The following is a 114,641-nucleotide window of genomic DNA, read 5'->3' on the forward strand; positions in this document are numbered from 1 at the left end:
GCCGCCGCGACGTTGCACGGTGGCACCCAACACTGGGTAGCGGGTGTTTTTCGAGCAGTCCAGGTAAGGAATCTCGTCAGCCACTTGCTGGGCATTCAGCAGTTCGCCGTCCACACCGTTGAGGCGGTTGGCGCTCACGCGGCGTTCGGAGTCACGGATGTCTTGCAGGGTGTGGCACAAGTTGTACACGCCACGCTGGGAGAACATCACGTTGTAGTTCAGGTCCTGGGACAAACCTTCCCAGAGTTTCATGGCGTGTTCGTACAGGTGCGCCGACTCGTCCCACAGGTAGTTGGAACGCACGATGGTGGTGTTGCGCGCGGTGTTACCGCCGCCCAGCCAGCCTTTCTCGACCACCGCCACGTTGGTGATGCCGTGTTCCTTGGCCAGGTAGTAAGCGGTCGCAAGACCATGCCCGCCGCCGCCGACGATGACCACGTCGTAGACCTTTTTAGGGGTCGGCGTGCGCCACATCTTCTGCCAGTTTTCGTGATGGCTGAGGGAGTGCTTGAAGAGGCCGAAGCCTGAGTAGCGTTGCATAGTCATTACTCCAAAACCGCGCTCAGCGATAAACCGGGAAATCAGCGCACAGGGCAGACACGTGCTTGGCCACGTTGGCCTCGACGTCGGCGTCGCCGAGGTTGTCGAGGATGTCGCAGATCCAGCCGGCCAGCTCGACGCACTGCGGCACTTTGAAGCCACGGGTGGTCACCGCCGGGGTGCCGATGCGCAGGCCCGAGGTCACGAACGGCGACTGCGGGTCATTCGGCACCGCGTTCTTGTTGACGGTGATGTGGGCGCGACCGAGGGCGGCATCCGCCTCTTTGCCGGTGAGCCCCTGGCGAATCAGGCTGACCAGGAACAGGTGGTTGTCGGTGCCGCCGGAGACCACATCGTAGCCACGTTTGATGAACACTTCGGCCATGGCCTGGGCGTTATCGATCACTTGCTGCTGGTAAGCCTTGAAGCCGGGCTCCAGCGCTTCCTTGAAGCACACGGCCTTGCCAGCGATCACGTGCATCAGCGGGCCGCCCTGGGCGCCGGGGAATACCGCAGCGTTGAGTTTCTTTTCGATTTCTTCGTTGGCCTTGGCCAGGATCAAACCGCCCCGTGGACCGCGCAGGGTCTTGTGAGTGGTGGTGGTGACCACGTCGGCGTAAGGCAGCGGGTTCGGGTACAGGCCAGCGGCGACCAGGCCGGCGACGTGGGCCATGTCGACGAACAGCAGCGCGCCGACCTTGTCGGCGATCTGACGAAAGCGTGGAAAATCTAGGGTCTTGGAGTAGGCCGAGAAACCTGCCACAACCATCTTCGGCTTGTGCTCGACCGCCAGGCGCTCGACTTCGTCGTAGTCGATCAGGCCGGTGTCGGTGTTGATGCCGTACTGCACCGCGTTATACAGCTTGCCCGAGGACGACACTTTGGCGCCGTGGGTCAGGTGACCGCCGTGGGCCAGGCTCATGCCCAGAATAGTGTCGCCGGCATTGATCAGCGCCAGGTACACGGCGCTGTTGGCGGAGGAACCGGAGTGCGGTTGCACGTTGGCGTAATCGGCACCGAACAGCTGCTTGGCGCGCTCGATGGCCAGGGCTTCGACCTTGTCCACATGCTCGCAGCCGCCGTAGTAGCGCTTGCCCGGGTAGCCTTCGGCGTATTTGTTGGTAAGGCCACTGCCTTGAGCTTCCATCACGCGCTTGCTGGTGTAGTTCTCCGACGCGATCAGCTCGATATGATCTTCCTGGCGCTGCTCCTCGGCATTCATCGCCGCCAGCAGTGCGTCGTCATATCCCTGGATCTGGTCTTGTTTGCTGAACATCGCGTCTCTCCCAGCCTTTCGTATTGTTGAGGCCCTCGCAGGGCCCTTTGATGCGATGGTAGGGCTGGCGCGTGCGGGCCAAATGCCTGCGCACGCCACGCAAAGGTGCGTTTACGACATGGCCTGAGCAAATGCTAACTGGGTGCCTACAAACTGTAGGAGCGAGCTTGCTCGCGAAAAACCTGAGGGCGCCGCGTTCAATCAGGCAGCCCGCGTTATTGTTGACGTTTTTCGCGAGTAAGCTCGCTCCTACAAGGGCTAGGCAATGAGCTTGCGAACGAGTAGCAACAGAAGAAAATGCATGGGATACAGGGCATAGGCCCAGCGTCGCATGGCGGGGGGGTTGGCGTTTTTGCCATGTCGCAATAAGACCAATCCTGCCAGCGGCGCAATCAGACATGCAGCCAACCCCGACAGCGCCACAAGCGTGCCGCTATTGAGCAGAATCTGCCACTGATTGGCGGCGACGCAGACTAAACCCGGCAGCACGCTGAAATACCAGGGCCGGCGAAACACCAGCAATATCGCCAGTGGCAGCAATACACCAAAGAAACCGAACATCAACTGGTGTGAAAACACGGCCGCCATTGTGACGGTGATCAGCGCCAATCCTCGATCAACCAACGCCTTTTGCTGCCAACCTCGGGCAACCAGCATGCCCAGCGCCAGGGTCGGCAACACGTTCAAGGTATCGGCATCTTCGATGAACATCCGATAAGGCACTTCGCTGATCACGCTGAACAGCAGCAACCAACCCAGGTAGCGCCAATGGCCCGTCACTGGGGCGTAACGGACACGGTGCAAATTAGCCGCAATCGCCAGGCAAAACCATGGAAACGCCAGGCGCCCCGGCACATATAGCCCATCCAGGCTCAGCCCCACATAGCGCAAATGATCGAGCACCATACTCAACAGCGCCAGCCACTTGAGCAGATCCAAAGCGCCATCTCGGACAGGTCCGACAGGCAAGGTTTCAGTACCGTGCATAATTCCCCAACGACTTTGCATTTACAGTGCGTGCGTGCCCCCGGCAATCTTGGGTAAAGTGCGCACCAACATCGACCACAGGAACGGGCCATGACCGACAAGAGCCAACAATTTGCCAGCGACAACTATTCCGGCATCTGCCCGGAAGCCTGGGCCGCCATGGAACAAGCCAACCAGGGCCATCAACGTGCCTACGGCGATGATGAATGGACCCACCGTGCCGCCGACGGTTTCCGCAATCTGTTCGAGACCGATTGCGAGGTGTTCTTCGCCTTCAACGGTACAGCTGCCAACTCCCTGGCGCTGTCCTCGTTGTGCCAGAGCTACCATAGCGTGATTTGCTCGGAAACCGCCCACGTCGAGACCGACGAATGCGGCGCGCCGGAGTTTTTCTCCAACGGCTCCAAATTGTTGGTTGCCCGCACCGAAAACGGCAAGCTGACCCCGGAGTCGATCCGTGAGATCGCCCTCAAGCGCCAGGACATCCACTACCCCAAACCCCGCGTCGTGACCCTGACCCAGGCCACCGAAGTCGGCAGCGTGTACACCCCGGAAGAAATCCGCGCCATCAGCGCCACCTGCAAGGAACTGGGACTGAACCTGCACATGGACGGTGCCCGCTTCGCCAATGCCTGTGCATTCCTGGGTTGCTCCCCGGCCGACCTGACCTGGAAAGCCGGCGTCGACGTGCTGTGCTTTGGTGGTACCAAAAACGGCATGGCGGTGGGTGAAGCCATCCTGTTCTTCAATCACAAACTGGCTGAAGACTTCGACTACCGCTGCAAACAGGCCGGTCAGTTGGCGTCGAAAATGCGCTTCCTTTCTGCGCCATGGGTGGGCCTGCTGGAAAATGACGCCTGGCTCAAGCATGCACGCCACGCCAACCATTGCGCACAATTGCTGAGCAGCCTGGTAGCGGATATTCCCGGCGTGGAATTGATGTTCCCGGTACAGGCCAACGGCGTGTTCCTGCAACTCTCCGAGCCCGCGATTGCAGCGCTGACTGCCAAGGGCTGGCGTTTCTACACCTTCATCGGCAAAGGCGGTGCGCGCTTCATGTGTGCGTGGGATACCGAGGAAGAGCGTGTAAGGGAATTGGCTGCCGATATTCGGGAAGTGATGAACGCTTAACGTACGAATTCGGCCAGTTGGTACTGGCCGATTGCTGAGACTGTTTTTTGATATTTCTGAGAGCCACGCAGCTCGTTTTCATTGTCTAGCCTCTCGTTACCCGCAAGGAAAACGCAGCGGTAACTGCCTCCTTACGGGTTTCACCGCCAGCCGAATAATCGGCGGCAAAGGCACATCAATGGAGAGCTTTATCATGGAATATCAAAGCAATGGCAACACACTGCAAAGCGGCGGCAGCACTAGCACCACGGTCATTGACTGGGATGAGTTCAGGAAACACGCCAAGGTCGGGGACACCATTCAGGAGTCATCCAGAACGCTGACCATCTACGACAAAGCCTACGAATTGACAAACTCAGGCCAGCACTTCGTTGTCCATATCTATGCCCAATAACTGTTAACACCTAAGGCTCGCGTCGCAGATTCCCGACCTGCGACGCGACGCTGAATCATGATCGTTCCCACGCCCCGCGTGGGAATGCCTCCTCGGACGCTCCGCGTCCACCCCAAATCAAGGATGAACACGTGGGCAGAAGCCGCTATGTCATCACCGAACCCGAAAAACCCCACTTCCTCACCTGCACTGTCATGGAATGGCTCCCCCTCTTCACCCGCAACTACCTGGTGGACCATCTTCTGGATTGCTGGCGATATCAACAAAGCAACCACGCTTTAAACTTGTTTGGTTACGTCATCCTGGAAAATCACCTGCACTTTATTGCTCAAGCGCCCGATCTGGGAAAGTGCGTCAGCCAATTCAAATCCTTCACCGCCCGCACCATCATTGACGACCTGCAAAGCAAAGGCGCGGAGCGGGTATTGCAGCGCCTGCGTTTCTGCAAGCGTGCACACAAGACAGATCGTGTTTATCAACTGTGGCAGGAAGGTTCACATGCGGAGTTGGTTTACAGCGAGGCTGTCATGCGCCAGAAGCTTGATTACATCCATCACAACCCCATAAAGCGGGGCTATGTGGACCTGGCTGAACACTGGCGTTACTCCAGCGCGCGCAACTATGCAGGTATGCCAGGCCTGATCGACATCCAACCTTGGCTCTGAAGATCCGCGTGCCCCTTCCCTTACGACGGGACGCGGAGCGTCCCAGGTGGCGTTACCACGCGGAGCGTGGGAACGAGCATGTGCCTGCTGCCGGAAAGATCGTTCCCGCGCTCCGCGTGGGAATGCAGCCCGTGACGCTCCGCGTCACCCCTCAACTGCGACGGGACGCGGAGCGTCCCAGGTGGCGTTACCACGCGGAGCGTGGGAACGAGCATGTGCCTGCTGCCGGAAAGATCGTTCCCGCGCTCCGCGTGGGAATGCAGCCCGTGACGCTCCGCGTCACCCCTCAACTGCGACGGGACGCGGAGCGTCCCAGGTGGCGTTACCACGCGGAGCGTGGGAACGAGCATGTGCCTGCTGCCGGAAAGATCGTTCCCGCGCTCCGCGTGGGAATGCAGCCCGTGACGCTCCGCGTCACCCCTCAACTGCGGCGGGACGCGGAGCGTCCTGGGAGGCGTTACCACGCAGAGCGTGGGAACGAGCAGATCAGAACTCGATGCGTACATCACCCTTCGGCACACTGCAGCACGACAGGATATAGCCTTCGGCTTCGTCCTCTTCGGTAATCCCGCCGTTGTGCTCCATCTCTACTTCGCCGCCCAGCTTCATGACCTTGCACGTACCGCAGATGCCCATGCCGCAGGCCTTGGGGATCAGCAGGCCGAGCTTGGCCGCCGCAGCATGCACCGTTTCCCCCGGCGCCACGCGAATGCTCTTGCCGGACGCGATAAATTCCACTTGATGCAGGTCTGCCAGGTCGATCTCCGGCGCATCCGCCGCTTGCTCGGCCTGCTCCACCGCATCGGCACGGGCTTCGGGCGGTGTCGCGCCAAAGGATTCTTCGTGATAACGCGTCATGTCGAAACCGGCAACTTCCAGCAAACGCTTCACCGCGTTCATGTACGGCGTAGGGCCGCAGCAGAACACTTCGCGCTCCAGGAAGTCCGGCACCATCAGCTCCAGCATCTTGTGGTTCAGATAGCCGCGATACCCGGCCCAAGGCTCGCCCAGGCCGTGTTTTTCGCAAATCAGGTGCAGGCTGAAGTTGTCGATCCGCGACGCCATGTGCTCCAGCTCGCGGTGATAGATGATGTCCTTGGGCGAGCGGGCGCTGTGGATAAAGGTCATGTCGACGTTCGCGTTGGTGTCGTAGAACCAGCGCGCCATGGACATCACCGGCGTAATTCCAACGCCGCCGCTGAGGTACAGCACTTTCGGGCTCGGGAAGTCGATGGCATTGAACAGCCCGACCGGCCCGTGCACCGCCAGCTCCTGGCCTTCGTGCAAAGTGTCGTGCAACCAATTGGAAACCCGGCCGCCCGGCACACGCTTGATGGTCACCGAAAAGCTGTAAGGCACCGACGGTGAGCTGGAAATCGTGTACGAACGCATGATCGGCTGGCCTTCGATTTCCAGCTCCAGGGTGACGAATTGCCCTGGCTTGAAAAAGAACAGGATCGGCTGATCGGCCATGAAGCAGAAGGTGCGCACATCCCAGGTTTCCTGGATGACTTTGACGCAGCGGACGATGTGCCGACCATTGGCCCAGGTCTGGGTGGTTACCGGATTCAGGAAATTATTGGACATGTTGTTCTCCACCGCCGACGTCGGCCTTATGGTGGCGATTCTGCGTAACGCGAGAACCACCCATTTACCTATCTGCGACATTCACATACTTACGGCGACCAGCCCCCAAAGACAGGGGCTTGCGCGTCGGGATCAGATTGGGCCATGTCGCCCATGGATAAGGTTCGACGTTACGCCGGGCCCACACTCGCTCCCAACAAAGACGCGTTCTTTACGCCTTGCACAGCACCAACCGTAGCCACTATTCGCCGGCCACACAGAATGGCCATGAGGACACACACGATGGACGTCACCGCAACCTTAAGCTTGGGCGATCCGCTGGAACCCGCACGCAAGGCCACTGCGCAAATGCTGCAAGAGCGCGAGCGCACTTTTTCGCTGCCGCAGCCGTTCTACTCTGATGAGCGGTTGTTTGATATCGACATGCAGGAGATCTTCCAGAAAGAGTGGTTGATCGCCGGCATGACGTGCGAAATCCCCACCAAGGGCAACTACCTGACCCTGCAAGTGGGCAAGAACCCAATCATCGTGATCCGGGGTGCCGACGGCGTGGTGCATGCGTTCCACAACGTCTGCCGCCACCGTGGTTCGCGCTTGTGCACCAGCGAGAAGGGCAAGGTCGCCAAATTGGTGTGCCACTACCACCAGTGGACCTACGAGCTGGACGGCCGCCTGCTGTTCGCCGGCACCGAGATGGGCGCCGATTTCGACATGAAGCAGTACGGCCTCAAGCCGGTGAACGTGAAGACTGCTGGCGGCTACATCTTTATCAGCCTGGCCGAAAATCCACCGGCCATTGATGACTTCCTGTCGACGCTCAGCCATTACATGGAGCCCTACGACATGGAGAACACCAAGGTGGCGATCCAGACCACCTTGTTCGAAAAAGCCAACTGGAAGCTGGTGCTGGAAAACAACCGCGAGTGCTACCACTGCAACGCCTCGCACCCGGAACTGCTGAAAACCCTGCTGGAGTGGGACGACGTTACCGACCCGCGCGCCGACCAGGCGTTCAAGGATCACGTAGCCGCGTCCGCCGCCGCTTGGGATGCCGAAAAAATCCCTTACGCCCACGCCAGCTTCGGCCTGCGTAACCGCATCGTGCGCATGCCACTGCTCAAGGGCACTGTGTCGATGACCCTGGACGGCAAGCAGGGCTGCGCCAAACTGATGGGCCGCATCAAGAACCCGGACCTGGGCTCGATGCGCATCCTGCACCTGCCGCACTCCTGGAACCACTGCATGGGCGACCACATCATTGTGTTCACCGTGTGGCCGATCAGCGCCCAGGAAACCATGGTCACCACCAAGTGGATCGTGCACAAGGACGCCGTGGAAGGCGTGGACTACGACGTGGAACGCATGCGCCAGGTGTGGGATGCCACCAACGACCAGGATCGCCGCCTGGCCGAAGAGAACCAGCGCGGCATCAACTCCACCGCCTACCAGCCAGGCCCTTACTCCAAGACCTATGAGTTTGGCGTGGTGAATTTTGTGGATTGGTACAGCGAGCGCATGTTGAGCAACCTGGGCGCTGCTCCGGCGCCGTACCTAAAAGGTGTGGCCGCACACGAATAACTGCCCCCCATAGATCACAATGTAGGAGCGAGCTTGCTCGCGAAAAACTCACAGGCACCGCGTTCATCCAGGGAACACGCGTTATCGTTGACGTTTTTCGCGAGCAAGCTCGCTCCTACATCAGTTCTCGCGCAAGCCCCTAGCGCCCTGCCCTCCAGCCTTTACCCAACAACTTATCCACAAAGCCACCCACAGCAATTGCGGGCAAGTGCGCCGTGCTCGCAAATTAAATCAATAAAATCCGTGACTTATTCAAACTTGCGGGTTTTATCTTGAGCAGCTCATTTATTGATCAATCCTCCAAGAGCCTTGTTTGGCGTGGCTTGCAGCGGTAAGCGAACACCTTATCCACAGATGCACCAACAGACTTTGGGGGCAACTTTGTTCGGGTTGTGGAAAAGCCCTTGAAACCCTCATGAATCGGGGATATCCAGCCGTTTAAACGGCGAATATGTGAGATTTGATCAATTATTGACCAACCCCTCGAAAGCCACGTTTTATAAGGCTTGTAGCGGATAGCGAACATCTTATCCACAAAAGCGCCAACAGACTTTGGGGGCAAGTCGAGGCCTAAACCCGGTGAAAACCCGAGCAAAAACCGCAAGTTAGGTTGGTTATTTTTCGTACAGAGGGCTGCAGAGCTTGATATGCCGGGCTTGTGGACACCCGCGAACAGGTTATCCACAGGCGGATCAACAGGCATTGTGGGTAAGCCCAAGATAAAGCAGGAAAATGTGGAAGCGGGCTTGCCCGCGATTGCAATACGTCAACGGATGCATGGGTTGCTGACCTACCGCTATCGCAGGCAAGCCAGCTCCCACAAGGTTTGGTGGTGGTCAGGGTTCAGCGTACGACGCCCTCGTCTACCAGAAGCTTGAGAATCGCTTGCGCGCCCTCTTCAGCGCTCACGCCCTTGAGCACCTGCCCACCGCCGCCACTGGCCTTGGCCGTTGCGGCCTTCATACGGTCGGCACCACTCTTGGCCTTGATCACCTTGAGGCGCTTTGGCCGTGGCTTGGCCGGTTGCAACAGTGCGCCTGTGAATAACTCGTCGTGTTCAATCTCAACGTCATGGGCGGCCAGTTCACCCCGTTGCGCCGGGCCGTAGGCGCTCTGGCGTGGCTTGGGCGCGGCGTTATCCACAGTGGCGAGAAACGGCAGGCGCACCTTCAAGCGCCGTCGCTGGCCGCGAGGCAGCGCCTGCAGCACCAGGGCTACGCCGGCGTCGATGGACTCCACCTGGGCCAGCCCCACAATCAGCGGCCAGCCCAGTTGCTCGGCCAAGAGGAACGGCAGCATTCCCGAACCTTCGCCGGTTTCTGCCTGGCTCCCGGTCAGTACCACTTGAGCACCGGCGTCGCGCAGATACTCACTGAGCACCGGCAAGGCGTCCGAGCCGGCCGGTTGTTCCAGTACCTGCAGTTGCGGCAGGCCCATGCCCAGGTAGCTGCGCAGGGTCGGCTCGCTGACATCACCAGCGTGCAGCACCTGCAACTTATCCCCAGCCAGTTGCAGCCCCAGCTCAACCGCGCGCGCATCCTGCTCGGCGCGGCGTGGACGCCCGGAGGTGGGGTGAGCACCGATGGACACCAGGCTGAATACAGTGTTCGTCATGGTCATATCCTCAGGCTGCATCGCGCTTGGCGCCGTTGCGGTAGGTCTCGACCGCCGCGATCAAGGCGTGCAGTATCGCGGCGCTTTCGCCGATCACCGACAGGTCGGCACGCTTGATCATGTCGCACCCTGGGTCGAGGTTGATCGCCACCACCTTGTCGCAGGCACCGATGCCTTGCAGGTGCTGGATCGCCCCGGAAATGCCCACCGCCACGTACACCCGCGCAGTCACCCAGGTGCCGCTGGCGCCGACCTGGCGATCACGCGCCATGAAGCCATCGTCCACTGCCACCCGCGAGGCGCCTTCAGTAGCGCCCAGGGCCGCGGCGGTCTGGTGGAACAGCGCCCAATCCTTCACGCCGTTGCCACCGGAGAAAATGAACTCTGCCTCGGCCATCGGAATCGCTGCCGGATCGACCGCCACCGCGCCGAGGTCTTCGATACGAGGCAAACTGCGCGCCAGGCTTGTGGATAACTCCACGGGCAAGACTTCGTGGCGGGTCTCGCTGACCGGGTCGGCACATTCGGCGGCAGCGAGGATCAGACGGGGCAACGGCCGCGCCAGGTCTTCCTGGCCGGCACCGGCACGGCCGATGCATTCCTCGCCCTTGATCTGCCACACCCGCGTTGCCGGGCGCTCCTTGAGGCTGGCGGCAAAGCGCCGCCCCAGCTCACCACCACCGCTGCGGCTGTCTGGCAGCAACCAGTGGCGCGGGCTGAATTGGTTATCCACAGCGCGCAGGCCCTGCACGCGTTGCTCCGGTGCATAACCCTCGAACTCATGCCCCTCCAGCACCAGCAGCCGGTCGACGCCGGCCGTGGCAAAGGCGCTTTCCTTGTGTTCACCGAACACCACCGCCAACACCGCGCCGTCATTGCCGGCCAGGTGGCGCGCCAAGCCAAGCAGGTCGCGGTCGTGGCTGCTCAGGCGGCCACCGACCATGTCCGGCACCACGTTGATGTAGAACGCCGGGGTCGGCACTTGATGCAGCGGCAATTGCACTTCCACTGCCGCGGTGCGCTTGGCCGCGCCGCCCTGCTGGGCACCGCTGCGGTCGATGCGCTTGATGCCGTTGGGCCCGATAAAACCGACACCATGCACGTTTTTGCGAATGATGCCGTTGGGCCCCATCCAGCTGTGTTGCACCGGCTGCATCGCCGCGTGCAACGGGTGCAGGCGGTTACGGGCGATCCATTCGGCCCGGGGGTCGCGGCGGATAATATCGCTCATTAGTGCACCTCCGCAGGTTCACGCTTGACGGGGGCTTTGGCCGGCGCGGCGTCTTCAAGCAACGCGTCGGCTACCAGTTCGGCGATGTCCTTGATCAACGGGCGCGGTTCGACCACGCCTTCAAGCATCGCCGTGCATTGCGGGCAACCCACGGCCACCAGTTCGGCACCGGTCTCGCGGATGTCGTCCATGCGCATATCGGGGATACGTTGCTTGCCGGGGATGTCAGTGATCGGCGCACCGCCACCGCCACCGCAGCAGCGTGAACGGAAGCCCGAGCGTTGCATTTCCTTGACCTCGATACCCAAAGCCCGCAGCACTTGGCGCGGCGCCTCGTATTCGCCGTTGTAGCGGCCCAGGTAGCACGGGTCGTGGTAGGTCACGCTGTTGCCTTTGTGCTGGCCCAGGTTCAGCGCGCCCTCGCCGATCAGCTCGGCCATGAAGGTGCTGTGGTGCTGCACGCGGTAGTTGCCGTTGAAGGCGCCGTATTCGTTTTTCAGCACATGGAAGCTGTGCGGATCGCAGGTAACGATGCGCTTGAAGCTGTACTTGGCCAGGGTCTGGATATTGCGCGTGGCCAGCAACTGGAATGTCGCTTCGTCACCGAGGCGCCGCGCCACATCGCCGCTGTCGCGTTCTTCCAGGCCGAGCACGGCGAAATCGACCTTGGCGGCCTTGAGCACTTTGACGAAAGCGCGCAGGGTACGCTGGTTACGCATGTCGAAGGCGCCATCGCCGACCCAGAACAGCACATCGCAACTGCCTTTGTCGCTGAGCAACGGCAGGTTCAGGTCTGCCGCCCAGTTCAGGCGCCCACCGGGGGCAAACCCGCCGGGGTTGTCGGTAGCGATCAGGTTTTCCAGGACTTCAGCGCCCTTGTTCGGCGTGGCGCCTTTTTCCAGGGTGAGGTGGCGACGCATGTCGACGATGGCGTCCACGTGCTCGATCATCATCGGGCACTCTTCCACGCAGGCGCGGCAGGTGGTGCACGACCACAGGGTCTCGGCGTCCACCAGGCCGTTGACGATCGGCTGGTGCGGGTTGCCGCCGTGTTCGCCCACCGGTTTGCCGGGGTACGGGCTGCCGGCGAACTTGGCATCGGTGCCACCGGCCAAACCGACCACCATGTCCTGGATGAGTTTTTTCGGGTTCAGTGGCTGGCCCGCGGCAAACGCCGGGCACGCCGCTTCGCACTTGCCGCACTGCACGCAGGCGTCGAAGCCGAGCAGTTGGTTCCAGGTGAAGTCCTTGGGTTTTTCCACGCCCAGCGGCGCGGTTTTATCGCTCAGGTCCAGGGGTTTCAAACCGGTGGAGCGGCCGCCGCCAAAGCGTTCGGCGCGACGGTGCCAGGCCAGGTGCAGGGCTCCGGCAAACGCGTGTTTCATCGGCCCACCCCAGGTCATGCCGAAGAACATTTCGGACACGCCCCACAACACGCCCACGCTCAGCAATGCCGCGAGCAGCCAGCTGCCGAAATCGGCGGGCAGAATCCCGGCCACCGGCAAGGTCACCAGGAAGAAGCTCACCGAGAAGGCCATCAGGCTTTTCGGCAGGCGCATCCACGGGCCTTTCGACAGGCGAGCAGGCGGATTGCGGCGGCGCAGGTACATGAAGATCGCGCCGACAAACATCAATGTCGACGCCAGCAGCAGGGCATAACCAAGAATGCGGCTCTGCAGGCCGAAACCGTGCACCACAATCGCCAGCAGCGCCGACAGCACAAAGCCCAGCGCCGTCGCTACGTGGGTGTTGGCGATGTATTTGTCACGGGCGACCACGTGGTGCAGGTCGACCATGTAGCGCTTGGGCATGGCCAAGAGGCCACCCAGCAGGTCGACTTTGGATGAGCGGCCACGGCGCCACATGTTCACCCGGCGCAAGGCGCCGAGGACGGCGAGGCCCAGGGCGGCAAAAAGCAGGATGGGAAGAAGGGTATTCAGCATGGTGAAGCTCCCACTAAGATCGTTCCCACGCTCTGCGTGGGCATGCATCCTGTGACGCTCTGCGTCACGACCTTAAAAGCAGACGCGGAGCGTCCAGGGCGGCATTCCCACGCAGAGCGTGGGAACGATCAGGTGCGTCAGAAATCCTTGCACAAGCGCAGGGCGTCATAGATGGCGGCGTGGGTATTGCGCTGGGCCACACAGTCACCAATGCGGAACAGCAAGTACCCCTCGCCCGCCTCGCTCAGGCATGGCTGCGGCTTGATCGCAAACAGCGCTTCAACGTCGATCTGGCCCTTGTTGCGCGAACCTTCCTTGAGCCCGTAGTAAATGGCCTCGTCCGGACGCACGCCGTTCTCCACCACGACCTGGTCGACCACCCGCTCCTCTTTGGCGCCGGTGTATTCGTTCTCCAGCACGGCCACCAGCTTGTCGCCCTCGCGGTAGACCTTTTCCAGCATCATGTCGCCGGTCATGATCACTTCCTTGGGGTACATGCTGCGGTAGTACGTGGGGAACGACGTACCGCCGATTGCCACGCCTGGCTTGATGTCGTCGGTGACGATCTCCACCTGGCTGCCTTTGTCGGCCAGGAAGTCGGCCACCGACATCCCGGTGAATTCACAGATGGTGTCGTACACCAGCACGTTCTTGCCCGGCGCAACCTTGCCGTCGAGCACGTCCCAACTGCTCACTACCAAGCCTTCGGCAGCGCCCCAGTGTTCGTTCTGCTCGATGAACGGGTGCCCGCCCACCGCCAGCACCACCACGTCCGGACGCACGTCCAGGATGGTCTCGGCATCGGCTGCAACACCCAGGCGCAGGTCGACTTTCAAACGCGCCAGCTCCAGTTGATACCAACGGGTGATACCGGCGATCTGGTCACGTTGCGGCGCTTTCGATGCCGTGGTGATTTGCCCGCCGATAAACTCCTTTTTCTCGAACAGCGTCACGTCGTGGCCACGCTCAGCCGCCACGCGCGCGGCTTCCATCCCGGCCGGGCCGGCCCCCACCACAACCACCTTGCGCTTGGGCCCGGTGGACTTCTCGATGATGTGCGGCACCCCCATGTATTCACGGGAGGTCGCAGCGTTCTGGATGCACAACACATCCAGGCCCTGGTACTGGCGGTCGATGCAGTAGTTGGCGCCCACGCACTGCTTGATCTGGTCGATCTGGCCCATCTTGATCTTGGCGATCAGGTGCGGGTCGGCGATATGCGCACGGGTCATGCCGACCATGTCCACATAGCCGCCTTCCAGAATGCGCGTGGCCTGGTTCGGGTCCTTGATGTTCTGCGCGTGCAGCACCGGAACCTTGACCACTTCCTTGATGCCGGCCGCCAGGTGCAGGAACGGCTCCGGCGGGTAGCTCATGTTCGGGATGACGTTGGCCAGGGTGTTGTGGGTGTCGCAACCCGAGCCCACCACGCCGATGAAATCGAGCATGCCGGTGTCATCGTAGTACTTGGCGATTTGCTTCATGTCCTCGTGGGACAAGCCGTCCGGGTGGAACTCGTCACCGCACAGGCGCATGCCCACACAGAAGTCATCCCCCACTTCGGCACGCACGGCCTTCAACACTTCCAGGCCGAACTTCATGCGGCCCTCGAAGCTGCCGCCCCACTCGTCGGTACGCTTGTTGACCCGCGGGCTCCAGAACTGGTCGATCATGTGCTGGTGCACGGCCGACAATTCCACCCCGTCCAGGCCACCGGCCTTGGCCCGACGCGCAGCCTGGGCGTAGTTGCCGATCACACGCCAGATTTCTTCTGGCTCGATGGTCTTGCAGGTGGCACGGTGCACCGGCTCACGCACGCCGGACGGCGACATCAGGGTCGGCCAGTTGAAGCCGTCCCAACGCGAGCGCCGGCCCATGTGGGTAATCTGGATCATGATCTTGGCGCCATGCTTGTGCATGGCATCGGCCAGATTCTGGAAGTGCGGGATGATGCGGTCGGTGGACAGGTTCACCGACGCCCACCATTCCTGCGGGCTGTCGATGGCCACCACGGAGGAGCCACCGCAGATCGCCAGGCCAATACCGCCCTTGGCTTTCTCTTCGTAGTACTTCACATAGCGGTCGGTGGTCATGCCGCCATCGGTGGCATACACCTCCGCATGCGCAGTGCTGAGCACCCGGTTGCGGATGGTCAGTTTGCCGATCTGGATCGGCTGGAACATTGCTTCGAAAGCCATGGCACGGTCCTCGGCTTACAACGGTTTGACGGTGAACAAACCATCATCGTGGCCCTCTTCGGAGCCTCCGTAGACTTGTTCGGCGACAGTGCGGATCTTGCTGCCACGCGCTTGAAGGATCTGGTCCATGGCGCCGGCAAACCAGCCGGTGAACATGTAGTCCACTTTGCGTCCGACCTTGCCGTAGACATACACAAAAGCTGAATGCTCAAGCTTGACGCTGGCGGTGCCTTTATCGAGGTCGATGTCCTGGATCTTGAACAGGCCCCAGCCGCGTTGCGACAGGCGCTTCATGTAGTGCTCGAACACCGCGACGCCTTCCAGGCCGTGGCATTCAGCTTCTTTTTCACACCAGTGCCAGGCGGATTTGTAGCCGGCCTTGTAGAGGATCTCGGCGTAGGCGTCGGCCCCCAGTACTTCTTCGATACCCATGTGGTTGTTGACGAAGAAATGACGCGGCACGTACAGCATCGGCAGGGCGTCGGAGGTCCAGACACCGGTTTCGCTGTCGACTTCAATTGGCAATTGCGGGGCGATCTTGGCCATGGAAACTCAACTCCAGAAAATTCGTTTTGATGCCCGCCGCGCGGATGGCGGCGGGTGAAGGATTAAGCGAGCAGTGGCTTATTCGCCCCAGACGTCCTTGAGCACGTTGACCCAGTTCTCGCCCATGATCTTGCGCACCACGCGCTCGCTGTGGCCGCGCTTGAGCAGGGTCTCGGTGAGGTTGGGGAACTCACCCACGGTGCGGATGCCCAGCGGGTTGATGATCTTGCCGAAGCTGGTCAGGCGGCGGGCGTAGCCCTTGTCATGGGTGAGCATTTCGAAGAAATCCTGGCCATGGCCCTGGGTGAAGTCGGTGCCGATGCCGATGGCGTCTTCGCCGACGATGTTCATGGTGTATTCGATGGCTTCGGCGTAGTCGTCGATGGTCGAGTCGATGCCCTTGGCCAGGAACGGCGCAAACATGGTCACGCCGACAAACCCACCGTGGTCGGCGATGAACTTCAGCTCCTCATCAGACTTGTTGCGCGGGTGCTCTTTAAGCCCGGACGGTAGGCAGTGGGAGTAGCACACCGGCTTTTTCGATTCGAGGATGACCTCTTCGCTGGTCTTGGAGCCCACGTGGGACAGGTCGCACATGATGCCGACGCGGTTCATCTCGGCGACGATCTCACGCCCGAAACCCGACAGGCCGCCATCACGCTCGTAGCAGCCGGTGCCCACCAGGTTCTGGGTGTTGTAGCACATCTGCACCACCCCCACGCCGAGCTGCTTGAAGATCTCGACATAGCCGAGCTGATCCTCAAAGGCATGGGCATTCTGGAAGCCGAAGATGATGCCGGTCTTGCCCTGCTCCTTGGCGCGGCGGATGTCGGCGGTGGTTTTCACCGGGATCACCAGGTCGCTGTTCTCACGAATCAGGGTCTGGCTGGCGACAATGTTATTGATCGTGGCCTGGAAGCCTTCCCACACCGACACCGTGCAGTTGGCGGCGGTGAGGCCACCTTTGCGCATGTCTTCGAACAGGTCGCGGTTCCACTTGGCAATAATCAGACCGTCGATAACGATGCTGTCGGCGTGCAACTCGGCTGGGCTCATCAGGCGTCCCCTTATTGGCTATTCATGCGCCGAATCGTCTGCCGGCGCTTTGGGGCCAGCATATGCCCAGGGACCGACGGAGCCGGGTGCAAAAACGACAGGGGAATTGCCGAAAGCGTCAATCCGCGACAAAGCCTGCGAAGACAGGCCCCACGGTCGGCTGTTCTTTGTCTTACGCTTGAGCCAGAATTGCGCATCACGTGATATGAGACGGCGCAATGAAATCGATTTTCCTGGCTTTGGCACTCATCGCAACCACCGCCCACGCGGCCGAAGACACCGACAGCACGCCGTGCGACGGTATCGAGAACGACCAGCAAACCTTGGAATGCGCCACCTACAACAAGACCACCGCCGAGCAATTGCTCAAAGATAACTATCAGGGGTTGCTGGAGCGCATGGGTTCGACCTACGGCAGCGACAAGACCAAACTGGCGGACATTACCGCCCGTCTGAAGGACGCGCAGCAGAAGTGGGAAAAACTGCGCGACGCCGATTGTGCAGTGGACACCTTCCCGGCAGTGACCGGCACCAAGGCCTATGCGATTGCGCACAACGACTGCCTGGCCCGGATGAGTGATGAGCGGTCGGAGTTTTTGGAGTCGATTGGCCAAGAACAGTAACTATATTCCTACAATAGAAGCGTCCCACTGTCGCTTTTCGCTACCTGACGCTGATTTAAGGAATTTTCGGCATGCAATGGCTTCCATCCCCACCCACCGACAATATTTATAAGTTGCTTGCTGTATTTGGTTTATGGCTAATTGCAGGTGCGCTGACACTGGTGTCTATTTTTTCTTATCTGGACTACAGATTCCAAAAAGAAACACGCGAGGAAAGCCACCATTCGCAAACGGAGCAAATGGTAAACGACTTCACCAAACGCATTGGAGCACTTGAGAAAGGCACACCGGAGCTGCATAAAATCGCAGATCTGCCGGATTCATTCAACAACGACGTCACCTTCCTGAAGAACAGCCTTGTTATACAAGAAAGAAAACTTTCTACATACAAAGAACGAGAGAAAGATAACCTCGACACGTTCATGGACTATCTGCTCGTCCACGAAAAAGAGTTTTATATTTTCATAGGTCTGTACGCGACGCTCACGTCACTGTGCACGGTGATAGGTTTTAGCCGCTGGTTTCAGAAAATACAAAAGCCCGGCGAAGTACTGAATGAGCTAGATATTAAAATCAAAGAAGCAAGCTTATTGAAACTTAAGATAGAGATTTCCCAACTTCAACCAATGAGCAAGACAATAGAGCAGCTCTTTGAATTGCATTTCAATAAGCCCTTTCCTGAAGCCTCTCCCTCGCAAAGGACCCGCTCATGACCATCTGCGGCATCGAAATCAAAGGCAGCGAAGCCATCATCGCCGTCGCCTCCCTTGACAACCAGGCGCTGACCCACGTCGCCCTGGCCACCAAGAAAATCGCCCTCGACGATGACGACGAAGCGGCCAACGTAAAAGCTTTCGCCGCCCAGGTGAAGGCGTTTGTTCAAGCCAACGGCATCACGCGCATTGCCATCAAGAAACGCAGTAAAAAAGGCGAGTTCGCCGGTGGCCCGACGACGTTCAAGATCGAAGGGGTGTTTCAGTTGCTGGATGGGGTGGAGGTGACGCTGCTGTCGCCGCAGACCATCAATGCGCAAAACAAGAAGCACAGCTTTGATCTGCCGACGACGTTGAACAAGTATCAGCATGAAGCTTATAAAACAGCCTGTTCAACCCTGATGAAAAAGTAACTACCCATCAGCTTTTGACGCAGTGTTCCAAGCCGTGACCACCGCCTTCGTATTCAGGCGTGTAGTAGTACTTAACGAAGGACACTTTGCCCTCCGGGGTTGACGTCATTTGTGCGACCCCCACGCCGAAGTCTTTCAAGACAGGGTCGGTGTGAGCAAAATAAACGCCCAGCGCATCCGAAGTCCCAGCGGCCATTCCGTCATAACGGGACTTGTCTTCCAAGGTCAATGTGAAGGTGTAGGCGGCGTACTTGCCAGTACTTTGCTTGGCGTCGAGCGCCATATCAACAACACCCTTATAGCTGCCTATATGTTTATCCTGGCCGGTACATTCATAGCGCCCGCTGTAGTCGGCTCCAGTGAAAGGTGCAGACGCCTGGACTGCCCACACCGGGGTGGTCGCGAACGCGATGACAGTAACTAGTTTTCTAAGCATGCCAACCTCTTCTGGTTAAGTAGTGGCTTCCTGGCCTGCGCGCTTCATTTCAAAAGCATTTGGTCAAGAGCCACTTCTAAGACCCATAGGACGTTAGCAGTCCTTGGCTATAAGTCTCCGTTAGCGATGAAAAAAAGAAACTTCCTACACCTTCCATGATTCCCTTATAAACTGCGCTACATCGGGTTTCACTCGTTAGTCGGTATGCGGGTTTTGTGCAGCAGCCAATCCCCGAACGACTTGTCTTCCAGGGCATACCCTCCCCGGCTCGACTTCCATACCAATTCCTTGTCGCGCAGGGCATCGATACAGGCCTGAATGGTCTGGGTCCCGGGCACCACATCGCTGCGCATAACCTCCAATGCCTTGCTGACTGCGGTAATCGTGCTGTCGGTAAACGGCGCAAATGGCTCATTGCTTTGCGAACGCACCACCATCACCTGCAACACCGCACGTTGCGGGATGGTCAGGGCGTTCCAGGCGCTTTCGAACTCGGTCCATACACCCGCGCGCAGCAGTTCTGCGCGACTGTGCAGCAGTTGGCCAAGATTGCTCGCCTCGCCCAGCTCCAATGCGACTTCACCGATGATCGTGCGCAACATCTCGGGACGCCGACCTACCAGCTCAAACGCCTCATCAATGTCAGCCGCGTTGAATTGGTTGTTCTTGGCCAGGTGCGCGTTGAGGTGCACGGTGTAGGCCTGGGTGAACGCTTTGCCCAGCAGCGGAAACGGCGTGATGCTGGAACCGAAGAATGGCTGGCTTTTACCCAATACCAAATGGGCGAGTTTGTCGCGATTGGAGCCGGTAAACACCAGGCGCAAACCGCTGCCCTCCTCGTCACGGCCTTGGTTGAGCTGATCCCGGGCAGCCTTCAACGCGAACATCGCATTGATACCTGACTCGGTGGTTAATGCGTGCTGTGCTTCGTCAATCACCAGTACAACGGGTTTTTCTGCAGCCCTATGGAGCAATTCCAACGCTTGGGTCAGCGTCGCACCGACCGGCAATTGTGGCTTGGTAAAGTCCCAGGAAAGCGTACGCAGAAAGCTTAGTTTCTCGATGCCAATGCTCTTTGCCAGTTTGCGAATGCCCTTTTCAAACGGCACCAACGCCCCCGCAATGGCACCTGCGATCAGCTCGGCAGGGTCTTTTTCCTTGTCGGCCCACAGGTCGACATACACCGCCAGCCAGCCCCGCAGCTGACATTCCGGAATCAGGTCTTCGCGCAAAAAAGTGCTTTTGCCCGTGCGTCGGGGCGCCGCGAGAAACAGGCCGGAGGTGAAATCCTGAATACCGGCCCCCACCAGGCCATCGGCAATACTGCTTGCCAGGGTGGGGCGGCGAAACACAAAGCCGCTGTGCTTGGACATGGTTTTATACTCAATTATGGAAAGGACTATAAATTATAGTAAAGAGTATAATTGACTATAATTGTCCGTCAAACCACCTCCCGCCGCCGATCCTCCCGCGGGCATTTGGCAAACCTTGCTCGATAGCTCCTGGTGAAATACGACGGTGACTCAAACCCGCACGCGATACTCACTTCCAGCACGCTCATGTCGCTCTGGCGCAGCAGTTTGCGGGCTTTTTCCAGGCGCAGGCCCAGGTAGAAATTGCTCGGCGTATCGTTCAGGTGCAGGCGAAACAGCCGCTCCAGTTGGCGCCGGGTGACCTTGATCGTTTCGGCCAGGGCCAAGGTGCTCAGGGGCGGTTCGGTGTGCTGTTCCATTTCGCCGATCACGTGCACCAGTTTCTTGTTATTGATGCCGTAGCGCGTGGCGATCTGCATGCGCTGGTGGTCCTTGCGCGGGCGGATGCGGCCGAGTACGAATTGCTCGGAAACCTGGATCGCCAGTGCCGGGCCGTGGGCCTGGGCGATGAGATCGAGCATCAAGTCGATGGACGCGGTGCCGCCGGCGCAGGTGATGCGGCGCCGGTCGATTTCGAACAGTTCCTGGGTCACGCTCAGGTGCGGATAGGCCTCCTTGAAGGCGTCTATGGCTTCCCAGTGCAAGGTCAGGCGGTGGCCGTCAAGCAGGCCCGCCTCGGCCAGCACGCAGGCGCCGGTGTCGATGGCACCGAGGGTCACACCCTCATGGTCGAGGCGGCGCAGCCAATGCTCCAGGGCGGGCGTGGCGAACTGCAGGGGTTCGAAGCCGGCTACCACCAGTAAGGTCGCGCCTTTTTTCAACGGTTCCAGCGCGGCATCGGCGTTGACCGACATGCCGTTGCTCGCCAGTACCGCGCCGCCATCGGCACTCAAGATGTGCCAGCGGTACAGCTCGCCGCGAAAGCGATTGGCCACGCGCAACGGTTCCAGCGCGGAGATAAAACCGAGGGCCGAGAACCCCGGCATCAGCAAGAAATAGACATCCTGGGACATGGTGGCGCTCTCGTCATACGGGCAGCGTGATCACTGTGATACGCCAGTTCAACCGGCCATTCAAGAGCCCAGGTCGCTGCAGTGCAAGAGTGGGTCGCCGCCGTGCGCTTTGCGGGGCGCCAAGCTGCGTAACGTGATCCCACGGCGCACAAAGACGCCGGCTCCCACAATAACGACTGCCGAGGGCTCCACCCATGAACCGACTGATCAGCCGCTGCGTACTTGCACTCAGCGCCAGCGCCATTTTGAGCACTAACGCCCTGGCAGCGGATGCCGCTTCATGCCAGAACGTACGCATGGGCGTGGTCAACTGGACCGACGTGATCGCCACCAGCGCCATGGCCCAGGTGCTGCTCGATGGCCTCGGCTACAAGACCAAACAAACCAGCGCCTCGCAGCAAATCATCTTTGCCGGCATACGCGACCAGCGCCTGGACCTGTTTCTGGGTTACTGGAACCCGCTGATGACCCAGACCATCACGCCGTTCGTCGACGCCAAGCAAGTCAAGGTCCTCGAAAAACCCAGCCTGGAAGACGCCCGCGCCACCCTGGCGGTGCCGACTTATCTGGCCGACAAGGGCCTGAAAACCTTTGCTGACATCGCCAGGTTCGAAAAAGAGCTGGGCGGCAAGATTTATGGCATCGAGCCGGGCTCGGGGGCCAATACGCAGATCAAGGCGATGATCGCCAAAAACCAGTTCGGCCTGGGCAAGTTCCAGTTGGTGGAGTCCAGCGAAGCCGGCATGTTGGCGGCCGTAGACCGTGCCGTGCGCCGCAAGGAAGCCGTGGTGTTCTTTGGTTGGGCACCGCACCCGATGAACGTCAATGTGGCGATGACTTACCTCACCGGCAGCGAAGACGCCCTGGGCCCGAACGAAGGCATGGCCACCGTGTGGACCGTGACCGCGCCGGCCTACGCCGAGCAGTGCCCCAACGTGCATAAGCTGCTGACCAACCTGACGTTCACCGCCGCCGACGAGAGCCGCATGATGCAACCGCTGCTGGACCACAAGGATGCCATCGAATCCGCCAAGCAGTGGCTCAAGGATCACCCGCAAGACCAGGCGCGCTGGCTGGAGGGTGTGACCACCTTCGACGGCAAACCGGCTGCCGCCAACCTGCAATTGACCACGAAATAACCCATCCAGATCACCGCTTCGCAACCCCTGAAGGTTGCGAACGGCGCCCTGCGCCTTGAAATCACCCGCCTGTAAGGAACCGCCCCATGAACCACGACGTCATCATCACCTGCGCACTCACCGGTGCTGGCGACACGACCGCCAGAAGCCCCCACGTGCCGGTCACTCCCAAGCAAATCGCCGCCGCTGCCGTGGAAGCCGCCAAGGCCGGCGCCACGGTCGTGCATTGCCACGTACGCGACCCCGAGACCGGCAAGTTCAGTCGCGACGTTGCGCTGTACCGCGAAGTGATGGAGCGCATCCGCGAGGCCGACATCGACATCATCGTCAACCTCACCGCCGGCATGGGTGGCGACCTGGAGATCGGTGGCGGCGAGAATCCCATGGAGTTCGGGCCCAATACCGACCTGGTGGGCCCGCTGACCCGCCTGGCCCACGTCGAAGAACTGCTGCCGGAAATCTGCACCCTGGACTGCGGCACGCTGAACTTCGGCGATGGCGACACCATTTACGTGTCCACCCCGGCGCAGCTGCGTGCCGGCGCCAAACGTATCCAGGAACTGGGCGTAAAGGCCGAGCTGGAAATTTTCGACACCGGCCACCTGTGGTTCGCCAAGCAGATGATCAAGGAAGGGCTGCTGGATAACCCGCTGTTCCAACTGTGCCTGGGCATTCCCTGGGGGGCACCGGCCGACACCACCACCATGAAAGCCATGGTCGATAACCTGCCCGCCGACGCGGTGTGGGCCGGCTTCGGCATTGGCCGCATGCAAATGCCAATGGCCGCGCAGGCGGTGCTGCTGGGCGGCAACGTACGGGTGGGCCTGGAGGACAACCTGTGGCTGGACAAGGGCGTGCTCGCCACCAATGGGCAGTTGGTGGAACGCGCCAGTGAAATTCTCAGCCGGTTAGGCGCAAGGGTCCTGACCCCAGCCGAAGGCCGCATCAAGATGGGCCTGACCCAACGCGGCTAACACAGACACCACCACTCGTGTGGGAGCCGGGCTTGCCCGCGATGAGGCCAGTAAATCTGCCACATCTTTGTAGCCTGCAATGCCGCCATCGCGGGCAAGCCCGGCTTCCCACAAAGGATCATCGAACACTTTAGGAATATGCCATGCGCTTTATCACCGAAATCAAAACATTCGCCGCGTTGGGCAGCGGTGTCATCGGCAGCGGCTGGGTGTCCCGTGCCCTTGCCCATGGTCTGGATGTGGTGGCCTGGGACCCCGCGCCCGGTGCCGAGGCGGCCTTGCGTAAACGCGTCGCCAACGCCTGGCCCGCCCTTGAACAACAGGGCCTGGCGGCAGGTGCCTCCCAGGACCGCCTGCGCTTTGTCACTACCATCGAAGACTGCGTAAAAGACGCCGACTTCATCCAGGAAAGCGCCCCGGAACGCCTGGAGCTGAAGCTGCAATTGCACAGCCAGATCAGCGCCGCGGCCAAGCCGAACGCATTGATCGGCTCCAGCACCTCAGGGCTATTGCCCAGCGAATTCTATGAAAGCTCTACCCACCCGGAACGCTGCGTGGTCGGCCACCCCTTCAACCCGGTCTACCTGTTGCCACTGGTAGAAGTGGTGGGCGGCAAAAACACCGCGCCAGAGGCAATCCAGGCGGCGATCTCGGTGTATGAATCCCTGGGCATGCGTCCTTTGCATGTGCGCAAGGAAGTGCCGGGGTTTATTGCCGACCGCCTACTGGAAGCGCTGTGGCGTGAGGCGCTGCACCTGGTCAATGACGGGGTGGCGACCACCGGCGAAATCGACGACGCCATTCGTTTTGGTGCCGGGTTGCGCTGGTCGTTCATGGGCACTTTCCTCACTTACACACTGGCGGGCGGCGACGCCGGCATGCGCCACTTCATGGCACAGTTCGGCCCGGCGTTGCAGCTGCCATGGACTTATCTACCGGCGCCTGAATTGACTGAAAAGCTGATTGATGATGTGGTCGATGGCACCGCTGAGCAGTTGGGTAACCACAGCATCTCGGCGCTGGAGCGCTATCGTGATGACTGCCTGCTGGCGGTGCTGGAAGCCGTAAAAACAACCAAGGCCAAGCACGGCATGAACTTCGCCGAATAACCCTGTGGGAGCTGGCTTGCCTGCGATGGCGGTGTTGGCCTCACCATTGCTATCGCAGGCCGGCCAGCACATTTGACCGCACACTGAATTGGATTCATGCCATGCCCGCACTGACCACCTACACCACGAAAATCCTGCCCGACTGGGTCGACTACAACGGCCATCTGCGTGACGCGTTCTATCTGCTGATCTTCAGCTACGCCACCGATGCGCTGATGGACGCGCTGGGGCTGGACAGCGAAAACCGCGAAGCCAGTGGCCACTCGCTGTTCACCCTGGAGCTGCACCTGAACTACCTGCATGAGGTCAAGCTCGGGGCCGAGGTTGAGGTGCATACCCAACTGATCGCCCATGACGCCAAGCGCCTGCACCTTTATCACAGCCTGCACCGGGTGGGAGACGACAAGGAACTGGCCGGCAATGAACAGATGCTGTTGCACGTCGACCTGGCCGGGCCGCAGCCCACGCTGTTCACCGAGGCCACGCTGCAACGGCTTGCGGCGATCAGCGCTGCCCAGGCCGAGCTGCCAAGGCCTGCCCTGCTTGGCCGTGTCATCGGTTTACCGGCAAAAAAAGCCCCGAGCCAGCCGTGACTGGATCGGGGCAGAGGGGCCTTGTGTGAGCTGTGCATCTGGAGGGTGACCAAACCGTCAAGCTGCGTGCCTGGGTTCAGTGTGCCTATTAACCGTATTGCCAAGTGACCCGAAAACGACCTGTTCATAGCCATCCAAGCCATCGCTCGATTCTGCTCTTGCCCACCCAGCAAGGGCCTACCAGAATCCAGGTCAATCCCTGTTCCCTACACCAGGATAAACGTCATGATGCACGCGGATTTGATTGATCAGGATGACCTGCTGAGCCAACTGCGCTCGCTGGGTTTTGAAGTGTCCAGCGGCGCCAGCGCCGAGCAGGCGTGTGAATGTGCAGTGCGCGGTTTGAGCGAAGCGCGGGCCAAGGCGCTCAAGGGAATGGTGGAGCAAATGTACACCGGCAAGGCGACCATTTTGCCGGCGGTGCGCCAGGCGATCGACAAGCAGTTGTTGCCGGCGCTGATGCAATTCAAACAGAACTCCGGCGCCTGAAAATACCGCTATCGCAGGCAAGCCAGCGCCCACAGGAGAACGCATTCCAAGGTGGGAGCTGGCTTGCCTGCGATGCAGACGACTCGGTTTAGAGCCTTACACTGGCAAACGTCGACTCGTTCCTGGCCTGGCTCAACGCCGACATCGGCCCCGACAACGGTGACAACACCAACGCCTGCGGAATCGGCATCATCGCCACTTGCTGGGTGGTGTTGGAGCCGACACGTTCATCCCGTGGCGGAATGCCGAAATATTCGCGGTAGCACTTGGAAAAGTGCGGCGTAGACACAAACCCGCACACCGAGGCGACTTCGATGATCGACATCGGCGTTTGCTTGAGCAACTGCCGCGCACGAATCAGGCGCAGCTTGAGGTAGTAGCGCGACGGCGAGCAGTGCAGGTATTTCTGGAACAGCCGCTCCAACTGCCGGCGCGACACGGCGACATACACCGCCAGTTCGTCCAAATCGATTGGCTCTTCGAGGTTGGCTTCCATCAGCGCGACGATTTCCTGCAGCTTCGGCTGGTTGGTGCCAAGCATGTGCTTGAGCGGCACACGCTGGTGATCCTGTTCGTTGCGGATGCGTTCGTACACGAACATCTCGGAGATGGCGGCCGACAATTCACGGCCGTGGTCGCGGCTGATCAGGTGCAACATCATGTCCAGGGGCGCGGTACCACCGGAGCTGGTGAAGCGGTTGCGGTCGAGGGTGAACAGGCGCGTGCTCATGGCCACCCGCGGGAAGGCTTCCTGCATCGACGCCAGGCATTCCCAGTGCACGCTGCAATCAAAGCCGTCGAGCAGGCCGGCGCAGGCCAGGGCCCAGCTGCCGGTGCACACTGCGCCAAGGCGACGAGACTGGCGTGCCTGGCTTTGCAGCCACGACACATGTTCACGGGTGACGGTGCGCTGGATACCCACGCCGCCGCACACGATGACCGTGTCCAGCACGGGTGCTTTGTGCATGGAGGCATCAGGTGTGATTTGCAGGCCATCGCTGGCCCACACCTGGTTGCCGTCGACACTCAGGGTTGTCCAGCGATACAGCTCGCGGCCGGACAGCTGGTTGGCCATGCGCAGTGGCTCCACGGCTGACGCCAGGGAAATCAGCGTGAAATTGTCCAGCAGCAAAAAGCCGATGGATTGAGGCGCACGGTTCTGGGGTTGGGCCCCGGAGTTGGTCGACGTCATCGCGGTATCTCCTCACATCACACAAAGCGGGTGGCGGCCTCAGGCGAGGCTCTTGTTATTGCGCTCGTCCTGAAAAGGAGAGGCTTTGTAATTGATAGAGCAAATGCCATGCCTAAAATTGAATGGCTATTCAAGAACTCCTGAAAACGACCTGTTTATGCGTCTATGTGAGCCCACGCGTGAAGTGCGGGATATGACGCATAACGGGCGGGGTTCAAGGGGGGTGAGCAGATCGGTAGCACTTGTGGGAAGGCGCTTTGCGGGCGTAGGAGGAGTCTGTCACCCAAAGCACATCAGGCGTGTGATCGTGTAGGAATTCGTTCGGAAGCTACTTATCTATTTGCGACGCGCTAAAAGGTGGCGATTTTGGCTGGGGTGTTCACTTTGTGAGCAATGATGCCCCTCTGTTCAGCTCGTTCCCACGCTCTGCGTGGGCATGCATCCTGTCACGCTCTGCGTCACCCATGGGCGGAGCGTCCGGGGCGGCATTCCCACGCGGAGCGCGGGAACGATCATGTCACTGACTCAACATTCAACCGCACTCACCGCCAACCCACCGCGTGATGTCTCTTTGTACTTGTCATGCATATCGGCCCCGGTATCACGCATGGTGCGGATCACCCGGTCCAACGAGATGAAGTGCTGGCCATCGCCCCGCAACGCCATTTGCGCCGCGTTGATCGCCTTCACCGCCGCAATTGCATTGCGCTCGATACACGGCACTTGCACCAGGCCGCCCACCGGGTCGCAGGTCAGGCCGAGGTTGTGTTCCAAGCCGATTTCGGCAGCGTTGCACAGTTGCTCCGGCGTGGCACCAAGGATCTCCGCCAGCCCGGCTGCGGCCATGGCACACGCGGAACCGACCTCGCCCTGGCAACCGACTTCGGCACCGGAGATCGAGGCGTTCTTTTTACACAGGATGCCCACCGCCGCAGCGCCCAACAGGTAGTCGACCACGTTGGCTTCGGTGACTTCTTCACTGAACTTCATGAAGTAGTGCAACACCGCCGGGATGATTCCCGCCGCGCCGTTGGTGGGCGCCGTGACCATGCGCCCACCGGCGGCGTTTTCTTCGTTGACCGCCAGGGCGAACAGGTTGACCCATTCCATGGCGCTCAAGGTCGAGCCGATCACATTGGGCTTGTTCAGCTCCTGCAAGCTGCGGTGCAACTTGGCAGCGCGACGGCGCACGTTCAAGCCGCCGGGCAGGATGCCTTCGTGCTTGAGGCCCTGCTCCACGCAATCTTGCATGGCGCGCCAGAGCTTCATCAGGCCGCTGCGGATTTCTTCTTCGCTGCGCCAGGTTTTTTCATTCGCCAGCATCAGTTCGGCAACGCGCAGGTTGTGGGTCTTGCACAACTGCAACAGCTCCACGGCACTGGAAAAGTCATAAGGCAGCTCGGTGCGGTCCATGTCCGCCACACCGCTTTGGGCCTGGGCTTCATCCACCACAAAACCGCCGCCCACCGAGTAATAGGTGTCGCGGTGCAACTCGCCGTTTTCGCCAAACACCACCAGGGTCATGGCATTGGGATGGAACGGCAGGTTCTCATCGAGCAGGCGCATATCCCGCGCCCATACAAAGGGCACCGGCAAACGCCCGTCCAGCAGCAGCGTGTCGGTTTCGCGCAGGGTGTGGATACGGGCGCCGATTTGCGTGGGGTCGATTGCGTCTGGCCACTCGCCCATCAGGCCCATGATGGTGGCGGTGTCGCTGCCGTGGCCGATGCCGGTGGCCGACAACGAGCCGTACAGTTGCACTTCGACACGCTGCACCTGTTCCAGCCACCCACGCTCACGCAACCCTTGAACGAACAACGCCGCGGCGCGCATGGGCCCCACGGTGTGGGAACTCGAAGGCCCGATGCCGATCTTGAACAGGTCGAAAACGCTGATAGCCATTAACGTGGAACTCCTCGATAAGCACGGGCCGGGCTTGAACGAGGTGCTACGCTCAGATCGCCCAGATGGCGGCATCATCAAGCTTTTATTCGTCATCACGGCGTCTCACACCGACGCACTCATGCTCACCAGCGGCGCTCGCGTGCGAACGCCAGTTTTGGCCGTTTTTTGCGGTGCAGAAGGGTAAAAACAGCAGTTTTACCTTCGGAAAAACCTGTAAGCGACGTCATCGGTACTGGATGCGACCCTCCCTGTACTGGATACGACGCCCCCTGTAGGCGTCAGATTTTCACTGGTACATGATCAGTCTCGACTCGTTTGCAAGGCACCGCGCCAGAGCTGTTGTCGCACGCTCCAACCGCAACACTTATAAAGCGCGGCGAATGCCGCCAGAAAAGACACAGGAGTCTACCCACATGAAAGGTTCACCCTCGTTGTTGTTGGCCGCCATGCTGAGTCTGCCAGTCGTGGCACACGCCGCAGAACCGGAACAGTGCAAGACCGTCAACTTCTCCGATGTCGGCTGGACCGACATCACCGTCACCACCGCGACCACCAGCGAGATCCTCAAGGGCCTGGGCTACAAGCCGCGCACCACGATGATTTCGGTACCTGTGACTTACAAGTCCCTGGCCGACGGCAAGAACATGGATATCTTCCTCGGCAACTGGATGCCGACCATGGAAAACGACATCAAGCAGTACCGTGATGCCGGCACCGTGGAAACCGTGCGCGCCAACCTGGAGAACGCCAAGTACACCCTGGCGGTCCCAGAGGCGCTGTATGAGAAGGGCCTGAAAGACTTCGCCGACATCGCCAAATTCAAGGATGAGCTGGGCGGCAAGATCTACGGCATCGAGCCGGGCAACGATGGCAACCGCACCATCCAGACGCTGATCGACAAAGATGCCTTCGGCCTGAAAACCGCCGGTTTCAAGGTGGTCGAATCCAGCGAAGCCGGCATGCTCTCCCAGGTCGAACGCGCCTCCAAGCGCAACCAGGCCATCGTGTTTCTCGGCTGGGAACCGCACCCGATGAACACTCGCTTCAAGATGAAGTACCTGACCGGCGGTGACGACTCGTTCGGCCCCAACTACGGCCAGGCCACCATCTACACCAACACCCGCAAAGGCTACACCCAGGAATGCAGCAACGTTGGTCAGTTGCTGAAAAACCTGGTGTTCACGCTCGACATGGAAAGCACCCTGATGGGTAACGTCCTGGACGACAAGATGAAGGCCGATGCTGCCGCCAAGGCCTGGCTGCAGAAGAACCCGCAAGTGCTCGACACCTGGCTCGCCGGTGTCACCACCGTTGATGGCAAACCAGGGCTCGATGCCGTTAAAGCTTACCTCGCCAAATAGCACCCGCTGACCCCAGGCCGGTGCGCTGGCCTGGGATGTTTTCCCCTTCGCATGTGGACATTCACTACCATGCTGACTGAACAGAAAATCCCACTAGGCCAGTACATCGCTGCCTTCGTCGACTGGTTGACCCAACACGGTGCCAACTACTTCGACGCAATCGCATCGACACTGGAAACGATGATCCACGGCGTGACGTTTGCGCTGACCTGGTTCAATCCACTGGCATTGATCGGTCTGATTGCGCTGCTGGCTCACTTTATTCAACGTAAATGGGGACTGACTGTTTTTGTCATCGCCTCCTTCCTGCTGATCCTCAACCTGGGGTACTGGCAGGAAACCATGGAAACCCTCGCGCAGGTGCTGTTCGCCACCCTGGTCTGCGTGGTCATCGGTGTGCCGCTGGGCATTGTTGCCGCGCATAAGCCGATGTTCTACACCATGATGCGGCCGGTACTCGATCTGATGCAGACCGTGCCGACCTTCGTCTACCTCATCCCTACCCTGACCCTCTTCGGGCTGGGTGTGGTGCCTGGGCTGATTTCCACGGTGGTGTTCGCGATTGCCGCGCCGATCCGCCTGACCTACCTGGGTATCCGCGATGTGCCGCAAGAGCTGATGGACGCCGGCAAGGCCTTTGGCTGCTCGCGCCGCCAGTTGCTCTCACGCATTGAACTGCCCCACGCCATGCCGAGCATCGCCGCCGGCATTACCCAATGCATCATGCTGTCGTTGTCGATGGTGGTGATCGCCGCCCTGGTAGGCGCCGACGGCCTCGGCAAGCCAGTGGTCAACGCACTCAACACTGCCGATATTGCGCTGGGCTTTGAAGCGGGCCTGGCCATTGTGTTGCTCGCCATCATGCTCGACCGTATCTGCAAACAACCCGACGCTAAAGTAGGGGGTGATGCATGAGCATTATCCGATTCGACAAAGTCGACGTGATCTTTTCCAAAGACCCACGCGAAGCGCTCAAGCTGCTGGACCAGGGCATGAGCCGTAACGAAATCCTGAAGAAGACCGGGCAGATCGTCGGCGTCGAGAACGCCAGCCTGGATATCGAGAAAGGCGAGATCTGTGTGCTGATGGGCCTCTCGGGCTCAGGCAAATCCAGCTTGCTGCGCTGCATCAACGGCCTCAATACCGTCAGCCGTGGCCAGCTGTTTGTGGAGCATGAAGGGCGTCAGATCGACATCGCCTCCTGCACCCCCGCAGAGCTGAAAATGATGCGCACCAAACGCATCGCCATGGTGTTCCAGAAGTTCGCCCTGATGCCTTGGCTGACGGTGCGCGAGAACATCAGCTTCGGCCTGGAGATGCAGGGCCGCCCAGAGAAAGAACGACGCACACTGGTGGACGAGAAACTCGAACTGGTGGGCCTGAGCCAATGGCGCAACAAGAAGCCCGACGAGTTGTCCGGCGGTATGCAGCAGCGCGTCGGCCTGGCTCGCGCCCTGGCGATGGACGCCGATATCCTGCTGATGGACGAACCCTTCTCTGCCCTCGACCCGCTGATCCGCCAAGGCTTGCAAGATGAGCTACTGGAACTGCAACGCAAATTGAGCAAGACCATCGTGTTCGTCAGCCACGACCTGGATGAAGCACTCAAGCTCGGCAGCCGTATCGCGATCATGAAAGACGGCAAGATCATCCAGTACAGCGTGCCGGAAGAGATCGTGCTGAACCCGGCGGACGACTATGTGCGCACCTTTGTCGCCCATACCAACCCGTTGAACGTGCTGTGCGGGCGCAGCCTGATGCGCACCCTGGATAACTGCACGCGTGTGAATGGTTCGGTGTGCCTTGATCCGGGTGGCGACTCCTGGCTGGACCTGGCTGAAGGCAACACCATCCAGGGCGCACGCCAGAATGGCGTGACGATGAACCTGCAGAACTGGGCGCCAGGGCAAGCCGTGGAAGGCTTGGGCCGCTTACCGACGCTGGTGGACTCGAACATCGGCATGCGCGATGCGTTGCAGATTCGCTACCAGACAGGCAACAAGCTGGTGCTGCACGACAACAACAAGGTGGTGGGGATACTGGGGGACAGTGAGCTCTACCATGCCCTGCTGGGCAAGAACCTGGGCTAGAACCCTGTGGATCGTTCCCACGCTCTGCGTGGGAATGCACCCTGTGACGCTCCGCGTCACGACTTCAAGAGCGGGACGCGGAGCGTCCATGGCGGTGTTCCCACGCAGAGCGTGGGAACGATCATGTCAGGGAAGACACCACCAGGCTTCAACTATCAGCTATAGACCCGGCCAAGGAGCTGCCGATGGCTTTCAAACTGATCGAGCACATCCCGGGTGATCTGCTCCTGGGTGAAGCCCATCAGGTCATACTCCTGCGGCCCGTTGTGCAGGTACACCTCGGCACGATAGTAACGGGTGCGCTCTTCTTCAGGCAGGTCAGCCGGTGCCGCCGAGTAGCCATCCAGGCTCACTTCGTAGACAAACGGGTTGCCCTCGTCCATCTCGATCCGCACGCCGATGCAGCGCTTGGATTTGCCCAGCAGGGTCTGCACTTCCAGGCCCTGATCACGCAACGCACTCGCGGCTTCTTCCAACGCCGGCGTTACGTGCTTGTCCATAAAGCGCTGCACGGTGGCCTGGCTCGGTTGCAGGTCCAACGCCGTCAAGCGCTCGCTGAAACCACGACGCCCGCGTTCGGCCAATTGCGCCTGCTCCTGTTCGGTGGCCACGTCCTGGCGCATGGCCTTGTGCAAACCGAACATAAAGAACACCAGCACCACAGAGAACGGCAGCCCCGCCAGCACCACCATGGTTTGCATGGCTTCGAAGTTGCCGGCAAACAGCAGGCCGATGGTCACCAGGGTGATCACCGCCGACCAGAAGATACGCAACCAGTGCGGCGCATCTTCATCCACATTGCCGCCTTTGCAGGAAAGGTTGGCCATCATCACCGCGCCGGAATCCGCAGGCGTCAGGAACAGCACGAAGCCCACGAAGATCGACACGCCGATCACCACTTTCGACGCCGGGTAATGCTCAAGCAGTTGGTAGATGGCCATGGACGGTTGCTCCAGCGCCGTCTTGCCCAACTCCACCGCCCCGTGGTTCAGCACCAGGTCCAGGGCCGAGTTGCCGAAGATCGACAGCCACGCCAGGGTAAAGCCCAGCGGGATCAGCAATACGCCAGCCACCAGTTCGCGCACGGTGCGACCACGGGAAATACGCGCGATGAACATGCCCACAAATGGCGCCCAGGAAATCCACCAAGCCCAGTAGAACAAGGTCCACAGGCCCATCCAGCGTTCGGTCTTGGCACCGTCGCCTTCGTACACATACAGGTCGAAGGTTTTCAGCACGATACCGTTGAGGTAATCACCGGTGTTCTGCACCAGGCCATTGAGCAGGTGCAAGGTAGGGCCGAACAACAGCACGAAGATCAGCAAACCGCTGAACAGCACGATGTTGAGGTTGGACAGACGACGAATACCGTTTTCCACACCCGACACGGCGGCAATGGTCGCCACGGTGCTCATCACGATGATCACGATCAGCAAATTGGTATTGCTGTGCTCCATGCCGAACAGGTTTTCCAGCCCCGACGACACTTGCATCGAGCCGATCCCCAGGTTGGTCACCAGGCCCAGCAGGGTCACGAACATGCCGAAACCGTCTACCGCATGGCCAGCCGCGCCCTTCACCCAACGCTCGCCCACCAGCGGGTACAGCGCCGAACGCAGGGCCAGCGGTTGGTTGTGGCGGTACGCAAAGTACGCCACGGCCAGGCCGACCAGCGCATAGATCGCCCAGCCGTGCAGGCCCCAGTGCAGGAAGGTCAGCTGCAGCGCCTGGCGTGCCGCGCCATTGCTGGCGGCAGCGCCTTCGGGCGGGTTGAAGTAATGGTCCAACGGCTCAGACGCACCAAAATACAACAGCGAGATGCCGATACCCGACGAGAACAACATGCCGGCCCAGGCGCCGTAGCTGAAGTCTGGGGTATCGTCCTTCGCACCCAGCTTAAGTTTCCCATAGGACGAAAACGCCAGGCCGACCACAAACACCAGGTAGGCAGCGATGACCACCATGTAGTACCAGCCAAAGCTTTTCGACAGCCAGGCCTGTGCGACACCGAGCATGCGCCCGGCCTCCTGCGGGGCGACGATCAGAATGGCGGTCAACAATAAAATCAGCGCGGTGGAGGTGTAGAACACCCAACCGTTGACCCGGACCTTTTCCGGTGGGGTCTTTATAAGAGAGGCAGAACTCATGGCGCAGATGCTCCAGGCAGTGCGAGAGAGAAACACAAGGCAACGGTTATCCCGGGACATCGATTTTTCGGCAGTCGACGGACGGGTGTTATAAAGACACCCCAAAATTCTTGAGCCCGCCTAAGCGGTGATCAGGCTCTGAAGTGGCCTGTTTCAAGGGTTTTTGCAGGTGTCGAAGGTTGCAGCTCGCAGGTAGGAAACATCTGTAGGCAGCGACCATTTGTCGCAGATCTTATTCTTTGTTGATTGAACGTTCAATCAAAACAAAATAGACTGGCCCTCAAGCCGACGGACGTGGATCGCCCATCGGCAGGCCTAAGGAGAGGTGCTACATGCCCAAGGTCGGTATGCAACCCATACGCCGCCAGCAGTTGATCGAAGCCACGTTGACGGCCATCGATCGGGTCGGGATGGGAGATGCCAGCATTGCGCTGATCGCCCGTCTGGCCGGCGTCTCGAACGGCATCATCAGCCACTACTTTCAGGACAAGAACGGCCTGATCGCAGCGACGATGCGCTACCTGATGAATGCGCTGATCGAGAACGTGCAAGAACGCAGGCGTGCCTTGAAGGATGACAGCCCACGGGCGCACCTTCAGGTGATCATCGAAGGCAACTTCGACGCCAGCCAGGTCAACGGCCCGGCAATGAAAACCTGGCTGGCCTTCTGGGCCACCAGCATGCACCACCCGTCATTGCACAGGTTGCAGCGGATCAACGATCAACGTCTGTATTCCAACCTGTGCTGCCAGTTCCGCCGAGTGCTGCCGCTGCCGCACGCACGCAAAGCAGCCCGAGGCCTGGCGGCCCTGATCGACGGTTTGTGGTTGCGCGGCGCCCTGTCGGGAGACGCTTTCGACACGGAGCAGGCGCAACGGATCGCTTACGAATACATGGATTTCCAATTGGCCAAGCAGGTGAGTTAGAGCACACATAACCGCTCAACCCCTGAACGTCCGCCGCTCAGTGTTGCCACCCCCCCATGGCCCACTGTTCGGCGGGTAACGCCAACCACTTATGCACTTGCGAGGACTTTATGGCCCGTTTCGACCTGCAAAAACTCTACATTGACGGCGGCTACAGCGACGCTGGCAGCGATGCCACCTTCGAAGCCATCAACCCGGCTAACGGTGAAGTTCTCGCCCAAGTGCAACGCGCCACCAAAGACGACGTTGAACGTGCCGTGGTCAGCGCTGAAAAAGGCCAGAAAATCTGGGCCGCCATGACCGCCATGGAGCGTTCGCGCATCCTGCGCCGTGCCGTGGACATCCTGCGCGAGCGCAACGATGAACTGGCCGCCCTGGAAACCCTGGACACCGGTAAAGCCTTCTCCGAAACCAAGTACGTCGACATCGTCACCGGCGCTGACGTGCTGGAATACTACGCCGGCCTGGTACCTGCCATCGAAGGCGAGCAGATCCCACTGCGCGACACCTCGTTTGTCTACACCCGCCGCGAGCCGCTGGGCGTGGTTGCCGGTATCGGCGCGTGGAACTACCCGATCCAGATCGCCCTGTGGAAATCCGCACCGGCCCTGGCTGCCGGTAACGCGATGATCTTCAAGCCAAGCGAAGTCACCTCGCTGACCACCCTGAAACTGGCCGAGATCTACACCGAGGCTGGCGTTCCAGCGGGCGTGTTCAACGTACTGACCGGCAGCGGCCGTGAAGTCGGCACCTGGCTGACCGAGCACCCGCGCATTGAGAAAGTCTCCTTCACCGGCGGCACCGACACCGGCAAGAAAGTCATGGCCAGCGCGTCGAGCTCCTCGCTCAAGGACGTGACCATGGAGCTGGGCGGCAAGTCCCCGCTGATCATTTTCGACGACGCCGACCTCGACCGCGCCGCCGACACCGCCATGATGGCCAACTTCTACAGCTCCGGTCAGGTCTGCACCAACGGCACCCGCGTGTTCGTGCCCAAGCACCTGCAAGCCGCGTTCGAAGCCAAGATCGTCGAGCGTGTGGCGCGTATTCGCATCGGCAACCCGGAAGACGAAAACACCAACTTCGGCCCGCTGGTCAGCTTTGCCCACATGGAAAGCGTGCTGGGCTACATCGCCAAAGGCAAAGAGCAAGGCGCCCGCCTGCTGTGCGGCGGCGACCGCCTGACCGAGGGTGACTTCGCCAAAGGCGCCTTCGTGGCCCCGACCGTGTTCACCGACTGCACCGATGACATGGTGATCGTGCGTGAAGAAATCTTCGGCCCGGTGATGAGCATCCTCACCTACGAGACCGAAGAAGAAGTGATCCGCCGCGCCAACGACACCGACTTCGGCCTGGCCGCTGGCCTGGTGACCAAGGACCTGAACCGCGCCCACCGCGTGATTCACCAATTGGAAGCCGGTATCTGCTGGATCAACGCCTGGGGCGAGTCCGACGCGAAGATGCCGGTTGGCGGCTACAAGCAGTCGGGTGTGGGCCGTGAGAACGGGATCAGCTCGCTGAACAACTTCACGCGCATCAAATCGGTACAGGTTGAGTTGGGCGATTACGCCTCGGTGTTCTAACACCTTATGGGCCTGGAATGCTCCTCTGTGGCGAGGGAGCTTGCTCCCGCTGGGCTGCGAAGCAGCCCCATTCCAGACCCAGTAGTTCTTTCAGACAGAACTCGAGCGCTGATTTTGCGACTGCTGCGCAGTCGAACGGGAGCAAGCTCCCTCGCCACAAAAGCAGCCTGAACCCATTTTACGAGGGTACATTCATGTCCCAAGAATACGATTACATCATTGTGGGGGCCGGCTCTGCCGGTAACACCCTGGCGACCCGTCTGACCGAAGACGAAGGCGTCACCGTTTTGCTGCTGGAAGCCGGTGGCCCGGACTACCGCCTCGACTTCCGCACCCAGATGCCAGCCGCCCTGGCTTTCCCGCTGCAAGGCCGCCGCTACAACTGGGCCTACGAAACCGATCCAGAGCCACACATGGACGGCCGCCGGATGGAATGCGGGCGCGGCAAGGGCCTGGGTGGTTCTTCCCTGATCAACGGCATGTGCTACATCCGCGGCAACGCCATGGACTACGACAACTGGTCGAAGCTGCCGGGCCTGGAAGACTGGACCTACCTGGACTGCCTGCCGTATTTCCGCAAAGCCGAAACCCGCGACATCGGCCCCAACGATTGGCACGGTGGTGACGGCCCGGTCAGCGTGACCACGCCGAAAGCGGGCAACAACCCGCTGTTCCACGCCATGGTTGAAGCCGGCGTACAGGCCGGTTACCCACGTACCGAAGACTTGAACGGCTACCAGCAAGAAGGCTTCGGCCCGATGGACCGTACCGTCACGCCGAACGGCCGTCGCGCCAGCACCGCACGCGGCTACCTGGACACGGCTAAAAAGCGCTCGACCCTGACCATCGTCCCCCATGCCCTCACCGACAAAGTGCTGTTCGAAGGCAAGCGTGCAGTGGGCGTGCGTTACCTGATCGGCGCCGCCGAAGAGCGCGTTGAAGCCCGTGCGCGCAAAGAAGTGCTGGTGTGCAGTGGCGCAATCGCTTCGCCGCAACTGCTGCAACGCTCCGGTGTCGGCCCGGCCAAACTGCTGGAAAGCCTCGACATCCCGGTGGTCCACGACCTGCCTGGCGTGGGTGAAAACCTGCAGGACCACCTTGAACTGTACCTGCAATACGCGTGCACCCAACCAGTGTCGCTGTACCCCTCGCTGCTCTGGTACAACCAGCCGGCGATTGGTGCCGAATGGCTGTTCAACGGCACCGGCATCGGCGCCAGCAACCAGTTCGAAGCGGGCGGTTTTATCCGTACCCGTGAAGAGTTCGAGTGGCCAAACATCCAGTACCACTTCCTGCCGGTGGCGATTAACTACAACGGCAGCAACGGTGTGAAAGAGCACGGTTTCCAGGCGCACATGGGCTCCATGCGTTCGCCAAGCCGTGGCCGTATCCAGCTGAAGTCGAAGAACCCACGGGACTACCCGAGCATCCTCTTCAACTACATGGCCACCGAGCAGGACTGGCAGGAGTTCCGCGATGGCATCCGCCTGACCCGTGAAATCATGCAGCAGCCGGCACTGGACCCGTACCGTGGCCGCGAAATCAGCCCCGGCATTGAAGTGCAAACCGATGAACAGTTGGACAAGTTCATCCGCGAGCACGCCGAGACCGCGTTCCACCCGTCCTGCTCGTGCAAGATGGGCACCGACGAGATGGCCGTAGTCGATGGCGAAGGCCGCGTGCATGGCATGCAGGGCTTGCGTGTGGTCGATGCCTCGATCATGCCGATCATCACCACCGGCAACCTGAACGCGCCAACGATCATGATCGCCGAGAAAATCGCCGACAAGATCCGTGGCCGCAAGCCACTGCCGCGCAGCACCGCTGACTACTACGTAGCAGGCGATGCGCCGGTGCGTGGCAAGCCTATGCGTGAAGTAGGGCCATTGGCGCAGTAACCGAAACACCCCAGTGATTGATCGTTCCCACGCTCCGCGTGGGAACGCATCCTGTGATGCTCTGCGTCACGCCCTTCAAGAGCGGACGCAGAGCGTCCAGGGTGGCATTCCCACGCAGAGCGTGGGAACGATCACACAACAAAACCTCCCTTGATCAGCTCCCCGCCCAGGCCTACTCTGTTCGCCTGCCCGCGCCGAGCCGCCCACAAGGAAGGCCCCATGTTCGAACACCACGCCACGCTCAAGAAACACTTCGGTGCCCTGCGCACCACCGCCGAATTTTTCTCCCTGCGCTACGTGCGCGAATCCGGTCAGTACCTGTCAGTACGCAAGAACGTCGCCGAGCCGCCTCACCTGGGCCACGACGAAGGCGCCATGCTTACCGTGCGTCTCAACGGCGTGGAAGCCTACGCCGCGACCAACGATATTTCCCTTGCCGGCCTGCAAGCCGCCCTTGAGCGCGCTGAACAGCAAGCCCGGTTGATCAAGCCCCACGCCCTGCTCGACCTGCACCAGCAGCCAATGTCCAGCGACGTCGCCGACTACCTGTCGCCCGACCTCGACCAGCCCTTCCCATCCCTGAGCGACTGCTACCAATTGCTCGGCGATGAGTCCGCCGCCGTGCCCAAGGATGGGCGCTTGGTGAGCTGGGAAGTCAGCCTGGGGACCACGCGGGTTGAACAGATCTATCTCAACAGCGCCGGCGCGCAACTGCGTCAGGCCCAGCGTTTTGTCTTTCCGGGCCTGAGTGTGACCGCCTTCGACGGCAACGACAGCCAGACCCGTACCCTGGGCGGTACCAACTTCGGCCAGCAAGGCAGTGCCGGGGTGATCCAGCGTTTTGGCCTGGTGGGCGCCGCCCGCAAGGTGGCCGACGAAGCCCTGCAATTGCTGCTCGCACCGAATACGCCCCACGGCCCGCGTGACCTGCTGCTGATGCCCGACCAAATGATCCTGCAGATCCACGAGTCGATCGGCCATCCGCTGGAGCTGGATCGCATCCTTGGTGACGAGCGCAATTACGCCGGCACCAGTTTTGTGAAAGCCAGCGACTTCGGCCACCTGCAATATGGCTCACCGCTGCTCAACGTCACCTTCGACCCGGACATCCCCGAACAGCTTGCCAGCTACGCTCATGACGACGACGGCACGCCTGCCAGCAAGCAATTTCTGATTCGCGAAGGCCTGCTGCTCAAGCCCTTGGGCGGGGCCTTATCGCAATTTCGCGCCAACCTGCCAGGCGTCGCCAACAGCCGCGCCTGCAGCTGGAACCGTGCGCCCATCGACCGCATGGCCAACCTGAATATCGAGCCTGGGGATAAAAGCCTCGCGCAATTGGTGGGCGGCATTGAGAGCGGCATCCTGATGTCGACCAACCGTTCGTGGTCCATCGACGATGCGCGCAACAAGTTCCAGTTCGGCTGCGAGTGGGGCCAGTTGATCGAAAACGGCGAACTCAAGGGCGTGGTGAAGAACCCCAACTACCGCGCGATTTCCGCGCAGTTCTGGCGCAAGCTCAGCGCGGTAGGCGACGCCAGCACCTTCAAGGTCTTGGGCACGCCGAACTGCGGCAAGGGCGAACCCAACCAGGTGATCCGTGTCGGCCATGCGTCGCCGGCCTGTGTATTCAGCAATGTCGATGTATTTGGGGGAGATGCCTGATGAACCACTTCAAGGCTCTGGTGGATTGGCTCAAGCAGGCGGTCACCGATCAAGAACACTTTCAACTCGGCTACGCGGATGAAGCGTCCGAGTTCGTGCGCTTCAACCACGCGCAGGTACGCCAGGCGGGCCAGGTACAGCAGGCCAGCCTGAACCTCAAGCTGATCAACGATGGGCGCCACGCCGACCTGGGTATCACCCTTTCCGGCGAGGCGCAGTTGGATCGCCAGCGCCTGGCGAATGGCCTGCAACAACTGCGCGAGACCTTGCCGCTGTTGCCGCCTGACCCGTACCTGCTGCTGAACCCCGACGCCTGGCACAGCCATAACGAACAGCTGCGCCCGCTGCCGGAACTGGCCCAAGTGCTGGACGACATCAGCCAGGCCGCCGATGGCGTGGACCTGGTTGGCTTCTACGCCGCCGGCCCGATCAGCCGTGGTTTCGCCAGCTCATCGGGGGCGTTCGGCTGGCACCGGGCTAACAGCTTCAATTTCGACTTCAGCCTGTTCCACGCCAATGGCGAAGCGGTAAAAGCCAGCTACGCCGGGCACACCTGGAACAGCGCCGAATTCGCCGCCCGTTTCCAACAGGCCCGTGAGCAACTGGCGTTTCTCGGTCGCCCGCTGCACAACCTGGCGCCAGGCCAGTACCGTGCCTACCTGGCGCCGGCAGCGCTGGAAGAAATCATCAGCATCATCACCTGGGGTGGTTTTTCGGCCCAGGCCATCGCGAGCAAAGGCAGTTCGTTGCAACGCCTGTACGCGGGTGATCAGTCATTGAGCCCGCTGGTGACGGTGGATGAGCAGATCAGCGGCTCCCTGAGCCAGGCGTTTTCCACTGAAGGCTACCCGCGTGAGGATGTCACCCTGATCAACGCAGGCAAAGCCGAGGGCCAGTTGGTCAACTCGCGCAGCGCCGCCGAATACGGCTTGAGCACCAACGGCGCCAGCAGCGACGAGTCGCCCAGCGCCCTGCAAATGGCGGCCGGCAGCCTGGCCCAGGCCGATATTCTCAAGCAGTTGGGCACCGGTCTGTATATCAGCAACCTCTGGTACCTGAACTACTCCGACCTGCCGGCAGCGCGCCTGACCGGCATGACGCGCTTTGCGACCTTCTGGGTGGAAAACGGCGAGATCAAGGCGCCGGTCAGCACCATGCGCTTTGATGACAGTGTCTATCAGTTGCTCGGTTCGCAATTGGAAGCGCTGACCGCTGATCGGGAGCTGCTGTTGTCGGCCAGTACCTATGACCGGCGCAACACCGCTTCCAACCTGTTGCCAGGCGCTTTGGTAAAACGCCTGACGCTGACCCTCTAAACATCCAAAACACCTGTGGGAAGGGCTGATTTCAGACGGCTCGGCTTCGGTCCTTCCTACCGTAAATTCTCTTCCACCCCGTTTGCACGGGCAACCTGTTGTCGCCCGCAAAAAACCTCGCTATAACAGCTGGTGGCATACCGCCACACACTGGAAGTACTGCGATGAACCATGGAAGTTTCGTCATTGAGAAGTTGTACAAGCACTACAACGTTCACGTAGAGCAACTGGGTAACGACCCGCATAGAAAAACCGTACTGATGGTCAATGGCGCGTTGTCCACCACACGCTCCTTTGCCCGCACCAGCAAATGCCTGGCCGAGCACTTCAATGTGCTGCTGTTCGACTTGCCATTCTCTGGCTTGTCACGCGAGCACAACACCGAACTCGACCTGGTCACCAAGGACGACGAGGTGCAAATCCTGCGTGCCTTGGTAGCGCGCTTTGCGGTCAACCATCTGGTTTCGGCCTCATGGGGCGGCATCTCCACGCTGTTGACCCTGGCGCACAACCCGCCCTCCATCGAAAGCTCGGTGGTGATGGCCCTGGCGCCCAACCTCAACCAGGCGATGCTGGAATATGTCGAGCGCGTGCGTGTGCTGATCGAGGCCGATGACAAGTCGGCGGTCGGCCATCTGCTCAACGAAACGGTTGGCAAATACCTGTCGCCGCGCCTCAAGCGCAATAACCATCGACACCTGTCGACCATGGCCACCACCGAATACCGCCAGGCGCGCTTTCATATCCATCAGGTGCTGGGCTTGGGCGATGGCAACTACTTGCCGGCACTGCGGCAGATTGAAACACCGGTGCACTTTCTCAACGGCGCGCTGGACGAATACACGCCGGCCGACGAAGCCCAGCTGTTCAAACACTACGTAGGCCGCAGCAGCTTTGCGGTGGCCGAACACACCGGCCATCTGCTGGACCTGGAGTCCCGCGAAGCCGCGCTGGCAGTGCATCGGGCGTTGCTGGATTTCCTGGTGGGCGAGCATGTGACATTGTCAGATATAGACGAACCGCCAGTGGGAAAAGCGGCGACGGATGGCGCATAATCGCCAACACATAGCCTGCTAATTAAAAGGGATCCCATGCCGAATCGTGCCCCTCTCGATGCCAAGACCGCCCGCTGGCTCCCCTGGGTGGTAGCGATTGCCTTCTTCATGCAGTCGCTGGACGGGACGATTCTCAACACCGCGCTACCGGCCATGGCGCAGGACCTCGCGGAAAACCCGCTGCGCATGCAAGGGGTGGTGATCGCCTACATGCTCACCGTTGCCTTGCTGATTCCGGCGTCGGGCTGGATCGCTGACCGCTTTGGCACCAAGAAGATTTTCTTTGGCGCGATCATGCTGTTCAGCATCGGGTCGCTGCTGTGTGCGCTGTCCAGTAGCTTGAGCATGCTGGTGGGCGCACGGGTGATCCAGGGCCTGGGCGGTGCGCTGATGCTGCCGGTCGGGCGACTGGTGGTACTGCGGGCTTATCCACGCTCCGAGCTGGTGCGGATCATGGGCTTCATCACCATTCCCGGCCTGCTCGGCCCCTTGCTTGGCCCGACAATGGGCGGCTGGATGGTGCAATACCTGACCTGGCACTGGATCTTCCTGATCAACCTGCCGGTGGGCATGATCGGTTGCTACGCCGTGTGGAAATTCATCCCCGACCTGCGCGGCAGCGAGCGCACGCGCTTCGACGGCCTGGGCTTTCTGCTGTTCGGTGCGGCGATGGTGCTGATCACCATCGCCATGGAAGGCCTGGGCGAACTGCACCTGCCGCATCTGCGCGTGATATTGCTGCTGTTCGGCGGGTTCGCCTGCCTGGCGGCGTACTGGCTGCGCGCCGGGCATATCGATAACCCGCTGTTCTCGCCGGTGCTGTTCAAGACGCGTACCTTTGCCGTGGGGATTCTGGGCAATCTGTTTGCGCGCCTGGGCAGCGGCGCATTGCCGTTCCTGGTACCGCTGCTGCTGCAGGTGGCGCTGGGCTATTCGCCGTCGGAAGCCGGTATGAGCATGTTGCCACTGGCGGCGGCGGCGATGTTCGCCAAGTCCATCGCACGCCCGCTTATCGAGCGCCTCGGCTACCGCATCGTCCTGACCGGCAACACCCTGGCCCTGGGCCTGATGCTGGCGAGCATGGGCCTGGTCAGCGAACAAACGCCCTACCCGCTGCTGTTGGCCATGCTGGCGGTACTGGGGGCCATCAACTCCCTGCAATTTACCGCCATGAACACTGTCACCCTGATCGACCTCGACGACGCCCAGGCCAGCAGTGGCAACAGCTTGCTGTCGGTAGTGGCGCAATTGTCCCTGAGCCTGGGCGTGGCCTGTGCCGGTGCATTGCTCGGCGGCTTTACCGCCGAAGCCGGCAATGACGGGGTCAATACCGTGCTGGGCGCCTTCCAACTGACCTTCCTCACCGTGGGCCTCATGGCGATGCTGGCGGCGGCGATCTTCCTGCAGCTGTCGCCCAAGGACGGCAAACGGGTGGTCAGCCGCGAGCACGATATCGAGCATTGAAGCAGCTGCAAGCTTCAAGTTGTAAGCCTCAAGCTTGCGGCTTGCAGCTGATAACTTGCCGCGCCCCCCTACTCCTCGTCGAGAACATACAAAGAAACCCAAGGGGGCCTGTTACACTGCGCGACATTTTGTTTTGCAGAGCCAGTCCCGTGACTACCATCGCCACCGCTTTTAATACTTTGCCCCTGTCCGCCGCCATGCTGGCTAACCTCGACTCGCTGGGTTACGTCGAGATGACGCAGATCCAGGCGCAAAGCTTGCCGGTGATCCTCAAAGGGCTGGACCTCATTGCCCAGGCCAAGACCGGCAGCGGCAAGACTGCCGCATTCGGCATCGGCCTGCTGAACCCGATCAACCCGCGCTACTTCGGGTGCCAGGCGCTGGTGATGTGCCCGACCCGCGAACTGGCCGACCAGGTCGCCAAGGAAATCCGTCGCCTGGCCCGTGCCGAAGACAACATCAAGGTGCTGACCCTGTGCGGCGGCGTATCCCTCGGCCCACAGATTGCCTCCCTGGAGCACGGCGCCCACGTCATCGTCGGCACCCCGGGCCGCATCCAGCAGCACCTGCGTAAAGGTTCACTGGTGCTGGACGGCTTGAACACCCTGATCCTCGACGAAGCCGACCGCATGCTCGACATGGGCTTCTACGACGCCATCGAAGACATCATCAGCAAGACCCCACCGCGCCGCCAGACCCTGCTGTTCTCGGCCACTTACCCGGTGAGCATCAAGCAACTGGCCTCCAAGTTCATGCGTGCGCCTCAGCAAGTGAAAGCCGAAGCGTTCCACTCCGACGACCAGATCGAACAACGCTTCTACGAGATCTCCCCGGAAGAGCGCATGGACGCCGTGACCAAGGTGCTGGCGCACTTCCGCCCGGCCTCCTGCGTGGCGTTCTGCTTTACCAAGCAGCAAGTGCAGGAAACCGTCGACCACCTGACCTCCAAAGGCATTTCCGCCGTTGGCCTGCATGGTGACCTGGAACAGCGCGACCGTGACCAGGTACTGGCGATGTTTGCCAACCGCAGCACCTCGGTGCTGGTGGCCACCGACGTAGCCGCCCGCGGCCTGGACATCGACGCACTGGACATGGTGATCAACGTCGAACTGGCCCGCGACTCGGAAATTCACATCCACCGTGTAGGCCGTACCGGCCGTGCCGGTGAGACCGGCATCGCCATCAGCCTGGTAGCGCCGTCCGAAGCCCACCGCGCCCAGGCCATCGAGCAACTGCAGAAGTCGCCGCTGAACTGGGACCAACTGGACAACCTCAAGCCGCAAAGCGGTGGCCCGTTGCTGCCGCAGATGAGCACCCTGTGCATCGCCGCCGGGCGTAAAGATAAGGTTCGCCCAGGCGACATCCTCGGTGCATTGACCGGTGAAGCCGGCATTCCAGGTGCCCAGGTCGGCAAGATCGCTATCTTTGACTTCCAGGCTTTCGTGGCCGTGGAACGCGGCATCGCCAAGCAGGCGTTGCAGCGTTTGAATGACGGCAAGATCAAAGGTCGTTCGCTGCGCGTGCGGATCCTGTAACAACATAGTGACTGCAAGGACCGAATCACTGTGGGAGCTGGCTTGCCTGCGATAGCGACGGTGAATCCACTACCGCCATCGCAGGCAAGCCAGCTCCCACAGTGTTGATTGCATTTCAAATCAATAGTTTTGTGAGGACATGGCTGTGCGCTCGACCGAAGTTGTGATCATTGGCGCCGGCGCCGCAGGCTTGATGTGCGCGCTGACCGCCGCCGGGCGTGGGCGCAAGGTGATGTTGATCGACCACGCCAACAAGGCCGGCAAGAAAATCCTGATGTCCGGTGGCGGCCGCTGCAACTTCACCAACATGTACACCGAGCCGGCCAACTTCCTCTCGCACAACGCGCACTTCTGCAAATCCGCCCTGGCCCGCTATACCCAGTGGGACTTCATCGGGTTGGTGGCCAAGCACGGCGTGCCATACCACGAGAAGAAACTCGGCCAGCTGTTCTGCGACAACAAGTCCAGCGACATCCTCGGCATGCTGCTCGACGAGTGCATCCAGACCGGCGTGAGCCTGCACCTGGACACCTCCATCGAGGCAATCGCCAAGCTCGAAAGCGGCTATCAACTGCAAACCACCCTGGGTGAGCTGCGCTGTGAATCCCTGGTGATCGCCACTGGCGGCTTGTCGATCCCGACGCTGGGCGCCACCGGTTTCGGCTACCAAGTGGCCAGGCAGTTCGGCCATGAACTGCTGCCGACCCGCGCCGGGCTGGTGCCGTTCACCATCACCGACCAGCTCAAGGAGTTGTGCGGCGAGTTGTCCGGCACCTCGGTCGACTGCCTGGTGAGCTGCAACGGCCAGAGCTTTCGCGAGAATATCCTGTTCACCCATCGCGGCCTGAGCGGGCCGGCGATTTTGCAGATTTCCTCGTATTGGCACTCCGGCGACACGGTAGAAATCAACCTGCTGCCCGACCACGACGCCCATGCCTGGCTGCAACAGCAACAGGCCGAACACCCCAACAGCGAATTGAAAACCCTGTTGGGTGAGATCTTCACCAAGAAGATGGCCAACCTGCTGGCCCAAAGCTGGTTCGAATCCAAGCCTATGAAGCAGTACACCCACGCTGAAATTGCCGATATCGCGCAAAAGCTGGGGAGCTGGCAACTGGTACCGGCCGGCACCGAGGGTTATCGCACCGCCGAGGTAACATTGGGCGGGGTGGATACGCGGGAAGTGTCGTCCAAGACCATGGAGTCACTGAAAAGCCCCGGCCTGTACTTTATCGGCGAAGTGCTGGACGTGACCGGCCACCTGGGCGGGTTCAATTTCCAGTGGGCCTGGGCCTCCGGCTACGCGGCCGCGCAATACGCCTGACGTGCACCTTGAGATGCAACCCCCTGTGGGAGCTGGCTTGCCTGCGATAGCGGCAGTGAATCCCACATCGTTATCGCAGGCAAGCCCGCTCCCACATTGGTTTTGCAGTGATACTGAAAATTTTGCTGTCCGATGTGATCGCTACGCTTGCCGTGGCGTCATTACTGGCTCAATTTAGCGACAACGTCCCGGAAGACTCCAGACTTCATGTCATCGACCTCGTTCAAGCAGTCCATGCGGCGCCTGTGGGCGCTGGATAAATTTAGCTACAGCGTACGGGTGTTCATCGCCCTCACCGGCAGCATGGCGTTGTGTTGGTACCAGGATGAAATGACGCTGCTGATCCCGCTCTTCCTGGGGATTATCGCCAGCGCCCTGGCCGAGACCGATGACAGCTGGCAAGGCCGCCTCAACGCGCTGGCGGTGACACTGGTGTGTTTCAGCATTGCCGCGCTGTCGGTGGAGCTGCTGTTCCCTTACCCCTGGATATTTGCCATCGCCCTGGCCCTGGCCAGTTTCGGCCTGACCATGCTCGGCGCACTGGGCGAACGCTATGGCGCGATTGCTTCGGCCACCTTGATTCTGTCGGTCTACACCATGATCGGCGTGGACCAGCGCGGTGGCGCCGTCACGGATTTCTGGCATGAGCCGCTGCTGCTGGTGGCCGGTGCAGCCTGGTACGGTGTGTTGTCCGTGCTGTGGCAGGCGCTGTTTTCCAACCAGCCGGTGCAGCAGAGCCTGGCGCGATTGTTCCGCGAGCTGGGGCGTTACCTCAAGCTCAAGTCATCGTTGTTCGAACCGATCCGGCAGCTGGACGTGGAAGCGCGGCGCCTGGAGTTGGCCCAGCAAAATGGCCGGGTAGTGGCTGCGCTGAATGCCGCGAAGGAAATCATCCTGCACCGCGTCGGCAATGGGCGACCGGGCTCGAAGGTCAGCCGCTACCTGAAACTTTACTTCCTGGCCCAGGACATCCACGAGCGCGCCAGTTCCTCCCACTACCCCTACAACGCCCTCACTGAAGCCTTCTTCCATAGCGATGTGCTGTTTCGCTGCCAGCGCTTGCTGCGCCAGCAAGGCAAGGCCTGCCAGACCCTGGCCGAGTCGATCCAACTGCGCCAACCGTTCATCTATGACGACAGTTTTGCCCAGGCCCTGGGCGACCTCAACGCGTCCCTGGAGCACCTGCGCATCCAGAGCAACCCGGCCTGGCGCGGCCTGCTGCGTTCATTGCGCGCCTTGGCGGCCAACCTGTCCACACTCGACCGCCTGCTGGGCGACGCCAGCAATCCCGATGCCCTGGCGGACGCCACCGACAGTAACCTGTTGGACCGCGCCCCGCGCAACCTCAAGGAAATGTGGACGCGCCTGCGCACCCAACTCACACCCACCTCGCTGCTGTTTCGCCATGCCCTGCGCCTGTCCCTGGCGTTGACCGTCGGCTACGCCACCCTGCACGCTATCCACGCGTCCCAGGGTTACTGGATCATCCTCACCACCCTGTTCGTCTGCCAACCGAGCTACGGCGCCACCCGGCGCAAGCTCGGCCAGCGGATTATCGGCACCGCCATCGGCCTCACCGTGGCCTGGGCGCTGTTCGATCTGTTCCCCAACCCGGTGGTGCAGTCGATGTTCGCTATCGCCGCGGGCCTGGTGTTCTTTATCAACCGCACCACCCGCTACACCCTGGCGACGGCGGCGATCACGCTGATGGTGCTGTTCTGCTTCAACCAGGTGGGTGATGGCTACGGGCTGTTCCTGCCACGCCTGTTCGATACCTTGCTCGGCAGCCTGATCGCTGGCCTGGCGGTATTCCTGTTCCTGCCGGACTGGCAAGGCCGGCGCTTGAACAAAGTGCTGGCCAACACCCTGACCTGCAACAGCATCTACCTGCGCCAGATCATGCAGCAATACGCCGCCGGCAAGAGCGACGACCTGGCTTACCGCCTGGCCCGCCGCAACGCGCACAACGCCGACGCCGCGTTGTCCACCACCCTGGCCAATATGCTGATGGAGCCGGGGCACTTTCGTAAGGAAGCCGACGTGGGTTTTCGGTTCCTGGTGCTGTCTCACACCTTGCTCAGCTATTTGTCGGGGTTGGGTGCGCACCGCGATACTCAGTTACCGGCCGACGTGCGCGAGCACTTGATCGAAGGCGCGGGCAACAGCCTGGCGGCGAGTATCGATGAGATTGCTACGGGCCTGGCCAACAAACAGTCGATTGCGATCCAGAGTGATGCCGAGGAGGGGTTGGCAGCCGAGCTGGAGCAAATGCCCGATGAGATCGATGAGGCGCAGCGGTTGGTGCAGACGCAGTTGGCGTTGATCTGCCGGCAGTTGGGGCCGTTGCGTACGTTGGCGGCGCATCTGATCAAGGATACCGGTGCGGCTTAGACCGCTATCGCAGGCAAGCCAGTTCCCACATTTGACCGAGTTCCAACATAAGAATGCGGGCAAAATGTGGGAGCCCGGCTTGCCCGCGATGAGGCCCGCAAGCACGCTACATCCCATGCGCCTTCATCAAGCGCGCATAACTGCCATCAGCCTTCATCCTGGCAATCTCCCGATCAAAGCTGGCGACAATCTGCGCGTGCTCGGGGTTCTTCAAACTGACCAGAATGTGCAGGCTGTTCTCGCTCAACGGCTTGCCCACAAACGCCACCGCATTGCGCACCCGCGGCGACTCCCGAGCCAGGTAATAACGCGCTACGTATTCGTCCTCCAGCGTCAACCGCACACGCCGCGCAGCGAGCATGCGCACCGCCATGGCGAAGTTGTGCACGGGTACTTTCTGTAGCTGGGAGTCTTGATCGAACGCCGCCGAGTAAGCGTAACCGCGTACCACGGCGATGGTCTCATCGTGCAGTCGGGCCAGGCTGTGATAAACAATGTCATCGTCGCTGCGCTTGAGAAAGCGCACACGATTAAGCAGGTACTCAGCAGAAAACTGGCCAAACTGCGTGCGGGCCTCGTCGTACCAGGCGTTGATCAGCACATCGTAGCGCCCATCGCCCACGCCCTTGAGCGCACGGGCCCAGGGCACCTGCTCAAAGTCACTGGCGTACCCCGCACGGGCCAGGGCCGTGCTGACGATATCCGTGGCCAAACCGCCATTGATCAAGGTGGCATCGGTGAAGGGCGGCCAGCCATCCGCCACCAGACGCAGACGTTGTGCCAGCACCGGCTGGGCCAGCAGCAGCACTGCGATCAAAGCAACGGCACGAGTCAATCTCGGCATGCTCAAAGTCCTTGGCGGGCAGGCGGTGGCCTGATAACAGTAGCTCATCAATGAGCCTGCATTGCAGATTACACAAAGCAACCAGCAGCGCACGCACTCAATGATGGCAAATTGACGCCATTCACACATTTGCCAATTTTAGACAGCAGCGCCCGCCGCGCTTACTATCCAGGCACGTCTTTACAAGAGCACACATCATGACGGTTGATTGGATTTGCAAACATCACGACGACTTGGGCAAGGACCAGCTGTATGCCGTCCTGCGCTTGCGCAGCGAGGTATTCGTCGTCGAGCAGAAATGCGCGTATCAGGACATCGACGGGCAGGACCTGGCGGGTGACACCCATCACCTGATGGCCTGGCAAGATAATGAGCTATTGGCTTACCTGCGCCTGCTGGACCCGGAGTCCCAGGGCGGCGATGTGGTGATTGGTCGCGTCATCGTTTCGCCAGCGGCACGGGGCACCGGGCTGGGGCATCACATGATGGAGGAGGCGCTTGAGCGCATTGAGGATATCTGGCCGCAAACGCCGATTTTTCTCTCGGCCCAGGCGCATTTGCAGGGGTATTACGGACGATATGGGTTTGTGGTGGCGGGTGAGGAATACCTGGAAGATGATATTCCACATATTGGTATGCGGCGCGTCTGAGGGCGCCATCGCAGGCAAGCCAGCTCCCACATTGGACTGTGGGAGCCGGGCTTGCCCGCGATAGCGTCAGTCCTGCCAAAGCCGACCTTCAGGGATAGCCCAACACCTGCTTGATCGACGCCAGATTAGCCTCGATCCACCCCCGATCAATCGCCCCCCAGTCCCGAATCCGATAGCGCCCGGCATGGTGACGCGCACCGTCCTCCTGCTCGAACTCACACACAATATCCAGGTCGGCCAACGCCGCAATGGTGTCCTGGGCGGTACGCCGAGGCATACCGGTGGCCTCGGTCAGCGCCGGGACGCTGCTGGCCAGTTGGCTGTCGATCAAGTACGCCACGTACAGGCGGCGGTAGAAGCTGCTTTTGGTCTTGCTCACATCCATGGTCAGTCGCCTTGGGGTTAGGGCTTGCCCTGCAAATCGCGCCAGGTGAGGTACACACGCAGGTCGAATTCCACCTGATGGTAGCCCGGCATCATGTATTGGCAGAGTTTATAGAACGCCTTGTTGTGGTCCGATTCCTTGAAGTGCGCCAGCTCGTGCACCACGATCATGCGCAGAAACTCCGGGGCCGCCTCCTTGAACAGCGAAGCGATGCGGATCTCTTTCTTGGACTTGAGATTACCGCCCTGCACCCGAGAAATCGTGGTGTGCAAACCCAAGGCACGATGGGTCAGGTCCAGGCGGTTGTCGAACAGCACTTTGTCGATAGACGGCGCGTTGCGCAGGTGCTCCTGCTTCAAGGCCAGGGCGTAGGCGTACAGGGCCTTGTCGCTCTGCACCGCATGGCGTTCGGGGTAACGCTGGTCCAGGTAAGCCCCTAACTGGTCCTTGGCGATCAGTTGGCGCACTTGCTCCTGGAGCGCGGCGGGGTATGCCTGGAGGTATTTCAACGCGGTCATGGGCTCTGCAACGCAATTGGGACGGGCGCCAGTGTAGCGAATTCAAAGCGCGCGAGGGTACGACCAGCCGGCAACGTCCTCGGCCATCAACGGTAGCGCCGCCCACGGCCCCTGGATATGGGCGCAGCCATTGGCCTTGAGCCACTGTGTTTGTTCAAGAGTCTCCACGCCTTCGGCGATCACCAGTACACCAAAATGCTCACACAGTTGGATGATGCTGCGCGCCATCGCCCCATCCCGCGCCGAGCCAGGCAGGCGCGCCACTAATTGAGGGTCAAGCTTGAGGGTATCGAATGCCAGGTCGCGCAAATGGGCCAGGGAGCACTGGCCGCAGCCAAAGTCGTCCAGGGCAATCCGCACCCCGATCCGGCGCAGTAACTGGAGTTGCTTGGTAGACTCGGCAAGATTACTCATCAAGCAGTCCTCGCCGATTTCCACCTCCAGTTGCCGCCCCTGTAATCCATGCCGCTCCAGCATCTGCTGCAGTTGGTTGGCCAGGTTGGGCATGTTGAACTGGCTGCTGCTCAGGCTCACGCTCAACACCAGTTCGGGGTCGAAGGTGGCTTGCCAGGCCTGGCGCTGGGCAGCGACTTGCTGGTAGATCCAGGCACTCAACTGGTTGATCAACCGCGCCTCTTCCAGCAGCGGCAAGAACAGGCCCGGCGGCACATCGCCGACGCTGGGATGCTGCCAGCGCAACAGCGCTTCGACGCCGCGCAAACGCCCGTCTTCCAGGCAAACCTGAGGCTGGTACACCAAGGTGAAGTCCTTGTTGGCAATGGCGGTACGCACACTGTCTTCCAGCATCAACCGCGAGCGGGCGCGGCCGTTCATTTCCTGGTCGTAGTAACGATACTGCTGACGGCCGGCGCGCTTGGCTTCGTACATGGCAATGTCCGCGGCCCGTAGCAGGCCGCTCAAGTCCGAGCCGCAATCCGGGAACGTCGCGATGCCAATACTGACCCCAAGCATCACCTCCAGACCATCGACCTGCTGGCACACCGATACCCGCTCGATGAGCTTTTCCGCGATCTTCGCGGCCTGCTCGGGAAACTCCAGCTCCAGCAACGCGGTGAATTCATCCCCGCCCATGCGCCCGAGAATGTCGTAGGAACGCAGGCATGCTTGCATCTGCTCCGAAACCCAACGCAGCACGCGATCCCCGGCGTCATGGCCCAGCGTATCGTTGACCCGCTTGAAACCATCCAGGTCCAGGTACAGCAATACCAGCGCCTGCTCGCTACGTTCGCTGCGCAGCAGCGTATTCTCCATCGCCTGATGGAAACCGCGCCGGTTCAGCAGCCCGGTCAGCGGGTCGGTCACGGCCTGGAATTCCAGTTGCTGATGCAGGTGACGTACTTCAGACATGTCCAGCACCGTCACCACCATTGCCTTCTGCTCCGCAGGCAAAGGCGCGCAGGACAACGCTACCGGCACCTGCTGGCCCCGACCGGTGCGCAAAATGGCATCGTGTTGGCGCCACGTCTCACCCCGGCGATACGCCTCGTACATGGGAAAGCCCAACCAGGCTGGCACATGGGGCTTTTGCAGGAAACTGAGGAAACTTTCGCCCTGCAACTCAGCCATCGTTGCATTCAACAGCCGGGAAATGGCCGGGTTGGCATACTCGATCACACTGTTTTCGCTCACCACCAGAATGCCCTCGGCGGCGTTATCCAGCACCGAGGCATTAAAAGCGCGGGCCAATTCCAGGTCATGGCTCAGGCGCTGCAAGGCACGGCGATTGCGCTGATGCTCGAGCAACGCCTGCACCTTGGGCTTGAGGATGTGCGGGTCAAAGGGCTTGAACAGGTAGTCGATCGCACCGCTGGCGTAGCCTTCCAGCACCGCGTCGGGCGAATGGGCGGTGGCCGTCAGAAAGATAATCGGCGTCATGCGTGTACGCTGGCTGCCACGCATCAGGCGCGCCACCTCGAAACCGTCCATGCCCGGCATGCGCACGTCCAGCAGCACCAGGTCGACCTCGTGGGCCAGCAGTAACTCCAAGGCTTCCAGGCCAGACGCGGCGGTTATCACCCGCCAGTCGTCACGCTGCAACAGCGCACGCATGCTGACGAGGTTTTCCGGGTAGTCATCGACCACCAACAGAACCGAAATTGCATCGTCGTGTTGTGGAGCGCCATCCATGCTACGTCTCTTCCTTAGGGAGCTGCACCGGTCACTTTTGCTACCAAGGCCGGATAAACACTGAGGGCTCACTCTAGCCGCGCGGCCAAAAAAGCAGAAGTGACGTGGGTGCCCTCATTGTGCCAAAGGCCAGGAAGCCGACTAACGGTAAGGCCCTGTAGCCCGCGGTTCACGGGCGACATGGCTTTTTGACATTTAGCTGACGCCAATAAATTGCCAGCAATTGTTTAACAATCTCACCAGCACGGCCTATAAAGAACCTGGAAGGCCCTTTGGGCCAATGCCTACACCCTCTGTAAAAAGGCCAACACCATGATCGACCTTTCCACCTGGAACCTGAGCATTCCGGTCGGCTCCCCACCCACGACCATTGAAACGCCGAGGCTGCTGAGCGGCTTCAACGATCAATACTTCCAGGCCGAAGGCAGCGACGTGCAGTTCTGGACACCTGTGACGGGCTCGCGCACCGAAAACGCCATCTACCCACGCAGCGAACTGCGCGAAACCTACGCCGACGGCCGCCTGCGTAACTGGACCTACCCCGAGGCCGACAACTTCCTGCGCGCCACCCTCACCGTCAACCAGGTGCCCTCCTCCGGCAAGATCGTGATCGGCCAGATCCATGCCTACGACAGCCAGAAACCGCTGATCAAGCTGGAGTACCAATTCAAGGAGAAAACCCAGACCGGCAACATCGTCGCCAAAGTGCGCATGCGCCCGGACGAGGCCGAAAGCCAGGTGATCATCGTCGCCTCCAATGTGCCACTGCAGAAGAGCTTCACCTACGTGATCAACCTCAACAAAGCCGGGCTGCTGAGCGTGTATGCCGCTGACAGTGAGTGGAATGAACGGATTGGCGCGGCATGGGGCGACAAGCCGTTGTACTTCAAGGCGGGGGTGTATGTGCAGGACAATACGGGCGACACCAATGAGGGTGCGCGGGTGACGTTTGCGAAATTGGATATTGATCACGAGTGAATCGTCCCGTGAGACACAGGATTTTTCCCCAGATAAACCCAAAGTCTTAAACACACCGTTGCACCCTGTGGGAGCCGGGCTTGCCCGCGATGGCGGCGTATCAGCCAATATCCTCGGCGCCTGACACACTGCCATCGCGGGCAAGCCCGGCTCCCACATTGACCGTGCGTCGGCTCAAGGTTCGGTGTGGGTGCTACAGTACCGTTGCGACAAGCCAAAGAACGCCGTGGTTTCGGCGCTTCATCTGCAAGTTGATTAAATGGTGTCCATAAAAAAGCCCGCATCGCTGCGGGCTTTTATTAACACTTGAGGCTTAGTTCACCTTAGCGTTCAACTCACCTTTCAAATACCGCTGGTACATCGCTTCCAACGAGATCGGCTTGATCTTCGAAGCATTACCCGCAGTACCAAAGGCTTCATAACGCGCAATACACACATCACGCATCGCCGTCACAGTGGCGCCGAAGAATTTACGTGGGTCGAACTCGCTCGGGTTGGTGGCCATCAGGCGACGCATCGCACCGGTGGATGCCAGGCGCAGGTCGGTGTCGATGTTGACCTTGCGCACGCCGTACTTGATGCCTTCGACGATTTCTTCAACCGGTACGCCGTAGGTTTCTTTGATGTCGCCGCCGTACTGGTTGATGATCGCCAGCCACTCTTGCGGTACCGAGGAAGAACCGTGCATCACCAGGTGGGTGTTGGGGATGCGCTTGTGGATTTCCTTGATGCGGTCGATGGCAAGCACGTCGCCGGTAGGTGGCTTGGTGAACTTGTAGGCGCCGTGGCTGGTGCCGATGGCGATGGCCAGGGCGTCGACCTGGGTCTTCTTGACGAAATCGGCGGCTTCTTCCGGGTCGGTCAGCATCTGGCTGTGATCCAGCACGCCTTCGGCGCCGATGCCGTCTTCTTCGCCGGCCATGCCGGTTTCAAGCGAACCCAGGCAGCCCAGCTCGCCTTCAACCGAAACGCCGCAGGCGTGCGCCATGGCCACGGTTTGTTGGGTCACGCGTACGTTGTACTCGTAGTCGGTTGGAGTCTTGCCGTCTTCGCCGAGGGAGCCGTCCATCATCACCGAGCTGAAGCCCAGCTGGATCGAGCGCTGGCACACGTCAGGGCTGGTGCCGTGGTCCTGGTGCATGCACACCGGGATGTGCGGGAATTCTTCGATGGCGGCGAGGATCAGGTGACGCAGGAACGGGGCGCCAGCGTATTTGCGCGCACCGGCCGAAGCCTGGACGATCACAGGGGAGTCGGTCTTGTCAGCGGCTTCCATGATGGCGCGCATCTGCTCAAGGTTGTTGACGTTAAAGGCTGGGACGCCGTAGCCGAACTCGGCTGCGTGGTCCAGCATTTGACGCATGCTGATAAGTGCCATTGTGTTGTCTCTCCCGGTCGAGGGTCGTTAATCGTGCAAGCCTGCCGTAGCGGCGGCTGCTATTCAAGTTATTGCAGATCAAGGGGTTGAGCCTTGTGCTGCTGAATCGTTATTGCTGTTGGGTTCAGTTGGCTTTGCAGCCGCGCCCAATCAAATCATCCGTCGCTACCCAGTAAACCAGGCCTTCCTCACCTTTGGTGTGAAACGCCAACTGGCCGTCGCTGTACAGCACGCCCGAAGCGGCTACCTCTTGCTTGAGCCGATAAACCTGGTCCGAACCGCCGAGGCGTACATCCACTTCGGAACGGGCCTGGTTGGCAAAGCGCCAGTTGACCTCGGCCTTGCTGTCGCAGGTCCAGGTGGTCCATTTGTCGGCTGGCTCTGCCTTGTTGAACAGGTTCATGCTGCTGCAGCCGGCCAACAGGGCCAGAGCTGCCAGGGCGAAAACGCCTTTCATTGCCAATCCTCGCAGGGCGACCTGGGGCCACCGTTGCTATCGGTTAGTGGATCAGACCCGTCATGGGCAACCCTGTTCCTGACCGTTGGGCGCGGAGTCGTATTTCTCCAGCCGTTCGTTGCCGATGCGCTTGTTGATCACCGGCATGGTCTCGGCTTGCCAGTCAGCCTGGTAACAGCTTTTTCTCAACGGTGCCTTGGCGTTATCCGCCTCCGGCGCCGCGCTGGGTGTGCTGCCGCAGCCGGCCAACAGGCCCGCTGCGATCACCAGTGCCAACGACTTGATCATGGGAACGCTCCTTTTCCTGATCACGCGAGCCTTAACCTTTGGCTCGGGTTTCCAGCACTTCCACAGCGGGCAACACCTTGCCCTCGACGAACTCGAGGAAAGCGCCGCCACCGGTAGAAATGTAGGAGATCTGATCAGCCACACCATATTTATCGATAGCCGCCAGGGTATCGCCACCGCCAGCGATGGAGAACGCCGAGCTTTCAGCGATCGCTTTAGCCAGTACTTTGGTGCCGTTGCCGAATTGGTCGAACTCGAACACGCCCACCGGGCCATTCCACAGGATAGTCTGGGATGCCTTGAGCAGCTCGGCGAAGTTGGCTGCCGTTTGCGGGCCGATGTCCAGGATCATGTCGTCGTCGGCCACGTCAGCGATAAGCTTGACGGTGGCGGCGGCGCTTTCAGCGAATTCCTTGGCAACCACCACGTCCACTGGCAACGGCACGCTGACCTTGGCGGCGATGGCGCGGGCGGTGTCGAGCAGGTCTGGCTCGTACAGGGACTTGCCCACCGGGTGGCCGGCAGCGGCCAGGAAGGTATTGGCAATGCCGCCGCCGACGATCAGTTGGTTGCAGATCTGGCTCAGGCTGTTGAGCACGTCCAGCTTGGTGGATACCTTGGAGCCGGCAACAATGGCCGCCATCGGTTGGGCCGGAGCGCCCAGGGCCTTGCCCAGCGCATCCAGCTCGGCAGCCAGCAACGGGCCCGCCGCGGCGACCTTGGCGAACTTGGCCACGCCGTGGGTCGAACCTTCGGCGCGGTGGGCGGTGCCGAACGCGTCCATCACAAACACGTCACACAGGGCGGCGTATTGCTGGGCCAGTTCGTCGCTGTTCTTTTTCTCGCCCTTGTTGAAGCGCACGTTTTCGAACAGCACGATATCGCCGGCTTTCACGTCCACGCCGCCCAGGTAGTCTGCGACCAATGGCACGTCACGGCCCAGGGCCTTGCTCAGGTACTCGGCGACCGGCTTGAGGCTGTTTTCGGCAGAGAACTCACCTTCGGTCGGGCGACCCAGGTGGGAGCAGACCATCACGGCCGCGCCTTTTTCCAGGGCCAGCTTGATGGTCGGCAGCGAGGCCAGGATTCGCGCATCGCTGGTGACAACACCGTCCTTGACGGGGACGTTGAGGTCTTCGCGGATCAGTACGCGCTTACCTTGCAGATCGAGGTCGGTCATCTTCAACACGGTCATGGGTCGCAGTTCCTGAATTACTGTTGAGGTTGTTTAGAAGCGATGTGCAGATAGTGTTCGGCAACATCCAGCATGCGGTTGGCAAAGCCCCATTCGTTGTCGAACCAGGCCAGGATGTTCACCAGCCTGGGGCCGGAAACGCGGGTCTGGCTGGCATCGACAATCGCCGAATGCGGGTCATGGTTGAAATCGCAACTGGCGTGGGGCAACTCGGTGTAGGCCAGCAGACCTTTGAGCGGGCCGCTGGTGGCGGCGTCGCGCAGGATTCGGTTGACCTCGGCGGCATCAGTGTCACTGACGGTTTGCATGGTGATATCCAGGCAAGACACATTCACCGTCGGCACCCGTACGGCTTTGGCCTGGATTCGCCCGGCAAGTTCCGGCAGCAGTCGCTCGATGCCACGCGCCAGGCCGGTGGACACCGGAATCACTGACTGGAACGCCGAACGCGTGCGCCGCAGGTCTTCGTGGTGATAGGCGTCGATGACCGGCTGGTCGTTCATCGCCGAGTGAATCGTGGTGATCGACACGTAATCCAGGCCGATCGCCTGGTCCAGCAGGCGCAGCAACGGCACGCTGCAGTTGGTGGTACACGACGCGTTGGACACCAGCAGCTCATCGCCGGTCAGGCAGTCCTGGTTGATGCCGTAGACGATGGTGGCGTCGACATCCGCCTCGCTGGCCATCGGCTGGGAAAACAGCACACGCGGGGCGCCGGCGTCGAGAAAACGCTGGCCATCGGCACGGGTGTGATAGACACCGGAGCATTCCAGCACCAGGTCGACGCCCAGTGCTTTCCAGTCGATGCCTTCGGGGGTGGCACTGCGCAACACTTGTACGCAGTTGCCATTGATATGCAGACAATCGCCTTCAACCCGCACTTCGCCAGGGAAGCGGCCGTGGGTGGAGTCAAAGCGTGTCAGGTATTCGATGCTGGCCATGTCGGCCAAATCATTGATCGCGACAATTTCAAACCCGGCCGCCGCCCCTCGCTCGAACAGAGCACGCAAGACGCAACGACCAATGCGGCCGTAGCCGTTGAGTGCAACTTTGTAGGGACGCGGTTGGGGCATGGGGTTCTCGCATTGTGGGCGACACAAACCACTGTAGGAGCGAGCTTGCTCGCGAAGAACCTGAGAGCGCCGCGTTAAACCAGAAACGCTGCGTTATCGTTAACGATCTTCGCGAGCAAGCTCGCTCCTACAGTAGAGGCGGTGACCAGTAGGCCACCGCGTTAGCGCTTTAGTCTTCCAGCAACTCTTCAGCCTGACCCAGGATGTTTTCCAGGGTGAAACCGAACTCTTCGAACAACGCTGGCGCCGGCGCCGACTCACCGTAGGTGGTCATGCCGATCACACGGCCTTCCAGGCCCACGTACTTGTACCAGTAGTCGGCGTGAGCCGCCTCGATGGCGATACGCGCACTGACCTGCAACGGCAACACCGATTGCTTGTAGCCGGCGTCCTGGGCTTCGAACACGCTGGTGCACGGCATGGACACAACGCGAACGTTGCGGCCTTGCTCGGTCAGCTTGTCGTACGCCTGAACGGTCAGGCCCACTTCGGAACCGGTGGAGATCAGGATCAGCTCCGGCTCGCCGATGCAGTCCTTGAGCACATAACCGCCACGGCTGATGTCGGCGATCTGCGCGTCGGTACGCACCTGGTGCTGCAGGTTCTGACGCGAGAAGATCAGCGCCGAAGGGCCATCCTTGCGCTCGATGGCGTGCTTCCAGGCCACGGCGGATTCCACCGCATCGGCTGGGCGCCAGCAATCCAGGTTCGGCGTGGTGCGCAGGCTGGTCAGTTGCTCGACCGGCTGGTGCGTCGGGCCGTCTTCGCCCAGGCCGATGGAGTCGTGGGTGTAGACGTGGATCACGCGCTTCTTCATCAGTGCCGCCATACGTACGGCGTTACGTGCGTATTCCATGAACATCAGGAAGGTCGCGCCGTATGGCACCAGGCCGCCGTGCAGGGACACGCCGTTCATGATGGCGCTCATGCCGAACTCGCGCACGCCGTAGTACATGTAGTTGCCGCTGGCGTCTTCGGCCGAGACCCCTTTGCACCCCTTCCACAGGGTCAGGTTGGAACCGGCCAGGTCAGCAGAACCGCCGAGGAACTCAGGCAGCAACGGGCCAAAAGCGTTCAGGGTGTTCTGGCTGGCTTTACGGCTGGCGATAGTCTCGCCCTTGGCCGCGACTTCAGCGATGTAGGCCGAGGCCTTTTCCGAGAAGTCGGCAGGCAGGTCACCGGCCAGGCGGCGTACCAGCTCGTTGGCCAATTCAGGGAATTCGGCGGAGTACGCAGCGAAACGCTGGTCCCACTCGGATTCAGCCGCCAGGCCTTTTTCCTTGGCATCCCATTCGGCGTAGATGTCGGCCGGGATTTCGAACGGGCCGTGGTTCCACTTCAGCGCTTCGCGGGTCAGGGCGATTTCCGCGTCACCCAGCGGGGCGCCGTGGCAATCTTCTTTACCTTGCTTGTTCGGCGAGCCGAAACCGATGGTGGTCTTGCAGCAGATCAGGGTTGGCTGCGCGCTCTTGCGAGCGGTGTCGATGGCGATCTTGATTTCTTCCGGATCGTGGCCGTCGACGTTGCGGATCACCTGCCAGTTGTAGGCTTCGAAACGCTTTGGCGTGTCGTCGGTGAACCAGCCTTCGACTTCACCGTCGATGGAGATGCCGTTGTCATCGTAGAAGGCAATCAGCTTGCCCAGGCCCAGGGTACCGGCCAGGGAAGCGACTTCGTGGGAGATGCCTTCCATCATGCAGCCATCACCCAGGAATACGTAGGTGTGGTGGTCAACGATGTCGTGGCCGGGGCGGTTGAACTGCGCGCCCAGGACTTTTTCCGCCAGGGCGAAACCAACCGCATTGGCCAAGCCTTGGCCCAGGGGACCGGTGGTGGTCTCGACGCCCGGGGTGTAGCCGAATTCCGGGTGGCCCGGGGTGCGGCTGTGCAGCTGACGGAAGCTCTTGAGGTCGTCGATGGTGACATCGTAGCCGGTCAGGTGCAGCAGCGAATAAATCAGCATCGAGCCGTGGCCGTTGGACAGCACGAAGCGGTCACGGTCGGCGAACGACGGGTTGCTCGGGTTGTGTTTCAGGTAGTCACGCCAAAGTACCTCGGCGATATCCGCCATGCCCATCGGGGCACCGGGATGGCCGCTGTTGGCTTTTTGCACGGCATCCATGCTGAGGGCACGAATGGCGTTGGCACGCTCACGACGGCTGGGCATCGCTGATCTCCTGGAGTTTGCTGAAAAGAAACGGAAAAAAGGACCGGCATTTTCCCTCAGCCACCGCCTGCGGGCAATGACAGATAGTCACTTGAGGGCGTTTTTCCTGTGCTTTGGGCATCAATCCCTTGCAGAAACCTTTAACCGGTTCGTCTAAAGGTTATAGCGACAGCTTATAACCGCCACTTATCGATCAATATCAAAACTTTTTGATATTGGCCTTGCGGGGATCTACACCCGTCACTAGACTGCTGGCCTTATGAACCTACCCGTGCCCTCCCTGCGTCCTGACGACGGCGATGAACTGGCTGCCTTGTGCAAGGCCGCTGGCGATCCGTTGCGCTTGAACGTACTGCGCGCACTGGCCAACGATTCTTTCGGGGTACTGGAGCTGGCGCAGATCTTCGCCATCGGCCAGTCCGGCATGAGCCACCATTTGAAGGTGCTGGCCCAGGCCGACCTGGTGGCTACCCGTCGCGAAGGCAATGCGATTTTCTACCGGCGTGCCCTGCCCCATACCGAACTGCTTGGCGGCAAATTGCACGCTGCCCTGCTCGACGAAGTGGATAACTTGTGCCTGCCCGGCGATGTGCAATCGCGCATCGGCCAGGTGCACGGACAACGCGCCGCCGCCAGCCAGGATTTTTTCTCACGGGTGGCCGACAAGTTTCGCGCCCAGCAGGATCTGATCGCCGGCTTGGCCCAGTACCGCGAAAGCGTACTGGCGCTGCTGGACAAGCTGAGCTTCAGTGAAGAGGCCACGGCCTTGGAAGTCGGCCCTGGCGACGGCGGGTTCCTGCCCGAACTGGCGCGTCGCTTCGAGCAGGTCACCGCGCTGGATAACAGCCCGGCGATGCTTGAACTGGCGCGCCAACTCTGTGAGCGCGAAGCCTTGGGCAATGTGCGCCTACAGTTGGCCGACGCCCTGAGTGACACCGGCCTGCGAGCCGATTGCGTGGTGCTGAACATGGTCTTGCACCATTTCGCCGCACCGGCAGAAGCTCTCAAGCAAATGGCCGGGTTGCTGCACCCCGGCGGTAGCCTGCTGGTTACGGATTTATGCAGCCACAACCAGAATTGGGCCAAGGAGGCCTGCGGTGATCTCTGGCTGGGTTTTGAACAGGACGATCTGGCCCGTTGGGCCACCGCTGCGGGACTCGTTCCCGGGGAAAGCCTCTATGTAGGTTTACGTAATGGTTTCCAGATTCAGGTCCGCCATTTTCAGCGACCGGCTGGCGACACTCACCATCGGTAAATATCAGGAAAACATCGAGATGAGCGAATACTCCCTTTTCACCTCCGAGTCCGTGTCTGAAGGGCATCCGGACAAAATCGCCGACCAGATTTCTGACGCGGTGCTGGACGCTATCATCGCTGAAGACAAGTTCGCCCGTGTGGCGTGCGAGACGCTGGTGAAAACGGGCGTGGCGATCATCGCCGGCGAAGTTACCACCACTGCCTGGGTCGACCTGGAGCAGATCGTGCGTGACGTGATCACCGACATTGGCTACAACAGCTCCGACGTCGGCTTTGACGGCGCAACCTGCGGTGTGATGAACATCATCGGCAAGCAGTCCCCGGACATCAACCAGGGCGTTGACCGGGCCAAGCCTGAAGACCAGGGCGCCGGCGACCAGGGCCTGATGTTCGGCTACGCCAGCAACGAAACCGACGTACTGATGCCCGCGCCGATCACCTTCTCGCACCAGCTGGTACAACGCCAGGCCGAGGCGCGTAAATCCGGCGTACTGCCATGGCTGCGCCCTGACGCCAAGTCCCAGGTGACCTGCCGCTACGAAGGCGGCAAAGTCGTGGGCATCGACGCCGTCGTACTGTCGACCCAGCACAACCCGGACGTGTCCTACGCCGACCTGCGTGAAGGCGTGATGGAACTGATCGTCAAGCATGTGTTGCCTGCCGAACTGCTGACCAAGGACACCCAGTTCCACATCAACCCGACCGGCCAGTTCATCATCGGTGGCCCCGTGGGCGACTGCGGCCTGACCGGCCGCAAGATCATCGTCGACAGCTACGGCGGCATGGCCCGTCACGGCGGTGGTGCATTCTCCGGCAAGGACCCTTCCAAGGTTGACCGCTCTGCGGCTTACGCCGGTCGTTATGTGGCCAAGAACATCGTGGCTGCCGGCCTGGCCGAGCGCTGCGAAATCCAGGTTTCCTACGCCATTGGCGTGGCCCAGCCTACGTCGATCTCGCTGAACACCTTCGGCACCGGCAAGATCAGCGATGACAAGATCGTCAAGCTGGTGCGTGAGATCTTCGACCTGCGCCCTTACGCAATCACCACCATGCTCGACCTGCTGCACCCGATGTACCAGGAAACCGCAGCCTACGGCCACTTCGGCCGCACCCCTGCGCAGAAGACTGTAGGTGATGACACCTTCAGCACCTTCACGTGGGAAAAAACCGACCGCGCCAACGACCTGCGTACCGCCGCCGGCCTGTAATCGTTCGCGGTAAATAGAGCCCCGCCAGGTCTGCCCGGCGGGGCTTTTTGTTGCCTGCTGGGCCACTTCGGGCTTTTTTGGATCCAAGGCTTGCAGGCCAAATGATGGCCCACTAGAATCCGCGCCCTCTCGGGCCCTTCACCTTATTTGGATATTGCACTGCGCCCGCCCGGGATGGATAAGCGCGCAGGCAATCGAACATTGAGGTTTTCATGCGCATTTCCACGCTCGCCCCTGCCGCCCTTCTGCTCAGCCTGTTCACCCTGTCGGCCCAGGCCGCTGACCTGAACGCTCTGAGCGGCGCCCTGAGTGCCCAGCTCGGTGGCGGTAATGCCGGCGACTGCCAGCAGCAACCCAAAGACCTGCAAGCCAAGATCGACGCGGCCAATGCCAAGAACGATCTGCTGAAAGTGCGGGTGTATGAGACTGCGTTGGAGCAGGTCAACAAAGCTTGCAACAAACTCGCCGACAGCCAGGCAAAAGTCGACACCAAGCAGCAGAAGCAGCAGGCCAAGGCTGAAAACAATGATGCTGTGAAGGCCTTGGGCGGCCTGTTCAAGTAAACAGAAACACCCGGTAAAAAGCCCCGCTCGGTCGGGGCTTTTTTGTGGGCGCGCGGATCACTTAGGCTGGCCCCCCTTTTCGAGCAAGGATGCTCATGATGCACGTATTACTGGCTGTTCTCATAAGCGCCGCACCAGCCTGGGCCTGGGCCGAAACCTGCCCCGATGACGTTCACTCACAGCTGGAAACCCTGTCCAGGCAAATCCAGCAGTGGGACGACAGCTACCATCGACAGGGCCAAGCCCTGATCAGCGATGAGCTCTACGACCAGGCCCGCAGACGCCTGGCGCATTGGCAAGAATGCACTCGCGAGCAGACACCCAAGCCTGATAACCCGCTGGCCAGTGCGCGCGGTACCTTACCTCACCCGGTCGCACACACTGGCCTACAAAAGCTGCCGAGCGAGCCGGCCGTCAGTGACTGGCTCAGCACTCGACAGGATGTCTGGGTCCAACCCAAGGTCGATGGCGTTGCGGTGACACTGGTGTATCGCCAGGGCCGCTTGCATCAGCTCATCAGTCGGGGCGACGGCCTGCTGGGCCACGATTGGTCAGCCTCCGCCGCCAAGATCCCCGGCATTGTCCAACAGTTGCCCGACGCCGTTGATGTGGTGCTGCAAGGCGAACTCTATTGGCGCCTCAACCACCATGTGCAATCGCTCAAGGGCGGGTTCAATGCGCGCAGCAAAGTGGCTGGCCTGATGAACCGTCGTCAGTTAAGCGATGCCGAGGCTGTCGGGATCGGCCTGTTCGTCTGGGCGTGGCCAGACGGCCCGACGGACTTCACCGAACACCTGACCACCTTGGCGCGCTGGGGCTTCACCGATAGCCAACAGTACAGCCAACCCGTCAGCACCATCAGCGAAGCTGCGCATTGGCGCACGCATTGGTACAACGCGCCATTACCCTTCGCCAGCGACGGCGTGGTGCTGCACCAGGCTGCGCGAGCGCCCGCCGAGCGCTGGCAAGCCAGTGCGCCCTACTGGTCGGTTGCCTGGAAATACCCGGCTATCAAGGCACTGGCCCTGGTGCGCAAGGTCGAGTTCAGGGTGGGACGTACCGGGCGTATTACACCTATCCTCGAATTGGAGCCCGTACGGCTGGATGATCGGCAGATCAGCCGAGTGAGCGTCGGCTCCCTGAAACGCTGGCAAGCCCTGGATATCCGCCCCGGCGATCACGTGTCGATCAGCCTGGCGGGCCAGGTCATACCGCGACTGGACGAGGTGATCCTGCGCAACGAGACACGTGTAGACGTGGAGGTACCCAACGCTCAAGACTTCCACGCCTTGAGCTGCTGGCAACTGGACCCTGGCTGCGAAGACCAACTGCTCGCCCGCCTCACCTGGCTGAGCGGTAAACACGGCCTGGCCTTGCCCCACATGGGGCGCGAAACCTGGAACGTATTGATCCAGGCCGGTCTAATCGCAGGCTTTCTCGATTGGTTGACACTTGATGCGGCCGAGCTTGCTACCATTGAGGGCTTAGGCGAGCGTACCCGTGCGCGGGTGCTCGACAGTATTCAAAGCGCCCGGCAACGCCCTTTTTCACTATGGCTCAAGGCCTTGGGCGTGCCGCCGGCGGCGCGCAACAACCTGGAAGGAGACTGGCAGACGCTGGTCGCCAAAGACACTCAAGCCTGGCTGGCCTCAGATGGCATCGGCCCGGGACGCGCGGCGCAACTCAGCGCTTTTTTTCGCGACCCGCAGGTACAAGCCTTGGCTGAAACATTAAGCGGAGCCGGGATAGATGGGTTTTGATCCCCTCCGCCACCTGATTGCGAACCTGGAGTCTTATATGAAATTTCTCGCCCCCTTTGCCTTGCTGACCTTCGCGAGCTTCATGGCCACGCCGCTGTTGGCCGCCGAAGACGCACAACCCCTCACCGGCTGCGCCGCCAAGCGCCAGGCCATCAGCAGCCAGATCGAACAAGCCAAGGCCCACGGCAACAGCGCGCAACAGGCTGGCCTGGAAAAAGCCCTGGCCGAAGTTACCGCCCACTGCACCGATGCCGGCTTGAAGAAAGAACGTGAAAACAAGGTGCTCGACGCCAAGCACGAAGTCAGCCGCCGTCAGGCCGACCTCGACAAAGCCATGAAAAAAGGCGACCCGGACAAGATCAACAAACGTAAGGAGAAACTGGCCGACTCGCGTAAAGAGCTGCAGGACGCAGTGGAAGAACTCGACCAGTAAAACCGATCAATGATCGCGGAACTGTTTATGGCAGGCGCTGCAGGCATCTTCAACTTTTTGCACCGCAGGTTGAAGGCTACTGGCTTTATAAGGTTGCACCTGGCTGGCGATCACCAATTCACCGGTGGCCGCCTCAAGTTCGCGGGCCAGTTGCTGGAACTGCGCCTGTTTTTGCCACACATCATCTTTGGCACTGGTGTGGTCTTCTTCGCGTACGCTCGGGAAATGTTTCCACGGTTCATGGGACAACGCATCCAGCTTGACCGCACCCTCGGCGAACTTGGCGCCATCAAATGGGATACGTCCGCGCAGCATGCCGCCCAGGTCTTCACCGGTCTTGAGCATCTGCTTGAAGATCGCCTTGCGCTGGCCCAGGGGGGAATTGGGATCAACACCGCCACAGGCAGACAAAGCCAGGCAGGCCAGCAATACAACGGTCAGTTTTTTTAACATCATCATGGCTTCAAGGTCACGGGAAACGGCGGCCAGTATCCTCGCACCGCCCACAAAGACCAATAGCCCTATTAATAATAAGGTTGCCCGGATGCAGTGAAGCGCGGGCAATCGTTTCAGGAATTGCTTGCATGAATGTCACCTTCAAACCCTGGGGCCGCCGCCTGGCTTGGGCTCTGCCAATGTTCGCGCTACTGGCCGGCTGCGATGCCGGTAAAGACACCGATAAAGAAGTTGCCCAGGAGCCAACCAAACCTCACGCCGTTGCCACCTATGTGAGCGCACCGTGGGAAGCCCTGCCGAGCGTTTCCGACAGCGACTTGCTCGCCGGGTTTGAATCCTGGCGCAGCGCCTGCCAGCGCCTCAAGGCCGACCCGATCTGGGGCCCAACCTGCGCGACAGCGGCCAGCGTACCGGGCGATGCCGTAGCGGTTCGTAGCTTTCTCAAGGAACACCTGGATGTCTTCGGCCTGCGTTCGGCCAACAACACGCCAAACGGCTTGATCACGGGTTATTACGAGCCGGTCTACCCCGGCAGCCTGACCAAGACCGCCACCGCCCATGTGCCGGTATACGGCGTGCCGGACGACCTGATTGTCGTCAACCTCGAAAGCATCTATCCGGAGCTCAAGGGCAAGCGCCTGCGCGGGCGCCTGGAAGGCCGTGTGCTCAAGCCGTATGACGACGCCAGCACTCTCAACAGCCAAGGCTCCACCGCCAAGCCGATCGCCTGGCTGACCGACCCGATGGACCTGCAGTTCCTGCAAATCCAGGGCTCGGGGCGTATTCAACTGGCCGGCGGGCGTCAACTGCGTGTGGGTTACGGCGACCAGAACGGCTACCCGTACCGCCCTATTGGCCGTTGGCTGGTGGAACAAGGCGAACTGAAAAAAGAAGACGTGACCATGGGCGCCATCAGCGCCTGGGCCAAGGCCCACCCGCAGCGCATTCCAGAACTGCTGGCGAGCAACCCCAGCTACGTATTCTTCAGTGCCCGCCCCGACAGCAACGAAGGCCCACGCGGTTCGCTGAACGTGCCATTGACCGCCGGCTACAGCGTGGCAGTGGATCGCAAGGTAATTCCGCTGGGCAGCCTGTTGTGGTTGTCGACCACCAAACCAGACGGCACGCCACTGGCACGCCCTGTCGCCGCGCAGGATACCGGCGGCGCAATCACCGGAGAAGTGCGCGCAGATCTGTTCTGGGGCACAGGCAATGCCGCAGGCGAGTTGGCGGGGAATATGAAACAGCAAGGGCAGATCTGGATGCTGTGGCCCAAAGGCGCGGCGTTGCCCCAGGTGCCGGATGCGCCTGCCGGAACCTGACAATCACTGGCGCTTTTTGTAGGAGCGAGCTTGCTCGCGAAAAACGCACAGGCGCCGCGCTTACTCAGGAAGCACGCGTTATCGTTGACGTTCTTCGCGAGCAAGCTCGCTCCTACAACACCCCTTACATCGAAACGAAGAAGAAACTCGCAATCAACGCCATACCCACGGCCCACACCAGCGAACGCAAGATCGCCCAGTCCGCCAGGTAGCAGATGATGTACAGCAGGCGGCTGGTGATAAACAGCACTGCCAGCACGTTGATCGTCACCAGTTCGGCGTTGCCGGCCAGGTGCGCAATGATGACTGCAGCGGCAAACGCCGGGGTCACTTCGAAACTGTTGAGTTGCGCGCTATGAGCACGCTTGGCGACGCCTTCCAGGCTATCGAGGAAGGCACGCGGGTCGTGGTTATCCCGTGGCCCGAACTTGCCTGTGCTGAACTTGGCCACACCGGTGCAAATGTACGGCAGAAAGATTGCGATCAATACACACCATAAAGCGACTGTCATCACCGATTCCTTTTAGTTTTATCCGACGGTTAGAGTTTCATCACCAACATGCCAATCAACACCACCCCACAGGCTATGAGCCGTGGACGGCCAAAAGGTTCTTTCAAGTAACGCATACCGAACAGCACCACCAGAATCACACTGACTTCGCGCAGCGCGGCGGCTTCGGCAATCGAGCCCAACTGCATGGCCCAAAGTACCAAAGCGTAGCTCAACAACACGCACAGCCCCACGCTCAAGCCCAACCGCCACTGGGTGCGCCAGAACAGGCTGAAGGCTGCACGCTCGCGCACCAGCGCCAGCAACGGAAACGGCCAGGCGCTGATCAGCGTCAGCCACACCAGGTAATCCAGCGGATGCGACCAGCGCCGCAGCGCCTGCCCGTCCAGAAAGGTGTAGCAGCCGATGCACAGACCAATCAACACCACCACCGGTAGCATCGACCAGGGCAACCGGTCACCGCCGCCGCCCTGCCACAGCAGGCACACCATGCCGAACGGAATCAGCAGAATCCCCAGAATCTGCTGGCTACTCAACACTTCGCCGGCAAACACCAGGGTCAGCACCAGCACCACCAGCGGCGACAAACCGCGCATCAACGGATACACCAGGCCCAGGTCACCCACCCGATAGGCCTGGATCAACAAATAGCGATAGAGCAACTCAAACAACGCAGAAGCAATGATCCACGGCCAGATGTCCAGCGGCGGCAAGGACACGAAGCCCACCGCGAATACCACTAACAGCAGCGCCACACTGTCCATGCAGGCAATGACTAAAAGGCGCTCGCCGCTGAACTTGATCAAGGTGTTCCACGTCGCATGCAACAGCGCCGCTACCAGCACCAGGGCTGTCGCTACCACCAGAACCTCCTTAATTGATACGTCATGTAACAGCACCTGTTTATACTAACTACCGATTCGACGCACCCCGTGCGCCTATATTTCCCTGCTCCAAGGACCCCGGATGCTTGAACTTGTCGCCGCCTTCATCTGCCTCACCACCCTGCTCACTTATGTGAACTTCCGCTTTATCGGCCTGCCGCCCACCATTGGCGTGATGGTCACCGCACTGTTGTTCTCGCTGATCCTGCAAGGCCTGAGCGTGCTCGGCTACCCAGGCCTGGAAGAACGTATCCAGCAGTTGATCGGCCAGATCGACTTCGGCGATTTGCTGATGAACTGGATGCTGTCGTTCCTGCTGTTCGCCGGCGCCTTGCACGTCAACTTGAACGACTTGCGCAGCTACCGCTGGCCCATCGGCCTGCTGGCAACCTTTGGCGTATTGATCGCCACCGTGGTCATCGGCAGCCTGGCGTACTACATCTTCGCCCTGTTTGGCTGGCACGTGAGTTTCCTTTACTGCCTGCTGTTCGGTGCGCTGATATCCCCTACCGATCCCATTGCGGTGCTCGGCGTGCTACGGACCGCCAATGCCTCCAAACCGCTGAAAACCACCATCGTCGGCGAGTCGCTGTTCAATGACGGCACCGCCGTGGTGGTGTTTACCGTGCTGCTGGGTATCGCGCAGTTGGGTGAGACGCCCACCGTGAGCGCCACGGCCATGCTGTTTGCCCACGAAGCCATTGGCGGCGTGCTGTTTGGCGGGCTGATCGGCTATCTCGTGTACCTGATGATCAAGAGCATCGAACAGCACCAGATCGAAGTCATGCTGACCCTCGCCCTGGTGATCGGCGGCTCGGCCATGGCCTCGGAGCTGCATGTGTCCGCACCGATTGCGATGGTGGTCGCGGGGCTGATCATCGGCAACCTGGGGCGCAAACTGGCGATGAACGACATGACGCGTCGCTACCTGGATGGTTTCTGGGAACTGCTCGATGACATGCTCAATGCCTTGCTGTTTGCGCTGATCGGCATGGAGCTGCTGCTACTGCCATTCAACTGGCTGCATGTGTTCGCGGCCAGCCTGCTGGCAGTGGCGATCCTGCTCTCGCGCCTGCTGACCGTGGCCCCGGCGATCCTGTTGCTGCGCCGTTGGCGCACGGTACCGCGCGGCACTATCCGTATCCTTACCTGGGGTGGCTTGCGCGGCGGGGTTTCGGTGGCACTGGCCTTGGCCCTGCCTCTGGGCCCGGAGCGTGACTTGTTGCTGAGCATCACCTACATCGTGGTGCTGTCTTCGATCCTGTTGCAGGGGTTGAGCATCGGCAAGCTGGTCAAGCACGTGACCCGGGACGAACCCCAGGCCACGCCTGAGCATCACTGATCCTTGTTGATCTGCTGCGGATGCCTCGGGTCCGCAGCCTTTTTACCTGGCAGGCTGCTTTCGCTGCGAACCTGCGCATGGCTGATCAACGCGAAGATGAAACTGCCGCCGATGATGTTGCCGGCCAGGGTCGGCCCGGCGAAGACCAGCCAGAAATCCTTCCATGGCAACTCGCCGGCAAATACCAGGTAGGACACTTCGGCTGAACCGACGACGATATGGGTGAAGTCACCCAGAGCCATGAAGTAGGTGATCAGAATGATGATCCACAGCTTGGCACTCTCCATCGACGGGATCATCCAGACCATGGTGGCGATCATCCAACCGGAGACGATGCCCTTGGCGAACATCTGCGCGGGGTCGTTCTCCATGACCTTGCGCCCGATCTCGAGGAAGGCCAGGTCGGTCTTGGTATCGAAGATCGGCAGGTGCAGCATCACGTAAGCCACCAGCAAGGTGCCACACAGGTTGCCCACCAGCACCACTGACCACAGCCGCAACAGACGCCCGGCATTCGCCAGGGTTGGCTTGCTCATCACCGGTAGCACGGCGGTCAGGGTGTTTTCGGTAAACAGTTGCTGGCGTGCCAGGATCACCGCGAGGAAGCCCGCGCAGTAGCCGAAGCTGGCAATTACCTTGAAGGCTTCGCCCTCAGGCAGGCGTGAATTGAGCAGCCCCATGGCCATCAGTGACAAACCCATGGTCAGCCCGGCGGCCAATGCCGACCACCACAACGCGGCGACACTGCGCTCCAGCTCCTGGTCGCCCTGGGTACGAATGATTTCGTGCAATACCGCTGCGCGGGGCGGCTGGTTCTTGTCGACGTCCTGCTGCTCTTCCTGGGACAGGTTGGGGGTCTTGCCGTCTTCTTGCGTAGCCATGGTGATACCTGAACGGGGGGCGATGTTCAGGTACGACCTATGGTTGATGAAGAGCGTTCACTGGTCCTGCGCGGGATTACTCGCTGAGGCCGTCTTCCTGGAACTGATCCTTGACGTACTTGATCTCTGTACGGCCGTGAGGCGCTGGCAAACCGTCTTCGCCGAGGTTGACGAAGACCATTTTTTCTACCGTCAGGATGCTTTTGCGCGTGATCTTGTTACGCACTTCACAGGTCAGGGTAATAGAGGTACGACCAAACTCGGTGGCCGTGATCCCCAGCTCGATGATGTCGCCCTGGCGCGAGGCGCTGACAAAGTTGATTTCCGAGATGTACTTGGTGACCACGCGCTGGTTGCCGAGTTGGACAATGGCGTAGATGGCCGCTTCTTCGTCGATCCAGCGCAACAGGCTGCCGCCGAACAGTGTGCCGTTGGGGTTGAGGTCTTCGGGTTTTACCCATTTGCGGGTGTGGAAGTTCATGGGGGGACGAGCTCCGAGCTGTTTGAACGATAGATTTCACCCCCCAGCTTCAAGTTTCAAGCGACAAGCTGCAAGTAAAAGCCGATTCGCTTTAACTTGCCGCTTGTAGCTTGCCACTTGCCACTTGCCGGTCATAGGCCGTTATAATCGCCCCCGATTCAGAACGGCCACCACCGTTCTCCCGCCACCTGTCCGAGGGGCGCTGCAGCAGGTTCAACCTGTCAGGCTCGGATGGGGCGTTGTCCGGCCTGGTTGCCCTGGCCTGATACTAAACGCACAACGGCGCCCATTCGCACACTACGAATGGAGGCTCTCTATGAGCGCTGTAATGACGCCTGCAGATTTCAACGACTACAAAGTCGCCGACATGTCCCTTGCTGCCTGGGGCCGTCGCGAAACCTTTATCGCCGAATCCGAAATGCCAGCCCTGATGGGCCTGCGTCGCAAGTACGCCGCTGAGCAGCCGCTCAAGGGCGCCAAGATTCTCGGCTGCATCCACATGACTATCCAGACTGCCGTGCTGATCGAAACCCTGGTTGCCCTGGGTGCCGAAGTGCGTTGGTCGTCCTGCAATATCTTCTCGACTCAAGACCAGGCCGCTGCCGCTATCGCTGCTGCCGGTATCCCGGTATTCGCCTGGAAAGGCGAGACCGAAGAAGAGTACGAGTGGTGCCTGGAGCAAACCATCCTCAAAGATGGCGCACCTTGGGATGCCAACATGATCCTTGACGACGGCGGCGACCTCACCGAGTTGCTGCACAAGAAATACCCGCAGATCCTCGACCGCGTCCACGGCGTGACCGAAGAGACCACCACCGGCGTACACCGCCTGCTGGACATGCTGGCCAAGGGCGAGCTGAAAATCCCGGCCATCAACGTCAATGACTCGGTGACCAAGAGCAAGAACGACAACAAGTACGGCTGCCGTCACAGCCTGAACGATGCGATCAAGCGCGGCACCGACCACCTGCTGTCCGGCAAGCAAGCCCTGGTGATCGGCTACGGTGACGTGGGCAAGGGTTCGTCCCAGTCCCTGCGTCAGGAAGGCATGATCGTCAAGGTCTCCGAAGTCGACCCGATCTGCGCCATGCAAGCCTGCATGGACGGTTTCGAAGTGGTTTCGCCGTTCATCAACGGCCAGAACGACGGCACCGAAGCCAGCATCGACAAAGCCCTGCTGGGCAAGATCGACCTGATCGTCACCACCACCGGTAACGTGAATGTGTGCGATGCGAACATGCTCAAGGCCCTGAAGAAGCGCGCCGTTGTCTGCAACATCGGTCACTTCGACAACGAGATCGACACCGCTTTCATGCGCAAGAACTGGGCATGGGAAGAAGTGAAGCCGCAGGTACACAAGGTTCACCGTACCGGCGCTGGTGATTTCGACCCACAGAACGATGACTACCTGATCCTGCTGGCCGAAGGCCGCCTGGTGAACCTGGGCAACGCCACTGGTCACCCAAGCCGCATCATGGATGGCTCGTTCGCCAACCAGGTGCTGGCGCAGATCTTCCTGTTCGAACAAAAGTACGCCGACCTGTCGCCAGCCCAGAAAGCCGAGCGCCTGACTGTGGAAGTACTGCCGAAGAAACTCGACGAAGAAGTGGCCCTGGAAATGGTCCGCGGCTTCGGCGGCGTGGTGACTCAACTGACCAAGACCCAGGCCGACTACATCGGCGTGACGGTTGAAGGCCCGTTCAAGCCGCACGCTTACCGCTACTGATCGGCCTTGCTGGCGCCGGCTCTTCTGTGGGAGCCGGGCTTGCCCGCGATGCAGACGCCTCGGTGTTCCAGTAACACCGAGCTGATGCTATCGCAGGCAAGCCAGCTCCCACAGAAAGCCAGGCACCCGCATCGATTGTGTATGCCTTCCAGGCTTTCGAGTTTCCAAGGGTATGACCATGTCCCAAGACCGTCGCTACAGCTTCGAGTTCTTCCCGACCAAGACCGATGCTGGGCATGAAAAACTGATGGCAACTGCCAAGCAGTTGGCCAGCTTCAGCCCTGACTTCTTCTCCTGCACCTACGGCGCTGGCGGTTCGACCCGTGATCGCACGATCAACACCGTGTTGCAGCTTGAAAGTGAGGTCAAAGTTCCCGCCGCTCCGCATTTGTCCTGCGTGGGCGACAGCAAGGCCGACCTGCGTAGCCTGCTGACCCAATACAAAGCCGCCGGCATCAAGCGCATCGTTGCCCTGCGTGGCGACCTGCCATCGGGTATGGGCATGGCCAGCGGTGAGCTGCGCTACGCCAACGACCTGGTGAGCTTCATCCGCGAAGAAAGTGGCGATCACTTCCATGTCGAAGTAGCCGCTTACCCGGAGATGCACCCCCAGGCGCGCAATTTCGAAGACGATTTGCAGAACTTCGTGCGCAAGGCCAATGCCGGCGCCGACAGCGCGATCACCCAGTATTTCTTCAACGCCGACAGCTACTTTTACTTCGTCGAGCGTGTACGGGCGATGGGCGTGAACATCCCGATCGTGCCGGGCATCATGCCGATCACCAATTACAGCAAGCTGGCGCGCTTCTCCGACGCCTGCGGTGCCGAGATCCCGCGCTGGGTGCGCAAGCAACTGGAAGCCTATGGCGATGACGTCAAAAGCATCCAGGCGTTCGGCGAGCAGGTCATCACCGAGATGTGTGAGCAATTGTTGCAAGGTGGTGCACCAGGGTTGCATTTCTATACCCTGAACCAGGCTGAACCCAGCCTTGCCATCTGGAACAACCTCAAGCTGCCACGTTAACGCTTGACCGGTTGTACCAAGGCCCTCGTTCTGACGAGGGCCTTTGTCGTTTTACGTTACCCACGGAACCACGCAGTCCATGAATACAGTGCCCTCGACGTCCCGCCCGCAACTGGTCTACCTGGTCTTCGGCGCCGACACCTACCATCAGGAAGCCGTATTCAGCATCGCCAGCGCACTGGCATTCCTGCAGGACACGCCGGACGCGAACATCGACATTCAGGTATTCAGCGACAACCCCGAACCCTATCGCTTGCTGCCGGTGCGCGTCCGCCCGCTGGACGAGGCCACCCGCAAACGCTGGAGCGAGCCCCACGGCTATCACTTTCGCACCAAACACGTGGTGCTGCGCCAGGTGCTGCAAGAATCCCCGGTAGCATTGCTCATCGACACCGACACCTTCTTCCATCATTCGCCCATGGCCCTGTTCGAACGCGTACAGCCCGGCACCCTGCTGTGCAACGCTTTCTACACCAAGTACGGCGACAATCACGAAAGCATCCTCTACACCGCCCTGCGCCAGCGCCTGCTGGACATGGGCGTGGCCGACGATGACATGATGACCCTCAACTCCGGCGTCATGGGCCTGACCCAACAGGATGCGCACATCCTCGACCACTCCATCGAGTTGATGGATGAACTGTTCCCCCACGCCCAGGGCGCCTACACCCTGGAAGAGTTCTGCCTGTCCATCGCCGCCTACCGTACCCTCAAGGTGCGCGAGTGCCCGGACCTGATCCACCACTACTGGAGCCGCAAACAGCTGTTCCGGGCCAAGGTCAAGGCGTGGATCGCCAAGCACGCCAGCGCGCCCACCAGTGTGCAAGCCCTGGCCGATACGCGCCAAGTCTCCTCGCACCTGCCGCGCCCGCCGCGTTTGCAGCGTTTGATGTACAAGCTGATCACCCTGCTGCTGCCCAAGCATCAGCAACAGTTCATCCGCGAGATTCTCTACGGCTGCTACGAACACGAAAACGAGTTCGACCAGGCGTGCGGCCCGGTTTGGTGGGACAAGGCCCGACAAAACCAGGAAGAACGCCAGAAGCGCCCGATTGATGCCCACCAGTTGGAACACTGGTTCGCCAACCCCGTGGTGCGTTTGATTCTGGGTGAGCGCCGGGCCGCGATCCACGAACACCTGCTGAACGCTCCCGCGAAGTAAGACCGCCCGCCAATGCGCGTGCCAGAGCTTCTCTTTCTTCGGGGAGCGTCGTAACCTCAGGGTATGCCCGTCCTCTTCAAGCTGTTGACCGCTGTGCTGTTTTCTTGCCTGAGCCTGGCCGCTCATGGCGAGAAACTGCGCATTGTCACCGAACCCTGGGCGCCCTATGTCTACGAAGACAACGGCACCATGGCCGGCCTGGATTATGAAACCACCCTGATCGTGTTCCAGCGCCTGGGGGTGGAGGTGCAATGGCAGTTCCTGCCCTGGAAGCGCTGATTGGCGATGCTCGAGCAGGGCCACGCCGACGGCGCGCTGGATATCTTTCACAGCCAGGAGCGCGACGCGTTGCTGCTCTATCCCAGCGAGCCGTTGTCGGAAGTCGAATTTGTCTTGTTCTATGCCAACGAACGCCCTCACCCCGCCGCCACGCTCGACGACCTGCGCGGCCTGACCGTTGGCGTTTCCCCTGGCTACCTTTATGGCGACGCGTTCAGTAAGTCCAACACCTTCCAGCGCGAACCCGCCCCCAGCCATGAAGCCAACTTTGGCAAACTCATGCTGGGGCGCGTCGATATGGTGGTGACTGACCGGCGCGTGGGGCACCACGTGCTCAAGGCCCTGGGCCTGGAAGGTAAAGTCAGCCAGGCATCGGTGGTGGTCAGCCGCCAGCAGCAATTTCTTGCGGTACGCCGTGGCGCAGGCATGGACCTGCTGGTGCAACGCTTTGCCGCCGAGCTCAAGCGCTTCAAGCAAGAGCCCGCCTATGCCACATTGAGCGCCAAATATGGCCGGATGCACGAGCAAACGGCACCCATACCAGCCCCCGAACACGCCGTTGAGCAGCAGGAAAGCAGCGCGCAGTGATTGCTCTGTTATACTGCGGCCTTTCCGCCAGGCTTACGCCCGGCCGCTCGGGTCTTGAAAACGGCACCCAACCCAGCTACTGCGCAGCTTTGCAGCCCGCGCGAGCCGGTGGAGTGCCCGCCAGACGCAGCAGGACCGGACGGGGTTGCGCTCCCCTAAGCGCCATTCACGCCCGGCAAGATTATCCCTTTGGGCCAAGCCCTAACTAAAACAGGATTACTCATGTCCTTTGCTTCCCTCGGTCTCTCCGAGGCTTTAGTCCGCGCCATCGAGGCAGCGGGCTATACCGAGCCTACTCCGGTGCAACAGCGGGCCATTCCCGCCGTGTTGCAAGGTCGCGACCTGATGGTCGCGGCTCAGACAGGTACTGGTAAAACCGGCGGTTTCGCCCTACCGATCCTGGAGCGGTTGTTTCCCAACGGTCACCCGGACAAATCCCAACGTCACGGCCCGCGCCAACCGCGTGTACTGGTCCTGACCCCAACCCGCGAACTCGCCGCTCAGGTGCACGACAGCTTCAAGCTGTATGCCCGCGACTTGAAGTTCGTCAGCGCCTGCATCTTCGGCGGCGTCGGCATGAACCCTCAGGTTCAGGCCATGTCCCGTGGCGTCGATGTACTGGTGGCCTGCCCGGGTCGCTTGCTCGACCTGTGCGGCCAAGGCAGCGTCGATTTGTCCCACGTGGAAATCCTCGTGCTGGACGAAGCCGACCGCATGCTCGACATGGGCTTTGTCCATGACGTGAAAAAGGTCCTCGCCCGCCTGCCGGCCAAACGTCAGAACCTGCTGTTCTCGGCAACGTTCTCCAACGACATCACCGCCCTGGCCGGCAAGCTGCTGCACAACCCGGAGCGCATCGAAGTCACGCCGCCCAACACCACGGTCGAGCGTATCGAGCAACGCGTGTTCCGCCTTGCCGCCAGCCACAAGCGCTCGCTGCTGGCGCACCTGATCACCCAGGGTGCCTGGGAACAGGTGCTGGTATTCACCCGCACCAAGCACGGCGCCAACCGCCTGGCCGAGTACCTGGACAAGCACGGCCTCACCGCCGTCGCCATCCACGGCAACAAGAGCCAGAACGCGCGCACCAAAGCCCTGGCCGACTTCAAGGCCGGCAGCGTGCGTATCCTGGTGGCCACCGATATCGCCGCACGCGGCCTGGATATCGACCAGTTACCACACGTGGTCAACTTCGAGCTGCCAAACGTCGATGAAGACTATGTGCACCGTATCGGCCGTACGGGCCGTGCCGGTCGTTCGGGCGAGGCCATTTCGCTGGTCGCGCCGGACGAAGAAAAACTGCTGAAAAGCATCGAGCGCATGACCAAGCAGAAAATCGCCGATGGCGACCTGATGGGCTTCGATGCCAGCGCCGTGGAGGCCGAGAAGCCAGAAGCGCGCGAGCGTCCGGATGTGCGCAACCCTCGCAACCCACGGGGTCCGAAGGGCGATGGCCCGAACGGCGGCGGTGGTGGCGGTGGTCGTCGCGACAAAGGCAAGGACAAGGGCAAGGAAAAATCCGCGACCAGCAGCCGTGGCGAACGCCCGGCTCGTGAGCAGAAGCCCCGTGAAGGCACCCCGGCCCGCGAACAGCGCCAGCCGAGCCAGCCGCCACGCGCCGCGGCCGACCGCGCCCCGGACGAGTTCCTTGACGACGATATCGATAACTTCGGTAACCGCGTCGACTACGTGCCCCAGGCCAAACCGGCCCAGGGCCGTGGCCGTCGTCCAGGGGCTCCTGCCCAGGGCACAGGCGCTCCACGTAGCGGCCAGCCACAGGGCGGTCGCCAGAACGCCCCGCGCAACAGCAGCGGCGGCACCACCGGTACCCCGCCTGCCAAGCGCAGCGGCCCGCGCAATGGCGCACCGCGTGACGGCCAGGCCCGTCGCGAAGATTCACGCAGCAACAACCGCCGCCCTGCCCGTGACGATCAGCCTCGCTCGTCCGAGCCTGCAGTACAAAACCCACGGGGTGGCCCGGCGCCGAAGATCATCCACAAGGAGTCGAAAGCGGATCGCTTCCCGACACCTGAGCAGTTGGATCAACTGCCAGGCCGCCCTCGTGGTGAGAAACCAGCGCTGCTGACTCGCAACCGCGAAGCATAAAAAAAACCCGTATCGTGAGATACGGGTTTTTTTTGCCTGTAGGAGCTAGCTCGCGAAGGTCGTCAACGATAACGCGGGCATCCTGGTTTAACGCGGTGTCCTTGCGGCCTTCGCGAGCAAGCTCGCTCCTACATACGAAGCATTACTTCGCTTTCACACCTTCAAACGTGATGTACAACTGCACGTTGTCAGACTGTGGACCTACGTCCATGCCGTCTTTGTTGAATTCCTTGCGGCTGATGTTGGTGGTGCCTTCGAAGCCGGCACGGTAGCCGCCCCATGGATCCTTGCCTTCGCCCAGGAACGTGGCTTTGACCAGGATCGGCTTGGTCACGCCGTGGAAGGTCAGGTCCCCGGTCACATCAGCAGTCAGCTTGCCATCAGCATTTTTGCCAGTTGGCTTGACGCTGGTGGAAACGAACTTGGCATCAGGGAATTTGCCCGACTCCAGGAAGTCCTTGCTGTTGACGTGCTTGTCGCGCTCGGCGTGGTTGGAGAACACGCTGGCAGTACGCACGTTGACTTCAATCTTGGCGTCTTCGGGCTTGGCGGCGTCAAAGCTGAACTTGCCATCCAGGTCCTTGAAGGTACCGGTGATGTAGCTGTAACCCAGGTGGCTGATTTTGAAATCGACGAAGGCGTGCTGGCCTTCCTTGTCGATCACGTAGTCAGCGGCCATCGCCGAACCTGCGGACAGCAGGGCAGAACCGATTGCCAGCGCAGCGAGTGTTTTTTTCAACATGCTTTCTATTCCTTGTGAGTCGAGGTTGAACATCAGGCTTTGCGTCCCAGCATTCGCGCAAGGGTCGCATCACGATCGATAAAATGGTGTTTCAGTGCCGCCACGCCGTGCAAGCCAGCGAAGACCACCAACACCCAGGCGAGGTACAGGTGCACCCAACCGGCGGTATCTGCCTGGTCCGGTAGACCGGAAACCACGGCAGGAATTTCAAACAGGCCAAACACCGGAATACCGACACCGTCTGCGGTGGAAATCAGGTAACCGGCAATCATCACGGCAAACAGCCCGACATAAAGAAACGCGTGCCCAAATGCGGCACCGATCCGCGTCATGCGGCTATAGGTGGCCAGCGGCGGAGGCGGCGGGCTGACCAGGCGCCAGACGATCCGTACCAGCATGATGGCGAACAGCGTGATGCCAATGCTCTTGTGCAAGTCGGGCGCATCTTTGCGCCAGGCGCTGTAGTAATCGAGTCCGACCATCCACAAGCCCAAGGCAAATAAACCGAACACCACCAGGGCTACACCCCAGTGCAGAACCATGCTGACCCAACCATAGCGGGCCGGCGAATTACGTAGCTGCATGTACTTAATCCCGTAAGAACTGTGCCCAAGACTAGCGCTTTACCTATCGAATTAAAGCGGAAAATTTTGCTTTGAAATATCGAAAAATACGATAACGAGGCTAGGCATCATAAATTAACAAGGGATTAAGACTATCCCTGGGAAACGTGACAGACCGTCCTGCATTTACCGCGAATTTCCCCACAATGGCTTGTGACCCAAGCCACCATTGCATAGGCTTGCGCGATTGTTTCGCCTGCGCCCGCCGCAGGACCGCTTCGAGGAGATCACCGATGGGCTTGAATAACCAGTGGATGCAACGCGACCTCGCGGTGCTGTGGCATCCCTGCACCCAGATGAAAGACCACCAGCAATTGCCCCTGGTGCCCATCAAGCGCGGTGAAGGCGTATGGCTGGAAGACTTCGAAGGCAAGCGCTACCTCGATGCCGTCAGTTCCTGGTGGGTCAACGTATTCGGCCACGCCAACCCACGGATCAACCAGCGTATCAAGGATCAGGTCGATCAGCTGGAGCACGTGATCCTCGCCGGTTTCAGCCATCAACCGGTGATCGAGCTGTCCGAACGCCTGGTCGCGATGACGCCCGAAGGGCTGACCCGCTGCTTCTACGCCGATAACGGTTCGTCCTGCATCGAAGTGGCGCTGAAGATGAGCTTCCACTACTGGCTCAACCGCGGCCAGCCGAACAAAAAGCGCTTCGTCACCCTCACCAACAGCTACCACGGCGAAACCATCGCCGCGATGTCGGTGGGCGACGTGCCGCTGTTTACCGAGACCTACAAGGCGTTGCTGCTCGACACTATCAAGGTGCCGAGCCCGGACTGCTACCTGCGCCCCGAAGGCATGAGCTGGGAAGAACACTCGCGCAACATGTTCCTGGCGATGGAGCAGACCCTGGCCGAGCATCACGACACCGTCGCTGCCGTGATCGTCGAGCCGCTGATCCAGGGTGCCGGTGGCATGCGCATGTACCACCCCGTGTACCTCAAGCTGCTGCGCGAAGCCTGCGACCGCTATGGCGTGCACTTGATCCACGACGAGATCGCCGTGGGCTTTGGCCGCACCGGCAGCATGTTCGCCTGTGAACAGGCCGGCATCCGCCCGGACTTCCTGTGCCTGTCCAAGGCGCTCACCGGCGGTTACCTGCCACTGGCCGCCGTGGTCACCACCGAAGAGGTCTACAGCGCCTTCTACGACGACTACCCGACCCTGCGTGCCTTCCTGCACTCCCACAGCTACACAGGCAACCCGCTGGCCTGTGCGGCGGCGTTGGCGACGCTGGATATCTTTGAAGAAGACAACGTCATCGAAAACAACAAGGCCCTGGCCCAGCGCATGGCGACCGCCACCGCGCACTTGGTCGACCATCCTCACGTGTCCGAAGTGCGCCAGACCGGCATGGTGCTGGCTATCGAGATGGTGCAGGACAAAGCCACCAAGGCCGCCTACCCGTGGCAGGAGCGCCGTGGCCTGAAGGTCTTCGAGCACGCGCTGGAGCGCGGGGCGCTGTTGCGGCCACTGGGCAGCGTGGTGTATTTCCTGCCGCCGTATGTGATTACCCCGGAGCAGATCGACTTTCTGGCCGAGGTGGCCAGCGAGGGGATAGATATCGCCACCAACAGCAAGGTCAGTGTGGCGGTGCCCAAAGATTTTCACCCGGGCTTCCGTGATCCGGGTTGATTGCCGAAATCCTTGTAGGAGCGAGCTTGCTCGCGAAGGCATTCCAGGCGCACCGCTGCGTCGGATGTACATTTTTCGCGAGCAAGAACTAGGCGTCCCCCTCGCTCCTACATAAACAACCTCTTCAGAGAACAGACATGAGACTGTCCCGCTTTTTCACCGACACCCCGCTGAGTCTCGGTGACCACGAACTGCCCGAAGCCCAGGCGCATTACATCAGCCGTGTGCTGCGCATGAGTGAAGGCGATGCCGTGCAATTGTTCGATGGCTCCGGCCAGGAGTTTCGTGGCACCTTGCTGGAAGTCGGTAAAAAACGCGTCACCGTGCAACTCACGGATAGCTTTGCCGGCCAGGCCGAATCGCCCCTGCATATTCACCTCGGCCAGGGCCTGTCCCGGGGCGAGCGCATGGATTGGGCGATCCAGAAGGCCACTGAACTGGGCGTCAATGCCATCACACCGATCTTCAGCGAGCGCTGCGAAGTGCGCCTCAAGGACGAACGCGCCGACAAGCGCTTGCTGCACTGGCGCCAGGTGGCAATCAGTGCGTGTGAGCAATGTGGGCGTTCGACGGTGCCGGTGATTCACCCCCCGCTCTTGCTGGCAGACTGGCTCAAGCAAACCGAGGCGGATTTGAAGCTGGTGCTGCACCCGGTGGCAGAACCGATGATCAGCCACGCCAAGCCATCGAGCCTGGCGTTCTTGATCGGCCCCGAGGGTGGGCTCACCGACAATGAAGTCGAGACCGCCCAGGGCGCCGGCTACCACGCCGCTCGCCTCGGCCCGCGGGTGTTGCGTACCGAGACCGCGCCCGTCGTCGCACTATCCATCGCCCAACAACTCTGGGGCGACTTCTAACCTCACCCTGTAAACCCAATCAACTGTGGGAGCTGGCTTGCCTGCTCCCACAGTTTTATCGGGTTACCCCAGGCTTACTCCACTGGGTCACTCACCGGCTTGGCGATGATCGCTTTCAACTCGCTGGTCATCGGGAACTCCAGGTTCAAGCCCTTGGGCGGAATCGGCTGCTCGAACCAGCGCTGGTAAATCCCGTTGATCTCTCCCGAGCGGTACAGCTCGCCCAGGGTTTCGTTGACCACCGCGAGAAACTGCGGGTCATCCTTGCGCACCATGCAGCTGTAGATCTCCCGCGACTGCTCCTCGCCGACGACCACCCAGTGATGCGGGTCCTTGGCCTTGGCGCGCTCGCCGTAGAGCAACGCGTCGTCCATATAGAACGCTACCGCCCGGCCAGTCTCGAGCATCTTGAACGCTTCGCCATGGTCCTTGGCGCTGATCACGAACATATTGGCTTTGTGTTCAGCGTTATAACTTTTGAGAAAGCGCTCATTGGTGGTGCCGGCAGTGGTCACCACATTCTTGCCCGCAAGGTCGGCAAAGCCTTTGATCCCGCTGTCCTTGGCCGTGAGCAACTGGCCCTTTACGTAGATAAACTCGTAGGAGAATGCCACCTGCTTCTGGCGCTCAGCCGTCACGCCGGTGGACCCGCACTCCAGGTCGACAGTGCCGTTCTGCACCAGCGGGATGCGGGTTTGGGACGTCACCAGGTTGTACTTCACCTTGAGGTCGCCCACTGCGGTTTTCTGCTGAATACGCTCGACAATCCTGTTTGCCAGGTCCACCGAGTAGCCCATCGGTTTACCACTGTTATCCCCCACGTAGGAAAACGGCACCGACGCATCGCGGTAGCCAAGGGTGATGGACTTGGCGCTGGCGATCTTGCTCAAAGTGCCCTCCAGTGGCGCTTCGGTTGCATGGGCCTGTGCGCTCAACAAAAGCCCCAGCGCGCAGCCGGTCAACAGGATTGTTTTCATTGTTATTCTCCGTGGGTCTTTGAGGTTATTTACGGACTGCAATCACGCTGATTTCCACCAGCACACTCGGCCGCGCCAGCTCTGCTTGCAAGGTAGTGCGCGTGGGCGCCATGCCTGGCGAGAGCCATGCGGACCAGACTTCATTCATCGGCGTAAAACCGGCAGCGATGTCCTTCAGGTAGATCGTCGCGTTGAGCAAGTGGTCCTTATCGCTGCCCGCCTCGGCCAACAGCGTATCAATCCTGGCCAGCACTTCCCGGGTCTGGGTGGCCACATCCAGGCCGTCGCCGGGCACCTGGCCCGAAAGGAACACCAGTTCCTTGAACGTCACGGCACCGCTGAGTCGTTCGTTGCTGTTGATTCGGGTAATGGTCACGGCTGCATCCTCAAGCGGCGCGGGGCGTCAGGCCCTGCATATCAATGGAAGGGGTGCGCTGGTCGATCAATTCGGCCAGCAATTGGCCGCTGCCGCAGGCCAGGGTAAAGCCAAGCGCGCCGTGGCCCAGGTTCAGCCACAGGTTGCGATAGCGACTGGCGCCAATCAGCGGCACGCCCGTTGGCGTGGCCGGGCGCATGCCAGCCCATTCGAGCGCGTGTGCGTAGTCAGCTGCATGGGGAAATGTCTCTACTGCCTGGCGCTTTATCAACGCCAAGCGCGAAGGCTCAAGGCCGGCATCGAATCCCACAATATCCACCATGGCCGCGACCCGTAGTTGCTCGCCGAGGCGCGCGTAGACGATCTTGCGGTCGTAGTCGGTGATGCTCACATTCGGCGCCTTGTGTTGCGGGCCAATCGGCGCGCTCAAGCTGTAGCCCTTGAGCGGGTATAAGGGCAGTGACAGCCCCGGCAGTGCCAACTCAGCGCTGCGATAACCGGCCGCCAGGACCAGTTGCTCGACTGGCATCACCTCATCACCCAGTTCGATGGCCTGCACCGCACCGCCAGCATGGCGCAGCCCGGTGACCTTGCGCCCGAGCAAGAACCTGCAACGCCCCGACGCCTCAAGCCGGGCCGCCAATTGCCGGCAAAAAGCGTGGCAATCCCCCACTTCCTCGTTCGGCGTGTAGATGCCGCCGACAAAGCCACCGGCCGCCAGTGCGGGCTCCAGGCGAGCGCACTCAACAGACGACAACACCTGTTGCTGCAGGAAATTTGTGACCTTGGCGCGGGCATGTTCGAAGGTGCTGGTACTGCGAAACATCACCAGCTTGCCGTTGCGCCGCCAGTCGAAGCCGCCCAGGCGATCATCCTCGCGCCACTGCTGTAACGTGCCCTGACTCAGGGTAGCCAAGCGCAGAAGATGGGCACCGTTACGCGTGTTGACCGAACCTCGGCAAGCGCCGATAAAGGCCGCCATCCAGCGCCATTGCTGTGGGTCAAGGCGGGGTCGCAACTTCAAGGGCGAGTCGCCCCGCAGCAACCACCCGATTGCCTGCAAGGGCACGCCCGCGTCGGCCAGTGGCGCAACATAGCGATAGGACAGTTGTCCACCGTTGGCAAAACTGGTTTCGCTGCCCAAGGTACCACGGGCATCGATCAGCGTGACCTCATGGCCAGCCCGCACCAACGCATAAGCGCTGGCCAAGCCGATAACCCCACCGCCGATGATGCAAACCTGCCTGGCCATCCCAGCCCCCAACCGTTGATTAAGAGCGCTCAGCGTAGAGCCAGGTGACAGGTCACCGACAATGAATAAAGATGGCTCACCTATAAACAAAGGTTATGGGACTCCCCATGCGCTTGCGTCATATCGAAATCTTCCAGGCCATCCGTCAGACCGGCTCCATCAGTGCCGCCGCGCAGTTGCTGCACGTCTCGCAACCGGCGGTGACCAAAGTGCTGCAGCACGCCGAGCTGCAGTTGGGCTTTGCGTTATTCCTGCGGGTACGGGGTAAATTGCAACCCACCCCGGAAGCCCTGGCGCTGGAACGCGAAGTCGAGAAAGTCAGCGCAAGCCTGCAAGGCGTGCGGCGCCTGGCGAAAAGTTTGCGCCGCGAACCGGGACAAAGCATTCGCATCGGCGCAATCCCGGCGCTGGCGCTGGCGCTGCTACCGCCGGCGGTCCTGGAATGGAAGCGCGATTACCCGGACATTGCCTGTGAACTGTCCAGTGACCATAGCCACGAGCTGGTGCAAAAGCTGTTGATGCGCGAGATCGACCTGGCGCTGACGCTCAACTTTTCCGGGCATCCGGGGCTTACCACTCAAGTATTGGCCAACGGGGTGTTGGTGGCATTGGCGTCCAAAGGCTATTGGCCCGATGCCGAACGGCATCAGCCCCTGCCGTTGGCCGAACTGGCCGGCGCGCCCTTGATCGGCCTCTCCAGCGCTGACCCGCTGGCCGCCAAGCTGGAGAGTTATCTGGAAAGCGTCGACCCGCCACCACGCGTGACGATCTCGGTGCAGACCTATTCACTGGCCCGCGCGATGGTCGAATCCGGCGCGGGCCTGACCGTGATCGATCCGTTCACAGCATTGGGTGCTTCAACGGCCACCACCCATATCCGAACGCTCACCCCGCCGCTGCCGATCACCCTCTACGCGCTGACCCGTGCCAACGAACCTCCACCGCATATGCTGGCCAAGTTGCTAGAGATTTTTGGTCGCCGCGCCCAGGTGCTACTGGAACGCCTTTAAGTGTGGGAGCCGGGCTTGCCCCCTCCCACAATCAGAGCACGTAATGCATGATCGCCACGAAATGCAGCAGGCTTCCGCCAATCACAAACAAATGCCAGATGCCGTGGGAATGGCGCAAGCGATCCTCCAGGGCAAAAAAGATAATACCTACGGTGTACAGCACCCCACCGGACGCCAACCAGATAAACCCTGCCGTACCCAACGCCGCCATCAGCGGCTTGACCGCTACCAGTACGATCCAGCCCATCACGGCGTAGATCACGATGGACAAAATCCGCGCCTCCGAACGCGGCTTGATCTCCTGCAGGATGCCGATCACCGCCAGCCCCCACACAATCCCGAACAACGTCCAGCCCCACGGCCCGCGCAGGGTCACCAGGCAGAAAGGCGTATAGCTGCCGGCAATCAACAGGTAAATGGAAAAGTGATCGACCTTCTGCATGATCGCTTTTCGCCGGCCTCGCACGCTGTGGTAAACCGTCGACGCGCTGTACAGCACCATCAGGGTAAAGCCATAAATCGCCACGCTGACGATCTTCCAGGGGCTGCCGTCCAGGCTCGCCACTACCAACATCCACACGGCGCCAATACAGGCCGCGACTGCACCGAGCAAATGGCTCCAGGCGTTGAATCGTTCCCCGTGGTACATCTGTCACTGACCTCCCGTAACCCTCAAGAACAAGCGGACAAGCGTCCAGCCTTGCGCATCAGAGTGCAAGCGGCACGTGACGTTCCGGCGACGACAGCCGCGTTTACGGGCACAATCGAGTGCAATCGAACAAGAGCCCAAGGCCATGCTGATCGACGAAGAATTCACCCTCAAGAAGCTGGAGATCTTCCTGGCGTTCATGCGCACCGGCAACCTGGCCCGCGCCGCCGCCGAGTTGCAAACCAGCAATGTCAGCGTGCACCGCGCCATTCACTCCCTGGAAAGTGCCCTGCGCTGCCCGCTGTTCAAACACGAAGGGCGCAACCTCACCCCGCTGGAAAGCGCCTACGTGCTCGAAGAGCGTGCGCAGAAACTGGTGGCTGATGTGGTCGACAGCGTGCGCCTTACCCGCGAAGCCGCTGGGTTCTCGGCCGAACGTTTCAAGCTCGGCTCGCTGTATTCGCTGACGGTCAAGACCGTGCCGCAATTGATCATGGGCCTGAAAATCCGGCGCAGCGAACTGAATATCGACCTGATCCTGGGCTCCAACTTCGACCTGCTCTATAAGCTCAAGAACATGGAAGTGGACGCGATCCTCATCTCCCTCGACGAACACGCCCACGACCCCGACTGCGAGCAGATCGCGCTGTTCAGCGATGACATCTTCCTCGCCACCCCGGCCGATTCGCCCCTGGACCGCGATCAGGAAATCGACCTGGCCGACGTGCGCGATGCCACCTTCATCACCCTCACCCAGGGCTTCGCCACGCATCAGGACGGCAACCGGGTGTTCCATCAGGCCGGGTTCGAGCCGAAGGTGGCGATGCAGGTGAACGATATCTTCACCTTGCTGAGCATGGTCAGTTCAGGGGTGGGTTATGCGCTGCTGCCAGGACGTATCGCAGCGGTGTATGAGAACCGCGTGAAGCTGATACCGTTGCAGCCCAGGTATCGCTTGCAACAGCAGATCGGTGTGGTGTTCCTGAAAGCCAAGGAGCGCGATCCGAACTTGCTGGCGTTGTTGGCGGAGTGTCGGATGTACGCCAATCGCCAAAGCTGAGGACGATCGCTCCCACGCTCTGCGTGGGAGCGCAGCTTAGGAAGCTCCGCGTCCGCTTTTTGACCGTGACGCAGAGCGTCACAAGAGGCGTTCCCACGCGGAGCGTGGGAACGATCATCCCCTATCAGCCCACCAACCCACGCATCAGCAAAAACAACAACGACGGCCCCAACAAACACCCCAGCGCCGTATAGAACGCCGCCGTCAAACACCCATAAGGCACCAGCTTCGGATCAGTCGCCGCCAGGCCGCCCGCCACACCGCTGGAGGTGCCCATCAAGCCACCGAAGATCACCGCGCTGCGTGGGTTGTTCAGCCCGATCAGCGGCGCCACGAACGGCGTCATCACCATTACCAGAATGGCCTTGATCAACCCCGCGGCAATGGACAGCGCCATCACCTCGGAGCTGGCCCCAATCGCCGCGCCGGTCACCGGGCCGACGATGTAGGTCACGGCCCCGGCGCCGATGGTGGTGAGGCTCACCGCATCGGTGTACCCGAACGCCATCGCCACCCCTACCCCGGCAACGAACGACGAGCCCACGCCGACAAACAGCGCCAGCACCCCCACGAAGCCGGCGCGTTTGAGCTCATCGACACTCACGCCAAAGGCCGTGGCGACAATGGCAAAGTCGCGCAGCATCGCACCGCCCAGCAGGCCGATGCCCGACAACAGTGGAATATCCACCACGCCCTTGGAACCACCCGTAAACGCACCGCCCACATACGACAGCGCCAACCCCAGCAGAATGGCAATGGCCGAACCATGCAGGCGGCCCTTGGTGAAGGTATCGGAGATCCAATAAGACACCCACATGGTCAGGCCGATCACGGCGAAACCACTGATCAAGCCGTAGCCGGTGATCACTTTCATCATCGATTCGTACATGGCGATCACCCGGCTTCTTTGGTGGGAACAGGAGCAACCGGCTCGCGGTTACCGATACGCACCAGCACGGGCACCAGGGCAAAGCCGAGCACCACGGCGAGGGTCCCGGCCAGAATCGCCATAGGCCCACCGCTGATGGCGCCATACACGTTTTGCTGGGCAGCCATCGCCACCACAATCGGGATATACACCGCCGCCCAGAAACTCACGCCTTGCTCTGACTTGCCGGTAAACAGGCCGCGTTTGCTCAAGTAGCTGCCCAGGCCGATCAACAGCAGCATGGCAATACCCACCCCGCCGACGTTGGCCGGAATACCCAACAGCTTGCCCAGCAGTTCACCCACAAACAGCCCTGCCAGCGTGCAGAACGCCAAAAAAGCCACACCGTAGATAATCATGGTTGTTGTCCTCAAAGTGCTCGTTCGAAATTGTTGTTTTTGTGCTTCGAAAGCCTTGGGTACTGCGTTATCGGTGGCGGCGTTCCTCCTCTTGCAGCAGGGCCTGCAAGGTGTCCAGGCGGGCGCCTTCGCAGGCGATCACCGTGCCTTGTTCAAAAACACGGCGTGACAGACCGGTGAGCACCGCGCCCGGAGGCAGCTCGATTTGCAGGCGCACACCACGCTCGTAGGCGCTTTGCACGGTGCCGCGCCAATCGACGACGCGGCACATATTGAAGGCCAGGTCGTCACGCAGTTGTTCGGGGTTGTGGATAGGTCGCGCGCGGGTGCTGCTCAGGTAAGTAATGCGCGGCGCCTTGAGTGGGACGAAGGCTTGGAACAGTGCCTGGGCGGGTTGCTCCAGCAACGGGGAGTGAGACGGCACGCTGACGGCCAGGCGCTTGGCGACACCGTTGCCTGTGATGCGCTCGGCAACTCGCTTCATCGCCTCGTTGCTGCCGGCGATGACGGTCTGGTTGTCGGCATTGATATTGGCCAGGTACACCGGCGTTTGCGGGCTGTGGATATCCGCCAGCAAGGCCTCGACCCTGGAAAGATCAGGGCCGATCAGCGCCGTCATGCCATAGCCCTGTGGATAAGCCTGCTGCATCAGTTCGCCACGCAGGCTGACCAGTTTTATCGCATCAGCGAAGTCCAGGGCCCCGGCCATCACCGCGGCTGGGTAGGCGCCGATGGACAGGCCCGCCACATAATCCGGCGTGCACTCTAATCGCCGGGCATGGGCCACGCCGGCGATCAACAGGCACAGTTGCACAGCCCGCGTCGATTCAAGCGCCTGCGCCGAGTCGAGCCGACGAACGTCTTCACCCAGGGCATCGCTGGCCTCTTGCAGAATGTTGGCCGGCAACACCTGGAGCATGCCGCTGCGTTGGGCGCCCTGCCCCGGAAACACCAGAAGGCTGCTCATGCCACGGCCTGCCAAGGGTCGAGCACAAGGTGCGCACCGCTGACGGTCTTGAGCAGTACACGGCGTGAGGGGCCGGCCCATTCGCGCAACGCGACGGCGCCGAAAGGGGTTTGCAGTTGCAGGTCGACGGCACAAGGCGCGGTGTCCAGGATCGCCAACAGCGCTCGCGCCTCGCTACGATCCAGGGGCTTGGGCGTGCACAGGATCAAATCCAGATCACTGTTGGCATGCAGCGCTTCAATGCCACTGGCCAATTCAAACCCGGCACTGCCGCTGACGCCCCAATCTTGCGGCGCCAGCACCGGCCGCAGTTGATCGAGGGCCCGCAGCGCCGGTAAATCCCGTGGTGAGACCGCCGCTCGCAAAGCTTGCGGCGCCACCCGCCGTTGCACCGCCGCCACGGGCATCCGGGCGGCAAAACGCTGCTCACGCAAACGCCCACGCACACCGACCGCCACATGGCCCGGCTCGGCGATAGCACGCCGCACCACTACCGGATGCCCGGCACGGATCGCGTCCCGCACCCAGGCCGGGGCATCGGCAGGCAGATGCGCCAGGGTCATGCCCCAGAGCAAGTCGTGGGCGTTCACCATTGCTCCCGCAACAGCTGGCGCACTCGGCTGGAGGCGGCTCGGTTGGTGGCGCCAAGGCGTGAGCTCAAGTCGGTACTGCCGATATCCTTGACTGCCTGCACCAGGCAATCGCTGACTCGCGCCACGTCATCCGCCGTGGGCTGTTCAATCTGGGTGACTGTCAGCGTCTCCCACAGCAAGCCCAGGCTGGCATAGCTGTCGATGTCATAGGCCATCGGCGGCACGCTGGCGGCCAGGGTTTCCAATTCCTCGACGCTGCGCAAGGTCACCCGGGCGGCCGAGGCTTTGCCCATGGCATGCACCATCACGCCCGGGTCGCGCAGGGCGATCAGGCGATTGGCCTGGTAGCCGTGGGCGAGGAACGCCCCCGACATGGCCTTGCCCACCAGCAGGGCGATCACCGGGTGGCCGGCGAGCCGGGCGCGAGCGTAGCTGTCAGCGGCGGCGGCCAGGGCCTGATGAATGCCGAGGGCTTCTTCGCGACGGCCATAGGCTTGGCTGGGTACGTCGACGATAGCGATGATGGGCCGTTTGTCCCCCCGGGCGATGGCTTCGTACACCGCCTTGGCCAAGCCCCAGCCTTCCAGCAGGCCGACTTCGCCATGGCGGGCGCGGGGAAAACGGTTTTGCGGGTCGGGAACCACGGCGATATAACGCACCGCCTGTTCACCCAATACTCCGTCCGCCACTTTCAATGAGCCCGGCAAACCTTCGAGGGGCGTTGCGTTGGCGCTCAATGCGTTGAACCACTGCAAGCCTCTCATGAGCGTTCTCCCTGATACAGCGCGCGAACAGTCGCCGGCTCGATTTGCGCGCTCGCGTCCAGTTCGGCCAGGCGCGCCAGGTAAAAATCAGCGCGCCGGCTGCGCGGTTGTGTGGGCACGCCCTGCTGCAGCAGTGCGCTGACAGTCTGCTGGATCTGCGCCACATCGTCCGTCACATAACGGTCGGCCAAGCCACTGTTGAAGCGCTGCTCGCCGCCGGTAAGGCTCCAGATAAACGGGCGGTCGCGGGAGTCATATTCCTCCAGGCCAGCCTCCTGCTCGATCACTTGGGGGCCGTTCAAGCCCAGACGTGCTTCGCGAGTCACCACCAGATAGCTGCACAAGCCAGCCGCGATGGACATGCCCCCAAAGCAACCGACACTGCCGGCCACCACGCCGATCACCGGCTGGTACTGGCGCAGGTCGACAATCGCCGCGTGAATGTCGGCAATGGCAGCCAGGCCCAGGTTGGCTTCCTGCAAGCGCACGCCGCCCGTTTCCAGCAGTAGCACCGCGCAGGTGGGGACGCCGTTGCGGTTGTCTTCGGCCGCCAGCTCCAAGGCGCCCGCGATTTTCGCACCCCCAACTTCACCCAGGCTGCCGCCCTGGAAATTACCTTCGATCGCGGCAATCACCACAGGCTTGGCGCCGATGCTGCCCTTGGCGATCACCACACCATCATCGGCCTGGGGCACCACGCCCTGGCGGCTGAGCCACGGCGACATGACCCGCTGGAACGGGTCGATCAACTCGCGGAAGGTGCCTGCATCCAACAGCGCCTTGGCGCGCTGCCGGGCGCCAAGTTCGACAAAGCTGTGTTTAGCGAGTAAGTCAGTCATGGCCGATCTCCTCGAAACCTTGCTCCAGGCGCAAGCGCACCACACCGGGTGTGGCACCGAAGTCGTGGATATCAATGTTCAGGGCCGGTGGCGTCTGCTCCTGGAAGATGCGTTCGAACAGGTGCTGCCAGCGTTGCTGCGCGCCATTGACCGAGGTTTGCACCTGGATGGTCAAGGTGCCGGGCGTGCCCGGCTCCAGCAGCACTTCCAGGTCGCCCGAGCCGACGCAGCCCACCAGCGCACGGCCTTTGGGGGGCTGCCCGGCGGGGAATTCAAAGGATAAGGTTTCCATCACAACGCTCCGTCGAGGCGGTCGATAAACAGGCAGGCGGCCAACAGGTCGGCGGCGCCGCCGGGGGAGGCATTCAAGGCCAGCAGTTGCAGGTCCAGTTCATGCAGTTGGCGGCGTCCGGCCAGGGTTGCGCTGCCACCGGCGTCGAGCACGGCCTGGGCGCCCTGTTGCATGGTAGCCAGGCCTTCGGTACCGGCGCGGTAGAGCACGCAGGTGTCTGCCAGGTCCGTCATGATCGCCAGCAAAGTATCCAGCCGGGCGTTCTGCTCACCGGCGTTTTCGCGGCGGCTCTTGTGCAGTTGCGGCAGGCCGCGTTGCGTCACTGAAGGGAAGCCGAGCTGGGCTTCTTCACGGGCGCCGCGTGCGCCGTAGCGCTGGGCAACCTGGGCGCCATGGCTCATGGGCTGCGGGGCGAAGCGGTCGTTGAGCAGGGCCAGCTTGGCGGCGGTCAGGGTTATGGCGCGGGGCTCCAGGGCCGCCGCAGCAGTGAGCAAACCCAGCGCCCAGATCGCACCGCGATGGGTGTTCACGCCCTGGGTGGTGGCGAGCATGGCCTGCTCGCCTTCCCGGCCAATACGCCCGAGCGCTTCGCGCAGGGGCAGGCCGACTTCGCCGATGTCGAGCGCGGCCTCGACCATTTCCTTGAACATCGGCCACAGCGACAGCGCCGAGGCGTGCATCAGCCCCAGGTGCAAATCGCTGTGAGCGCCGTTGCCGCGCCGGTCTACCAGAGCGGGTTTAGGCGACAAATCCGCTTCGTCGATCAGCGCATCCACGGCCATATCCGCCAGGCGATCGGCCAGGCTCAGTTCATGCTGTTTGAGCGCGCGCATTTACCAGCTCCTGAATTTGGCGGGCGGGTTGTAGAGGCCACCAGACCAGTCCACCAGGTCGGCCACGCTCTTGGCGGCCAACAACTCGCGGGTGGCGTCGGTGCGGCGAATACCCAAGTCTTCGGGCAAGGCAATCAAGCCTTCGCGGCGCATGCGCGCAGTGTCCTTGGGGTTGTGGCGCATACCGATGGCGGTCACCCCGGCGACGGCGGCGATCATCGCCTGACGTTCTTCCAGAGAGCGTGCCTTGTACAGGTAGGCGATGCCTTCTTCGGTGAGCAAGTGGGTGACGTCGTCGCCGTAGATCATGATGGGCGCCAGGGGCATGCCGCTTTTGCGGGCCACTTCCACCGCGTCCAGGGTGTCGACGAAAGTGGGTTTACCGCCTTCCTGGAAGGTCTCGACCATCTGCACTACGAGTTTTTTGCCGCGTTCAAGCAAGGCCTCAGGCGCATCGTCGTGGCGCATATCCAGCCAGGCCGGTGTGCCATGACGGCGGCCGCGTGGGTCGTGGCCCATGTTCGGCGCGCCACCGAAACCGGCGAGGCGGCCACGGGTCACGGTGCTGGAATGCCCGTCGCCATCCACTTGCAGGGTGGCGCCGATAAACAGGTCCACGGCGTATTGGCCGGCGAGTTGGCAGAACATGCGGTTGGAGCGCATCGAGCCATCGCGGCCGGTGAAGAACACATCCGGGCGTGCGGCAATATAGTTTTCCATGCCCAGTTCGGTGCCGAAGCAATGCACGCTTTCTACCCAACCGCTTTCAATCGCCGGGATCAATGTGGGGTGCGGGTTGAGGGTCCAGTTGCGGCAGATCTTGCCTTTGAGGCCCAGGGATTCGCCGTAGGTGGGCAGGATCAATTCGATGGCGGCGGTGTTGAAGCCAATGCCATGGTTGAGCGACTGCACATTATGTTTTTCGTAGATGCCACGGATCGCCATCATCGCCATCAGCACATGCACCGGCTTGATATGGCGCGGGTCGCGGGTGAACAGCGGCTCGATGTAGAACGGCTTGTCGGCCACCACCACGAAATCGACCCAGCTTGCGGGGATGTCGACGCGGGGCAAGTCGGTGACGTCATCCACCAACTGGTTGACTTGCACGATGACGATGCCATCGCTGAAGGCGGCGGGTTCGATCAGCGCCGGGGTGTCTTCGGTGCTGGCGCCGGTGTAAATGTTACCGGCACGGTCGGCCATGAAACCGGCCGAGAGCACCACGTTGGGGATCAGATCCACCACCAGCCGCGCATAGAGCTCGATGTAGGTGTGGATCGCGCCGATCTCCAGCATGCCGTCTTCCAGCAACTGGCTGATGCGCAGGGATTGGGTGCCAGCGAAAGAGAAATCCAGCTTACGGGCAATGCCCTTTTCAAACAGGTCCAGGTGCTCGGAACGGCCCACGCTGGGCATGATCATGTGCAAATCGTGGAGCTTGGCGGGGTCGGCCTGGGCCAGGGAGCGCGAGAGGAAGTCGGCCTGCTTCTGGTTGTTGCCCTCCAGCACAACGCGGTCGCCGGGGAGGATCAAGGCTTCAAGGGCCTCGACGATCTTGTCACTGGGCAACACCGCCCCGTCTGCGTATTTTTTGACCAGCCCGAGCCGCCGCTGCTTCTCGTCGCGCCGCCGCGTCCAGCGCGAGTCGGGGGTGATGGTTGTTGTCATGGTCGCTCCACGGGGGGTTGCTGTCGTGGGGCTTACCTTAGGAGTGAAGCGTTAAGGCATCAATCAAGCTGGAGGACGAACCGTTACGCCTGGAGTAACGAAGATCAAACTGTGGGAGCTGGCTTGCCTGCGTTGATGGTAGGTCGTGCATAACTGATCGTTCCCACGTTCCGCGTGGGCATGCATCCTGTGACGCTCTGCGTCACCCTTATGCTGACTGGCGGGACGCGGAGCGTCCCCGGCGGCATTCCCACGCGGAGCGTGTGAACGATCAGTCAGGCCAGGCCGGACTCTACCAGCAGCGCTTCAAGCCCCATCAAGTCCGGCACCTTCGCCACCTGCTCGCCCACTTGCACCGCCGCCTCCTCGAGCGTTCGCCCGTCACGCTGGCTTCGCCGCAGGCCGCTTCAAAGCTGGTCAGCGGAATCTGCCGATCGCGCCACGTGACCTGGCGGCGCATAACTGATCGTTCCCACGCTCCGCGTGGGCATGCATCCTGTGACGCTCTGCGTCACCCTTGTGCTGGCTGGCGGGACGCGGAGCGTCCCCGGCGGCATTCCCACGCGGAGCGTGTGAACGATCAGTCAGGCCAGGCCGGACTCTACCAGCAGCGCTTCAAGCCCCATCAAGTCCGGCACCTTCGCCACCTGCTCCCCCACTTGCACCGCCGCCTCCTCGAGCGTTCGCCCGTCACGCTGGCTTCGCCGCAGGCCGCTTCAAAGCTGGTCAGCGGAATCTGCCGATCGCGCTACGTGACCTGGCGGCGCATAACTGATCGTTCCCACGCTCCGCGTGGGCATGCATCCTGTGACGCTCTGCGTCACCCTTATGCCGACTGGCGGGACGCGGAGCGTCCCCGGCGGCATTCCCACGCGGAGCGTGGGAACGATCAGTCAGGCTAGGCCGGACTCTACCAGCAGCGCTTCAAGCCCCATCAAGTCCGGCACCTTTGCCACCTGCTCGCCCACTTGCACCGCCGCCAGTTCCAGCGGGCACAGGGGCACGTCCACGTAGCTCAATTCGCTGTCGAGCTTGTACGAGCGGGGAATACCCTGGATCACCAGGGCAATGAACTTCAACGTGGGCCTGCCACCCAACGCATTCAACACCACGATCCTCGAGCGTTCGCCCGTCACGCTGGCTTCGCCGCAGGCCGCTTCAAAGCTGATCAGCGGAATCTGTCGATCGCGCCAAGTGACCTGCCGCAGGTACCACGGCGGCGCGTCGCTGGCCGGTTCGCCGCGCTGAAAGTCGATCAGCTCGGCTACGGCGACGTTGGGTAGCACCAGATGGCGGTCGGCCAAGGGCAGCAGCAGGCCGGTGAGTTGGCTGGTGCGGTGTTCAAGCATGGGACTTGCTCCAATAGGCGATGCTTTCCAGCAGCACCGACTCTTGGTACGGCTTGCCGAGGTAGTCGTTGACGCCAATGGCCATGGCGCGGTCGCGGTGTTTCTGGCCGGTGCGTGAGGTGATCATGATGATCGGCAAGCGCATCAGGCGCGGGTCATTGCGTATCTGAATGGCCACTTCGAAGCCGTCCATGCGCGGCATTTCGATGTCGAGCAGCATCAGGTCCGGGGTGTGTTCTTCCAGGATGGCGAGGGCGTCGATACCGTCCTTGGCGGTGAGCACGTTCATGCCGTTGCGCTCCAGCAGGCGGCTGGTGACTTTGCGTACGGTCACCGAGTCGTCCACCACCAGCACCAGCAGCGGGCGTTTTTTCAGTGGGTCGTTGAGGATCAGCGGCGCATCCACTGCCTGGGCCGGCAAGGCCGGTTGCCGAGCGCGGATGTGCGCCAGCAGGTCGATGATCAGCACCACATGGCCGTCGCCCAGGATGGTCGCGCCGGTCACGCCCTGCACCCCGGAGAACTGCGGCCCCAGGCCCTTGACCACGATCTCGCGAGTACCGGCCATGGCATCCACGTGCACCGCCACGCGGCGTTCATTGCAGTGCACCAGCAGCACCGGCACCGGCTGGTACTGGCCCAGCAGTTTAGGGCGGCTGGCGGTGTGCAGCAGGTCACCGAGGTAGAACAACTCGTAGCGCTGGCCGGCGTATTCATAGTGCGGCGGGTCTTGCTGGTAGTGCCCCGCCAATTCGTGGGGCAGCACGCGCACCAAGCCTTCGATGGTGTTGAGCGGGATCGCGTATTGGTCGTCCGCGCAGTGCACCATCAGCGCACGATTGACCGACACGGTAAACGGCAGGCGAATGCGAAAATGCACGCCCATGCCCGGCGTCGAGTCGATCACCATCGAGCCGCCGAGCTGGCGCACTTCCTCATGCACCACGTCCATGCCCACGCCGCGCCCGGAAATCTGGGTGATTTTTTCGGCAGTGGAAAAGCCCGGTTGCAGGATGAACTGCAACACGTCACGGTCGCTGATCTCTTGATGGGGGGCGAGCAGGCCGCGCTTGATCGCCTTGCGTCGCACCGCTTCGAGGGGCACACCCGCGCCGTCGTCACGCATGTCGAAGACGATGTCGCCGCCTTCGTGGGTCAGGTCCAGGGTGATGCGGCCCTTCTCCGGTTTACCCGCAGCCAGCCGCACTTCGCGGGACTCCAGGCCGTGGTCGACCGCGTTGCGCAGCATATGCTCCAAGGGGGCCGCCATGCGTTCCAGCACATTGCGGTCCATCTCGCCTTCGGCATTGCCGACGATAAACTCCACGTCCTTGCCCAACTCGCCCGCCACTTGCCGCACGATGCGCTTGAGGCGTGGCAACATGCGCTCGAAAGGCACCATGCGCGTGCGCATCAGGCCTTCCTGCAATTCGGTGTTGATGCGTGCCTGTTGCTGCAGCAGGTTGTAGGCATCCTGGTTGCGACGCTCAAGGGTCTCTTTGAGATCGAGCAGGTCGGAGGCAGATTCGGACAGCGCACGGGCCAGCTGTTGCAGCTGCGAGTGGCGGTCCATTTCCAGCGGGTCGAACTCTTCGTAGCCCAGGCGTTCGGCCTCGGCTTGCTGGCGGCTCAAGAGGCGGCCCTGGGTTTCGCTGTCGAGCCGGCGCAATTGGTCGCGCATGCGCTCGATGGTGGTTTCCATCTCACTCAAGGCAATGCGCGCATCCTTGACTTGCTGCTCGATACGCCCACGGAAGATCGAAGTTTCGCCGGCCAGGTTGACCAGGTCATCGAGCAAGTCGGCAGAGATTTTCACCAGGTCGGCGGCCGGGTCGGCGACCGCTTCGGCCTTGCCCGCCGGCAGCGCCACCGGTGTGACCGGCTCATCACTGGGGTGCACCAGGCTCTTGATGCGCTCGATGAGTTTATCCACCGAACCCACCGGCAATCCCTCGGCCACGGCGTCGATCATTTGCGCCAGGCGATCATGGCAACCTTGCAGCAGTGCGAACAACTCAGGGGTCGGCGCGAGCAAACCGGCGGAAAGCCCTTCGTAGAGAAATTCCAGCTCATGGGCCAGATCGCCGATCGGCCCGATCTCGACCATGCGTGCACCGCCCTTGAGGGTGTGCAGGTCACGCAGCAGGGTTTCCACTTCCTGGCGATTGCCCGGCTCGTCCTGCCAGCGCAAAAGCGCGCTGCCTGAGCTGTCGAGGATATCGGCGGCTTCTTCGAGGAATATATCCAGCAATTCCGGGTCGGCACCCGAGGCTGGCGCCACCGCAGCCGGCGCTGCCGGGCTGCTGGCCTGGCGCAATTCCCGCAGCCTTTCGACCAGTTCGGCGCCGTCACTCAGGGGTTGCTGTTGTTGCAGCTCTTCCAATTGTTGAGCCAAGCGTTCGTGGCTGGCCATCAGTGCCTGGGATAGCTCGACAGAGTAGCTATAGCGGCGGTCCACCAGCCCCTCATAAACGCATTCCAGCTCGTGGGCCAAGTCGCCCACCGGGTCGATTTCGGCCATGCGCGCGCCGCCCTTGAGGGTGTGCAGATCCCGCTGCAACGAGGACAAGGGCGCAGCGCTGTCGGGCTCCAGTAACCATCGCTTGAGCGACTGGCCGGCGCTGTCGAGGATGTCTACGGCCTCCTCAAGGAAGATCTCAACAATCTCGTCGTCCATCGCGGTGGCGTGATCCAGCTGCGCGGTGGCCGCGCCCAATTCGGAGATACTCAGGGCGCGGCTGCCGTCGCTTTTGATCAGGCCTGTGGCGGACGGGTCTAAGGCTTCGTCCAGCAACGCGCGTAACGCCTGCAGCCGTGCAGGCGCGGGGCTGATTTCCTGGCCGGCGGCCAACTGGTCGAGCATGTTGATCAGCGCGTCGTGGGCCTGTTCAGCCTCTTGGAAGAACCGGGCGCTGACCGCCAGGCTGCTTTCCTCTACCGCGCCATACAGGTCGAGCAAGGCTTCGCACAACGCGTCGATAGGATGCAGGTCGGCAAGGTGCGCACCCTCGCCCAGGGTGGTCAGTTCGTCCAGCAACGCCGTGAGTTCCAGACGGTCGCCGGGGTGTTGCTGCCAGCGACGCAGCAGGCTTTCGGCGTCGAGCAGGATGTCCATGCCCTGGGCCAGGAAGTTGGTGATCAAGTGCGGGTCACGCTTGACGCGCAGGCCGGCCGTGGGGGCGTCGAGCAAGGCGGCCAGTTGATGCTCCAGCAGGTGTTGGGTGCGGCTGATCACGCTGGCCGCGCCGTGGATCGGCGCCAGGGGATTGTTGTCCAGGTCACGCACCCCGCGCTGGAACAGCCCTTGTGCCTCAAGCAACAACGCCACTTCGTCCTTGTCCAGCGGCACGCGGTGGGCCTTGTACTCACGGGTGAGGTGATCCAGCGGGCGCGCCAGTTCGGCAATGGGCAACACGCCGGCCATGTAGGCGCTGCCCTTGAGGGTGTGCAAGGCGCGTTGCAGTTCATCACTGACCTGCAGCGGCACCTGCTCGGCGGCCTGTTGCAGGAAGTGGTCGAGGCTGTCCAGATGGCCCTGGGCTTCGTTGCGAAAGATCTCCAGCAGCATTGGGTCATGGGGCTCGGTGGTCGATGTTGCAGCGCCACTGGCCAGGGCATGGGCACGGGCGGCCAAGGCGTCGACTTCATCGCGCTGGCGCTGGTCGTCGCTAGCGAAATCGGCGATCAGCTCCGGCAGCAGGGCCACGGCCTCATCCAACACCTGCCGCACCTCAGGGCCAAGGACTACACTGCGTTCCAGCACGCGATTGAGCAGGTTCTCCACGGCCCAGGCCAGCTCGGCCAGCACCAGGGCGCGCACCATGCGGCCGCTGCCCTTGAGGGTATGGAAAGCCCGGCGCATTTCGCCCTGGGCGGCTTTGTCCGCGCTGTCGGGCAGGTAGCGATGCAACACGTCGAGGACTTCATCGGTTTCTTCAAGGAAGACTTCGCGCAGTTCATCGTCAATCGGTTCTTCACCGGCCGGCGGCGGCAACAGGCTACCGGGACGCTGCAAGGCTGGAGGGTTGAGACGTGATGCAGGGCTGGCCAAGGCATCGAACTGGGATTGGTTTGGCGCAGCCTCGGTGGACAGCGCCCCCTCGGGCGCAGCCAGGGCCTGCCGCCAGGGTTTTTCCACCGGCAGGTAGCCCAATGCATTCAAGCCCTGGGTGGCCAACTCCAGCACTTTTTCCCCTGCCGCGTCAGGGTCTTGAAGCATGCGCTCGAGGTAGTACTCAAGGCTGCTGACCACCTCGGCGAAATGCGCCAGTTGTGTCGCCGAAGGGGCGGCCTCGTTGATCATCAATTGCTCGTCGACGTAATCGGTGCAACCGCGCATCAGGCTCGCCGCACGCGGCAAGGGAATCATCGCCAGGGCACCACGCACCTGGCTCAGTAGCTCGGGCAAGGACTCCAGGCGCTGACGATCCCAATCAGCCTCAATGCAGTCGATCACCAGCTCCTTGGCTTGGCGCAGGCACTGGCACGATTCACGAATCACCAACTGATGGATCTGAGTCAGGTCGGTGGTGGGCAAGCGGCTGTCTTCACTGCTTTGCGGTTCGACGGTGCCGATCATCCCGGCCAACGTCGCTTCGACATACAGCAACGCGCCGGCCACATCCATCAACACCGCGTCATTGGGTTCGCGCTGCCCCTGGACCAGGCTCAACACCACGGCGAGTTGGTCGATGATCACTTTGCGCGGCTGGCCGAAACCCAACACCGCGAGGGTATCGGCGATCTGCCGCAAGGGCGCCAGGAACGGATCGAGGTCCTGGGTGTGCTGGCGATCACTGCGCACGAACAGATCCAGGCGTTCCTTGACCCGCACCAGTTCCTCACACAACGCCCCGAGTACCGAGCCCATGGCATTGCGATCCGGCCCGGCCAGCCGTGCACGTTCAGCATCGACCACGGCGCTGTCGGGCAACGCTTCGTCCAAGCCGTAGCGCTCCTTCAGGCTCTGCATGCGCGGCGTCGGCCGGGTGACTTTGGCGACGTAGAACAACAGGCTCTTGAGCAACTCGTCCGGTGCCGGCTGGTTGATGCCATTGATGCCTTGAACCAGCAAGCGCTTGAGTTGCTTGTCGCTGGCCTTGAGCAGGCTGCGCAGCGCCGGACTGTTGGCGACCACGCCGGTGAGCATGCCTTCGACCAGCGCCGAGGTGACCTGCCACAACGGCAGCAGCGGCGCACCCTGGCATAGCGCTTCAAGGCGTGCGAACACCCGCGCCATGTCTTCCAGGTTGCTGGGGCCGTGGTCTTCACGCAGCAATCCGGCGAGGGCTTGTTGCAGCAGGTGGCGCCATTGGCGCAACTGCTCATGCAGATCCGGCGTGGCCCGCTGGGCCAGGGCTTGCTCAGGCAACGGCTCGATCGATAGCAGTTGCGGGCTGAACAGACTGGTTTCCGATAGCAGGCTTTCACCACGGGCGCTGCGCAGGTCGTTGAGCAGCGGTAGCACCACCAGCGGCAAGTCGCGGCGGGCACTGTGCACGCGGTCGAGGTACAGCGGCAGTTGGCCGAGGGCTTGTTGCAGCAGCCGGATACCTTCATCGCGTTGGCCAACGTGCCCGGCCTGTAGTGCCAGGGCCAGTTCCTCGATTTCTTCGGCCAGCAGCGCCGCGCCGTAGAACTCGACTATTTGCAGCGCGCCATGTACCTGGTGAATACCGGCCAGGCATTCGTTTAGAGCGTCGTCGTCATGGGTTTCAACGTACGCGTCCAGGGCCGACCGGGCCTGCTTCAGGGTTTCGGCAATATCGCCCTTGACCCATTCGAGGGCCACATAGTCGTGCCGATCAACCATAACTGCTCCGCTTAGAATTCATGAGTTGCTGGTATCTCACAAACAATGGAGATCCAATGTGGGAGCTGGCTTGCCTGCGATAGCGGTGGGTCAGCACTATTTCTGTATCTGACAGACCGCTATCGCAGGCAAGCCAGCTGCCATAGTTGGACTGTGGTGTTCTTCAGGTCGTATTTCAATCATCGACCTGCTTGGGCGGCGGCAAGGTAAAACCCGATACCGACCTGCGCAACTGGCTGGCCATCTTCGCCAGGTTACCAATGCTTTCTGCGGTGGCGGTGGAACCCGACGACGTCTGTGTGGTGATCTGCTGGATCACGTTCATGGTCAGGGAAATCTGCCCCGCCGATGAGGTCTGTTGCTGCGCCGCGTTGGAAATACTCTGGATCAGCGCTGCCAGGGTTTTCGACACGCCTTCGATCTCCTCCAGCGCCACCCCGGCGTCCTGGGCCAGGCGTGCGCCGCGCACCACTTCGGTGGTGGTCTGCTCCATGGAAATCACCGCTTCGTTGGTGTCGGCCTGAATGGTGCGCACCAGGGTTTCGATCTGCCGGGTGGCCGCCGAGGAGCGCTCGGCCAAACGTTGCACTTCATCGGCCACCACCGCAAAACCGCGCCCGGCGTCGCCGGCCATGCTGGCCTGGATCGCGGCGTTGAGAGCGAGGATGTTGGTCTGGTCGGCGATGTCGTCGATCAGGCTGATGATGTCGCCAATTTCCTGGGACGATTCGCCCAAACGCTTGATGCGCTTGGCGGTGTCCTGGATCTGCTCGCGAATGTTGTCCATGCCGTGGATGGTGTTGTGCACCACCTCGTTGCCTTTGTTGGCGATCTCTACCGAGCGTTCAGCTACCGCCGAGGATTCGGCCGCGTTGGCCGACACCTGGTCGATGGACTGCGCCATCTGATTGATCGCCGTGGACGCTTCGGCAATCTGCTGGGCCTGATGCTCCGACGCCTGGGCCAGGTGCATGGCGGTGGCCTGGGTGTCTTGCACCGCACCGGCGACCTGCCCGGCAGTGAGGTTGATGGTGGCGACCAGGTCGCGCAGTTGATCCACGGAATAGTTGATGGAGTCTGCGATGGTGCCGGTGAAGTCTTCGGTGACCGAGGCGGTGACGGTGAGGTCGCCGTCAGCCAGGTCTTCGATTTCATCCAGCAGGCGCATGATCGCGTTCTGGTTGCGCTCGTTCTTCTGCGCGGTTTCATGCAGTTGGCGGTTGGTCTCGCGCACCATGACCAGGCCGATCAGGATGATCGAGGCCAGCGCCAGCAAGCCCAGCACGTAACCGCCGATGGTGTCGAAGCTGCGCCCGCTGGCGAGGTTTTCAAAACCCGTGGCCAGGTGCGAGGCTTCATCGAGCAGGGTTTGCGACAGGTTGAAAATATTGCTCGCCGAGGCGCGCACCTGGAACAACTGCGGCGAGGTCTCGAGAATTTCATCCACGGAGCCGGAGACAAACTCGAACAGCTCGGCGATGTCCGCCAGCCGCGCCCGGGCATCCGGGTCTTCGACCTGGGTGATACGCAGCCCCGGGTTGCCGTTGAGCATGCCATTGAGCACCACGCCAAAACGGTTGGCATCGCGACCGAAGGCATCGGCGGCCTGCCCGGCGGTTTCATCCCCCGCCAGCACCGTGTTGACCGCCCCCAGGATACGTTCGGCCAGCAGCGACTGGCGTTGGGCCAAGGCTACCTGGCTGGCCGGGGCGCCGCGTTGCAGCAGGATATCCACGACTTTTTCCGACTCGATCTGCAGTTGCGGTACGGTTTCGGCCAGGGTCGCCGCCACCTGGTGCAACGACAACACGGTCTGCTCGCTGGCCAGGATGGCGTCGGTGTTTTTCAGCAACGCCTCCCAGTCGGTCTGCACCGCCCGCATTTCGGCGCGCACCGCACTGGGCGCCGCCGGCAAGCCGGTTTGCGGGTCACCTTTTTTCAGGTAGCCCCAGCGCTGGGCAAAATCGTTGCGCGCATCGCCCAGCAGCTTGAACGCCGCCGCTTTCCCGGCAGCGGCCTCGGTGGCGTTCTTGGCAATGCGCTGGGACAGCACGCGCAGCTCACCGGCGTGGCCGATGTACTGCTTATCGTAAGTGGACTGGGTGTTGAGGTACGCGAAGTTGGCGAACAGCAGCATGATGAACACGATCAAGGCGATAAACAGCACGATGATCTGCGAACGGCTGCGCGAAGCGGCCTGGGGTTTGGGCGTGGTAGCGGTGCTCATGCGGCAACATCCATGAAGCCAGGGGCCTGGGCCAGGGCGAAGGGGCTGAAGACTTGCCACGGCGGGTCGCCGTCGAACTGGCCCTGAATAAACGGCGCGCTCGAGGCAGCGCTCGCCACCCAGGCATCCAATGGGAAATGCTGCATGCCTACCACCTCATCTACCAGCAGCCCGACAAACAGGTCGTTGAACTCCACCACCAGCACCCGCCGTTGCTTGCGCGCCCTGGACAACTCAAGGCCCAGGAAACCGCCCAGGTCCATCACCGGAAGCAAGCGCCCGCGCAGGTTGGCCACGCCCTTGACCCAGGGCTTGACCCCCGGCATCAAGGTGCAACGTGGCTCATGCAACACCTCGGCGACTTCGCCCATGGGCGCCACGTAGGCGTTTGGCCCTATGCGGAAAGCGATGCCGCTCCAGCGTTGCAGGCGCGTTTCCTGGGACGGCAGGTCCGCGGCCAGCAAGCGGCAGCGGCGGTCGATGTCCAGCAGCAGCTCGAAGGCGGTTTGCGACTCGGTCATGATCGCAAGCCTTAGCCGGCCAGCACCTTGTTCAGGGTGGCAATCAGGGTTTCTTCATCCACAGGCTTGGTCAGGTAGTCCTTGGCGCCCTGGCGTGCGCCCCAGATCTTGTCGGTTTCCTGATCCTTGGTGGTGATGATGATGATCGGGATACCGTTGGTTTCCGGCTCCTTGGACAACTGGCGCGTGGCCTGGAAGCCGTTGAGGCCGGGCATCACGATATCCATCAGCACCGCGTCGGGCTTTTCCTGACGGGCCAGGGCCACGCCGTCCGCGCCGTTTTCGGCCTTGAGCACCTGGTGGCCATGCTTTTCCAGCATGCCGGTGAGTTTGTACATTTCGGTCGGCGAATCGTCGACGATCAGAACACGTGCCATGGTTTTCCCCGCTACATTGGTCGGCGCCGGCCCTCGTGAGGCGGCGTCAGTGTGCTTGTTCTACTGCGGCGAACCCAGGCACATAGGCCTTGATCGCCCCCAGCAGTTCTTCCTTGCTGAAAGGCTTGGTCAAAAATTGATCGACACCCACGATGCGCCCCTTGGCCTTGTCGAACAGGCCGTCCTTGGAAGACAACATGATCACCGGGATCGACTTGAACGCCGGGTTGTTCTTCACCAGGGCGCAGGTCTGGTAGCCGTCCAGGCGCGGCATCATGATGTCGACAAAGATAATGTGCGGGTGATGATCGACAATACGGGCCAGGGCGTCGAAACCGTCGATCGCCGTGATGACCTCGCACCCCATGTTCTTCAACAGCGTCTCGGCGGTGCGGCGGATCGTTTTCGAATCGTCGATTACCATCACCTTCAAGGCGTTGGAATGCTGTTCCATATCTGCTCTACCATCGCCACAGCGAATCGGTTTTCGGTGTGTACTGCCTGATGTTGCACAGGATGAACGCCGCAAGCCTTGGAATTCAAGGGCTGCTGCGCCGTGCCAGCCTTTTTAGCACAGTCTCCTGGCGCAATCTATCGAGGCACCCGCCCAGTGGTTTTTCCTTGACCCACAACAGCCGCAGCGCCACTCTGACGCCACTTTTATGCGCCCTAATTTGCTAGAGGAAATCCCCATGAGCGTTCGCGTCGGCATTGTCATGGACCCTATCGCCAGCATTTCCTATAAAAAGGACAGTTCGCTGGCCATGCTCCTGGCCGCCCAGGCCCGCGGCTGGACCTTGTTCTATATGGAGCAGCGCGACCTTTACCAGGGTGACGGCGAGGCCCGCGCACGCATGCGCCCGCTGCAGGTGTTTGCCAACCCCGAGAAGTGGTTCGAGCTTTCTGACGAAATCGACAGCCCGCTGAGCGACCTCGACGTGATCCTGATGCGCAAGGATCCGCCGTTCGACATGGAATTTGTGTACTCCACCTACCTGCTGGAGCAGGCCGAACGCGCGGGCGTGTTGATCGTCAACAAGCCGCAAAGCCTGCGCGACTGTAATGAAAAACTGTTCGCCACCCTGTTCCCGCAGTGCACGCCACCGACCGTGGTCAGCCGCCGCGCCGATGTACTGCGTGAATTCGCCGCCAAGCATGGCGACGTGATCCTCAAGCCGCTGGACGGCATGGGCGGCACCTCGATCTTCCGTCACCGCGCCGGCGACCCGAACCTGTCGGTGATCCTCGAAACCCTGACCGCCCTGGGCACCCAGCAGATCATGGGCCAGGCCTACCTGCCGGCGATCAAGGATGGCGACAAACGTATCCTGATGATTGACGGCGAGCCGGTGGATTATTGCCTGGCGCGGATCCCGGCAGCCGGCGAGACCCGTGGCAACCTGGCGGCCGGTGGTCGCGGTGAAGCGCGGCCGTTGTCAGAAAAAGACCGCTGGATCGCCGCTCAAGTCGGTCCAACCCTGCGGGAAAAAGGTCTGCTATTTGTCGGACTAGACGTAATTGGCGAGAACCTCACTGAAATCAACGTCACCAGCCCGACCTGTATTCGCGAGATCGACAACGCATTTGGCACGAACATCGGCGAAATGCTGATGGCCGCCATTGAACGCAAGCTACAAGCCAAGTGACATAGAACAGCCGGACACCTACCAACATTGCGTTATCATGCGCAACCTGTGAAACGCGCGATGTTGGTTTTCTTGTCATGACACTCCCGTCCGATCTGCCCCCCGAATTCTCCCCCAGCGGCGTGCGCCCGGCCGATCGTCTCGGTTTTACCCTGTTTCTCGCTGCCTTGATTCATCTCGCCCTGCTCCTGGGTGTGGGGTTCACCCTGGTCGAACCCAAGCAGATCACCAAGACCCTGGAAATCACTCTCGCCACGTTCAAAAGCGAAAAGAAGCCCGAAAAGGCTGACTTTCTCGCCCAGGACAACCAACAGGGCAGCGGCACCCTCGACAAGAAAGCCGTGCCCAAGACCACCGAGGTAGCGCCCTTCCATGACAACCAGGTCAAGAAGGTCACTCCGCCGCCAGCGCCCAAGCCTGAGGTCAGGCAGGCCACGCCCAAGGCTGCGGTGACGACTGTCGCGCCCAAACCGCAAAAAGCCCCGACCCAGCGCGAAAAGGCCAAGACCGAACCCAAGCCCGAGCCAGTGAAGCCTGCGCCGACGTTCGACAGTTCGACGTTATCCGACGAAATTTCCAGCCTGGAAGCCGAACTGGCCCATGAGCAACAGCTTTATGCCAAGCGCCCCCGCATCTACCGTCTGAACGCCGCCTCAACCATGCGCGATAAAGGTGCCTGGTATAAGGACGAGTGGCGCAAGAAAGTCGAACGCATCGGCAACCTCAATTACCCGGACGAGGCGCGGCGCCAACAGATTTATGGCAATTTGCGCTTGCTGGTGTCGATCAACCGTGACGGCTCGCTGTATGAGGTGCAGGTGCTGGAGTCCTCCGGCCAGCCGCTGCTGGACCAGGCTGCGCAACGCATCGTGCGCCTGGCCGCGCCCTTTGCGCCGTTCAGCGGCGACTTGAGCGACGTGGACCGCCTGGAAATCATCCGCACCTGGCGGTTCGCCAAGGGCGACCGGTTGTCCAGCAACTGATCGCACAGATCGTTCCCACGCTCCGCGTGGGAATGCCGCCATGGACGCTCTGCGTCTGCTCTTGGGACGCGGAGCGCCCCGGGATGCATTCCGACGCAAAGCATGGGAACGATCAGCGATCAGGCTCGCGCCCGCACTTGTCAGTTCGCCCCTCCAACGCCACACTAGCGGACATGAAAAACGTCAGCCCGACCTACCTCAAGCACCAATTCCTGATCGCCATGCCCCATATGGCCGACCCGAACTTTGCGCAGACCTTGACCTACATCGTCGAGCACACGGCCAATGGTGCCATGGGGTTGGTAGTCAACCGCCCGCAGGAGCTGAACCTGGCCGATATCCTTGAGCAACTGCGCCCGGAAATCGACCCGCCGGCGCGTTGCCAGGGCGTACCGATCTACATCGGCGGGCCGGTGCAGACCGATCGCGGTTTTGTGCTGCACCCCACCGGGCCCAAGTTCCAGGCCACGGTAGACCTTGAGGGGGTGTCATTGTCCACATCCCAGGACGTGCTGTTCGCCATCGCCGACGGCGTCGGCCCTGAGCAAAGTGTGATCACCCTCGGCTACGCCGGTTGGGAAGCCGGGCAACTGGAGGCCGAACTGGCCAGCAATGCCTGGCTGACCTGCCCGTTCGACGCTGACATCCTGTTCAACACCGCCAGCGAACTGCGCCTGGAAGCGGCAGCAGCCAAGCTGCGGGTCAACCTCAGCCTGCTGACCAGCCAGGCGGGGCACGCCTGATGGCCTTGCGTCTGATCCTCGGTTTTGACTACGGCACCAAACAGATCGGCGTAGCGGTTGGCCAGGTCATCACCGGCCAGGCCCGCGAGCTGTGCACCCTCAAGGCCCAAAACGGCGTGCCGGACTGGAACCAGGTCGAAGCCCTGATCAAAGAGTGGAAGCCTGACGCGGTAGTGGTCGGCCTGCCCCTGAACATGGATGGCACCCCCAGTGACATGTGCCTGCGCGCCGAGAAATTCGCGCGCCGCCTCAATGGCCGCTACAACCTGCCCTTCTATACCCACGACGAACGCCTCACCACCTTCGAAGCCAAGGGGGAGCGCCGCGACCGTGGCGGGCAAAAGGGCAGTTACCGCGACAACCCGGTAGACGCCATCGCCGCGGCCTTGCTGTTGCAGGGCTGGCTGGATGAAAACACCGCTTTATTTGAATCCTGACCCGCCGCGATCCTGTGGGAGCGGGCTTGCCCGCGAAGAACGTTAACGATACCGCGAGAAGACTGGATGAACGCGGTGCCCATGAGTTTTTCGCGAGCAAGCTCGCTCCTACACACTTGATAAGGAGCCACCATGAGCTTGCCGAACCCTGCCGAACTGATCAGCCAGATGGCGATACGCCTCAAGGCGCACCTGGAACACCGTGCCATCAGCGAACCGCGTTTTATCGGCATACGCACCGGTGGCGTGTGGGTAGCCCAGGCATTGCTGGAAGCACTGGGCAGCGATTCGCCCCTGGGCACCCTGGACGTGTCCTTCTACCGCGACGATTTCAGCCAGAACGGCCTGCATCCACAAGTACGCCCTTCGGCCCTGCCCTTCGAGATCGAAGGCCAGCACCTGGTACTGATCGACGACGTGCTGATGAGCGGCCGCACCATCCGCGCCGCCATGAACGAACTGTTCGACTATGGCCGCCCGGCCAGCGTGACCCTGGTGTGCCTGCTGGACCTGGATGCCGGCGAACTGCCGATCAGCCCGGACGTCGTAGGCGCGACCCTGTCGCTTGCCCCCCAGCAGCGGGTAAAATTGTCCGGTCCCACGCCGCTCGAACTCGAACTGCAAGACCTTGCCCTTTAAACCGCCTTGTAAAGAGTCCCCGCGATGACGCCTCTAGATGCCAAGCGCCCGCTGCAGCTCAATGCTCAGGGCCAGTTGCAACACTTCTTGTCCCTCGACGGTTTGCCCCGCGAACTGCTCACCGAAATCCTCGACACCGCCGATTCGTTCCTGGAAGTCGGTGGCCGGGCAGTGAAGAAAGTCCCGCTGTTGCGCGGTAAAACCATCTGCAACGTGTTCTTCGAGAACTCCACCCGCACCCGCACCACCTTTGAACTGGCGGCCCAGCGGCTGTCGGCCGATGTGATCACGTTGAACGTGTCCACCTCGTCGGCGAGCAAGGGCGAAACCCTGCTCGATACCCTGCGCAACCTGGAAGCCATGGCAGCCGACATGTTCGTGGTACGCCACGGCGACTCCGGCGCTGCGCATTTCATCGCCGAGCATGTGTGCCCGAACGTGGCGATCATCAATGGCGGCGACGGCCGTCACGCGCACCCGACCCAGGGCATGCTCGACATGCTCACCATTCGTCGGCACAAGGGCAGCTTTGAAAACCTCTCGGTAGCCATCGTCGGCGACATCCTGCATTCGCGGGTTGCACGTTCGAACATGCTGGCTCTCAAGGCCCTGGGTTGCCCGGATATCCGCGTGATCGCGCCCAAGACCCTGTTGCCAATCGGCATCGAACAGTATGGCGTGAAGGTCTACACCGACATGGCCGAGGGCCTCAAGGATGTGGACGTAGTGATCATGCTGCGCCTGCAACGCGAGCGCATGGCCGGGGGCTTGTTGCCCAGCGAAGGTGAGTTCTACCGCCTGTTCGGCCTGACCACCGCACGCCTGGCCATGGCCAAGCCGGATGCAATCGTGATGCACCCGGGGCCGATCAACCGCGGCGTGGAAATTGAGTCGGCGGTGGCCGATGGCCCGCAGTCGGTGATTCTCAACCAAGTGACCTACGGCATCGCCGTGCGCATGGCCGTGCTGTCCATGGCCATGAGCGGGCAAACCGCGCAACGTCAATTCGAGCAGGAGCAGGCCCAGTGAAGCTCAGCATTCTCGGCGCCCGAGTCATCGACCCGGCCAGTGGCCTGGACCAAGTTACCGATCTACACCTGGACGCCGGCAAGATCGTCGCCATTGGCGCCGCCCCCGCAGGCTTCAACGCCGGCCAGAGCATCGATGCCAAGGGCCTGGTGGCCGCGCCTGGGCTGGTGGACCTGAATGTCGCACTGCGCGAGCCGGGCTACAGCCGCAAAGGCAATATCGCCAGCGAAACCCAGGCCGCCGCGGCCGGTGGCGTGACCAGCCTGTGTTGCCCGCCCAACACCAAGCCGGTGCTGGACACGTCGGCCGTGACCGAGCTGATCCTCGACCGCGCCCGCGAAGCCGGCAACTGCAAAGTGTTTCCCATTGGTGCCTTGAGCAAGGGCCTGGATGGCGAACAACTCGCCGAATTGATCGCCCTGCGTGACGCCGGTTGCGTGGCCTTCGGCAATGGCCTGGAAAGCTTTCGCAGCACGCGCACCTTGTGCCGCGCCCTGGAATACGCGGCCACCTTCGACTTGACGGTGATCTTCCATTCCCAGGACCGCGACCTGGCCGAAGGCGGCCTGGCCCACGAAGGCGCAGTGGCCAGCTTCCTCGGCCTGCCGGGCATTCCGGAAACAGCAGAAACCGTGGCCCTCGCCCGTGACCTGTTGCTGGTGGAACAAAGCGGCGTGCGTGCGCATTTCAGCCAGTTGACCAGCGCCCGGGGCGTGGCTCTGATCGCCCAGGCCCAGGCCCGTGGCTTGCGGGTCACCGCGGATGTCGCCCTGTACCAACTGATCCTGACGGATGAGGCGCTGATCGACTTCTCCAGCCTGTACCACGTACAGCCCCCGCTGCGCACCAAGGCTGACCGTGACGGTTTGCGTGCGGCGGTGAAGTCGGGTGTGGTGTCGGCGATTTCCAGCCATCACCAACCTCACGAGCGAGACGCCAAGCTGGCACCGTTTGGCGCGACCGAGCCAGGCATCAGCAGCGTGGAGTTGTTGTTGCCACTGGCGATGACGCTGGTGGAAGACGGCTTGCTGGACCTGCCGACACTGCTGGCACGCCTGAGCGCCGGCCCGGCCGAGGCCCTGCGCTTGCCGGCGGGCCAGTTGGCGGTGGGTTCACCGGCGGACCTGGTGCTGTTCGACCTGGCAAGCTCGACGGTGGCTGGTGAGCGTTGGTTGTCCAAGGGCGAAAACTGCCCGTTCATCGGCCACAGCCTGCCGGCGACGGTGCGGTATACCTTGATGGATGGACGGATCAGCTACCAGGCTTGACGCGCAAGCTCGTTCCCACGCTCTGCGTGGGAACGCATCTTGTGACGCTCTGCGTCAGCACTCCAAAGGTGGACGCGAAGCGTCCTGGGCTGCATTTCCACGCGGAGCGTGGGAACGATCAGTGCTCAGCGCCCGCTGTTGCGCTCGGCATTGCGGATCGAGATCTGCGTGTTCAGCGTCCAGAAGTCATACAGCACCCCGATCAGGAACAAACCGCCGGTCAGCAGGTAGATCAGGCCGGTGATCCATTTGCCCTGATACATACGGTGCACACCAAACACCCCCAGGAACGCCAACAGAATCCACGCCACGCTGTATTCAATCGGCCCTGCGGTAAACCGCAGGTCGGCTTCACGGTCCATGGCCGGGATCAGGAACAAGTCGATCAACCAGCCAATGCCGAACAAGCCGAAGGTGAAAAACCAGATCGTGCCCGTCACAGGCTTGCCGTAATAAAAGCGATGAGCCCCGGTAAAACCGAAAATCCACAGCAGGTAACCAATCGCCTTGCTGTGGGTGTCTTGATGCTGAGCAACCTGTTGATAGGTGTTCATGAAGGACCTCTTTTGCTTCGATAGATAAATTTTTTCATTTTCTTTGTGACTTTTTTACGGGCGCCCGACGAACGGCAAATGGTATCGTTCTGCCCTCAAAGCCTTGTAGCGCCTGACTTGTGTAGGACAATTGCGGCGAATCGTCGCGTTTTTCCTGAATTTGACCCCAAGGTTCAGTCGACAAACGGGCTGAGAACAGCACAAAAAGCTGTTATAAAGTTGCGCGCAAACCCATAAGAGCCACGCCTAATGCGACCATTTTTCAAGACATGGCTAACCATTTGCCTATTAATGCCACTGGCCGCCCACGCCACCAATCGTGAGCAACGACTTCCGAACGTTAACGGTTTCACCCCTAAAGTCCATAGCACGCCCAGCACTGCCAAATCGGCAAAGCCGACCGTCAGCCGCCCGACTCAACTGAGCAAGGCCCACGGCAAAGCGCTTTCCACCCAGTTGGCCGTGAACACCAAGCAAAGCAGCAACGTCTTGAGCCGTGCCGTCAACGTGCTCGGTACACCTTATCGTTGGGGCGGCAGCAGCCCAAGTAAAGGGTTCGACTGCAGCGGCCTGGTGAAATATGCATTTAACGATGTAAAAGCGGTGGACCTGCCACGCACTTCCAACGCCATGGCGGCCGGTCATGGGTTGAAGGTGGACCGTAAAGACCTGAAACCGGGCGACCTGTTGTTTTTCAAACTCAAGAGCCGCCAGGTCAATCATGTCGCCATCTACCTGGGCAACGACCGCTTTATCCACGCACCGCGCCGTGGCAAGTCGGTGAGCATCGACACACTGAAAAAGCCGTTCTGGGACAAGAACTACGTGATTGCCAAGCGGGTACTGCCTAAAGAGCAGAACAACAACCTGCGGATCGTGCAGCGCTAAGCCAGGCGCCACTGAAGCTCCCCATTTGAAATGCAATCAAATGTGGGAGCTGGCTTGCCTGCGATGACGGTGTGTCAGTTGGCCGAGAGAGTGCCTGACAGTCCGCTATCGCAGGCAAGCCAGCTCCCACATTGTGTATCTGCCTGTTCTAGATATCTGCCGGTACCCTCGCCTTCTCCCGCGCCTCTTCCCGACTGACCAG

At 61.2% G+C, this 114,641-nt stretch carries 104 protein-coding genes, 3 pseudogenes and 1 riboswitch (2 of these 108 running past the window's edge); of the genes and pseudogenes, 51 read left to right on the forward strand and 56 right to left on the reverse strand.

The features are described from left to right. The 3 genes from HBO10_RS06270 to HBO10_RS06280 all read right to left on the reverse strand — a co-directional run. Positions 1–540, reverse strand: partial view of a sarcosine oxidase subunit beta gene (locus tag HBO10_RS06270; protein WP_003176546.1) — the 5' end (the start) only. 711 nt of this gene lie to the left of the window's left edge; the window shows 540 of its 1,251 coding nt (coding positions 1–540); its start codon is at positions 538–540; its stop codon lies off the left edge, out of view. Positions 541–562: 22 nt separating this feature from the next. Continuing rightward, positions 563–1,816, reverse strand: a complete 1,254-nt coding sequence (glyA, locus tag HBO10_RS06275) for a serine hydroxymethyltransferase (protein WP_003194857.1) — start codon at positions 1,814–1,816, stop codon at positions 563–565. A gap of 258 nt (positions 1,817–2,074) precedes the next feature. Then, positions 2,075–2,803 carry a TraX family protein gene (locus tag HBO10_RS06280; RefSeq protein ID WP_034128878.1) on the reverse strand — a complete coding sequence of 243 codons (729 nt, stop codon included), beginning with the start codon at positions 2,801–2,803 and terminating at the stop codon, positions 2,075–2,077. Between the two features lie 90 nt (positions 2,804–2,893). Between HBO10_RS06280 and HBO10_RS06285 the strand changes: the two genes are divergently transcribed. From HBO10_RS06285 to HBO10_RS06295, 3 genes are all read left to right on the forward strand, one after another. Beyond that, positions 2,894–3,934 (forward strand): low specificity L-threonine aldolase, encoded by a 1,041-nt coding sequence (locus tag HBO10_RS06285; protein WP_003194862.1) that lies wholly within the window; start codon positions 2,894–2,896, stop codon positions 3,932–3,934. A 193-nt stretch (positions 3,935–4,127) separates the two neighbouring features. After that, the gene (locus HBO10_RS06290) at positions 4,128–4,328 is read left to right on the forward strand and encodes a hypothetical protein (RefSeq protein ID WP_034129068.1); all 201 of its coding nucleotides are present in this window, start codon (positions 4,128–4,130) and stop codon (positions 4,326–4,328) included. 131 nt (positions 4,329–4,459) lie between these two features. Beyond that, entirely contained in the window at positions 4,460–4,993 is a 534-nt protein-coding gene (locus HBO10_RS06295; RefSeq protein WP_003194866.1) for a hypothetical protein, read from the forward strand. A gap of 486 nt (positions 4,994–5,479) precedes the next feature. On the opposite strand, the gene gbcB is transcribed toward HBO10_RS06295, so the two are convergent. Further along, the gene (gbcB, locus tag HBO10_RS06300) at positions 5,480–6,580 is read right to left on the reverse strand and encodes a glycine-betaine demethylase subunit GbcB (RefSeq protein WP_014720237.1); all 1,101 of its coding nucleotides are present in this window, start codon (positions 6,578–6,580) and stop codon (positions 5,480–5,482) included. A gap of 282 nt (positions 6,581–6,862) precedes the next feature. Between gbcB and gbcA the strand changes: the two genes are divergently transcribed. After that, positions 6,863–8,158, forward strand: coding sequence for a glycine-betaine demethylase subunit GbcA (gbcA, locus tag HBO10_RS06305; protein ID WP_014720238.1), 1,296 nt, complete (start codon positions 6,863–6,865; stop codon positions 8,156–8,158). Between the two features lie 843 nt (positions 8,159–9,001). On the opposite strand, the gene HBO10_RS06310 is transcribed toward gbcA, so the two are convergent. The 6 genes from HBO10_RS06310 to HBO10_RS06335 form a co-directional block, all read right to left on the reverse strand. Continuing rightward, a complete protein-coding gene (locus HBO10_RS06310) occupies positions 9,002–9,772 on the reverse strand; it encodes an electron transfer flavoprotein subunit beta (protein WP_034129070.1) in 771 nt (256 codons plus the stop codon). Positions 9,773–9,782: 10 nt separating this feature from the next. Beyond that, positions 9,783–11,003 (reverse strand): electron transfer flavoprotein subunit alpha/FixB family protein, encoded by a 1,221-nt coding sequence (locus HBO10_RS06315; RefSeq protein WP_034128879.1) that lies wholly within the window; start codon positions 11,001–11,003, stop codon positions 9,783–9,785. Further along, on the reverse strand, positions 11,003–12,946 hold the full coding sequence (dgcB, locus tag HBO10_RS06320) for a dimethylglycine demethylation protein DgcB (RefSeq protein WP_034128880.1): 1,944 nt from the start codon (positions 12,944–12,946) through the stop codon (positions 11,003–11,005). Before dgcB ends, HBO10_RS06315 begins: the two co-directional genes overlap by 1 nt. A gap of 137 nt (positions 12,947–13,083) precedes the next feature. Beyond that, positions 13,084–15,144, reverse strand: a complete 2,061-nt coding sequence (gene dgcA, locus HBO10_RS06325; protein ID WP_014720244.1) for a dimethylglycine demethylation protein DgcA — start codon at positions 15,142–15,144, stop codon at positions 13,084–13,086. Positions 15,145–15,159: 15 nt separating this feature from the next. Beyond that, a complete protein-coding gene (locus HBO10_RS06330; RefSeq protein WP_008033249.1) occupies positions 15,160–15,690 on the reverse strand; it encodes a DUF5943 domain-containing protein in 531 nt (176 codons plus the stop codon). Between the two features lie 78 nt (positions 15,691–15,768). Continuing rightward, the gene (locus HBO10_RS06335) at positions 15,769–16,746 is read right to left on the reverse strand and encodes a dipeptidase (RefSeq protein WP_032879065.1); all 978 of its coding nucleotides are present in this window, start codon (positions 16,744–16,746) and stop codon (positions 15,769–15,771) included. A 218-nt stretch (positions 16,747–16,964) separates the two neighbouring features. Here HBO10_RS06335 and HBO10_RS06340 point away from each other — a divergent pair, with 218 nt between their 5' ends. From HBO10_RS06340 to HBO10_RS06350, 3 genes are all read left to right on the forward strand, one after another. Next, positions 16,965–17,369: a lysozyme inhibitor LprI family protein gene (locus tag HBO10_RS06340; protein ID WP_034128881.1), complete on the forward strand. Its 405-nt coding sequence runs from the start codon at positions 16,965–16,967 to the stop codon at positions 17,367–17,369. A 71-nt stretch (positions 17,370–17,440) separates the two neighbouring features. Then, positions 17,441–18,082, forward strand: coding sequence for a hypothetical protein (locus HBO10_RS06345; RefSeq protein ID WP_034128882.1), 642 nt, complete (start codon positions 17,441–17,443; stop codon positions 18,080–18,082). After that, positions 18,079–18,495: a DUF3010 family protein gene (locus tag HBO10_RS06350; RefSeq protein ID WP_034128883.1), complete on the forward strand. Its 417-nt coding sequence runs from the start codon at positions 18,079–18,081 to the stop codon at positions 18,493–18,495. Before HBO10_RS06345 ends, HBO10_RS06350 begins: the two co-directional genes overlap by 4 nt. Before the next feature lie 7 nt (positions 18,496–18,502). On the opposite strand, the gene HBO10_RS06355 is transcribed toward HBO10_RS06350, so the two are convergent. From HBO10_RS06355 to HBO10_RS06365, 3 genes are all read right to left on the reverse strand, one after another. Next, entirely contained in the window at positions 18,503–18,931 is a 429-nt protein-coding gene (locus HBO10_RS06355) for a hypothetical protein (RefSeq protein ID WP_034128884.1), read from the reverse strand. 188 nt (positions 18,932–19,119) lie between these two features. Further along, a complete protein-coding gene (locus HBO10_RS06360) occupies positions 19,120–20,304 on the reverse strand; it encodes an ATP-binding protein (protein WP_034128885.1) in 1,185 nt (394 codons plus the stop codon). Between the two features lie 68 nt (positions 20,305–20,372). Further along, entirely contained in the window at positions 20,373–21,317 is a 945-nt protein-coding gene (locus tag HBO10_RS06365; protein ID WP_034128886.1) for a GlxA family transcriptional regulator, read from the reverse strand. A gap of 194 nt (positions 21,318–21,511) precedes the next feature. Here HBO10_RS06365 and HBO10_RS06370 point away from each other — a divergent pair, with 194 nt between their 5' ends. The 5 genes from HBO10_RS06370 to HBO10_RS06390 all read left to right on the forward strand — a co-directional run bounded on the left by HBO10_RS06370 (position 21,512) and on the right by HBO10_RS06390 (position 25,621). Next, complete coding sequence (locus HBO10_RS06370) at positions 21,512–22,456, forward strand: choline ABC transporter substrate-binding protein (RefSeq protein ID WP_034128887.1); 945 nt, start codon at positions 21,512–21,514, stop codon at positions 22,454–22,456. An 86-nt stretch (positions 22,457–22,542) separates the two neighbouring features. Continuing rightward, positions 22,543–23,430, forward strand: coding sequence for a 3-keto-5-aminohexanoate cleavage protein (locus HBO10_RS06375; RefSeq protein ID WP_034128888.1), 888 nt, complete (start codon positions 22,543–22,545; stop codon positions 23,428–23,430). Positions 23,431–23,573: 143 nt separating this feature from the next. Continuing rightward, the gene (locus tag HBO10_RS06380) at positions 23,574–24,539 is read left to right on the forward strand and encodes an L-carnitine dehydrogenase (RefSeq protein ID WP_034128889.1); all 966 of its coding nucleotides are present in this window, start codon (positions 23,574–23,576) and stop codon (positions 24,537–24,539) included. Between the two features lie 101 nt (positions 24,540–24,640). Beyond that, the gene (locus tag HBO10_RS06385; RefSeq protein WP_034128890.1) at positions 24,641–25,132 is read left to right on the forward strand and encodes a thioesterase family protein; all 492 of its coding nucleotides are present in this window, start codon (positions 24,641–24,643) and stop codon (positions 25,130–25,132) included. Between the two features lie 225 nt (positions 25,133–25,357). Continuing rightward, complete coding sequence (locus tag HBO10_RS06390; protein WP_034128891.1) at positions 25,358–25,621, forward strand: hypothetical protein; 264 nt, start codon at positions 25,358–25,360, stop codon at positions 25,619–25,621. 88 nt (positions 25,622–25,709) lie between these two features. Here the strand turns inward: HBO10_RS06390 and HBO10_RS06395 are convergent, their stop codons facing one another. Further along, the gene (locus tag HBO10_RS06395; RefSeq protein ID WP_034128892.1) at positions 25,710–26,813 is read right to left on the reverse strand and encodes a GlxA family transcriptional regulator; all 1,104 of its coding nucleotides are present in this window, start codon (positions 26,811–26,813) and stop codon (positions 25,710–25,712) included. Positions 26,814–27,338: 525 nt separating this feature from the next. Next, positions 27,339–28,715, reverse strand: a complete 1,377-nt coding sequence (locus tag HBO10_RS06400; RefSeq protein ID WP_014720257.1) for an L-serine ammonia-lyase — start codon at positions 28,713–28,715, stop codon at positions 27,339–27,341. A gap of 416 nt (positions 28,716–29,131) precedes the next feature. Between HBO10_RS06400 and HBO10_RS06405 the strand changes: the two genes are divergently transcribed. The 3 genes from HBO10_RS06405 to choV all read left to right on the forward strand — a co-directional run bounded on the left by HBO10_RS06405 (position 29,132) and on the right by choV (position 32,169). Beyond that, complete coding sequence (locus HBO10_RS06405; protein WP_034128893.1) at positions 29,132–30,079, forward strand: choline ABC transporter substrate-binding protein; 948 nt, start codon at positions 29,132–29,134, stop codon at positions 30,077–30,079. A 69-nt stretch (positions 30,080–30,148) separates the two neighbouring features. After that, on the forward strand, positions 30,149–30,994 hold the full coding sequence (gene choW / locus HBO10_RS06410) for a choline ABC transporter permease subunit (RefSeq protein WP_003194913.1): 846 nt from the start codon (positions 30,149–30,151) through the stop codon (positions 30,992–30,994). Beyond that, positions 30,991–32,169 carry a choline ABC transporter ATP-binding protein gene (gene choV, locus HBO10_RS06415; protein WP_034128894.1) on the forward strand — a complete coding sequence of 393 codons (1,179 nt, stop codon included), beginning with the start codon at positions 30,991–30,993 and terminating at the stop codon, positions 32,167–32,169. The genes choW and choV overlap by 4 nt, the downstream gene beginning before the upstream one ends. 155 nt (positions 32,170–32,324) lie before the next feature. Here the strand turns inward: choV and HBO10_RS06420 are convergent, their stop codons facing one another. After that, positions 32,325–34,259, reverse strand: coding sequence for a BCCT family transporter (locus tag HBO10_RS06420; protein ID WP_230633881.1), 1,935 nt, complete (start codon positions 34,257–34,259; stop codon positions 32,325–32,327). A 389-nt stretch (positions 34,260–34,648) separates the two neighbouring features. Here HBO10_RS06420 and betI point away from each other — a divergent pair, with 389 nt between their 5' ends. From betI to yccS, 10 genes are all read left to right on the forward strand, one after another. Then, a complete protein-coding gene (betI, locus tag HBO10_RS06425; protein ID WP_003194919.1) occupies positions 34,649–35,242 on the forward strand; it encodes a transcriptional regulator BetI in 594 nt (197 codons plus the stop codon). A 110-nt stretch (positions 35,243–35,352) separates the two neighbouring features. Continuing rightward, a complete protein-coding gene (gene betB, locus HBO10_RS06430; RefSeq protein ID WP_014720261.1) occupies positions 35,353–36,825 on the forward strand; it encodes a betaine-aldehyde dehydrogenase in 1,473 nt (490 codons plus the stop codon). Between the two features lie 194 nt (positions 36,826–37,019). Continuing rightward, a complete protein-coding gene (gene betA, locus HBO10_RS06435) occupies positions 37,020–38,723 on the forward strand; it encodes a choline dehydrogenase (RefSeq protein ID WP_034128896.1) in 1,704 nt (567 codons plus the stop codon). Positions 38,724–38,942: 219 nt separating this feature from the next. Next, positions 38,943–40,385, forward strand: a complete 1,443-nt coding sequence (locus tag HBO10_RS06440) for a TldD/PmbA family protein (protein WP_034128897.1) — start codon at positions 38,943–38,945, stop codon at positions 40,383–40,385. Then, on the forward strand, positions 40,385–41,701 hold the full coding sequence (locus tag HBO10_RS06445) for a TldD/PmbA family protein (RefSeq protein WP_034128898.1): 1,317 nt from the start codon (positions 40,385–40,387) through the stop codon (positions 41,699–41,701). The genes HBO10_RS06440 and HBO10_RS06445 overlap by 1 nt, the downstream gene beginning before the upstream one ends. A 164-nt stretch (positions 41,702–41,865) precedes the next feature. After that, entirely contained in the window at positions 41,866–42,756 is an 891-nt protein-coding gene (locus tag HBO10_RS06450; RefSeq protein WP_034128899.1) for an alpha/beta hydrolase, read from the forward strand. Between the two features lie 36 nt (positions 42,757–42,792). Then, positions 42,793–44,220 carry a multidrug transporter subunit MdtD gene (mdtD, locus tag HBO10_RS06455; protein WP_034128900.1) on the forward strand — a complete coding sequence of 476 codons (1,428 nt, stop codon included), beginning with the start codon at positions 42,793–42,795 and terminating at the stop codon, positions 44,218–44,220. Positions 44,221–44,417: 197 nt separating this feature from the next. Further along, a complete protein-coding gene (dbpA, locus tag HBO10_RS06460) occupies positions 44,418–45,755 on the forward strand; it encodes an ATP-dependent RNA helicase DbpA (RefSeq protein WP_229999345.1) in 1,338 nt (445 codons plus the stop codon). Positions 45,756–45,900: 145 nt separating this feature from the next. Next, the gene (locus HBO10_RS06465) at positions 45,901–47,079 is read left to right on the forward strand and encodes an NAD(P)/FAD-dependent oxidoreductase (protein ID WP_034129071.1); all 1,179 of its coding nucleotides are present in this window, start codon (positions 45,901–45,903) and stop codon (positions 47,077–47,079) included. Between the two features lie 207 nt (positions 47,080–47,286). Then, positions 47,287–49,470: a YccS family putative transporter gene (yccS, locus tag HBO10_RS06470; protein ID WP_034128901.1), complete on the forward strand. Its 2,184-nt coding sequence runs from the start codon at positions 47,287–47,289 to the stop codon at positions 49,468–49,470. 106 nt (positions 49,471–49,576) lie between these two features. Here yccS and HBO10_RS06475 read toward each other — a convergent pair whose 3' ends face one another. Beyond that, positions 49,577–50,314: a transporter substrate-binding domain-containing protein gene (locus HBO10_RS06475; protein ID WP_034128902.1), complete on the reverse strand. Its 738-nt coding sequence runs from the start codon at positions 50,312–50,314 to the stop codon at positions 49,577–49,579. A 197-nt stretch (positions 50,315–50,511) separates the two neighbouring features. On the opposite strand from HBO10_RS06475, the gene HBO10_RS06480 reads away from it, so the two are divergent. Beyond that, positions 50,512–50,964: a GNAT family N-acetyltransferase gene (locus HBO10_RS06480; RefSeq protein WP_034128903.1), complete on the forward strand. Its 453-nt coding sequence runs from the start codon at positions 50,512–50,514 to the stop codon at positions 50,962–50,964. 88 nt (positions 50,965–51,052) lie between these two features. Here the strand turns inward: HBO10_RS06480 and HBO10_RS06485 are convergent, their stop codons facing one another. From HBO10_RS06485 to HBO10_RS06495, 3 genes are read right to left on the reverse strand one after another with little or no spacing between them, the layout of a single operon-like run. Beyond that, positions 51,053–51,349 carry a winged helix-turn-helix domain-containing protein gene (locus tag HBO10_RS06485; RefSeq protein WP_014720272.1) on the reverse strand — a complete coding sequence of 99 codons (297 nt, stop codon included), beginning with the start codon at positions 51,347–51,349 and terminating at the stop codon, positions 51,053–51,055. Between the two features lie 17 nt (positions 51,350–51,366). Further along, the gene (locus HBO10_RS06490; RefSeq protein ID WP_034128904.1) at positions 51,367–51,867 is read right to left on the reverse strand and encodes a M48 family metallopeptidase; all 501 of its coding nucleotides are present in this window, start codon (positions 51,865–51,867) and stop codon (positions 51,367–51,369) included. Between the two features lie 42 nt (positions 51,868–51,909). Then, on the reverse strand, positions 51,910–54,015 hold the full coding sequence (locus HBO10_RS06495; RefSeq protein ID WP_034128905.1) for an EAL domain-containing protein: 2,106 nt from the start codon (positions 54,013–54,015) through the stop codon (positions 51,910–51,912). 312 nt (positions 54,016–54,327) lie between these two features. On the opposite strand from HBO10_RS06495, the gene HBO10_RS06500 reads away from it, so the two are divergent. After that, a complete protein-coding gene (locus HBO10_RS06500; protein WP_003194947.1) occupies positions 54,328–54,993 on the forward strand; it encodes a polysaccharide lyase family 7 protein in 666 nt (221 codons plus the stop codon). A gap of 313 nt (positions 54,994–55,306) precedes the next feature. Here the strand turns inward: HBO10_RS06500 and fba are convergent, their stop codons facing one another. The 6 genes from fba to tkt all read right to left on the reverse strand — a co-directional run bounded on the left by fba (position 55,307) and on the right by tkt (position 61,551). Beyond that, the gene (gene fba / locus HBO10_RS06505) at positions 55,307–56,371 is read right to left on the reverse strand and encodes a class II fructose-bisphosphate aldolase (protein ID WP_003177554.1); all 1,065 of its coding nucleotides are present in this window, start codon (positions 56,369–56,371) and stop codon (positions 55,307–55,309) included. Between the two features lie 124 nt (positions 56,372–56,495). Further along, entirely contained in the window at positions 56,496–56,828 is a 333-nt protein-coding gene (locus tag HBO10_RS06510) for an MliC family protein (RefSeq protein WP_014720277.1), read from the reverse strand. Positions 56,829–56,888: 60 nt separating this feature from the next. Beyond that, a complete protein-coding gene (locus HBO10_RS06515) occupies positions 56,889–57,116 on the reverse strand; it encodes a hypothetical protein (RefSeq protein WP_003194953.1) in 228 nt (75 codons plus the stop codon). A gap of 31 nt (positions 57,117–57,147) precedes the next feature. Next, positions 57,148–58,311, reverse strand: coding sequence for a phosphoglycerate kinase (locus tag HBO10_RS06520; protein WP_003194956.1), 1,164 nt, complete (start codon positions 58,309–58,311; stop codon positions 57,148–57,150). Between the two features lie 17 nt (positions 58,312–58,328). After that, positions 58,329–59,384 carry an erythrose-4-phosphate dehydrogenase gene (epd, locus tag HBO10_RS06525; RefSeq protein WP_003194958.1) on the reverse strand — a complete coding sequence of 352 codons (1,056 nt, stop codon included), beginning with the start codon at positions 59,382–59,384 and terminating at the stop codon, positions 58,329–58,331. A 169-nt stretch (positions 59,385–59,553) separates the two neighbouring features. Then, a complete protein-coding gene (gene tkt, locus HBO10_RS06530; RefSeq protein WP_034128906.1) occupies positions 59,554–61,551 on the reverse strand; it encodes a transketolase in 1,998 nt (665 codons plus the stop codon). Between the two features lie 259 nt (positions 61,552–61,810). Here tkt and HBO10_RS06535 point away from each other — a divergent pair, with 259 nt between their 5' ends. From HBO10_RS06535 to HBO10_RS06555, 5 genes are all read left to right on the forward strand, one after another. Next, the gene (locus HBO10_RS06535; RefSeq protein ID WP_003194962.1) at positions 61,811–62,806 is read left to right on the forward strand and encodes a metalloregulator ArsR/SmtB family transcription factor; all 996 of its coding nucleotides are present in this window, start codon (positions 61,811–61,813) and stop codon (positions 62,804–62,806) included. Between the two features lie 19 nt (positions 62,807–62,825). After that, positions 62,826–64,016 carry a methionine adenosyltransferase gene (gene metK, locus HBO10_RS06540; RefSeq protein WP_003194964.1) on the forward strand — a complete coding sequence of 397 codons (1,191 nt, stop codon included), beginning with the start codon at positions 62,826–62,828 and terminating at the stop codon, positions 64,014–64,016. A gap of 212 nt (positions 64,017–64,228) precedes the next feature. Further along, positions 64,229–64,579, forward strand: coding sequence for a DUF1090 family protein (locus HBO10_RS06545; RefSeq protein ID WP_034128907.1), 351 nt, complete (start codon positions 64,229–64,231; stop codon positions 64,577–64,579). A gap of 95 nt (positions 64,580–64,674) precedes the next feature. Beyond that, positions 64,675–66,339: an NAD-dependent DNA ligase LigB gene (ligB, locus tag HBO10_RS06550; RefSeq protein WP_169921955.1), complete on the forward strand. Its 1,665-nt coding sequence runs from the start codon at positions 64,675–64,677 to the stop codon at positions 66,337–66,339. Between the two features lie 37 nt (positions 66,340–66,376). Further along, complete coding sequence (locus tag HBO10_RS06555; protein WP_034129072.1) at positions 66,377–66,772, forward strand: DUF1090 domain-containing protein; 396 nt, start codon at positions 66,377–66,379, stop codon at positions 66,770–66,772. A 6-nt stretch (positions 66,773–66,778) separates the two neighbouring features. Here HBO10_RS06555 and HBO10_RS06560 read toward each other — a convergent pair whose 3' ends face one another. After that, positions 66,779–67,228 (reverse strand): cytochrome c, encoded by a 450-nt coding sequence (locus tag HBO10_RS06560; RefSeq protein WP_034128909.1) that lies wholly within the window; start codon positions 67,226–67,228, stop codon positions 66,779–66,781. Positions 67,229–67,356: 128 nt separating this feature from the next. Here HBO10_RS06560 and HBO10_RS06565 point away from each other — a divergent pair, with 128 nt between their 5' ends. Then, on the forward strand, positions 67,357–68,550 hold the full coding sequence (locus HBO10_RS06565; protein WP_034128910.1) for an MltA domain-containing protein: 1,194 nt from the start codon (positions 67,357–67,359) through the stop codon (positions 68,548–68,550). A gap of 124 nt (positions 68,551–68,674) precedes the next feature. On the opposite strand, the gene HBO10_RS06570 is transcribed toward HBO10_RS06565, so the two are convergent. Both HBO10_RS06570 and HBO10_RS06575 read right to left on the reverse strand, forming a co-directional pair. Continuing rightward, positions 68,675–69,061: an MAPEG family protein gene (locus tag HBO10_RS06570; protein ID WP_034128911.1), complete on the reverse strand. Its 387-nt coding sequence runs from the start codon at positions 69,059–69,061 to the stop codon at positions 68,675–68,677. 29 nt (positions 69,062–69,090) lie between these two features. Further along, positions 69,091–69,924: an EamA family transporter gene (locus HBO10_RS06575; RefSeq protein WP_169921956.1), complete on the reverse strand. Its 834-nt coding sequence runs from the start codon at positions 69,922–69,924 to the stop codon at positions 69,091–69,093. A gap of 103 nt (positions 69,925–70,027) precedes the next feature. Between HBO10_RS06575 and HBO10_RS06580 the strand changes: the two genes are divergently transcribed. Beyond that, on the forward strand, positions 70,028–71,287 hold the full coding sequence (locus HBO10_RS06580) for a sodium:proton antiporter (protein WP_034128913.1): 1,260 nt from the start codon (positions 70,028–70,030) through the stop codon (positions 71,285–71,287). Here HBO10_RS06580 and HBO10_RS06585 read toward each other — a convergent pair. Then, entirely contained in the window at positions 71,281–72,168 is an 888-nt protein-coding gene (locus tag HBO10_RS06585) for a formate/nitrite transporter family protein (RefSeq protein ID WP_034128914.1), read from the reverse strand. The two genes, HBO10_RS06580 and HBO10_RS06585, sit on opposite strands and share 7 nt — an antisense overlap. Positions 72,169–72,244: 76 nt before the next feature. After that, positions 72,245–72,649, reverse strand: coding sequence for a hotdog domain-containing protein (locus HBO10_RS06590; protein WP_034128915.1), 405 nt, complete (start codon positions 72,647–72,649; stop codon positions 72,245–72,247). Positions 72,650–72,837: 188 nt separating this feature from the next. Continuing rightward, a riboswitch (S-adenosyl-L-homocysteine riboswitch) is annotated at positions 72,838–72,944 on the forward strand. A 21-nt stretch (positions 72,945–72,965) separates the two neighbouring features. Here HBO10_RS06590 and ahcY point away from each other — a divergent pair. The 5 genes and pseudogenes from ahcY (at position 72,966) to HBO10_RS06615 (ending at position 79,534) form a co-directional block, all read left to right on the forward strand. Further along, complete coding sequence (gene ahcY, locus HBO10_RS06595) at positions 72,966–74,375, forward strand: adenosylhomocysteinase (protein ID WP_034128916.1); 1,410 nt, start codon at positions 72,966–72,968, stop codon at positions 74,373–74,375. Positions 74,376–74,553: 178 nt separating this feature from the next. Then, on the forward strand, positions 74,554–75,399 hold the full coding sequence (gene metF, locus HBO10_RS06600) for a methylenetetrahydrofolate reductase [NAD(P)H] (RefSeq protein ID WP_034129073.1): 846 nt from the start codon (positions 74,554–74,556) through the stop codon (positions 75,397–75,399). Between the two features lie 79 nt (positions 75,400–75,478). Next, positions 75,479–76,561 (forward strand): hypothetical protein, encoded by a 1,083-nt coding sequence (locus HBO10_RS06605; protein ID WP_034128917.1) that lies wholly within the window; start codon positions 75,479–75,481, stop codon positions 76,559–76,561. Between the two features lie 63 nt (positions 76,562–76,624). Beyond that, positions 76,625–77,428, forward strand: a pseudogene (locus HBO10_RS06610) (transporter substrate-binding domain-containing protein). Between the two features lie 222 nt (positions 77,429–77,650). Next, complete coding sequence (locus HBO10_RS06615) at positions 77,651–79,534, forward strand: DEAD/DEAH box helicase (protein ID WP_034128919.1); 1,884 nt, start codon at positions 77,651–77,653, stop codon at positions 79,532–79,534. Positions 79,535–79,676: 142 nt separating this feature from the next. Here HBO10_RS06615 and HBO10_RS06620 read toward each other — a convergent pair whose 3' ends face one another. Together HBO10_RS06620 and HBO10_RS06625 are read right to left on the reverse strand one after the other, a co-directional pair. Further along, on the reverse strand, positions 79,677–80,276 hold the full coding sequence (locus HBO10_RS06620) for a YceI family protein (protein ID WP_014720298.1): 600 nt from the start codon (positions 80,274–80,276) through the stop codon (positions 79,677–79,679). Positions 80,277–80,308: 32 nt separating this feature from the next. Then, entirely contained in the window at positions 80,309–80,860 is a 552-nt protein-coding gene (locus tag HBO10_RS06625) for a cytochrome b (RefSeq protein WP_019817734.1), read from the reverse strand. A 272-nt stretch (positions 80,861–81,132) separates the two neighbouring features. Here HBO10_RS06625 and HBO10_RS06630 point away from each other — a divergent pair, with 272 nt between their 5' ends. Both HBO10_RS06630 and HBO10_RS06635 read left to right on the forward strand, forming a co-directional pair. After that, positions 81,133–82,539: an adenosylmethionine--8-amino-7-oxononanoate transaminase gene (locus HBO10_RS06630; protein ID WP_034128920.1), complete on the forward strand. Its 1,407-nt coding sequence runs from the start codon at positions 81,133–81,135 to the stop codon at positions 82,537–82,539. Between the two features lie 137 nt (positions 82,540–82,676). Next, on the forward strand, positions 82,677–83,396 hold the full coding sequence (locus tag HBO10_RS06635; RefSeq protein WP_034128921.1) for a 16S rRNA (uracil(1498)-N(3))-methyltransferase: 720 nt from the start codon (positions 82,677–82,679) through the stop codon (positions 83,394–83,396). Positions 83,397–83,470: 74 nt separating this feature from the next. On the opposite strand, the gene HBO10_RS06640 is transcribed toward HBO10_RS06635, so the two are convergent. The 3 genes from HBO10_RS06640 to HBO10_RS06650 are packed head-to-tail and all read right to left on the reverse strand — an operon-like array spanning position 83,471 to position 86,001. Continuing rightward, on the reverse strand, positions 83,471–84,373 hold the full coding sequence (locus HBO10_RS06640) for a transporter substrate-binding domain-containing protein (protein WP_034128922.1): 903 nt from the start codon (positions 84,371–84,373) through the stop codon (positions 83,471–83,473). Between the two features lie 25 nt (positions 84,374–84,398). Further along, positions 84,399–84,749 (reverse strand): RidA family protein, encoded by a 351-nt coding sequence (locus HBO10_RS06645; protein WP_034128923.1) that lies wholly within the window; start codon positions 84,747–84,749, stop codon positions 84,399–84,401. Between the two features lie 10 nt (positions 84,750–84,759). Beyond that, the gene (locus tag HBO10_RS06650; RefSeq protein WP_034128924.1) at positions 84,760–86,001 is read right to left on the reverse strand and encodes a D-amino acid dehydrogenase; all 1,242 of its coding nucleotides are present in this window, start codon (positions 85,999–86,001) and stop codon (positions 84,760–84,762) included. A gap of 107 nt (positions 86,002–86,108) precedes the next feature. Here HBO10_RS06650 and HBO10_RS06655 point away from each other — a divergent pair, with 107 nt between their 5' ends. Next, positions 86,109–87,011 carry a LysR family transcriptional regulator gene (locus HBO10_RS06655; RefSeq protein ID WP_034128925.1) on the forward strand — a complete coding sequence of 301 codons (903 nt, stop codon included), beginning with the start codon at positions 86,109–86,111 and terminating at the stop codon, positions 87,009–87,011. A 31-nt stretch (positions 87,012–87,042) separates the two neighbouring features. Here HBO10_RS06655 and HBO10_RS06660 read toward each other — a convergent pair whose 3' ends face one another. Next, complete coding sequence (locus HBO10_RS06660; RefSeq protein WP_003195019.1) at positions 87,043–87,660, reverse strand: hemolysin III family protein; 618 nt, start codon at positions 87,658–87,660, stop codon at positions 87,043–87,045. Positions 87,661–87,805: 145 nt separating this feature from the next. Here HBO10_RS06660 and HBO10_RS06665 point away from each other — a divergent pair, with 145 nt between their 5' ends. Continuing rightward, on the forward strand, positions 87,806–88,720 hold the full coding sequence (locus HBO10_RS06665) for a LysR substrate-binding domain-containing protein (protein ID WP_014720307.1): 915 nt from the start codon (positions 87,806–87,808) through the stop codon (positions 88,718–88,720). A gap of 124 nt (positions 88,721–88,844) precedes the next feature. Here the strand turns inward: HBO10_RS06665 and madM are convergent, their stop codons facing one another. From madM to pilG, 17 genes and pseudogenes are all read right to left on the reverse strand, one after another. After that, positions 88,845–89,609 carry a malonate transporter subunit MadM gene (gene madM / locus HBO10_RS06670; protein WP_032897715.1) on the reverse strand — a complete coding sequence of 255 codons (765 nt, stop codon included), beginning with the start codon at positions 89,607–89,609 and terminating at the stop codon, positions 88,845–88,847. A 5-nt stretch (positions 89,610–89,614) separates the two neighbouring features. Then, positions 89,615–90,007, reverse strand: a complete 393-nt coding sequence (gene madL, locus HBO10_RS06675; protein WP_032894763.1) for a malonate transporter subunit MadL — start codon at positions 90,005–90,007, stop codon at positions 89,615–89,617. Between the two features lie 67 nt (positions 90,008–90,074). Continuing rightward, complete coding sequence (gene mdcH / locus HBO10_RS06680) at positions 90,075–90,974, reverse strand: malonate decarboxylase subunit epsilon (protein ID WP_034128926.1); 900 nt, start codon at positions 90,972–90,974, stop codon at positions 90,075–90,077. Then, positions 90,971–91,567: a malonate decarboxylase holo-ACP synthase gene (locus tag HBO10_RS06685; RefSeq protein ID WP_034128927.1), complete on the reverse strand. Its 597-nt coding sequence runs from the start codon at positions 91,565–91,567 to the stop codon at positions 90,971–90,973. Before HBO10_RS06685 ends, mdcH begins: the two co-directional genes overlap by 4 nt. Next, on the reverse strand, positions 91,561–92,331 hold the full coding sequence (gene mdcE, locus HBO10_RS06690) for a biotin-independent malonate decarboxylase subunit gamma (protein ID WP_034128928.1): 771 nt from the start codon (positions 92,329–92,331) through the stop codon (positions 91,561–91,563). Before mdcE ends, HBO10_RS06685 begins: the two co-directional genes overlap by 7 nt. Beyond that, positions 92,328–93,170 (reverse strand): biotin-independent malonate decarboxylase subunit beta, encoded by an 843-nt coding sequence (locus HBO10_RS06695; RefSeq protein WP_034128929.1) that lies wholly within the window; start codon positions 93,168–93,170, stop codon positions 92,328–92,330. The genes mdcE and HBO10_RS06695 overlap by 4 nt, the downstream gene beginning before the upstream one ends. Then, the gene (locus HBO10_RS06700) at positions 93,163–93,462 is read right to left on the reverse strand and encodes a malonate decarboxylase subunit delta (RefSeq protein WP_014720312.1); all 300 of its coding nucleotides are present in this window, start codon (positions 93,460–93,462) and stop codon (positions 93,163–93,165) included. Before HBO10_RS06700 ends, HBO10_RS06695 begins: the two co-directional genes overlap by 8 nt. Then, a complete protein-coding gene (locus HBO10_RS06705; protein ID WP_034128930.1) occupies positions 93,462–94,295 on the reverse strand; it encodes a triphosphoribosyl-dephospho-CoA synthase in 834 nt (277 codons plus the stop codon). The genes HBO10_RS06700 and HBO10_RS06705 overlap by 1 nt, the downstream gene beginning before the upstream one ends. After that, positions 94,296–95,966, reverse strand: coding sequence for a malonate decarboxylase subunit alpha (gene mdcA / locus HBO10_RS06710; RefSeq protein WP_034128931.1), 1,671 nt, complete (start codon positions 95,964–95,966; stop codon positions 94,296–94,298). It lies immediately after the preceding gene. Between the two features lie 275 nt (positions 95,967–96,241). Next, positions 96,242–96,420 (reverse strand): annotated as a pseudogene (locus HBO10_RS06715) (chemotaxis protein CheW); the annotation flags it as partial. A 130-nt stretch (positions 96,421–96,550) separates the two neighbouring features. Beyond that, positions 96,551–96,729, reverse strand: a pseudogene (locus HBO10_RS06720) (chemotaxis protein CheW); the annotation flags it as partial. Between the two features lie 130 nt (positions 96,730–96,859). Continuing rightward, positions 96,860–97,315, reverse strand: a complete 456-nt coding sequence (locus HBO10_RS06725) for a chemotaxis protein CheW (RefSeq protein ID WP_034128932.1) — start codon at positions 97,313–97,315, stop codon at positions 96,860–96,862. After that, a complete protein-coding gene (locus tag HBO10_RS06730; protein WP_169921957.1) occupies positions 97,308–103,127 on the reverse strand; it encodes an Hpt domain-containing protein in 5,820 nt (1,939 codons plus the stop codon). The genes HBO10_RS06725 and HBO10_RS06730 overlap by 8 nt, the downstream gene beginning before the upstream one ends. 175 nt (positions 103,128–103,302) lie before the next feature. After that, the gene (locus HBO10_RS06735) at positions 103,303–105,354 is read right to left on the reverse strand and encodes a methyl-accepting chemotaxis protein (protein WP_034128934.1); all 2,052 of its coding nucleotides are present in this window, start codon (positions 105,352–105,354) and stop codon (positions 103,303–103,305) included. Then, positions 105,351–105,875, reverse strand: coding sequence for a chemotaxis protein CheW (locus HBO10_RS06740; protein WP_034128935.1), 525 nt, complete (start codon positions 105,873–105,875; stop codon positions 105,351–105,353). Before HBO10_RS06740 ends, HBO10_RS06735 begins: the two co-directional genes overlap by 4 nt. A gap of 11 nt (positions 105,876–105,886) precedes the next feature. Next, entirely contained in the window at positions 105,887–106,252 is a 366-nt protein-coding gene (gene pilH, locus HBO10_RS06745; RefSeq protein WP_014720320.1) for a twitching motility response regulator PilH, read from the reverse strand. Between the two features lie 46 nt (positions 106,253–106,298). Continuing rightward, positions 106,299–106,706 carry a twitching motility response regulator PilG gene (gene pilG / locus HBO10_RS06750; protein ID WP_014720321.1) on the reverse strand — a complete coding sequence of 136 codons (408 nt, stop codon included), beginning with the start codon at positions 106,704–106,706 and terminating at the stop codon, positions 106,299–106,301. A 238-nt stretch (positions 106,707–106,944) separates the two neighbouring features. Between pilG and gshB the strand changes: the two genes are divergently transcribed. The 7 genes from gshB to HBO10_RS06785 all read left to right on the forward strand — a co-directional run bounded on the left by gshB (position 106,945) and on the right by HBO10_RS06785 (position 112,997). Beyond that, a complete protein-coding gene (gshB, locus tag HBO10_RS06755; protein WP_034128936.1) occupies positions 106,945–107,898 on the forward strand; it encodes a glutathione synthase in 954 nt (317 codons plus the stop codon). A 77-nt stretch (positions 107,899–107,975) separates the two neighbouring features. Continuing rightward, on the forward strand, positions 107,976–108,881 hold the full coding sequence (locus HBO10_RS06760; protein WP_034128937.1) for an energy transducer TonB: 906 nt from the start codon (positions 107,976–107,978) through the stop codon (positions 108,879–108,881). Between the two features lie 173 nt (positions 108,882–109,054). Beyond that, positions 109,055–109,624 (forward strand): YqgE/AlgH family protein, encoded by a 570-nt coding sequence (locus HBO10_RS06765; RefSeq protein WP_017139445.1) that lies wholly within the window; start codon positions 109,055–109,057, stop codon positions 109,622–109,624. After that, on the forward strand, positions 109,624–110,061 hold the full coding sequence (ruvX, locus tag HBO10_RS06770) for a Holliday junction resolvase RuvX (RefSeq protein WP_003195067.1): 438 nt from the start codon (positions 109,624–109,626) through the stop codon (positions 110,059–110,061). Before HBO10_RS06765 ends, ruvX begins: the two co-directional genes overlap by 1 nt. Positions 110,062–110,193: 132 nt before the next feature. Continuing rightward, a complete protein-coding gene (gene pyrR / locus HBO10_RS06775) occupies positions 110,194–110,700 on the forward strand; it encodes a bifunctional pyr operon transcriptional regulator/uracil phosphoribosyltransferase PyrR (protein ID WP_019817751.1) in 507 nt (168 codons plus the stop codon). Positions 110,701–110,724: 24 nt separating this feature from the next. Beyond that, positions 110,725–111,729: an aspartate carbamoyltransferase catalytic subunit gene (locus HBO10_RS06780; RefSeq protein ID WP_034128938.1), complete on the forward strand. Its 1,005-nt coding sequence runs from the start codon at positions 110,725–110,727 to the stop codon at positions 111,727–111,729. After that, positions 111,726–112,997 (forward strand): dihydroorotase, encoded by a 1,272-nt coding sequence (locus tag HBO10_RS06785; RefSeq protein ID WP_034128939.1) that lies wholly within the window; start codon positions 111,726–111,728, stop codon positions 112,995–112,997. Before HBO10_RS06780 ends, HBO10_RS06785 begins: the two co-directional genes overlap by 4 nt. A gap of 125 nt (positions 112,998–113,122) precedes the next feature. Here HBO10_RS06785 and HBO10_RS06790 read toward each other — a convergent pair whose 3' ends face one another. Beyond that, positions 113,123–113,551 carry a TM2 domain-containing protein gene (locus HBO10_RS06790; protein WP_034128940.1) on the reverse strand — a complete coding sequence of 143 codons (429 nt, stop codon included), beginning with the start codon at positions 113,549–113,551 and terminating at the stop codon, positions 113,123–113,125. 249 nt (positions 113,552–113,800) lie between these two features. Here HBO10_RS06790 and HBO10_RS06795 point away from each other — a divergent pair, with 249 nt between their 5' ends. Next, positions 113,801–114,439 (forward strand): C40 family peptidase, encoded by a 639-nt coding sequence (locus HBO10_RS06795; RefSeq protein WP_034128941.1) that lies wholly within the window; start codon positions 113,801–113,803, stop codon positions 114,437–114,439. Between the two features lie 148 nt (positions 114,440–114,587). On the opposite strand, the gene HBO10_RS06800 is transcribed toward HBO10_RS06795, so the two are convergent. Continuing rightward, positions 114,588–114,641 carry the end of a type IV pilus twitching motility protein PilT gene (locus HBO10_RS06800; RefSeq protein WP_034128942.1) on the reverse strand. 981 nt of this gene lie beyond the right edge of the window, so 54 of the gene's 1,035 nt are visible here — the last part of the coding sequence; its start codon lies off the right edge, out of view — the gene reads right to left on this strand; it ends in the stop codon at positions 114,588–114,590.

This window comes from Pseudomonas sp. WS 5503 (genome assembly GCF_012985385.1).
Lineage (GTDB): Bacteria > Pseudomonadota > Gammaproteobacteria > Pseudomonadales > Pseudomonadaceae > Aquipseudomonas > Aquipseudomonas paracarnis.

Bases quoted from the DNA above. Each gene is read 5' to 3' on its own strand.
- glyA (WP_003194857.1), bottom strand. From the start codon at position 1,816: ATGTTCAGCAAACAAGACCAGATCCAGGGATATGACGACGCACTGCTG.
- HBO10_RS06280 (WP_034128878.1), bottom strand. From the start codon at position 2,803: ATGCACGGTACTGAAACCTTGCCTGTCGGACCTGTCCGAGATGGCGCT.
- HBO10_RS06285 (WP_003194862.1), top strand. From the start codon at position 2,894: ATGACCGACAAGAGCCAACAATTTGCCAGCGACAACTATTCCGGCATC.
- HBO10_RS06290 (WP_034129068.1), top strand. From the start codon at position 4,128: ATGGAATATCAAAGCAATGGCAACACACTGCAAAGCGGCGGCAGCACT.
- gbcB (WP_014720237.1), bottom strand. From the start codon at position 6,580: ATGTCCAATAATTTCCTGAATCCGGTAACCACCCAGACCTGGGCCAAT.
- gbcA (WP_014720238.1), top strand. From the start codon at position 6,863: ATGGACGTCACCGCAACCTTAAGCTTGGGCGATCCGCTGGAACCCGCA.
- HBO10_RS06310 (WP_034129070.1), bottom strand. From the start codon at position 9,772: ATGACGAACACTGTATTCAGCCTGGTGTCCATCGGTGCTCACCCCACC.
- HBO10_RS06315 (WP_034128879.1), bottom strand. From the start codon at position 11,003: ATGAGCGATATTATCCGCCGCGACCCCCGGGCCGAATGGATCGCCCGT.
- dgcB (WP_034128880.1), bottom strand. From the start codon at position 12,946: ATGCTGAATACCCTTCTTCCCATCCTGCTTTTTGCCGCCCTGGGCCTC.
- dgcA (WP_014720244.1), bottom strand. From the start codon at position 15,144: ATGGCTTTCGAAGCAATGTTCCAGCCGATCCAGATCGGCAAACTGACC.
- HBO10_RS06330 (WP_008033249.1), bottom strand. From the start codon at position 15,690: ATGGCCAAGATCGCCCCGCAATTGCCAATTGAAGTCGACAGCGAAACC.
- HBO10_RS06335 (WP_032879065.1), bottom strand. From the start codon at position 16,746: ATGAGCCCAGCCGAGTTGCACGCCGACAGCATCGTTATCGACGGTCTG.
- HBO10_RS06340 (WP_034128881.1), top strand. From the start codon at position 16,965: ATGAAATCGATTTTCCTGGCTTTGGCACTCATCGCAACCACCGCCCAC.
- HBO10_RS06345 (WP_034128882.1), top strand. From the start codon at position 17,441: ATGCAATGGCTTCCATCCCCACCCACCGACAATATTTATAAGTTGCTT.
- HBO10_RS06350 (WP_034128883.1), top strand. From the start codon at position 18,079: ATGACCATCTGCGGCATCGAAATCAAAGGCAGCGAAGCCATCATCGCC.
- HBO10_RS06355 (WP_034128884.1), bottom strand. From the start codon at position 18,931: ATGCTTAGAAAACTAGTTACTGTCATCGCGTTCGCGACCACCCCGGTG.
- HBO10_RS06360 (WP_034128885.1), bottom strand. From the start codon at position 20,304: ATGTCCAAGCACAGCGGCTTTGTGTTTCGCCGCCCCACCCTGGCAAGC.
- HBO10_RS06365 (WP_034128886.1), bottom strand. From the start codon at position 21,317: ATGTCCCAGGATGTCTATTTCTTGCTGATGCCGGGGTTCTCGGCCCTC.
- HBO10_RS06370 (WP_034128887.1), top strand. From the start codon at position 21,512: ATGAACCGACTGATCAGCCGCTGCGTACTTGCACTCAGCGCCAGCGCC.
- HBO10_RS06375 (WP_034128888.1), top strand. From the start codon at position 22,543: ATGAACCACGACGTCATCATCACCTGCGCACTCACCGGTGCTGGCGAC.
- HBO10_RS06380 (WP_034128889.1), top strand. From the start codon at position 23,574: ATGCGCTTTATCACCGAAATCAAAACATTCGCCGCGTTGGGCAGCGGT.
- HBO10_RS06385 (WP_034128890.1), top strand. From the start codon at position 24,641: ATGCCCGCACTGACCACCTACACCACGAAAATCCTGCCCGACTGGGTC.
- HBO10_RS06390 (WP_034128891.1), top strand. From the start codon at position 25,358: ATGATGCACGCGGATTTGATTGATCAGGATGACCTGCTGAGCCAACTG.
- HBO10_RS06395 (WP_034128892.1), bottom strand. From the start codon at position 26,813: ATGACGTCGACCAACTCCGGGGCCCAACCCCAGAACCGTGCGCCTCAA.
- HBO10_RS06400 (WP_014720257.1), bottom strand. From the start codon at position 28,715: ATGGCTATCAGCGTTTTCGACCTGTTCAAGATCGGCATCGGGCCTTCG.
- HBO10_RS06405 (WP_034128893.1), top strand. From the start codon at position 29,132: ATGAAAGGTTCACCCTCGTTGTTGTTGGCCGCCATGCTGAGTCTGCCA.
- choW (WP_003194913.1), top strand. From the start codon at position 30,149: ATGCTGACTGAACAGAAAATCCCACTAGGCCAGTACATCGCTGCCTTC.
- choV (WP_034128894.1), top strand. From the start codon at position 30,991: ATGAGCATTATCCGATTCGACAAAGTCGACGTGATCTTTTCCAAAGAC.
- betI (WP_003194919.1), top strand. From the start codon at position 34,649: ATGCCCAAGGTCGGTATGCAACCCATACGCCGCCAGCAGTTGATCGAA.
- betB (WP_014720261.1), top strand. From the start codon at position 35,353: ATGGCCCGTTTCGACCTGCAAAAACTCTACATTGACGGCGGCTACAGC.
- betA (WP_034128896.1), top strand. From the start codon at position 37,020: ATGTCCCAAGAATACGATTACATCATTGTGGGGGCCGGCTCTGCCGGT.
- HBO10_RS06440 (WP_034128897.1), top strand. From the start codon at position 38,943: ATGTTCGAACACCACGCCACGCTCAAGAAACACTTCGGTGCCCTGCGC.
- HBO10_RS06445 (WP_034128898.1), top strand. From the start codon at position 40,385: ATGAACCACTTCAAGGCTCTGGTGGATTGGCTCAAGCAGGCGGTCACC.
- HBO10_RS06450 (WP_034128899.1), top strand. From the start codon at position 41,866: ATGAACCATGGAAGTTTCGTCATTGAGAAGTTGTACAAGCACTACAAC.
- mdtD (WP_034128900.1), top strand. From the start codon at position 42,793: ATGCCGAATCGTGCCCCTCTCGATGCCAAGACCGCCCGCTGGCTCCCC.
- dbpA (WP_229999345.1), top strand. From the start codon at position 44,418: ATGCTGGCTAACCTCGACTCGCTGGGTTACGTCGAGATGACGCAGATC.
- yccS (WP_034128901.1), top strand. From the start codon at position 47,287: ATGTCATCGACCTCGTTCAAGCAGTCCATGCGGCGCCTGTGGGCGCTG.
- HBO10_RS06475 (WP_034128902.1), bottom strand. From the start codon at position 50,314: ATGCCGAGATTGACTCGTGCCGTTGCTTTGATCGCAGTGCTGCTGCTG.
- HBO10_RS06480 (WP_034128903.1), top strand. From the start codon at position 50,512: ATGACGGTTGATTGGATTTGCAAACATCACGACGACTTGGGCAAGGAC.
- HBO10_RS06485 (WP_014720272.1), bottom strand. From the start codon at position 51,349: ATGGATGTGAGCAAGACCAAAAGCAGCTTCTACCGCCGCCTGTACGTG.
- HBO10_RS06490 (WP_034128904.1), bottom strand. From the start codon at position 51,867: ATGACCGCGTTGAAATACCTCCAGGCATACCCCGCCGCGCTCCAGGAG.
- HBO10_RS06495 (WP_034128905.1), bottom strand. From the start codon at position 54,015: ATGGATGGCGCTCCACAACACGACGATGCAATTTCGGTTCTGTTGGTG.
- HBO10_RS06500 (WP_003194947.1), top strand. From the start codon at position 54,328: ATGATCGACCTTTCCACCTGGAACCTGAGCATTCCGGTCGGCTCCCCA.
- fba (WP_003177554.1), bottom strand. From the start codon at position 56,371: ATGGCACTTATCAGCATGCGTCAAATGCTGGACCACGCAGCCGAGTTC.
- HBO10_RS06510 (WP_014720277.1), bottom strand. From the start codon at position 56,828: ATGAAAGGCGTTTTCGCCCTGGCAGCTCTGGCCCTGTTGGCCGGCTGC.
- HBO10_RS06515 (WP_003194953.1), bottom strand. From the start codon at position 57,116: ATGATCAAGTCGTTGGCACTGGTGATCGCAGCGGGCCTGTTGGCCGGC.
- HBO10_RS06520 (WP_003194956.1), bottom strand. From the start codon at position 58,311: ATGACCGTGTTGAAGATGACCGACCTCGATCTGCAAGGTAAGCGCGTA.
- epd (WP_003194958.1), bottom strand. From the start codon at position 59,384: ATGCCCCAACCGCGTCCCTACAAAGTTGCACTCAACGGCTACGGCCGC.
- tkt (WP_034128906.1), bottom strand. From the start codon at position 61,551: ATGCCCAGCCGTCGTGAGCGTGCCAACGCCATTCGTGCCCTCAGCATG.
- HBO10_RS06535 (WP_003194962.1), top strand. From the start codon at position 61,811: ATGAACCTACCCGTGCCCTCCCTGCGTCCTGACGACGGCGATGAACTG.
- metK (WP_003194964.1), top strand. From the start codon at position 62,826: ATGAGCGAATACTCCCTTTTCACCTCCGAGTCCGTGTCTGAAGGGCAT.
- HBO10_RS06545 (WP_034128907.1), top strand. From the start codon at position 64,229: ATGCGCATTTCCACGCTCGCCCCTGCCGCCCTTCTGCTCAGCCTGTTC.
- ligB (WP_169921955.1), top strand. From the start codon at position 64,675: ATGATGCACGTATTACTGGCTGTTCTCATAAGCGCCGCACCAGCCTGG.
- HBO10_RS06555 (WP_034129072.1), top strand. From the start codon at position 66,377: ATGAAATTTCTCGCCCCCTTTGCCTTGCTGACCTTCGCGAGCTTCATG.
- HBO10_RS06560 (WP_034128909.1), bottom strand. From the start codon at position 67,228: ATGATGTTAAAAAAACTGACCGTTGTATTGCTGGCCTGCCTGGCTTTG.
- HBO10_RS06565 (WP_034128910.1), top strand. From the start codon at position 67,357: ATGAATGTCACCTTCAAACCCTGGGGCCGCCGCCTGGCTTGGGCTCTG.
- HBO10_RS06570 (WP_034128911.1), bottom strand. From the start codon at position 69,061: ATGACAGTCGCTTTATGGTGTGTATTGATCGCAATCTTTCTGCCGTAC.
- HBO10_RS06580 (WP_034128913.1), top strand. From the start codon at position 70,028: ATGCTTGAACTTGTCGCCGCCTTCATCTGCCTCACCACCCTGCTCACT.
- HBO10_RS06585 (WP_034128914.1), bottom strand. From the start codon at position 72,168: ATGGCTACGCAAGAAGACGGCAAGACCCCCAACCTGTCCCAGGAAGAG.
- HBO10_RS06590 (WP_034128915.1), bottom strand. From the start codon at position 72,649: ATGAACTTCCACACCCGCAAATGGGTAAAACCCGAAGACCTCAACCCC.
- ahcY (WP_034128916.1), top strand. From the start codon at position 72,966: ATGAGCGCTGTAATGACGCCTGCAGATTTCAACGACTACAAAGTCGCC.
- metF (WP_034129073.1), top strand. From the start codon at position 74,554: ATGTCCCAAGACCGTCGCTACAGCTTCGAGTTCTTCCCGACCAAGACC.
- HBO10_RS06605 (WP_034128917.1), top strand. From the start codon at position 75,479: ATGAATACAGTGCCCTCGACGTCCCGCCCGCAACTGGTCTACCTGGTC.
- HBO10_RS06615 (WP_034128919.1), top strand. From the start codon at position 77,651: ATGTCCTTTGCTTCCCTCGGTCTCTCCGAGGCTTTAGTCCGCGCCATC.
- HBO10_RS06620 (WP_014720298.1), bottom strand. From the start codon at position 80,276: ATGTTGAAAAAAACACTCGCTGCGCTGGCAATCGGTTCTGCCCTGCTG.
- HBO10_RS06625 (WP_019817734.1), bottom strand. From the start codon at position 80,860: ATGCAGCTACGTAATTCGCCGGCCCGCTATGGTTGGGTCAGCATGGTT.
- HBO10_RS06630 (WP_034128920.1), top strand. From the start codon at position 81,133: ATGGGCTTGAATAACCAGTGGATGCAACGCGACCTCGCGGTGCTGTGG.
- HBO10_RS06635 (WP_034128921.1), top strand. From the start codon at position 82,677: ATGAGACTGTCCCGCTTTTTCACCGACACCCCGCTGAGTCTCGGTGAC.
- HBO10_RS06640 (WP_034128922.1), bottom strand. From the start codon at position 84,373: ATGAAAACAATCCTGTTGACCGGCTGCGCGCTGGGGCTTTTGTTGAGC.
- HBO10_RS06650 (WP_034128924.1), bottom strand. From the start codon at position 86,001: ATGGCCAGGCAGGTTTGCATCATCGGCGGTGGGGTTATCGGCTTGGCC.
- HBO10_RS06655 (WP_034128925.1), top strand. From the start codon at position 86,109: ATGCGCTTGCGTCATATCGAAATCTTCCAGGCCATCCGTCAGACCGGC.
- HBO10_RS06660 (WP_003195019.1), bottom strand. From the start codon at position 87,660: ATGTACCACGGGGAACGATTCAACGCCTGGAGCCATTTGCTCGGTGCA.
- HBO10_RS06665 (WP_014720307.1), top strand. From the start codon at position 87,806: ATGCTGATCGACGAAGAATTCACCCTCAAGAAGCTGGAGATCTTCCTG.
- madM (WP_032897715.1), bottom strand. From the start codon at position 89,609: ATGTACGAATCGATGATGAAAGTGATCACCGGCTACGGCTTGATCAGT.
- madL (WP_032894763.1), bottom strand. From the start codon at position 90,007: ATGATTATCTACGGTGTGGCTTTTTTGGCGTTCTGCACGCTGGCAGGG.
- mdcH (WP_034128926.1), bottom strand. From the start codon at position 90,974: ATGAGCAGCCTTCTGGTGTTTCCGGGGCAGGGCGCCCAACGCAGCGGC.
- HBO10_RS06685 (WP_034128927.1), bottom strand. From the start codon at position 91,567: ATGGTGAACGCCCACGACTTGCTCTGGGGCATGACCCTGGCGCATCTG.
- mdcE (WP_034128928.1), bottom strand. From the start codon at position 92,331: ATGAGAGGCTTGCAGTGGTTCAACGCATTGAGCGCCAACGCAACGCCC.
- HBO10_RS06695 (WP_034128929.1), bottom strand. From the start codon at position 93,170: ATGACTGACTTACTCGCTAAACACAGCTTTGTCGAACTTGGCGCCCGG.
- HBO10_RS06700 (WP_014720312.1), bottom strand. From the start codon at position 93,462: ATGGAAACCTTATCCTTTGAATTCCCCGCCGGGCAGCCCCCCAAAGGC.
- HBO10_RS06705 (WP_034128930.1), bottom strand. From the start codon at position 94,295: ATGCGCGCGCTCAAACAGCATGAACTGAGCCTGGCCGATCGCCTGGCG.
- mdcA (WP_034128931.1), bottom strand. From the start codon at position 95,966: ATGACAACAACCATCACCCCCGACTCGCGCTGGACGCGGCGGCGCGAC.
- HBO10_RS06725 (WP_034128932.1), bottom strand. From the start codon at position 97,315: ATGCTTGAACACCGCACCAGCCAACTCACCGGCCTGCTGCTGCCCTTG.
- HBO10_RS06730 (WP_169921957.1), bottom strand. From the start codon at position 103,127: ATGGTTGATCGGCACGACTATGTGGCCCTCGAATGGGTCAAGGGCGAT.
- HBO10_RS06735 (WP_034128934.1), bottom strand. From the start codon at position 105,354: ATGAGCACCGCTACCACGCCCAAACCCCAGGCCGCTTCGCGCAGCCGT.
- HBO10_RS06740 (WP_034128935.1), bottom strand. From the start codon at position 105,875: ATGACCGAGTCGCAAACCGCCTTCGAGCTGCTGCTGGACATCGACCGC.
- pilH (WP_014720320.1), bottom strand. From the start codon at position 106,252: ATGGCACGTGTTCTGATCGTCGACGATTCGCCGACCGAAATGTACAAA.
- pilG (WP_014720321.1), bottom strand. From the start codon at position 106,706: ATGGAACAGCATTCCAACGCCTTGAAGGTGATGGTAATCGACGATTCG.
- gshB (WP_034128936.1), top strand. From the start codon at position 106,945: ATGAGCGTTCGCGTCGGCATTGTCATGGACCCTATCGCCAGCATTTCC.
- HBO10_RS06760 (WP_034128937.1), top strand. From the start codon at position 107,976: ATGACACTCCCGTCCGATCTGCCCCCCGAATTCTCCCCCAGCGGCGTG.
- HBO10_RS06765 (WP_017139445.1), top strand. From the start codon at position 109,055: ATGAAAAACGTCAGCCCGACCTACCTCAAGCACCAATTCCTGATCGCC.
- ruvX (WP_003195067.1), top strand. From the start codon at position 109,624: ATGGCCTTGCGTCTGATCCTCGGTTTTGACTACGGCACCAAACAGATC.
- pyrR (WP_019817751.1), top strand. From the start codon at position 110,194: ATGAGCTTGCCGAACCCTGCCGAACTGATCAGCCAGATGGCGATACGC.
- HBO10_RS06780 (WP_034128938.1), top strand. From the start codon at position 110,725: ATGACGCCTCTAGATGCCAAGCGCCCGCTGCAGCTCAATGCTCAGGGC.
- HBO10_RS06790 (WP_034128940.1), bottom strand. From the start codon at position 113,551: ATGAACACCTATCAACAGGTTGCTCAGCATCAAGACACCCACAGCAAG.
- HBO10_RS06795 (WP_034128941.1), top strand. From the start codon at position 113,801: ATGCGACCATTTTTCAAGACATGGCTAACCATTTGCCTATTAATGCCA.